This window comes from Spirochaetota bacterium (assembly GCA_038043445.1).
Lineage (GTDB): Bacteria > Spirochaetota > Brachyspiria > Brachyspirales > JACRPF01 > JBBTBY01.
The window spans coordinates 1-92,888 of sequence record JBBTBY010000047.1; the positions used below are offsets into that span (position 1 = coordinate 1).

The 92,888-nt window shown below is 55.4% G+C and carries 77 protein-coding genes and 2 tRNA genes; 43 read left to right on the plus strand and 36 right to left on the minus strand.

Annotated features, from left to right (window positions below):
- The first annotated feature begins 136 nt into the window (after positions 1–136).
- The 6 genes from obgE (at position 137) to AABZ39_07140 (ending at position 5,643) form a co-directional block, all read left to right on the plus strand.
- Positions 137–1,159, plus strand: a complete 1,023-nt coding sequence (gene obgE / locus AABZ39_07115) for a GTPase ObgE (GenBank protein MEK6794529.1) — start codon at positions 137–139, stop codon at positions 1,157–1,159.
- A gap of 7 nt (positions 1,160–1,166) precedes the next feature.
- Entirely contained in the window at positions 1,167–1,340 is a 174-nt protein-coding gene (locus AABZ39_07120; GenBank protein MEK6794530.1) for a hypothetical protein, read from the plus strand.
- 204 nt (positions 1,341–1,544) lie between these two features.
- Positions 1,545–2,300, plus strand: coding sequence for a hypothetical protein (locus AABZ39_07125; GenBank protein ID MEK6794531.1), 756 nt, complete (start codon positions 1,545–1,547; stop codon positions 2,298–2,300).
- A 21-nt stretch (positions 2,301–2,321) separates the two neighbouring features.
- Positions 2,322–3,746 (plus strand): transglycosylase SLT domain-containing protein, encoded by a 1,425-nt coding sequence (locus tag AABZ39_07130; protein MEK6794532.1) that lies wholly within the window; start codon positions 2,322–2,324, stop codon positions 3,744–3,746.
- Positions 3,747–3,801: 55 nt separating this feature from the next.
- Positions 3,802–3,972 (plus strand): 4Fe-4S binding protein, encoded by a 171-nt coding sequence (locus tag AABZ39_07135; protein ID MEK6794533.1) that lies wholly within the window; start codon positions 3,802–3,804, stop codon positions 3,970–3,972.
- A 465-nt stretch (positions 3,973–4,437) separates the two neighbouring features.
- Positions 4,438–5,643, plus strand: coding sequence for an SH3 domain-containing protein (locus AABZ39_07140; GenBank protein MEK6794534.1), 1,206 nt, complete (start codon positions 4,438–4,440; stop codon positions 5,641–5,643).
- 397 nt (positions 5,644–6,040) lie between these two features.
- Here the strand turns inward: AABZ39_07140 and aroB are convergent, their stop codons facing one another.
- From aroB to AABZ39_07170, 6 genes are read right to left on the minus strand one after another with little or no spacing between them, the layout of a single operon-like run.
- Positions 6,041–7,150, minus strand: a complete 1,110-nt coding sequence (aroB, locus tag AABZ39_07145; GenBank protein MEK6794535.1) for a 3-dehydroquinate synthase — start codon at positions 7,148–7,150, stop codon at positions 6,041–6,043.
- Positions 7,147–7,620 (minus strand): chemotaxis protein CheX, encoded by a 474-nt coding sequence (locus AABZ39_07150; GenBank protein ID MEK6794536.1) that lies wholly within the window; start codon positions 7,618–7,620, stop codon positions 7,147–7,149. The genes aroB and AABZ39_07150 overlap by 4 nt, the downstream gene beginning before the upstream one ends.
- Positions 7,617–8,996, minus strand: a complete 1,380-nt coding sequence (gene thrC / locus AABZ39_07155) for a threonine synthase (protein MEK6794537.1) — start codon at positions 8,994–8,996, stop codon at positions 7,617–7,619. The genes AABZ39_07150 and thrC overlap by 4 nt, the downstream gene beginning before the upstream one ends.
- Before the next feature lies 1 nt (position 8,997).
- On the minus strand, positions 8,998–9,534 hold the full coding sequence (gene pyrR, locus AABZ39_07160; protein MEK6794538.1) for a bifunctional pyr operon transcriptional regulator/uracil phosphoribosyltransferase PyrR: 537 nt from the start codon (positions 9,532–9,534) through the stop codon (positions 8,998–9,000).
- Positions 9,531–10,550: a phosphoribosylformylglycinamidine cyclo-ligase gene (gene purM / locus AABZ39_07165; GenBank protein MEK6794539.1), complete on the minus strand. Its 1,020-nt coding sequence runs from the start codon at positions 10,548–10,550 to the stop codon at positions 9,531–9,533. The genes pyrR and purM overlap by 4 nt, the downstream gene beginning before the upstream one ends.
- A 60-nt stretch (positions 10,551–10,610) precedes the next feature.
- Positions 10,611–11,666, minus strand: coding sequence for a serine hydrolase domain-containing protein (locus AABZ39_07170; GenBank protein ID MEK6794540.1), 1,056 nt, complete (start codon positions 11,664–11,666; stop codon positions 10,611–10,613).
- On the opposite strand from AABZ39_07170, the gene AABZ39_07175 reads away from it, so the two are divergent.
- From AABZ39_07175 to AABZ39_07195, 5 genes are all read left to right on the plus strand, one after another.
- The gene (locus AABZ39_07175; GenBank protein ID MEK6794541.1) at positions 11,556–11,855 is read left to right on the plus strand and encodes a hypothetical protein; all 300 of its coding nucleotides are present in this window, start codon (positions 11,556–11,558) and stop codon (positions 11,853–11,855) included. The genes AABZ39_07170 and AABZ39_07175 overlap by 111 nt on opposite strands.
- A 71-nt stretch (positions 11,856–11,926) precedes the next feature.
- Positions 11,927–12,583, plus strand: a complete 657-nt coding sequence (locus AABZ39_07180; GenBank protein MEK6794542.1) for a 3'-5' exonuclease — start codon at positions 11,927–11,929, stop codon at positions 12,581–12,583.
- A gap of 208 nt (positions 12,584–12,791) precedes the next feature.
- Positions 12,792–13,274, plus strand: a complete 483-nt coding sequence (locus tag AABZ39_07185; protein ID MEK6794543.1) for a hypothetical protein — start codon at positions 12,792–12,794, stop codon at positions 13,272–13,274.
- A gap of 28 nt (positions 13,275–13,302) precedes the next feature.
- Positions 13,303–13,884 carry an imidazoleglycerol-phosphate dehydratase HisB gene (gene hisB / locus AABZ39_07190; GenBank protein ID MEK6794544.1) on the plus strand — a complete coding sequence of 194 codons (582 nt, stop codon included), beginning with the start codon at positions 13,303–13,305 and terminating at the stop codon, positions 13,882–13,884.
- Positions 13,885–13,897: 13 nt separating this feature from the next.
- Positions 13,898–14,740: a helix-turn-helix domain-containing protein gene (locus AABZ39_07195; protein ID MEK6794545.1), complete on the plus strand. Its 843-nt coding sequence runs from the start codon at positions 13,898–13,900 to the stop codon at positions 14,738–14,740.
- A gap of 208 nt (positions 14,741–14,948) precedes the next feature.
- On the opposite strand, the gene AABZ39_07200 is transcribed toward AABZ39_07195, so the two are convergent.
- On the minus strand, positions 14,949–15,770 hold the full coding sequence (locus tag AABZ39_07200; protein ID MEK6794546.1) for a helix-turn-helix domain-containing protein: 822 nt from the start codon (positions 15,768–15,770) through the stop codon (positions 14,949–14,951).
- 115 nt (positions 15,771–15,885) lie between these two features.
- Here AABZ39_07200 and AABZ39_07205 point away from each other — a divergent pair, with 115 nt between their 5' ends.
- From AABZ39_07205 to AABZ39_07220, 4 genes are all read left to right on the plus strand, one after another.
- Positions 15,886–18,084: a hypothetical protein gene (locus AABZ39_07205; GenBank protein ID MEK6794547.1), complete on the plus strand. Its 2,199-nt coding sequence runs from the start codon at positions 15,886–15,888 to the stop codon at positions 18,082–18,084.
- 25 nt (positions 18,085–18,109) lie between these two features.
- A complete protein-coding gene (locus AABZ39_07210; protein ID MEK6794548.1) occupies positions 18,110–20,704 on the plus strand; it encodes an endo-1,4-beta-xylanase in 2,595 nt (864 codons plus the stop codon).
- Positions 20,705–20,774: 70 nt separating this feature from the next.
- Positions 20,775–21,809, plus strand: a complete 1,035-nt coding sequence (locus tag AABZ39_07215; protein MEK6794549.1) for an ABC transporter substrate binding protein — start codon at positions 20,775–20,777, stop codon at positions 21,807–21,809.
- 42 nt (positions 21,810–21,851) lie between these two features.
- Positions 21,852–23,723, plus strand: coding sequence for a methyl-accepting chemotaxis protein (locus AABZ39_07220; protein ID MEK6794550.1), 1,872 nt, complete (start codon positions 21,852–21,854; stop codon positions 23,721–23,723).
- A gap of 93 nt (positions 23,724–23,816) precedes the next feature.
- On the opposite strand, the gene AABZ39_07225 is transcribed toward AABZ39_07220, so the two are convergent.
- Positions 23,817–24,932 carry a hypothetical protein gene (locus tag AABZ39_07225; GenBank protein MEK6794551.1) on the minus strand — a complete coding sequence of 372 codons (1,116 nt, stop codon included), beginning with the start codon at positions 24,930–24,932 and terminating at the stop codon, positions 23,817–23,819.
- A gap of 338 nt (positions 24,933–25,270) precedes the next feature.
- On the opposite strand from AABZ39_07225, the gene AABZ39_07230 reads away from it, so the two are divergent.
- The 3 genes from AABZ39_07230 to AABZ39_07240 all read left to right on the plus strand — a co-directional run bounded on the left by AABZ39_07230 (position 25,271) and on the right by AABZ39_07240 (position 30,708).
- A complete protein-coding gene (locus AABZ39_07230; GenBank protein MEK6794552.1) occupies positions 25,271–26,758 on the plus strand; it encodes an extracellular solute-binding protein in 1,488 nt (495 codons plus the stop codon).
- A gap of 96 nt (positions 26,759–26,854) precedes the next feature.
- Positions 26,855–29,977, plus strand: coding sequence for a sugar-binding protein (locus AABZ39_07235; GenBank protein MEK6794553.1), 3,123 nt, complete (start codon positions 26,855–26,857; stop codon positions 29,975–29,977).
- Between the two features lie 29 nt (positions 29,978–30,006).
- Entirely contained in the window at positions 30,007–30,708 is a 702-nt protein-coding gene (locus tag AABZ39_07240; protein MEK6794554.1) for a hypothetical protein, read from the plus strand.
- Positions 30,709–30,710: 2 nt separating this feature from the next.
- Here AABZ39_07240 and AABZ39_07245 read toward each other — a convergent pair whose 3' ends face one another.
- Both AABZ39_07245 and AABZ39_07250 read right to left on the minus strand, forming a co-directional pair.
- Positions 30,711–33,281 carry a carbohydrate binding domain-containing protein gene (locus AABZ39_07245; GenBank protein MEK6794555.1) on the minus strand — a complete coding sequence of 857 codons (2,571 nt, stop codon included), beginning with the start codon at positions 33,279–33,281 and terminating at the stop codon, positions 30,711–30,713.
- A gap of 93 nt (positions 33,282–33,374) precedes the next feature.
- Positions 33,375–34,181 (minus strand): AraC family transcriptional regulator, encoded by an 807-nt coding sequence (locus AABZ39_07250; protein ID MEK6794556.1) that lies wholly within the window; start codon positions 34,179–34,181, stop codon positions 33,375–33,377.
- A 176-nt stretch (positions 34,182–34,357) separates the two neighbouring features.
- On the opposite strand from AABZ39_07250, the gene AABZ39_07255 reads away from it, so the two are divergent.
- The 5 genes from AABZ39_07255 (at position 34,358) to AABZ39_07275 (ending at position 40,354) form a co-directional block, all read left to right on the plus strand.
- A complete protein-coding gene (locus tag AABZ39_07255; GenBank protein ID MEK6794557.1) occupies positions 34,358–35,437 on the plus strand; it encodes a hypothetical protein in 1,080 nt (359 codons plus the stop codon).
- Between the two features lie 147 nt (positions 35,438–35,584).
- Positions 35,585–36,334: a sugar phosphate isomerase/epimerase gene (locus tag AABZ39_07260; GenBank protein ID MEK6794558.1), complete on the plus strand. Its 750-nt coding sequence runs from the start codon at positions 35,585–35,587 to the stop codon at positions 36,332–36,334.
- Positions 36,335–36,356: 22 nt separating this feature from the next.
- Positions 36,357–38,633, plus strand: a complete 2,277-nt coding sequence (locus AABZ39_07265) for a carbohydrate binding domain-containing protein (GenBank protein MEK6794559.1) — start codon at positions 36,357–36,359, stop codon at positions 38,631–38,633.
- Positions 38,634–38,648: 15 nt separating this feature from the next.
- On the plus strand, positions 38,649–39,710 hold the full coding sequence (locus tag AABZ39_07270) for a Gfo/Idh/MocA family oxidoreductase (GenBank protein ID MEK6794560.1): 1,062 nt from the start codon (positions 38,649–38,651) through the stop codon (positions 39,708–39,710).
- 110 nt (positions 39,711–39,820) lie between these two features.
- On the plus strand, positions 39,821–40,354 hold the full coding sequence (locus AABZ39_07275) for a hypothetical protein (protein MEK6794561.1): 534 nt from the start codon (positions 39,821–39,823) through the stop codon (positions 40,352–40,354).
- A gap of 1 nt (position 40,355) precedes the next feature.
- On the opposite strand, the gene AABZ39_07280 is transcribed toward AABZ39_07275, so the two are convergent.
- Positions 40,356–41,678 (minus strand): sigma 54-interacting transcriptional regulator, encoded by a 1,323-nt coding sequence (locus AABZ39_07280; protein MEK6794562.1) that lies wholly within the window; start codon positions 41,676–41,678, stop codon positions 40,356–40,358.
- Between the two features lie 164 nt (positions 41,679–41,842).
- Between AABZ39_07280 and AABZ39_07285 the strand changes: the two genes are divergently transcribed.
- From AABZ39_07285 to AABZ39_07295, 3 genes are read left to right on the plus strand one after another with little or no spacing between them, the layout of a single operon-like run.
- Positions 41,843–42,073, plus strand: a complete 231-nt coding sequence (locus AABZ39_07285) for a glutaredoxin domain-containing protein (GenBank protein ID MEK6794563.1) — start codon at positions 41,843–41,845, stop codon at positions 42,071–42,073.
- A gap of 2 nt (positions 42,074–42,075) precedes the next feature.
- On the plus strand, positions 42,076–42,273 hold the full coding sequence (locus AABZ39_07290; protein MEK6794564.1) for a 4Fe-4S binding protein: 198 nt from the start codon (positions 42,076–42,078) through the stop codon (positions 42,271–42,273).
- A gap of 2 nt (positions 42,274–42,275) precedes the next feature.
- Positions 42,276–42,452: a DUF6132 family protein gene (locus AABZ39_07295; protein MEK6794565.1), complete on the plus strand. Its 177-nt coding sequence runs from the start codon at positions 42,276–42,278 to the stop codon at positions 42,450–42,452.
- Here AABZ39_07295 and AABZ39_07300 read toward each other — a convergent pair.
- Positions 42,436–43,395: an alpha/beta fold hydrolase gene (locus AABZ39_07300; protein ID MEK6794566.1), complete on the minus strand. Its 960-nt coding sequence runs from the start codon at positions 43,393–43,395 to the stop codon at positions 42,436–42,438. The two genes, AABZ39_07295 and AABZ39_07300, sit on opposite strands and share 17 nt — an antisense overlap.
- Before the next feature lie 147 nt (positions 43,396–43,542).
- On the opposite strand from AABZ39_07300, the gene AABZ39_07305 reads away from it, so the two are divergent.
- On the plus strand, positions 43,543–44,844 hold the full coding sequence (locus AABZ39_07305) for a cyclic nucleotide-binding domain-containing protein (GenBank protein ID MEK6794567.1): 1,302 nt from the start codon (positions 43,543–43,545) through the stop codon (positions 44,842–44,844).
- 10 nt (positions 44,845–44,854) lie between these two features.
- Here the strand turns inward: AABZ39_07305 and AABZ39_07310 are convergent, their stop codons facing one another.
- The 3 genes from AABZ39_07310 to ilvC form a co-directional block, all read right to left on the minus strand.
- Positions 44,855–46,093 (minus strand): asparagine synthetase B, encoded by a 1,239-nt coding sequence (locus AABZ39_07310; GenBank protein ID MEK6794568.1) that lies wholly within the window; start codon positions 46,091–46,093, stop codon positions 44,855–44,857.
- Positions 46,094–46,281: 188 nt separating this feature from the next.
- Positions 46,282–47,637 (minus strand): hexokinase, encoded by a 1,356-nt coding sequence (locus AABZ39_07315; protein ID MEK6794569.1) that lies wholly within the window; start codon positions 47,635–47,637, stop codon positions 46,282–46,284.
- A 185-nt stretch (positions 47,638–47,822) separates the two neighbouring features.
- Positions 47,823–48,833 carry a ketol-acid reductoisomerase gene (gene ilvC, locus AABZ39_07320; protein MEK6794570.1) on the minus strand — a complete coding sequence of 337 codons (1,011 nt, stop codon included), beginning with the start codon at positions 48,831–48,833 and terminating at the stop codon, positions 47,823–47,825.
- Between the two features lie 193 nt (positions 48,834–49,026).
- Here ilvC and AABZ39_07325 point away from each other — a divergent pair, with 193 nt between their 5' ends.
- Positions 49,027–49,689 carry a late competence development ComFB family protein gene (locus tag AABZ39_07325; GenBank protein ID MEK6794571.1) on the plus strand — a complete coding sequence of 221 codons (663 nt, stop codon included), beginning with the start codon at positions 49,027–49,029 and terminating at the stop codon, positions 49,687–49,689.
- A gap of 1 nt (position 49,690) precedes the next feature.
- Positions 49,691–50,458 (plus strand): dihydroorotate dehydrogenase electron transfer subunit, encoded by a 768-nt coding sequence (locus tag AABZ39_07330; protein MEK6794572.1) that lies wholly within the window; start codon positions 49,691–49,693, stop codon positions 50,456–50,458.
- Here AABZ39_07330 and AABZ39_07335 read toward each other — a convergent pair.
- Positions 50,455–51,882 (minus strand): hypothetical protein, encoded by a 1,428-nt coding sequence (locus AABZ39_07335; protein ID MEK6794573.1) that lies wholly within the window; start codon positions 51,880–51,882, stop codon positions 50,455–50,457. The genes AABZ39_07330 and AABZ39_07335 overlap by 4 nt on opposite strands.
- 265 nt (positions 51,883–52,147) lie before the next feature.
- Here AABZ39_07335 and AABZ39_07340 point away from each other — a divergent pair, with 265 nt between their 5' ends.
- Positions 52,148–53,266 (plus strand): OmpA family protein, encoded by a 1,119-nt coding sequence (locus tag AABZ39_07340; protein ID MEK6794574.1) that lies wholly within the window; start codon positions 52,148–52,150, stop codon positions 53,264–53,266.
- Between the two features lie 12 nt (positions 53,267–53,278).
- Here the strand turns inward: AABZ39_07340 and AABZ39_07345 are convergent, their stop codons facing one another.
- From AABZ39_07345 to AABZ39_07355, 3 genes are all read right to left on the minus strand, one after another.
- Positions 53,279–57,205, minus strand: coding sequence for a hypothetical protein (locus AABZ39_07345; protein MEK6794575.1), 3,927 nt, complete (start codon positions 57,203–57,205; stop codon positions 53,279–53,281).
- A gap of 96 nt (positions 57,206–57,301) precedes the next feature.
- A complete protein-coding gene (locus tag AABZ39_07350) occupies positions 57,302–58,537 on the minus strand; it encodes a substrate-binding domain-containing protein (GenBank protein ID MEK6794576.1) in 1,236 nt (411 codons plus the stop codon).
- Positions 58,538–58,565: 28 nt separating this feature from the next.
- The gene (locus AABZ39_07355) at positions 58,566–59,276 is read right to left on the minus strand and encodes a DUF6498-containing protein (protein MEK6794577.1); all 711 of its coding nucleotides are present in this window, start codon (positions 59,274–59,276) and stop codon (positions 58,566–58,568) included.
- A 138-nt stretch (positions 59,277–59,414) separates the two neighbouring features.
- Here AABZ39_07355 and AABZ39_07360 point away from each other — a divergent pair, with 138 nt between their 5' ends.
- From AABZ39_07360 to AABZ39_07375, 4 genes are read left to right on the plus strand one after another with little or no spacing between them, the layout of a single operon-like run.
- The gene (locus AABZ39_07360; GenBank protein ID MEK6794578.1) at positions 59,415–60,218 is read left to right on the plus strand and encodes an outer-membrane lipoprotein carrier protein LolA; all 804 of its coding nucleotides are present in this window, start codon (positions 59,415–59,417) and stop codon (positions 60,216–60,218) included.
- Between the two features lies 1 nt (position 60,219).
- Complete coding sequence (locus tag AABZ39_07365) at positions 60,220–61,305, plus strand: RodZ domain-containing protein (GenBank protein ID MEK6794579.1); 1,086 nt, start codon at positions 60,220–60,222, stop codon at positions 61,303–61,305.
- A 5-nt stretch (positions 61,306–61,310) separates the two neighbouring features.
- The gene (argB, locus tag AABZ39_07370) at positions 61,311–62,177 is read left to right on the plus strand and encodes an acetylglutamate kinase (GenBank protein ID MEK6794580.1); all 867 of its coding nucleotides are present in this window, start codon (positions 61,311–61,313) and stop codon (positions 62,175–62,177) included.
- A 36-nt stretch (positions 62,178–62,213) separates the two neighbouring features.
- A complete protein-coding gene (locus tag AABZ39_07375) occupies positions 62,214–63,083 on the plus strand; it encodes a hypothetical protein (protein ID MEK6794581.1) in 870 nt (289 codons plus the stop codon).
- A 3-nt stretch (positions 63,084–63,086) separates the two neighbouring features.
- Here AABZ39_07375 and AABZ39_07380 read toward each other — a convergent pair.
- The 3 genes from AABZ39_07380 to AABZ39_07390 form a co-directional block, all read right to left on the minus strand.
- A tRNA-Ser gene (locus tag AABZ39_07380) sits at positions 63,087–63,169 on the minus strand.
- Positions 63,170–63,223: 54 nt separating this feature from the next.
- The gene (locus tag AABZ39_07385) at positions 63,224–64,105 is read right to left on the minus strand and encodes an MlaD family protein (GenBank protein MEK6794582.1); all 882 of its coding nucleotides are present in this window, start codon (positions 64,103–64,105) and stop codon (positions 63,224–63,226) included.
- A 75-nt stretch (positions 64,106–64,180) separates the two neighbouring features.
- On the minus strand, positions 64,181–64,945 hold the full coding sequence (locus AABZ39_07390) for an AraC family transcriptional regulator (GenBank protein MEK6794583.1): 765 nt from the start codon (positions 64,943–64,945) through the stop codon (positions 64,181–64,183).
- A gap of 294 nt (positions 64,946–65,239) precedes the next feature.
- Between AABZ39_07390 and AABZ39_07395 the strand changes: the two genes are divergently transcribed.
- The 3 genes from AABZ39_07395 (at position 65,240) to floA (ending at position 67,941) form a co-directional block, all read left to right on the plus strand.
- Positions 65,240–66,745: a sulfatase gene (locus tag AABZ39_07395; protein ID MEK6794584.1), complete on the plus strand. Its 1,506-nt coding sequence runs from the start codon at positions 65,240–65,242 to the stop codon at positions 66,743–66,745.
- A 90-nt stretch (positions 66,746–66,835) separates the two neighbouring features.
- Positions 66,836–66,907, plus strand: a tRNA-Val gene (locus AABZ39_07400).
- Positions 66,908–66,936: 29 nt separating this feature from the next.
- The gene (gene floA / locus AABZ39_07405; GenBank protein ID MEK6794585.1) at positions 66,937–67,941 is read left to right on the plus strand and encodes a flotillin-like protein FloA; all 1,005 of its coding nucleotides are present in this window, start codon (positions 66,937–66,939) and stop codon (positions 67,939–67,941) included.
- Positions 67,942–67,943: 2 nt separating this feature from the next.
- Here the strand turns inward: floA and AABZ39_07410 are convergent, their stop codons facing one another.
- The 6 genes from AABZ39_07410 to AABZ39_07435 all read right to left on the minus strand — a co-directional run bounded on the left by AABZ39_07410 (position 67,944) and on the right by AABZ39_07435 (position 72,830).
- Positions 67,944–68,753 carry a prolyl oligopeptidase family serine peptidase gene (locus AABZ39_07410; protein MEK6794586.1) on the minus strand — a complete coding sequence of 270 codons (810 nt, stop codon included), beginning with the start codon at positions 68,751–68,753 and terminating at the stop codon, positions 67,944–67,946.
- Position 68,754: 1 nt separating this feature from the next.
- On the minus strand, positions 68,755–69,042 hold the full coding sequence (locus AABZ39_07415) for a hypothetical protein (protein ID MEK6794587.1): 288 nt from the start codon (positions 69,040–69,042) through the stop codon (positions 68,755–68,757).
- A gap of 261 nt (positions 69,043–69,303) precedes the next feature.
- Positions 69,304–70,080: a TatD family hydrolase gene (locus AABZ39_07420; protein MEK6794588.1), complete on the minus strand. Its 777-nt coding sequence runs from the start codon at positions 70,078–70,080 to the stop codon at positions 69,304–69,306.
- Between the two features lie 12 nt (positions 70,081–70,092).
- Positions 70,093–70,434 (minus strand): histidine triad nucleotide-binding protein, encoded by a 342-nt coding sequence (locus AABZ39_07425; GenBank protein ID MEK6794589.1) that lies wholly within the window; start codon positions 70,432–70,434, stop codon positions 70,093–70,095.
- Positions 70,435–70,445: 11 nt separating this feature from the next.
- A complete protein-coding gene (locus AABZ39_07430) occupies positions 70,446–71,480 on the minus strand; it encodes a hypothetical protein (GenBank protein ID MEK6794590.1) in 1,035 nt (344 codons plus the stop codon).
- A 75-nt stretch (positions 71,481–71,555) separates the two neighbouring features.
- Entirely contained in the window at positions 71,556–72,830 is a 1,275-nt protein-coding gene (locus AABZ39_07435; GenBank protein ID MEK6794591.1) for a TolC family protein, read from the minus strand.
- 179 nt (positions 72,831–73,009) lie between these two features.
- Between AABZ39_07435 and AABZ39_07440 the strand changes: the two genes are divergently transcribed.
- Positions 73,010–73,960, plus strand: a complete 951-nt coding sequence (locus AABZ39_07440) for a C-terminal binding protein (GenBank protein MEK6794592.1) — start codon at positions 73,010–73,012, stop codon at positions 73,958–73,960.
- Between the two features lie 3 nt (positions 73,961–73,963).
- A complete protein-coding gene (waaF, locus tag AABZ39_07445) occupies positions 73,964–75,049 on the plus strand; it encodes a lipopolysaccharide heptosyltransferase II (GenBank protein ID MEK6794593.1) in 1,086 nt (361 codons plus the stop codon).
- Between the two features lie 4 nt (positions 75,050–75,053).
- Here the strand turns inward: waaF and AABZ39_07450 are convergent, their stop codons facing one another.
- The 3 genes from AABZ39_07450 to AABZ39_07460 form a co-directional block, all read right to left on the minus strand.
- Positions 75,054–77,453: a hypothetical protein gene (locus AABZ39_07450; GenBank protein MEK6794594.1), complete on the minus strand. Its 2,400-nt coding sequence runs from the start codon at positions 77,451–77,453 to the stop codon at positions 75,054–75,056.
- Positions 77,454–77,682: 229 nt separating this feature from the next.
- A complete protein-coding gene (locus tag AABZ39_07455) occupies positions 77,683–80,859 on the minus strand; it encodes a glycoside hydrolase family 2 TIM barrel-domain containing protein (GenBank protein MEK6794595.1) in 3,177 nt (1,058 codons plus the stop codon).
- 222 nt (positions 80,860–81,081) lie between these two features.
- The gene (locus AABZ39_07460; protein MEK6794596.1) at positions 81,082–82,560 is read right to left on the minus strand and encodes a DUF4070 domain-containing protein; all 1,479 of its coding nucleotides are present in this window, start codon (positions 82,558–82,560) and stop codon (positions 81,082–81,084) included.
- A 175-nt stretch (positions 82,561–82,735) separates the two neighbouring features.
- Between AABZ39_07460 and AABZ39_07465 the strand changes: the two genes are divergently transcribed.
- Genes AABZ39_07465 through AABZ39_07475 form a run of 3 tightly spaced genes read left to right on the plus strand, consistent with a single transcriptional unit; the run spans position 82,736 to position 86,066 of the window.
- Positions 82,736–83,539 carry an alpha/beta hydrolase gene (locus AABZ39_07465; protein ID MEK6794597.1) on the plus strand — a complete coding sequence of 268 codons (804 nt, stop codon included), beginning with the start codon at positions 82,736–82,738 and terminating at the stop codon, positions 83,537–83,539.
- Complete coding sequence (hypE, locus tag AABZ39_07470; protein ID MEK6794598.1) at positions 83,539–84,528, plus strand: hydrogenase expression/formation protein HypE; 990 nt, start codon at positions 83,539–83,541, stop codon at positions 84,526–84,528. The genes AABZ39_07465 and hypE overlap by 1 nt, the downstream gene beginning before the upstream one ends.
- Positions 84,528–86,066, plus strand: a complete 1,539-nt coding sequence (locus AABZ39_07475) for a glycosyltransferase (protein ID MEK6794599.1) — start codon at positions 84,528–84,530, stop codon at positions 86,064–86,066. Before hypE ends, AABZ39_07475 begins: the two co-directional genes overlap by 1 nt.
- Here the strand turns inward: AABZ39_07475 and AABZ39_07480 are convergent.
- The 5 genes from AABZ39_07480 to AABZ39_07500 all read right to left on the minus strand — a co-directional run bounded on the left by AABZ39_07480 (position 86,063) and on the right by AABZ39_07500 (position 91,893).
- Complete coding sequence (locus tag AABZ39_07480; GenBank protein MEK6794600.1) at positions 86,063–86,893, minus strand: hypothetical protein; 831 nt, start codon at positions 86,891–86,893, stop codon at positions 86,063–86,065. The genes AABZ39_07475 and AABZ39_07480 overlap by 4 nt on opposite strands.
- Before the next feature lie 994 nt (positions 86,894–87,887).
- Positions 87,888–88,277 (minus strand): 8-oxo-dGTP diphosphatase MutT, encoded by a 390-nt coding sequence (gene mutT, locus AABZ39_07485; protein ID MEK6794601.1) that lies wholly within the window; start codon positions 88,275–88,277, stop codon positions 87,888–87,890.
- Between the two features lie 13 nt (positions 88,278–88,290).
- The gene (locus AABZ39_07490) at positions 88,291–91,422 is read right to left on the minus strand and encodes a DUF3427 domain-containing protein (GenBank protein MEK6794602.1); all 3,132 of its coding nucleotides are present in this window, start codon (positions 91,420–91,422) and stop codon (positions 88,291–88,293) included.
- A gap of 127 nt (positions 91,423–91,549) precedes the next feature.
- On the minus strand, positions 91,550–91,702 hold the full coding sequence (locus tag AABZ39_07495) for a hypothetical protein (GenBank protein MEK6794603.1): 153 nt from the start codon (positions 91,700–91,702) through the stop codon (positions 91,550–91,552).
- A gap of 23 nt (positions 91,703–91,725) precedes the next feature.
- The gene (locus tag AABZ39_07500) at positions 91,726–91,893 is read right to left on the minus strand and encodes a hypothetical protein (GenBank protein MEK6794604.1); all 168 of its coding nucleotides are present in this window, start codon (positions 91,891–91,893) and stop codon (positions 91,726–91,728) included.
- 477 nt (positions 91,894–92,370) lie between these two features.
- Here AABZ39_07500 and AABZ39_07505 point away from each other — a divergent pair, with 477 nt between their 5' ends.
- On the plus strand, positions 92,371–92,742 hold the full coding sequence (locus AABZ39_07505; GenBank protein ID MEK6794605.1) for a hypothetical protein: 372 nt from the start codon (positions 92,371–92,373) through the stop codon (positions 92,740–92,742).
- Positions 92,743–92,888 lie beyond the last annotated feature (146 nt).

The following is a 92,888-nucleotide window of genomic DNA, read 5'->3' on the forward strand; positions in this document are numbered from 1 at the left end:
CATTGTACAATGATATCGAAATTTTAAACAGCTTTGAAAGGTGGGAATTTTCAAGTCCAGCGGCTCATTGCGTTCACACCCGCCTGTGATATACTGCCGACACGATCGACCCGCAAATAGAACCATCTGGCATACCATGGATCCCTTTCTTGATGAAATAACGCTCGCAGTCACCGCCGGTCACGGCGGTCCGGGCGCAGTATCGTTCCGCCGCGAGGCGGGCGTACCCAAGGGCGGCCCGGACGGCGGCGACGGCGGCAAAGGCGGCGACGTCATTTTCATCTGCGACCGGCGCGAGACAACGTTCTACAAGCTCCGCACGAAACGGGAATTGTTCGCCAGGAACGGCGACAGCGGCAAAGGCTGTATGATGTCGGGAAAGGCGGGCGACGACCTCATCATACGGCTCCCCGAGGGAAGCGTGATATTCTCCGAGGATGGTGCTGTCGTTGCCGATCTTACCAGGGATGGAGAAACGTTCATCGGCGCACGCGGCGGCAAGGGCGGCAAGGGCAATAAATTCTACACGACGTCGACGAACCGTGCGCCTGACTATGCGCAGCATGGATTATCCGGCGAGGCGTTCACCTATCGGCTCGAAATAAAGCTCATCGCGGATGTGGGTCTTGTGGGGCTCCCGAATGCAGGCAAGTCAACGCTCATAGCGCATCTGACGAAGGCGCATCCGAAGATAGCCGCGTATCCGTTCACCACGCTCACGCCGCATCTGGGCGTCTGTTACATCGATGTGGACGCGAGCTTCATCATCGCCGATATCCCCGGCATCATCGAAGGTGCGCATGAAGGCCTGGGCCTCGGGATATCGTTCCTCAAGCATGTCGAGCGTACGCGAGTGCTCGCTTTCGTCATCGATCTCTACGAGGTCGATCCTGCCACCGCCTACCGGACGCTCCTCAATGAGCTTCTGCAGTACAAGGATGAGCTCGCGAAAAAACCGGCCATCGCCGTCCTCACGAAGACCGATCTCATCGATGTCGAGCTCCTCCCCGAGATGATCCGGGAATTCCGGGAAGGGATACGCGGGAGCACCATCGAAGAGGTGTTCGCCATTTCCGCGGCTACCGGCGACGGTGTCGCGCCGATGAGGAACGCGCTCTACCACATATCACAGCGGCATAAGACCGCGGTGTCGTCCTGAGATCACCATGAGCGGCATCATCATCGCAGGTATCATCTCGATCGCCGTGCTCCTTATTGCCGTCATCGTGCTTGTCATCATGCTCCTCGTGCGTCCGCGTTCCGACATGTCGCCGATGCTGGGCAAATTCGAGGGGGATCTTGAGCGGGTGACACAGGAGTCGTCGCGCATCGAGGGGTAGAATAACCCCTGTCCCCCTGCCCCTTTCCGTAGCGGCTTTGGCCATCCATGGCCGCCGCCAGCTGCGCCATCCTTGGCGCATGCCTTTTGAAGGGCAAAGGGGCGCCAAAAAAACATTCAGGAAGAAAAATTGAAAACGGCGGGGTAAGGGGTTATCATTTCAATGCGTGTTTGACTTTTGAACTCCAGCGGTTATAATTCGCCCATGATAAAATATGTTCTTGCATCCATCACGCTCGCCGCGCTCACCGTTTCCTGCACGACATTCGGCCTTCCGAAAGAGGACCTTCGCCGCATAAAGACGATAGCCTTGGTACAGGTGAAAGTGAATTCCGCCTGCGACGGCACCGATTCCGAGATGATGGAACGGCGCGTGTCGTCCCGTTCGATAAAAGTACTGCCGTTCGTCTCCGGAAAGAGCGACCGCATGAAATACCTCAATACGCAGGTATATGCGGAATACATCGCGACGAATTTCCAGACGGCATTCAATGGCGGGAACACTAATTACCGCATCATAAGCCTTCGCGAAGCGATGAACGCCGCCGAATACAAGGCGCTCACGCGCGTCAACGCACGCGACGGCATGGCTGTCGCGCGCGACACGATAGACCTCTCGCGGTATGCCGCCCCCGAGCGGACAGCGCTCTTTGCGAAAGTAAAGGCCGATGCCTTCATGTCGATAACCCTCTATCATTCGGTCTGGGGGCAGGCGATGTCGGCACGGGTAAGCATAAGCGACAGGAACGGCACCGTACTCTACGCCGACTTACTGCGCACGGAATCAACCTATATCGTCAAGGACGTCGAATCCCCGTACACGAGCGAATTCGAGGTGTTCGGCGATTCGAGCGCGCTCACCAATCGCCGGCATCAGGACGAGGTGTTCACGGTATTGGGCGAAATGGTCCAGAGTGCGGGCAAAGACTGTGCGCGAACGCTTACAGAGGCCATTCGATAACGCTGCCGCTTCGGAACGATAATGCAACGCATACAACACATTCGACGGATCATCTTCTGGCTGATGCTCTCTGCCATCGCCGGCACGCAATTTTCCTGTTATGAATATGAGCAGTTCGTACGCCGCGGGCTTGCCGGGGAGAACCTCTTCGAGCTTGAGGTGTACGGTGAGCGCATGACCGCTTCCGATGAGATAAAGATCATCGAGCTTGACGGTTTCACCGTTGATGATTTCGCCGACGATACGGTGAAGTCCTATATCAAGGGTTTTCAGACCGGCGGCAGACGCTGGTTCCAGGCGGCGCTCGATCGCGGGCAGCTCTATATCCCGTACATTAAAAAGATATTCAAGCAGTATGATATCCCGGAAGACCTTGCGTATCTCCCCATCATCGAGAGCGAATTCGTCATCGGCTGCAAGTCGCCCGTGGGCGCTTTCGGCATCTGGCAATTCATGTCACAGACCGCCGTCATCTACGACCTGCGCATCAACTACTGGGTGGATGAGCGTAAGGACCCCATCAAATCGACACACGCCGCCGCGAAGCATCTCAAACGGCTCTATCCGAATTTCAAGAGCTGGGTATTGGCACTTGCCGCGTACAATGCCGGCGGGGGGAAGATATCACGTTCCATAAAGCGATATAAAACGAACGTGTTCTGGGAGCTCGTGCAGAAGAAAGCGCTCGCGGACGAGACGAGGCGCTACATACCGAAATTCATCGCGGCCACGATGATAGCGAAGAACCCCGAGCGTTACGGGTTCAAAGTGAACGCACCCGCGGTCGATTTCGGGCACTACGATGTCGTGTACATCGACGATGCGGCAGACATTACAATGCTCGCTTCCATGATCGAGTGCGATCAGAAAACGATAATGACGCTCAACCCCGAGCTCAATCAGTGGATAACGCCGCCGAAGGCGATGCGCTATCCGCTCCGCCTCCCGAAGGGAAAAGCCGCCGTGTTCAATGAGACGTTCGCGCAGATACCGCCCGAGGAGCGTGTAACGTTCCGGCAGCACACCCTGCGCATGGGTGAATCGCTCTGGCAGCTCGCTGCGTTCTACAATGTCCCCGTAACCGCCATCATGGACGTGAACAAACTGCGCTCGTCAAAGATAGTACAGGTCGGGGAACGCATACTCATCCCGGTGAGCGGGCTCGGGAACGCCAAGCAGATAGACGAGAAAGAGTACGAGGCACGCCAGGCGGAGATCGCGCTCGGGAAGTATGTCAATTTCAAGAGGCTCAAACCGCCGGGCTACGACCATCGCGATGTCATCTACTGCGTCGGAAGGAATGAGACGATGTGGACCATTGCGATGAAACTGAAGATAAGCATGGATGAGATACGGGCGTGGAATTCGCTCCCCGGCTATTTTGTGGGCGAGGGGGAGGAGATATTCCTCCGCATACCGGTGAAGAATGCTGGCAGCAAGCGCTAGACATTTTCGGATTTATTGTTATAGTATCCCCGAAATTATTATGAGGAGTAATGAGATGGCCCACAAAATAACAGAAGATTGCGTTGCCTGCGGAGTCTGCCTTCCTGAATGCCCGAAAGGCGCGATACTGGAGGGAGACCCGATCTATACGATAGAAGCCGCAAAATGCGACGATTGCGGAAGCTGCGTGGCCGTATGCCCGAGCGAAGCGATCAAGAAAGCGTAAGCATCATAATGCATCGGAACATCCGGGGAGGGCGCAGGCCTTCCCCGTTTTCATTTATTGTCCGATAGGGCGTACACTCACCCCCTCGGGGCTCCCCCTCTCTCACGGGGATGTGAGAGAGGGGGAGAACACATCACATACGGAAAAGCATTCAGTCTGAATATTAATTCCTTCCGTGGTAAATATTATTTGAAGACAGGAATATACTGTCAGCGCCGCCCGTAGGCATGGATGCCGGGGCGGGCGGTGACACCGCAGCGAAACGCGGTGCGACACGGTTTGAATTGACAGGAATTCGGCGGGTGGTATACTTGGCGGTATTGCAGGTGTCGGCAGTAAAAAATGCAAAGTGCTTTCTATTCTATCTTTCTAAAACACCTTCATCTCATTTGCGCTTTAGCGCCTTTGTGGTTATCCTTACTATGCCTATCCTGCGCCGCTCCTCAAAAAAAGCAATTGACAGTCATGCCTGAAAGTGAAAAGAAATATGTTGCAAAGAAATTATATTCAGTAAAAAAAGGGGATATAATACTTGCCGAAAAAGACGGCATGGTATTGGTAAGGGTTAATGATGTGGACTTTTGGACAAAGGTCGATAAAGAAAATATCGCACCACTTCCCAAAACGAATGTATTTGGCTTTTGCGAGAATACCGCTACGATCACTAATGCCATCAATGTTTATGAATTGCCGGATATTTCGAGCAAGGTCGTTGATAAAATCAGTAAAGGCATGCTTGTCCAAATTGTAGAAACGGCTGATTATTTTGTGAAAATATCAACACCGAAAGTTGAAACGTATGGTTGGGCGCAAAAAAAGGATTTGAGCGACTACAGTGATTACTCCTCGAGGTCAGGGGCAAAAGCGAAAGTTACGATTAAGGAAGATTCCGCAAATGTATATATCGGAGATATTAAGCTTCAAAAGGGTATTGAAACAGGTCATGATTACAAAACCTATAATGCTCGCCTTGCGGCGAAATCGGTTCCTGTTTCAAAAGCAAATATAAATAGCTACTCGCCTACATTTGAAAATTATCCACCGTATCAACGTGCAATTGAACAAATAAAAAATGGTTCGACCATGCAGTACTTTGAACGCGCGTATATTTATACCAACTTCCCACATGGCGAGTCAACAGTCATTTTTAAACAATTTGCTTTCGTTAACAAGAATAGCCCCGACGGCGGTGATTTTCTTGCTAGGGATATAGATGGCAGTGGCGGATTCGCCTATTCGAAATTAGAGTTTTATAACATTTATGGTGAAAAAACCGGCGAATGGTTTGGCAATCCTGAGGGGAGAGCCTCCATAACGTACGATGGGAACTATATGCTCTTAATTGATGCGGGAGGATTTAGTGATAATGGGATGTATGGCGCCCGCACAACTGGTTATCTTGATAAATATGGACGATTGGTAAAACGACTTGATTATGATTCTGACCCAGTAGACAAGTATTATTGCGTTTCTCATAGCCGACACAATTATAGACCCAATGCACCGGCAATAGATATAAGTATCCTCAGTCCAGAATCAAATATTCCACTTATACGATTCATTCATCAGGAAAAACCGGGGAAGGGCTATAATATTTCAGTTGGAAGTCCTACGGCAAATGATGAAGGTGGATTTGCAGAGGGCTGGAATATAGCTTACAAGGCAAGTTAATTTCTACCGAAACCGTTAATTGGGCAGTGCCAATGAGAGAGTAAATGAAACACCTAACTTTTTTCATATTCATTATCTCTTTGACAATACATACAACGGTGTATTCGACAGTAAAATCAGAAACGTATTTAAATCCCGATACTCAAGGCAATTTACGAAAACAATTTCGAAATGGAGCAGATAAATTTAGTTCCGATTTTGGCTGGAGAGACATGCCGGGCGGCGGTGGAAATTGCAACGTACTATCCATCTCTTCAAAACAGAATCACCCAGGCATTGACCTTCCCCTCTCTCACATTCCCGTGAGAGAGGGGAAGAGGCAAGTTCACTATCTGTTTCAGGTTTTGTTTTATGCCGTAGGGGTGAGTGTTCCAAAACCCGCGGAAAACCGTCATCGCTATGCAAGCCTCGTCGCAAGCGCCCGTGAAGCAACCGCATCATCCACCGGAAAACTGTATACACCCTTCTCAGAACGCACCGTGCCGATGCTGCTGAGCATGACATAGCGCGCTTTCCCGCCGACGGCCTTCTTGTCAGCCCGCGTGAGCGGAATTATCCGCCGGGGGTCGAAACGGGCCGGCGTAACGATAGAAAGCCCGCGAAGAAGGTCGGCAATACGCGTCACATCGGTCTGCGTGAGATGACCCAGGTCGGACGATATTATCGATTCGTACACAAGGCCGCAGCCCACCGCGCGTCCGTGGTTCATGCGGTAATTCGACGCGCGTTCTATCGCATGGCCGATGGTATGCCCGAAATTGAGTATCTGCCTAAGCCCGCCCTCGCGCTCATCCTTCTCTACTACCGATTTTTTTATCTCGATGTTGCGTGCTATGCAGTCTGCGAGGAATGACATGTCCCGCGCGCGGATCTTGTCGATGTTCTTTTCGAGGAGAGCGAAGAGCGCCTTGTCGCGTATAAGGGCGTGCTTTATCACCTCGGAGAAACCGAAGCGATATTCGTCGTCCGGGAGCGTTGTAAGCAGATCGAGCGATGCGAACACCGTTTGAGGCTGATCGAACGTGCCGATGAGGTTCTTGCCGTAGCGCGTATCCACGCCGGTCTTGCCGCCGACGGACGAATCGACCATGCTAACGATGGTGGTGGGCATCTGCACGAAGGGAACGCCGCGCGTGAATATCGATGCGGCGAAGGCCGTCATATCGCCGACAACGCCGCCGCCCAAGGCGATGAACACGCTGTCGCGTCCATAGCCGCGGGCGAAAAAATGGTCGGTGATGCGTTCGATCGTTGCGAGCTTTTTCGTACGCTCCCCCGGTTGAAGAACGCAGACGTCCGCTCCCCTGCCGACCGCGGAGAGCGCGGACAGGAGGCGTGCGGAATATCGGTTCACATGCGAATCGGTAACGACGGCAATGCGCCGCTTCGGGAATTCTTTTGCGATGAAAGCGGCCGCCGCATCGAACAGGTCCTCGCCGACGGTGATATCATACCTCCGGGGAAGTCCTGCCGGTATCGTTACGGATATGCGCTTGATGCGTTTCATCGTTTCTTTTTGATGATGAGATTCATGGCGATGCAGCCGATATCGGTATCATAGTTAATGACCAGTATCTCCTCGTTCGCCTTCTCGACGATGCTCATATGCTCTCCCATGAACAAGGTCGGCGTGGTCATATCGAGGTCTATGCCGCGCGTGGAAAGCTCGTTGATGGCACCGCCGGCAACCATGTTGGCGAACTCCTTCACGGTGGCGATGAAGATATCATCGATGGAATCTATCGTCTCTTCGTTGAGCTTGGATGCGAGATTGAACGCGGTGTCCTTTTCCATATCGAGCATGAGCTTCGTGTCGAGCATGCCGGTGATGCCGATGAACACGCCCACACCCATGAGCGGGCTGAACGAATTCTTCACGATGACATCGCCCTTGCTCACACCGGTGCGGCAGTAGGACTTGAGTATGGTCACCGCGGAGGAGCTGAACGCATTGACGACAGGGAGATCGAACATCATTTCCTCTTTGTTATTTCTCGGGAGATAGCGTCCTTAACTGCACCGACATCGGCGGGCAGTTCCAGCGGCGGATTAGCGTACTTCGCCGATATGCCGGAAAATGCGCCGGTGTGATACCCTATCTTGAAATCGGTGAACTTAAGGCCGTGCGCCGTCGATACGACAACGACCGTCTCTTTCCTGTCGATGACCTTTCTGTCGACGAGCTTAAAGAGCGCGCTCATCGCGACCGCGGTGTGCGGACAGACGAAGAGCCCCGTCCTGTCGCTTCTGCCCGCGGCGTCCGCTATCTCATCTTCCGTCGCCTCTTCGACGACGCCGTTGAATTCCCTGAGCACGGCGATCGCCTTCTTTATGCTCACCGGATCGCCTATCTGTATCGCCGAGGCGAACGTTTTTTCGGCGGTCATCGGCGAGAATTCGCGGAAGCCCGTGAGATACGACCGATAGAGCGGATTGGCATTATGCGCCTGTGCGACCACGATGCGCGGGCGTTTCTTTATCATGCCGAGCGATTCCAGCATGAGCAGTCCCTTGCCGAGCGCGCTCACATTGCCGAGATTGCCGCCGGGGATGATGATGGTATCGGGCACTTGCCAATCGAGCTGTTCGATTATCTCGATGCCTACGGTCTTCTGCCCCTCGATGCGGAGCGAATTCATGGAGTTGGCGAGATATATCCTGTTGTCCTTCGTCACTTCCTTGACGATGCGCATGCACCCGTCGAAGTCGGTGTCGAGCGCAAGGACGATGGAATGGTTCGCGATGGGCTGCACGAGCTGCGCGACGGATATTTTGTTGCGCGGGAGGAACACTATCGAAGGGATGTCCGCATACGCGCAGTACGCGGCGAGCGCGGCCGAGGTGTCGCCCGTCGAGGCGCACGCCACCGCGGTTATCGGGACGCCTTTTTTGCGCATCGCGTTCACCTGCGAAACGAGCACCGTCATGCCGAGGTCCTTGAACGACCCGGTATGCGATGTCCCGCAGTGTTTTATCCAGAGTTCTTTGAGGCCGAGTTCCTTCTCAAGGCGCTGCGCCCAGAAGAGATTGGTATTGCCTTCGTACATGCTGACGATATGGTCCTTGTCGATGTGCGGGAGTACCCATTCCTTCTTACCCCAGACGCCGGAGCCGTAGGGATATGTGTTCGTGCGCATACGCTCATCAAAGAGCGCTTTCCATTCCTTCGCGGACCTTTGCGCAAGGGCATCGATATCGTGATGCACTTCGAGAAGCCCGCCGCATTTTTCGCAGGTATAGACGACGGTATCGAGCGGGTACTGCACGTCGCAGCCTTCCGCACAGCGGAAATGCGCGGTGAGCGCCGGCTTTTTCGCGGCCGTCCTCTTCCTGACGATCTTTTTTCTGCCCATGTTACGCCCGTTTCTCCTGGATGATGACCGCATCCGTACCGTCTTTCTCTGCGAGCGTAACGTTCACGATATCGTCTTTCTTCGCATCGACGGTCGTGCCGATGTAGTCGGGAACGATGGGGAGCTCCCGTGCGCCGCGGTCGACAAGGACGAGGAGGCGTATCAGCGACGGACGGCCGTAATCGAAAAGGGCGTTCATCGCCGCGCGAATCGTGCGCCCGGTGAAGAACACATCGTCGATAAGGAGTATCTTTCGGTTCGTGATATCGAACGGAATGCGCGTTTCCTTCACTTCCGGGAGCTCAATGCGCCGGCTCAAGTCGTCGCGGTAGAACGTGATATCGAGCGTGCCGGTATCGATGGGCGTTTTCACGAAGGACGATACGGCGGTGCGGAAGCGTTCCATGATGATGTCGCCGCGCGAGCGTATGCCGATGAACGCGAAGGTCGATGCATCCTTCTCGCGATCGCAGAATTCACGCGCCATGCGGACGATAGCCGCGTTCATCGCGGAGCTGTTCATGCATTCGCGTGTCATCGGATGAAGCCTTCGCCGGTCCCCTTCGCCATCTCGCCGATAACGCAGGCGCTCGCCTTCAGTTGCTTTAAGGCACGGAGCACCGCGTCCGCCTTCGACTTCGATGCAATGACGACCATGCCGATGCCGTTATTGAACGTCTCAACCATATCATCATCCGGTATGCCGCCCGCTTTCTGTATGAAGGTGAAGATGCCGCGCGGAGCCACATCCGTTTTTCGGAACACGATGTCGGTCTTCGCGGGTATCACACGAGTGGCATTGCCGATGAGGCCGCCGCCGGTGATATGCGCCGCCGATTTGATGAGGTCCTTTTTCACGAGCGCCTGCAATGTCTTCACATAGATGATGGTCGGCGTAAGGAGCATCTCCCCGAGCGTGCGGGGGAGATCGTATTTTTTATTGAGGTTGAGCTTCGCTTTCGCAACGACCTTGCGCACGAGCGAATAGCCGTTGGAGTGAAAGCCGCTCGATGCAAGACCGATCACCACATCGCCCGGTATGATGTTCTTTCGGGGAAGAAGTTCGCTCTTCTCGGCCACGCCGACAGAGAACCCGGCGAGATCGTATTCGCCGATGCCGTACATGCCGGGGAGTTCCGCCGTCTCGCCGCCGACGAGCGAACACCCGGCGAGCTTGCAGCCTTTCACCACGCCGCGGATTATCGACTCATAGGGGATGGACGCGAGTGAACCCACGCCGATGTAATCGAGGAAAAAAAGCGGCTGTGCGCCGGTGGTTGCCACATCGTTCACGCACATGGCGACAAGATCGATGCCGATGGTATCGTGAATATCCATGTCCTTCGCAAGGAGGAGCTTGGTGCCCACGCCGTCGGTGCCGGACACCATGATCGGCTGTTTGTACTTTTTATCAAATCCAACGAGCGACGCAAAACCGCCGATGGGTGTCAACACGTTCTTTGTGTACGTCGTTTTTACGTTCGCTTTAATCCTGTCGATGAGGCTGTCGGCGTAATGGATATCAACGCCCGCTTTTTTGTAGGTCAGTCCCATAGCGTCCCTTGCATGATTTTTACGCATTATACTATCGGCAGGTGAAAAAGCAATGAACCCCTATTTTTTTCCGCGATTGTATTCCGCTATTCGCTGCCATCCGATGGCCCCGAGGAGGACATTGGCATTCCCGGAAGCTCCGTTCGCCATTGCCACGACATAGGCCTTCAGCTGCGGGGAGTACTGCATGGTCGCACTGTTCCCTTTGAGCGGCCCGCCGCCGTGTCCATAGAGCTCGAAGCCGTTCGCGTATTTTTTGATATGAAAGCCAAGGCCGTAATCCGCATCAGCCCCATTTTCAAGTTTTACGGGGATGAAGATATCCTTTGCAGTGGCCGGGGCAAGAACCTTGGCATGCAGCACCGCCTCGAACCACAACCCAATATCCGATGCGCATGAGATGACCGCACCGGTGCCCCATACCATGGACGGTGAAACGGATGTTGTCACCTCGCGAAAACCGCTGTCGTATCCATGCACCGGACCCCATCCATCGTTCTGTGCCGCGACAGCGGTGTGCTTGAGGCCGATCGGGCGTATGATCCTTTCTTCGATGTACCGTTCGTACGGCATACCGGAAAGCGATTCGATGATCCGGGCAAGTATCAGCATCGCCGTATTCGAATACCGTGATCGTGTCCGGGGACGCACACTGTCCTGATGTTTCGATGCGGTGAGGATGATCGCCCCCGGGGAAAGCACCTGGTTCCAGTTGCTCAGGTATTCCGGCAGCACCATATAGTCGATGATGCCCGAGGTGTGACTGAGCAGGTCCCGGACCGTTACGGCGCCGCTGCCGGGATAATGCTTCAGGGCACCCTGATAGAGGTCGGGAAACTCTTCCTCGATGCTGCTGAGCGTCCTGTCAGGACGCAGCGCACCCGACTCGATCAGCATGAGTATCGACACGTGGGTGAACGTTTTTGAGATGCTCCACATCTTCATGGGGGATGTCGCGGTCATGGGCTTGTCCGGTACGATCGAGAATTGACCCGTACTCAACGAGTGGACCGTACCATCCGAAAGCTTGACATACAATTGCCCTCCGGGAGCAGGGATCTGCGCAATGACCTTGTTCAATTCCAGCTGAAGGTCCGCGCCTATGTCAGCGCGCACCTCATGGACGGCCGCGATCGAACAAAGAACAAAAGAAAATCTGACGAGCATACGATAGACCGCAGTATGCATTCTCCCCTCCGAAGCGTTCATCCGGCAGAATATCCTGATGAAGAATTCTTCATTCGGGAGAGTATATCATCCGCAGCACCGGATGCAAATGTGATCGCCGGGAACAACGGCGGCTGAACAGGTGGATACGAAGGCGAATGCATGTATGCTCCTTGACGGTATGATGACGCGGGAATATACTATCGACAATGCCCGCAGGAAATAATGCACATTCATCTCCGTCCCATCCACAAGGGACGTTCGCCGTCATAGACTTTGAGACCACCGGCATCTCGCCTGAATGCGGCGCCCGGCCCACCGAGATCGGCGTCGTCATCCTTGAGGACGGGGTTATCGTCGATACCTACGAAAGTCTCATGAACCCGGGCGTGCACATCCCCTATTTCATCCAGGAACTTACCGGCATAACGGACAGCATGGTCAGGCATGCGCCCGATGTGGGAACGGTCATGCAGGAAGTCACCGAGTTCATTGCATCGCATCGATTGGTCGCGCACAATGCGGCGTTCGACAGTAAATTCCTCGATGCAGAGCTCATCAAGCTTAAGAGGCCGCGGGATAAGGAAATGCTCTGTTCGCTCATGCTTTCGCGCCGCGTGTTCCCTGAGATACCAAGCCACAAGCTTTCCTCGCTCGTGGAAACGCTCCGTCTGCCGTCGACTAAGCATCACCGCGCATTGGCGGATGCCACGGCTGCTGCGCACCTTCTTATGCATATACAGCGGGAATTAGAGCAGCGTTTCGATCTGGACCATGTGTCGCATGAAATGCTTCTGAGCATACAGCAAGCCCCGCGTGCGAAGCTGGAAAAGTGCATCGCAGAGTTCATGAAAGCCCCGAAATAGAGGCTTGTATCCGTCAACTCGTATAATTACATATAGGGTAAAAAAAGCCCCCCCCTGTATCCGTCCGGGAGAATAATTATATAGGGGGTATTTGCAAGGAATATCGTATCCTTGGGAGGCACGATAGGGGGGCTTTGTAACGCGAATTCCGTATATATATGTATAGGGGTATTTTCCTTAAACTGGATAATGCCCGAAGGAGATGTCGATGGCTGCGATCGAGTATAGTGTCTTGGTCGATCACGTATCCGGCAGGATGGGCGATCTGATATTCCAGCGCCGAAAACAGACACGCTATGTACGGCGGTATACGCCTCCAAGGGACAGGCGTTCGCCGGCACAGCTCCGCCGCCGGGGTCAATTCAGGGCGCTCGTGGCCCTGTGGCGTACGCTTGATGCCGGGATACAGGCCGCTTGGAACAAAGAAGCGGCTGATCTCAATATGTCAGGCTATAATCTCTTCATCAGCAGGAATATGCACCGTATGAATGCCGAACACCCGGGAGAGAACGCTCATTGCCCGTTCCCGGATGTATATGGAAAGTACCCATGCCCGACGGCTGTCAGGTTCGCATCACCTTCGTTCCGAAGTCGTTTCGGATACGCTTTGACGACATCATACCCCCGAACACGGCTTTTCTGCCGCTCCGGATGGCCGGGGAGTGCATTTTTCGGCCCCGTTTGCCGATAATAAAGGCATACTTCCAGCGGGAAATGCCATGCGAAAAAGCAAGCGCGAGCGCACGACAAAAGAGACACAGATCGAACTTTCTCTCGATCTTGACGGCACCGGCACGTATACCATCGACACGCCGATAGGCTTTTTCAATCACATGCTCGAACTGTTCGCCAAACACGGGCGATTCGACCTTGCAATAAAAGCGAAGGGCGATGTGAACGTAGATTTTCATCACACCGTGGAGGATGTCGGCATCGTTCTCGGCGAGGCCGTTGCGGAAGCGCTTGGCGATAAAAAAGGTATAGAACGCTACGCGAACGTATCGCTTCCCATGGATGAGACCCTCGTCGATGTGGCCCTCGATATCTCCGGCCGCCCTTACGCGGTCTATAAAGCCGACGGTCTTGCCCGCGATAAAGTGGGCGAATTCGATACCGAACTTGCCGCCGATTTTTTCCGCGCCTTCGCGGTGAGCGCAAAAATGACCATGCATGTGTCCCTTAGCTACGGCACCAATGCGCATCACATCATCGAAGCGATGTTCAAGGCGAGCGCGGTGGCGCTCCGCCGTGCTTCGCGCATAACGAACGAAAGCATCCCGTCCACGAAAGGGATACTCTGAGCGGGGTAGTCGCGTGACTGCAGAACAACTGAAAGGCGCGCGATTCTTCACCGCTGAAGCTCCTGTCTATGTCGGTGATTCGCTTTTCACCTCCGAGCGCAAATTCCATCCGCATCGCCACGATTTCCATGAGTTCTTCATCGTTCGTTCAGGGTCGCTCGTACATCATCATAACGGGAGTGATACGACCATCCATGCCGGCACGATCTGGTTCATACTGCCCGACGATACGCACTGCTTTTCGGCGACCGGCGAGGATGCGCTCCTCACCAATGTCGCGTTCACGAAAGCGCTCGCGGATTCGGCCGCTGTCTATCTCGGCATAAAGGACCTCGAGGCAGCGGTACGGACCCGGGCACATACGACGCTCTCACCGCACGGATTCGGACACTTCATCGAACGTATCGGCGTGCTCGCACAGGCGAAGGCCGATGTGAAGCGCATGCTCGGCCGATCGCTTATCGCCGATGTCATAGCCATGCTGTCATTGCCGCGCACCGAGATCGTTGATCCGCCGCCTGCGTGGCTTTCCGCCGCATGCAATGCCATGCAGAAGGAGGAGAATTTCCCCCGCGGGCTTGAACGCTTCATCGAACTTGCCGGGAAAAGCCAGGAGCATGTTACGCGCTCCATGCACGATCATTATGGGCAGACGCCCACTGAATTCATCAATACGATACGCCTCGACCGTGCCGCCTACCGCATGCGCGCAAGCACGGACGACATCCTCAGCATCGCCTACAGCGTCGGCTTCAACAACAGTTCACATTTCATCGCGCTGTTCAAGAAGCGCTACGGTGTTACGCCGAGCGCCTATCGCCGTCAGAGCGCGCGCATTTTTGCGCAGAAGGGATGATGGCTTTCCTGCGGGTGTCGGAACACTCACCCCCTTGGCTTATGAAAATGTCCGTTATACTGAGAATATACTTGCCGTTCCCCCTCTCTCACAGAGAAGTGAGAGAGGGGGAATTCATCACTCGGGTCATTTTATTTTGATGAGAAATCGAAACATGGACGAATATACATTGCAGCCCTGAAAGCATGTCGGCGGGAATAAAATCCCTTCAGCAATTCTCTTTTCTGTGCCGCAGACGATACGCCCGCGGCGTAATCCCCACCGCATGCTTGAATGAACGGCTCAGATGATACTCATCAAAGAACCCGGTGGCGGATGCTATTTTTTCGAGGGTAAGGTCGGATGAGGCGAGGAGCGCCTTCGCCCGTTTCAGCCGTTCTGCGGTAACGAGAGAAGGGAGCGATACACCGAATATCTTTTTGAGGAGAACGCTCGTGCGCGAGCTTGAAATGCTGAGAAGCGCAGCGATATCGGAAAGGCGTATCGTTCCGGAAGCGTTCTCGCGGATATAGGTCGCCACTTTATTCCCGCGCGAATCCGGGAAGGAAAGCGTGTTCATCTCCTTGAGCCGTGTGATGATGCCGTCCGCGTATACCGCGAGTATCGACATGAGCGCCGCCGCACGATCGTCGCTGTACTCGGGGAGGGCTTTGTACGCCGCCGCGAAAGCGGACGAAAGCCGTGCCGGGGATGTGAGCTTCGTCCGCCAGGAACCGGCATAGAGCATGCCGTAGTGAATCCCCCCTGAGCTCATCGGGACAACGATCTCAACAACGCCCTTCCAGCACTCTTCACGGAACGGCGTTCTCTGCCCCTGGCATTTTTCATTCATCTCGTAGCGGCAATGGGCTATGCATTTCTCGCAGAAGTCGATGTCGCATACCGCGTTCTTCCGGTGCGACTGCCGCGCATGGCTGAAGACGGACATGCCCTCCGGTGTATGCAATACGCCGTCATTATCGACGATGGTCATCGATATCCCCAATTCGGTCTCGATGGCTGTAACGCTGTCTTCCAATGTATCGTGCACAATGCCTCTTGTACTATTCTTTCGGATACAGTAATAGTATACAAGAAAACGATATGAATTTCCATTTCCGTTCGCTTACACCGTGTCTATCTTAAGGGTATCACAGGGAGTTTTTATGACCACTACAGCAACGGATCATCTTCGCCTGCTCGAGCGCTGGGCGAATGCGATGCGCGGTTTCGTGCGCGTATCCCCGAAAAACCGCGACCTTTCATATTATGGTACGGGTGAAAGCGCCCATTGGCCGGTGCAGAGCAATTTCAATGTGTTCTCCGCTCTCGCTGTGCTCGGTACCGCGCCCGAACTCGATGGAAAGCGTACCGGTATGAAGCGCGATGATATCCGTTCATTATCGCTTTCGCTCCTGCGCTACGGGCTCTCCACGCACAAGGGTGAAGCGAACGTGTGCACGGATAACGGACAATGGGGCCATTTCTGGATAAGCGTCCTCGGTCTTGAGCGCATGATGCACGGCATCGATGCGATAGAGGAACATCTTTCCGCCGATGACAAGTCGCTTCTCAAGCGCGTGCTCATATCAGAAGCGGATTGGATAACCGATGAGCACCCCGTCGTCGCGGGCATCGAACATTCCATCAACAAGCCTGAATCGAATATATGGAACGGGACATTTCTTCTTCGTACAGCGCTCACGTATCCGGACACAGCGCGCCGCGATGCCTATCTCGAAAAGGCGACGGCATTCTTCCTCAACGGCATTTCCATCCCGTCGGATGCCGCGTCCGCCAAGGAGTACCGCGGTAAACCGCTCTCCGCATGGCATGTCGGCCCTAATTTCACCGAGGCATATTCGCTCAATCATCACAATTATCTCAATGTCGGCTACATGGTGATTTGCCTCTCGAACATCGCCATGCTCCATTTCGATATGAAGCGCAAAGGGATAGCGCTGCCTCCCGAGGTATATCATCACTCGGAAGACCTCTGGCGTATCGTGAAAGGCTTTACATTCTCTGACGGACGCCTCTGGCGCATCGGCGGCGACACCCGCGCACGGTACTGCTACTGTCAGGACTATGCTCTCCCGATGTGGCTTCTCGCCATCGATCGCTTCGGTGATGACGCTTCGGCATTTGAAGCGGGCTGGCTTTCCATCGTCGCACACGAAATGGATGAGAATCGTGACGGGGCATTCCTTTCCAAACGCCTCGCATCGGTACGGGATAATAGTTTTTTCTACTACGCCCGCCTCGAATCCGACCGCGCGGTAACGCTCTCGCAGGCGTCATTCTGGCGCCGTCACTTCCCGCTCACATCCTCGCCGAAGCCGCCGCCGGTCACTACAGCATGGAACGAGGACTTTCACGGTGCGGCCGTACATCGCTCGGAACATCGGCTCGCGTCGTGGGTATGGAAGGGTGCCGACGGTCCTGCGATACAGTGCGTACCGGCGCATCGAAGCGATATGGCGGAATGGCAGAACAATCTCTACGGAGAACTGCGTACCAGAGGAAAGCTCGTGCCGAAACGACTCGCGTGCAATTACAGGATGTTCAACGGCGGTTTTACCGCGTGCGGAGAGCTCGAATGGAATGAAACACTGCCCATGGGTGAAGGTGAAGAAAAATATACGTTCGCGCGCCACTTCGTCGCTGCCGCGGCATTGCCCGATGCACGCACCATGGTCGTTCTGCAGCATGCGGTAATGACCAAGGATTCCATTCTCTCCGAAGTGAAAGGTCTCGGGCTGAAAATGCCCAACGATATTTTTAACGGCAGCTCACGGCGGTATCGAAGCGCTGTCGGGGAGACAACGCTCAGCGGGATACCACAGTGCGGTGAAATGACTCCCGTCGATTCACCATGGCTTTCCATCGATAATGAGCTTTCGTTATTTCGCATCTATGGCGGCGAACGGTTCAACATTTTCCGCCCGAGCGAACGGCGTATTGCGATATGCCGCCCGACAAGGCCGACACTCGGGAGCTTGTACGCGGATGAGATATGCCTCACCTGTGCCATCGGCAATATTTTCTATCCCGAAGGCGCCGTACTGTTCGACAACGGTTTTGCCGTAAGCACCGTATCATCGGGCGAAGCGAAGCGGATGGCAGAATGCGTTGCGCAGATACAATGTGATGATCCGGGCTTACGCGCGGTACGGGTCAGCGGATATGACGGCGTCGACTATATTTTCGCCGCCAATTTCGGACAGGAAACGCACGCGCGGCTTTCACTTGGCAACACGATCAGAGAGCTCAGCAACGGCAATGCTCATCTTGCAGCGAGCGGTATAACCGAGATAGACCTCGCCGCAGGAATGGCATCGGTATATAGAATACAGAATACATGATAGCATTGACAAAGGAGCATCATTCATGAAGCAAAGTGCCGTGCTCTTGATCTTCATCGCCGCTTTTCTTTCCGCCGGTGACGGGCTCTCAGCGACACCCGGCTTATTCCGCGGATATACAACCGGCGTGATACGCCCCGACGAAGGTACGGTGGAAGTGGAGCTTTCCTTCAGCAAACCGGTTGAGGAATTCGCAAGCGCTGACGGCCAATTCATCTTTGCCGTGAAACCGGCCAGGCGCCCCGGCAAGGACGGCAATACGCTTCTCTGTCTTTTCATGCCGCCCGAACCCGGCAGGGGTCTTTCCGCGCTCGTGCGTACCGGGAAAGGCTATTATCGTGTGGACATGCCCTCGTTCTCGTACGTCAAAAACGAGATGATTCACCTCGCGATGAGCTGGGGTAAAGCGCTTACGCTCTTCGTGAACGGCAGGGCCGTCGGCTCCACGCCGATGAAGGAGGGCATCGGTCCTGAATTCCTGTCGCACGGTTTTCAAGCCGATATGTTCCCGCCGTTCAATGTGCACGCGATGAAACTATCGACGCGTGCCTCCGGCGAAGGCGATGTGTACCCCGGACGGCTGCATGTCGCCGACGATGATACATCATTCATCGCATCGAACGGCATGCGCGATGTTTCCTACCGCACGACACGGTGGCATACTTCATGCGGGTATCATGCGCTTATTCCCGCATGGCGCTTTGAGACGCAGGTGTACACCGAAGGCGAAACGCCGTTCATGGAATTCATCGGCGTCGCACATAAAGCCGCCGAATACCGCGTGAGCATACAGGCATACGACAGCGACGGGGTATCCGCTTTTACCACAAATACGCGCATCTCGCTCATGCCCGACGGCGTCCATCGCGTGTTCAGCATACCGCTCGCGCTCAAGCATGACTACTATCGCATTATCACCTCTATTCACGGGGCAGATGATGCATTCTATACCAACGCAATATCGATACTCCCGAGAACAATGGGTACCGACGGTGCGCTCTCGAAATTCTACGGACAGCACCGCGATACCGACGTTGAGGCTTCATTCTTCACGAAACTCGGCGCGCGCTCCACGCGAACATGGGCGGGCGGACGCGTATTTCTCTGGCAGCACATTGAACCCGAGCAGGGGCAGTTCGAATGGACACAGGCGGACGCGTATGTGTCCGAATGCAGAAATGCGAAGCTGGATATCCTGGGACTCCTCGGCAATCCACCGCGCTGGGCCGCCCTCGAACCGGATGAAGCGCATAAGAAAAAGCACCCCCTTGCCTGCCGCCCGGAGCGATGGAAGCCGAAAGATACCGCGGCATGGGGCAGATATGTCTTTGAAACGGCACAGCGATACAAAGGCGTTGTCGCATCATGGGAAATTTACAATGAAGTGAATTTCGCCCCGCCGGCACGGCCGGGATCGTTCTCCGGATCAGTGGAGGACTATTTTGAGATGCTGAAGACCGCGTACACGGAAGTAAAACGGGCGGACCCGAAAGCGAATGTGCTCATCAGCGGATTCTCCCCGAATGGCGACCGCGCCTGGCCGCTCTCGCTCATGAAAATGGGCGCGCTCAATTACTGCGACATATTCAACATACACGGGTATTCCGGCGTCGACGGCGTGAAGGACTGGCTTGCCGCGTACAAAAAGGAAAAGCCCGCAATGCCGTGGTGGCAGACCGAGCAGATGTGGTTCCAGATAGAGGACCATGAGAAGCGCATACTGCCCACCGTGGAGTATTACGCACAATTCCTCGCTGCAGGTGCTGAGCGGTATTACAACATGGGAACGACCGAGGTGTTCGCCGACCGCTACATTTATTCACCGACATCCGGATATCACATAACCGGGGTGTTCATGGAAATGCTCCGCACGTGCAATGCATACAAGGGGATGTATCGATTCACCGGAAGCGACGAATTCCCCGTGCGTCATTATTTCACGAGAACGGACGGCACAATCCTCAGCATATTCGCAAGCGCTCATGCATCTGTCACGGCGGGACCCTGCATCGCGGCATATGACAGCATGGGGCGGACCAATACCATCACAGACGGCGAGACAGTACCGGTCTCGAATGCGGCCTATATCATCAGCGCAAAACCGCTTGTAATAAAAAACGCCGTGCTTCATGCGCGGAAAACCGTCTGCCAGAACGGCGGCTTTGAGGAGATAGACGGGGATATCGGCGAAGGCGGACTTGCCGCGGGCAAACCGCGCATCTGGTCGTATCGCGATAAGAATTTCGATCCATCGGGCGCGATATCGATCAGCGCCGACGCGAACAGCGGGAAATATGCGCTTGCTGTATCCGGCTCCGGGAAAGGGCGCGTGTTCGCCGTGCAGTACACCCGTGTACCGGCAGGCAATTATATTTTTTCGGCATATTTCAAGCGCGGTGAAGGAAGCGGGCAGAAGCCGCATCTGCAGTACAATATCGCGGATGTGGAAAAAAAAGCCGAGTTGAAAATAAAAGCATTCGATGCTGTCTCAGGGGAATACCGCCGCTATGAATGGGTGATCACCATGCCTGATGTGGAAGCCCTCACGCTCGGGGTCGGGATGAGCGAGGGAACGGGGACGGTACTTATTGATGAAGTACGCTTCGAAAGAACGGACTGAACAAACGCGCACCCTTGACATTTTCAGATACATCCCTATTATGGAGGCATCCCGTTCCCGGAGGCACGTTTTGAAAACCTTCATCCGCTCGTTCTTGCTCGCCGCGTTGTGCTCGATCTCGCTCCTTGTCATTGCAGCACCGCTGTCAGCACAGAAAAAAATACTTGTCATCGACACACAAAAGACCGGCTGGCCTGCCGATGCCGCCGTTGCGCGTAAGAAATACCTTGACGCGAACGGTTTCGTCGAAGGGAAGGACCTGACCGTCGTATCGGTCTCCGTCGAGAACGATGAAACGAAAGCGGCCGCGCTCCTTGCTGAAGAACTCCCGAAGAATTACAATGTCATCGTGCTCAACGGCACCATACCGGCGCGCGCCGCAAAAAAAGCCGCGTTCGGAACGAAGCAGCCGTTCGTGTTCGCCGGCGTCACGGACCCCGTGGGTGTCGGCATCATCGCCGATTTCAAAACAGCCCCGACGGCGAATTTTACCGGCGTTTCGTTCCCCGTACCGGTGAGATCACGTCTGGCTTTCATCAAGCAGGTCATGCCGAAAGTGAAGAAGATCGGCCTTATCTATGCCGATATGCCGCAGTCGCACAGCTATAAAACGTGGCTCGATGACGCCATTGCCGGCGATCCTTCGCTCAAGGGTATGCAGGTCATCTATCGGATGGTGCCCGCGGTGACCGGCGAGACCGGTCCGCAGCAGATGGCTGATGCCGCCAAGGCGTATGTGCAGGAGCTCGATGCGCAAGTGGACCTTTTTATCAGCGCGAACGATCAAATGGGCGTGAGCAAACAGTTCCCCATGATGGTCTATCAAACCGCAAAGAAACCGCTCTGCGGGCTCGGCCGAAGCGATGTCATGGACGGTCTCGGTGCAACCATGTCGATATACCCCGTGTTCGACACCTTCGGCGTGCAGTCAGGACGCATGATCGCGGAACTGCTCAAGGGCAAGAAGGTGAGCGATCTGGTCCCCGAATGGCCGAAGCAGAACGGCGTCGCCTTCGACCTCGGGAAAGCGAAGAAATTCGGGATCTCGGTACCGGTAGGCTTGCTTGAGCTCGCCGGCCCGAACGTCGTTCGCGCCGCGAAATAGCGCGCACACGCCGCAACACGATCTGCATACCCCGTACGGTGCATGAAAAGCATTCGCTTTAAGATAATCATCGTCGTCGTTCCGGTCATATCGGCCTTTGCAGTGGCGATGTGGCTGCCGAACATGCTCGGCACGCGGCGTGTATATAAAGAAGCGTATATCAGCGGGAATTTCACCGCTGCAGAGCGCATCGTCGATATCGCGGCAAAAGGACTGCAGTTCTTCTCGTTCGATTCGCTCACCGGTATGAACGAAGCACTCTCGGATTATATCGCAAAGCATCCGGAAACCGTATACTGCTATGTTACGGACCGGACGCCGAAGGTGCTCTACCACGCAGCCGCGGACACCAACCGATATGAACCGGCGTCCGACTTTTCACCGGCAGCGCTCACGAACGCCGGCCAGCGGATCGTGTCGCCGCGTCGGGACATCTTCGAGCTCATCCTCCCGGTCGAGTTCTCATCTGAGATCGTCGGCGCCGTTCATGTCGGCATAACGCAGTCATCGATCAACGCCCTCTTGGCCCGTTCGCTCTTGACCGCGCTCATCCTCCTTGTGACTCTCCTTACCGCAGCGGTGATCGTGCTCGCGATAATCCTCGACCGCATCGTCTCGCGGCCGCTGATAGAGCTCGAGAACATGCTCCACAATATCGCCGAGGGCGACGGTGATCTGCGTAAACGCATCGTGGTGCGGTCGACGGACGAGATCGGGCAGCTCGCCGGATCGTTCAATACGTTCGCGGGGAAAGTACAGTCGCTGGTGGCCCTCGTCAAGCAGAACAGCGCTTCATCCCATGAACGCGCCAGCGCTTTTGGCGACAGCATGAACGAAGGCGCACAGACGATACAGGAGATCGCCGCCACCGTGTCCATGGTGGAAAAGAACGTTCAGCAGCAGAACGAACTGGTGAAGAAGACCGATGCGAACAATGAAGCGCAGCGCCACGGCATCGCCGGTATCGTACGGGGTATCGATGATATACTGGCGAGCACGAACGCGCTTAAGCAGGTCGTTGAGAATCAATCTGCGAACGTGACCGAGATAGCCTCGGCCATCGAGGAGATGTCATCCACGATAATAAGCGTCACCTCGGTCACCGAAAAGGCGCGGACGTCGGCGGCCATGCTCAAGGACGTAACGACGCAGGGCAAGGAGCGCATGCTCAAGACCACCGATATCATCAACGGCCTCCTGTCGTCGGTCGGTACTATCAACGAATTCATCGGCGTCATCGTTTCCATCGCGCAGCAGACGAATCTCCTTGCGATGAACGCCGCTATCGAAGCGGCGCATGCGGGCGATCAGGGGAAAGGGTTTGCGGTCGTCGCCGAAGAGATACGCAAGCTCTCGGATATTTCCAACAAGCAGGCCGGTGAGGCGAACAATTCGCTCAAGGCCATTGCGACAAAGATCAAGGATGCTGCGACGGAACTCCGTGAGACCGAGAAGAGCTTTGCGACACTGTCATCGGAATCCGAGAACGTGTTCACGATAACCCATGAGGTGAAGAATGCCGCCGATGAAGAATCGAAGGCGGTGTCCGAGATCGTGATATCCATATCCGAAGTATCCAAAATAACCCAGAACGTGCGGAGCAATTATACGGCGATACACGGATCGCTTAACAGCATGCGCGAAACGCTCACCTCGGTGATGGAAAGCTCGGGCGAAACGACGGATTCGATGAAAGCGCTCAGGGAGCTTTCGGGATCCATCGCCGGCAGTATGGGGGAAATGGCCGTCGGCGCCGGTGAGCTGAACCGGATGACAGCGAAGCTCCTGTCGCTCACGAAGAACATGTCCGAGAGCATCGATATGCTGACCGAGACCGTTACGCCCTACAAGACCGATGACATTGATGCGGCGCTCGATCCGCTGCTGCCCCCGCCTCGTACAACGGCGAAGTAAAAAGACCGCGGGGCGGCCGAAACGAACATCCCCTTCTGTTCGTGTATAAAAAAAGGACGGGCACGCGCCCGTCCTTTTTTCTGACTTTTGTTGCTAAAAATCGTAGCGGTACGAATTCATGACATGGAAATTATCACGTACTTCCGCGCCGGTCGGAAGACCGTATGTCGTTCGTACGTAGTCACATTCCAAGGTTATCGAGAATTTTTCGAATATCCTAACCGTACCGTTGACCATGAAGGTTACGTTCATCAGTTTCGCGCTCGCGCTCGGGACGATACGCTCATCCAGCGGATCATCGATACCGGCGGCAAGGTTGAACGAGAGCTCCTTGATCGGATCGATCTTAAGGTCGACGAAACCGCCCATGGCCATGACCTCGCCCGTGGCGCCGTATCCCATTTGTCCAATGCCGCCGAGGAAGTCGTACAGGTTCTGCCCGAACCAGAACTGCCCAAATATGGTGAACATATTCACGAGCTTGATGCTCCCGCCGACATCGAAAAAATACGTCTGGGACGTTCCGCCGATATTGGTTATCCACTGCTCATAGCCGCCGGACACGGTCATGTCAAATGCGAAAACATCCTTCACGTCAAGAAGTTTGCCGAACCAGATATTTGCCTGCGCACCGGGAAGTCCCGCGGCTGTGGCTTCGGCGTCGATCATCTTGCGCGAGGGGCGCGTTATCGCCAGATTGAGCTTAAGGAAATTCGCCGGGGCAACGGTCAGGCGCAACTGCGGCGCTCGTCCCCAGAGACAGCCCTGATAGCCGAACGCGGCATCATTGATCGTTGCCGGCATAGGCATCGGAAGGAGATACCAAGTCTGCCCGGCAAGGAGCGTAAGCCAGTCGGTGATAGCGACCGTTGCATACGCATGCCTCAGACGAAGGAAAGCGTACGTGAGCTCGGAAGTAGGCGTGGCAGAAAAATCCGCCTCGATCTTGGCGCCGATGAACGTGCCGTTGGACACATCAAGCCCGAGACGGCTTTGCTTCGCCGCGATACGGAATTCGCGGTTCACGTTCACGCGCGGCACGTAGAAATAGAGGTCATCATTGACGGTAGCACCGGCATTGATGTCGTACGACATGTCCACCTTGATGAACCCGTAGAGCTTGACGCCTATCGGCGGCAATTCGAATTTCGGGGCTTCCTGCGCGAACGCGAACGCCGCAAGCGCAAGAACACAGACGATTCGTTTCATGTTTTTCTCCTCTGACAAAATTTGGTACTGCCTGCATTATTCCGCAAATACATATAAATGTCAAGAGAAATCGGCTCGCCATACGGCACAGCGGAGCACAGAAAGATCGGCGAAAAGCGCCGTGCAGAGCATAACGGCCGCTATGGCGAGGTGCTGTGAAAAACGTTCCCTGTCGCGCCTCTGTACGGTCGAGCATCCCGTATCCCGAAAATATTGACATTGCAGGCAATTATACTATCATCACCTCGACATGTCGTTCACCGATACGCCTCGTGCGTACCGTGAATCACGCCCGGAGGGGATATGATGGCCGTGCATACAACCGCAGGGACCGGCGCATGAGGGCATCCGGAATACCGGTCTTCCTCAGCGGCGAACCCTATGCCCATAGAGCAAAGTACGCCGCGGCGCTCGCCCGTGCACTCCGCTTTTCCGGCGTCAAGGTCGAAATAATGCGCGCATCCGAGATCACCACGGTGGTAAAGCACGATCTCTCCGCGCCCCATGATATCGCCGTCATCAATGTTCTCGCAGAAGAGATCCCCGCGATGATCGAGCACGGCATGCTCCTGCCGGTATCCGTCCTCGTGCCGGACGCATCGCTCCGCACGCTCCATCCGCTCTCCGCGATATTCGCATCCGGCGGAAAACAGTACGCGATACCGAAGAACATCGCCTGCGGACTTTTCTTCGCCCGCCGCGACATTCTCGACCGATACGGATTCGATATCCCGCGGACCTGGGATGAGCTTGTACGTTTCGGCAGGGAAATACGGAAGAACAGGAAGGGGCCCGTCCTTGCGCTCCGCGGAAAGAACGGCTGGGCGCAGACATTCCTGGAATATTACTGGTCGAACGGCGGATCGCTCCTCTCCGAAGACGGCGCGATGGCGTTCGATGCACCCCGCGCACAGGGGGTACTATCTTTCCTTTCCGATCTTGTCCATATACACAAGCTCATGCCGCGTGCATTCGTTACCCGTGAATCGTGGAAGACGCCGGAAGATATTACCGACGGCCGTCTTGTCTTTGCACAGGCAAGTTCGGATGCGCTGCCGAAACTCGCTGAACGCTACCGTGCATCGTTCGAGGAGCGTTTCAAGATCGGCCTGTGCCCGATCGGCCCGGCGGGTACGAACGCCGCAACCTATATCGAAGGATCATGCTTCGCCGTGCCGAGAACGACGGCACACCCGCGTGCCGCACGGGATGTGCTCCGCTTCTTCTGCGACAGGAATCGTTCGGGGAATTTCGATACACACTGGCTGCATCCGTTCCCGCGCTACGCCATGCCGTTCGCCGAGCTCGCATCATTCCCGTGGTATGTACGGCGCGGCTGTCAGCTCCTTGCCGACGCGCGCATCCCGCAGCATGATATGCCGCTTGCGCCCGGCATTGCCGGTATCATCGAGAGCGCCGTCATTTCCTGCCTTGATCGCTCCGCAACGCCAGCCGACGCGGCATCCGCCATCGCCCGCGCGCTTACAAGATCGATCGGCAGACGATACTCATCCCCGGTCGCCCGTGCGGTCACGCATATCAGGACGAATTTCTCGAAGCAGATATCCCTTGCCGATATCGCACGCATATCCGGGCTCACCCGCGCGCACCTCACGCGCCTTTTTACGCGCGAGACCGGCATGTCCCCGGGCCGCTACCGCACCGATGTCCGCATACGGCATGCTGAGCGTCTCCTCGAAGGCGGGGCCACGGCGGCACACACGGCGGCGGCGAGCGGTTTCAGCGACGCGAAATACTTCTTCCGGGCGTTCAAGCGTGCCACCGGCAAGACCCCCGCCTCGTACCGCAGATCACGAAGAGCATGAAAATCCACCCGCAGCAGACAATAGTACACTCGCCGACACTTCCGTACACTTGACGGTAGTACGCCCCGTGCATATACTCATCATCGGAGGCATACCATGATACAACGGCTTGCCGCGCTCGTGCTTTCCGCTTCGCTCCTGACAGCAGCGAACCTCATCACCGATAATTCATCATTCGAAACGGGGCGCTGGGGGCACGATGCCGTCCCCTGCGCCTTCATACGCAATTGGCCGTCATTCATTCATCCTGAGATAACCGATGCGGCCGCCGCGCACGGAAAATTCAGCTTGAAGATGGTGAACGCGAGCGGCATGGATTCGGTCTTCCTCGTATTCCCTGCATTCAAAATACCCGCACGTACGAAGCTCACGATATCGTTCTTCGCGAAAGCGGACAATGAAAAGACACCCGTCACTGCGAACATCGCCTGCGGCTGGTACCGTGCCGGTTTCACCAAAGGGTTCTCGCTCAGCACCGAATGGAAGCGCTACTCATACGATGTCGAAGTGATGGCCGATCCGGTGAAGGAATCGGCGAGCGCTGGCAACCGCGGCGTCTATGCACTTTACTTCATGCTCGACTCCGTGAGCAAGCCCGTGTTCTCGACGGTATGGATGGATGCCGTGCAGGTGGAGGCGAATCCCCTCTCCGACTACGCCCCTGCGAAAAAGCTCGAAGCCGCCATCGATATGGAACAATACCGCGAGAAGCGCACGCTCGTATATGCTGTCGGAGAATCAGAGAATGCCGCGGTGAGCATATACGCATCCGATATACGCTCATCGCCGTTCACCGGAAGTTATGCCGTGTACGACGCAGTGAACGCATCACGCGCAGCAGAAGGCAAACTTGCCGGCACCATCGACGAGAACGGCCATGGGCGCGCACGGATAACGCTCCCGACGATGAAGCGCAGGCTTTACCGCGTCGAAGCACACATTGCTGTCCAGGGGCAGACGGCAAAGGCGCAGCGTTTGTACGGCGCCGTTAATGACATGACATCGGTCCCGCAGCGGACGAAATTTTTCGGCGGCAGCATAGAGATGCAGGAGGAAGCGCGTACGTATCAGATCGTCGGCAAGGATGCATCGTATCGCATGGGATCATGGCGCATGGACCCGTCGATATACGCAAAGCTTGCAAAGGCCGTCGGCTGGCAGTGGGTACATGCGTATCCGCAGCTCGGGTACGGCATTGTCGCTCCCGAAAAAGGGAAATTCCAATGGGAAGACGCCGACCGCTACGCCGATATCCATTTGAACGCGGGGCTTGAGATCATGGCGCTCATGTCATCGCACGGGAATTATCATCAATGGTACTTCGAGCCGAAGTGGATGCTCACCGGCAAACCGAGCGACGGGGGGAACAATGCCGGCAAGGGCGCAAAACTTCCCGATACCTCCGCTGTCGAGGAACTTTCGTACGAGATAGCGAAGCATTTTGCGGGAAAGGTGAATATCTGGGAAAGCTGGAACGAGCCCGGCGTGAAGATGCGCGAATACGAATATCTGCCGATACTCAAAGCGTTCTACAGCGGCGTCAAGCGCGGCAATCCGGACGCGAAAGTGCTCGGGCTCTGCGGCACCTGGGACTTAAGCGGAGATCTCTACGGCTGGGTGAAGCTCTGCCTGAAGCTCGGGGCGGCGGATTACATGGACGGCATCGGCATACACGGTTATCACACGAAGGACCGCGATTACGGATATCAGGTGCGGCGCATCGCGAAGGAGATGATCGGACGCGATATGCCGGTATGGGATACCGAGTCCGGAAAGGTGATATACGATCCATACGGGTTCCCGTCGTATTTCGCCGACTGGGAGATAAAACCTGACGAGGCAGCCGATGTCTCCCGCTTGGCCGATTTTGTCGTCAAGCATTCCGTCAATGAACTTGCATCGGGGCTCAAGCGCGCAAGCTATTTCAATCTCGACAGCACGTACAGCAGACTCGGACAGCCGTCATATGGCATGATACAGTATGACGGCTCACCCGATGCATCGCTTATCGCGCATAATGCCGTCATCGACATGATGAAGGATGCCGTGTTCGTGAAGGATGTCCCCGCCGAGGGCGGCTCGGTCGTCTACGTGTTCGACCGCCCTGAAGGCGCTTTCGCGGTGTATTGGAACGATACGGTGAACACCACAGCGACTATCGGCATTCCGCCGGCGAACGCCGCCGTGCTCGATGTCCTTGCCGGTAGCATTCCCTTTTCAGGGAGCTCGTCATCGGTAATACCGCTCTCTGCCTCGCCGCGGTATCTTACCACGAAAGGCCGCCCCGACGCGCTCATAAAAGCGTTCGAGACAATGGATGTCGCCGGGCTTTCGCCGGTGAAGGTAACGCGTACGCGCATGGGCGTTGACAACGCTTCACCCGCGCTCATCATCGATCTTGAGAACAGGAGCACGAAAGAGCAGTCGTTCTCCGTTACTGCGGGAACGAAGCCGCCCTGGATACGGGGAAGGATCAATGTGTCAGCGACGATACCGCCGCTCACGATGAGTTCCGTGCTCTGGCCGTTCACATCGTCTGACGGCGGTTCGGGGAACGGCAGCGTATTCATCGAGATGCCGCGCGATACGGTCGCAGCACCGTGCGCTTTTCATGTGTTCATCTCCCGCGCTGGCACGCCCGTCATCGACGGCGACGGAAGCGATGCCGCCTGGAAGAACACGATACCGCTCGGAAGCATCGCTTCGGTGTCTTCCGCGAACGATGATACCGCGCTCTATTTCCTTTTTCGCGTCAAGGATGATGCCCCGTTCCATTATCGTGATGCGAGCGTACCGACACCTGCCTGGAAAAGTGATAATATCGAGCTTTTCATCGACTGGGACCGCGACGGGGATATGGCCGACAGCGTCTACAATGCAGACGATACGCAGCTTGTCTTCACGGCCAAAGGCGTGAGCAAGGTCGGCTCTGATGAGATATCGAAAGGCGGCGATAATTATGCAGGCAACAAGAATTTTTCCGTCGATAAGGTGCGCTTCGTATCTCGCACAATACCGGGCGGGTACACGGCCGAGATAGCGATACCCTGGGAATGCGTGAAGACGCTCGGCGTACCGAAAAAGAAGATCATCGGCTTCACCATGTCGGTACGCGATATGGATACGCGCGGCGAGGAGCGAAGCCGTGTGATATGGCGCGGCGACAATAACGTCTACCGCGATACGTCCGATCTCGGACTGCTTATCATCGATCGGTAGCGGCGGACAATGACACTTCGGAGGAACACATGAGAGCATTCATCACGATCATCGCCGTGGCCGTTTCCGTATATGGCGAACGGCTTCTCACCGACACGTTCGAAAAGAGCATCGATGATGCCGTGCTCTCCGGCGCCGAGATCATCGACGACGATGACGGCGGAAAATGCGTGCGTGCAGTAGGCGCCGTAATGTACCCGCAGTCGAAATACATCGATCCGCGGGAAGGCACGGTCGATTTCCGCCTCCGGTTTAACGCTGAAAGTGCGCTTACGAACAACGCCACGCTCACATTGTTCCGCGCCGTAGCGCCCGGCGGCAAGGATTCCTTCGCGAATACCATCGTGTTCATGCGCGGCTGGGGCACCGGTGCTCTACTGCTCGTCGGCGATAAGGACGGCAAGCGCACGACGATCAATTTCCCGAAGATACGCGAATGGAAGATCGGGGAATGGCACCGCATCGCATTCACCTGGAAGACCGGCGAGGCCGGCGCATCCGAGGTCGCGCTCTACGCGGACGGCGCCCTTGTCGAGAAGAAAAGCGCCCTTACCATCATCATGGATGATGCACTTTGGGCAAAAGCGATGGAAACGCCGAAGTCGCGTTCGTTCAATGACTATCAGTATTCCTGTGTGTGGTTCGGCGGCTGCTGGGGGACGAAGGATGCGGATGTGTTCCTCGACGATCTATCGATATTCAAGATCGCCCGTCAGTACCGAAGGCAGTAGCGCTATCGCATCACGAAATAGAGCGGGTTGCTGTCGACGACCGTCGCATCGTTCGCCGATATCGGATTACCCATCATATCGAACGCCGCGCGCGACTTCCAGCTCTCGGCAGGGAAATTCTTCAGTGCCACAGGCTTCTTCGACCAGAGCACGTCGATGCGTTTTCCTGCTTTGATGAATCTCCCGACGAACGCCGAGTTCTTCGAAATGCCCGCTATTTCGGGGTAGACGAAACCGTCCGGCGACGCCTCATCAATGAACGATACCGCCACCGCATGAGCGGTGAATGCCGGATGCGGTGATCCGTCGACGTCATTCAATCCGACGCACATGTCGTAATAGGCGCACCGCCCCGTTGGTTTTGCGTTGAAAAGATAAAAGAAATTCCGCTTATATCCTGCCGCCTTGAAGGCGACCACCGTACGTACGAGCGTGTTGGCCGCATCAAGCACGCCGTACGATGAGACAGGCGGTATATCCCAGCTCGTCATCCAGCTTTTCGCTCCGTTGAGATAAATGCCGCCTTCCGTCTGCCAGAGCTCGGGAACTTTCCCCGCGCGACTCTTCATCTTCCCGAAACGTTCGGATGCCTGCACGGTAAATGGCATTTCAGGCATTTGATCCGGAGACGCATTTTCATAATACCAGTGATGCGAAATGCCGTCGGCACGCGATGCAATATCCTTTCCAACGATATCATTGAAGAACGAACCGACCGGATTTGCCGCCGCACCGCCGAGGAGCGTTACGTTCGCGCCCATTTCATCGATGGCGGCACGGCTTTCATCAACGATACGAAGGTACACATCCGCTTTGTCAGTGACGCCTTTTTTCAACATGAGATATGCGTAGTCAGGTTCATTCCACACTTCCCAATGCTGTATCCACGGTGCAAAATTGCTGACCGCAAGTCTCACATAATTCCGCCATGTGTTCCAATCCTTCGGCGCATACGGCTGCCAGATGGTGCTTTTCTGCCCGGGATCAGAATCGCCTTCATGTACGGGCGTCGTATTGAGGAGACCGAGGATCTGAAATCCGCGCGCGGTCGCGATGGCAACGCGATTGGTAAGCCAGAGCCAATCGCCCGGTGTTTCTTCTATCAGGAACCATTCCGTGTAATGCGGAGGATACGTCCTTAACCAGCGGAAACCCGCCTTTTCACAAAGGTCGAGACTGTAATCCGAGAAAAGCGCGTGCGTGCCGAAGAAGGAGTCCTTCACCTCCGACGACGGCTTCAGCCGCGGAACGACCGAATACAATGTATCGCTTATCGCCTTCGTGCCGCCGCGCTCGCGAATTTCTATTTTGAAACACCCGTAGCGTGTACTCGGGAATGACAATCGCGTCATGTCCTTTGCGGGTATCGTTCTCTTATCGATCACTGTGTCCCAGGCGTCGAGTGTGACAATGTCGAGATCGCCGGAGGCTGCCGTCATGAGATCGAATTCTATTTTTTCACTGGCGTAGTACACATTCCCCGGATGCTTCGTGTCCGTTCTCATCAGCCCCGCTTCACGCTGTGCGGGCGCTGCATCGGGAATATCGGCATCCCCCTCGACGACGCTCACATTATCGAGCATGAATTCGCGCGGCGTGTCGAATACGAACTCAAGAATATATGATCCGCTCGATGATGGCTTGGGCACTACCGTGAATGATTTCCGTTCCCATGCTCCTCCGGCCATTGAAAAATTCGTCCTGAGCGACCAGTCAGGCCGTGTTTTGCCTGCTCCGAAACCGACCACAGCCCTCGCCGAAGTCGACGACTTCACCGAAAATCCGATGGTCACCGGGTGACCGTATCGCACGGGAAAATAGGCGGATGCAAGAGTGAAGCTTGCTTTTTCAGGAAGCGTGAAGGCAAGTGCGCGCGCACCGGCCGCAGCATCGGGTGACGCTATCGAAAAATCGAACACATTATCGCCGACAAGCGTATCGACACGATATCCGCCGATGCCGCGAATATCTCCCGACCAATGGACGCGTCCGGCTTCGAACGAACCGTTCTTCACCAGATTGCCCGGGCGGGCGGGGGAAATATCCTTTTCCGGCAGCCGTCTGACACTGACATCATCAAGATAGATGGTATTTACGTTCTTCAGATTAAAAAAGAGGCCGAGCTTGTTCGGATCGATCCCCTCGGGTACGATGAATGTAACGATATACTCAGTCCAGTCATCGAGAATAATGAATTCTCGCGGGATAAAAGCGCGATATGGTCCGCTCGTCGGGCGCAGACTGAAATCCATGGCGCCGCTGTTTGCGCTGCCGCGAAGCCAGAACCGGAGTTCGACGAGATCGCCGGGGTTGAGTTTGACAGGGGCGATAAGCTCGAGCGCAGCTAATCCGGTTATGCGCGTCATCGCCATCTTCAGTGCGTAACTTCCGCCATGCGGAAAATCGGTGACGCGGTCAAATGCCGCCTCGTTCTTCGCCCAATTGTTGGGCCGCCAATTGCCGCTCAATTCATCCTCAAATCCGCCGTTGGCGAGGAGATCAACACCGATGGGTGTTGCTTCCGCAAAAAGCACCCATGACATTCCCATAAGAAGCAGTGTGCGAATGATCATAACGACTCCGTCCCGGTTATTGCATACAGTATAAGCGCTTCACAAATGAGCGTCAATGCACAAAACGGTTCAGATCCTTGCAGGAATTCGGCGCTAGCCGGTCTTCCCGCGGTTCTCCTCCCGCCAGACGCGCGGGGAGACATGGAAATGCCGCTTGAACATGCGTGAAAAATAGTATGCATCGGTAATGCCGACCGACGAAGCGATGTCATCAAGTCCGCGGTCGGCGTCCATGAGGAGCTCCGCGGCGCGTTCCATGCGCGAGCGCAGGACGAATTGATGCGGTGCATAGCCGGTCGCATCACGGAACTGACGACGGAACGCAGAGTAGGAGATGCGTTCGTTCGCGGCGAGTGCCGGAAAATCCCATTCGTGCCCGGGCGTTTCGCTGATGCGCCTGCAGAGCTCCGCGATATGCTGCGTGCGTTCCGGCGGGAGTTGTGCCGTCGCTTTCTGTTCGACGAACATGAGGAGAAGCCCCTCGAGCATATGCACCGCGCGATGATAGTTCATGCGATAATCGGCCAGGTATGAGATAAGATCGTCCATCGCATGACGGAACCGTTCCGAACCGCGTATCATTACGAGCGGGCTCTCATGGTCGATGGGGAAAAGTCCCGACTCGATGAAGCGTTTCACACGGACACCGCTGAAATTGATATACCGATTGTCCCATTCGCCGTCACTGCTGCCGTAGGTGAAATGAACGCCCGGGTAAGAAAGCCAGGCGACCGGCGCGTTCACGTGTATCATCGGAGCGCGGTCATAGGAGATATCGAGCGTGCCGGTGTGGACGTAATTGATGCCGTAACGGTCCTTGAAATCACGTTCGGCAAGCCGGTAACAGTTCGGGATATGCGCGGCGTTCAGCCAGATAAGGCCGTCGAAATATGCTGTCATCGGGGTAGTATACTGCAGGGAAAGGCATCGTCAATCATGCATCATGCGATACGCCAAGCGCATGCGGCAGGTGTATCAAGTGCCGGTCATTTTTTACCAAAATGGTCAAATCACACATTGCCGCTCCAACGGCCGAGGCTTATATTATACCCGTCGTCACCGACAAGGAGCGCACCATGACAGCGACAGCGAATCTCACGGACTATCTCGTCATCGATGAGAAGCAGGAAGATCGCCTTACCGATCTCTACGCCCGCTACCGCAAGCTCTCCGAAACGCCAGACACATGCCGCCCCATGATCATCATCAATACGCCCGTCCAAGCACTGCCGGTATGGGAAGAACGACTTGCCGATCCGCTCATCATGCTCAAGGCCGAACTCGATCAGATACGCCCGCATCTTGCACTTGAGGACGATCGCGTGCCGACGGTGCGCGTACAGTTCGGCACCGCGCAGGTAGCCGCGGCCTTCGGTTGCGAGATGTTCGTCCCGCCCAACAATCTCCCCGCAGCGGGGTCACATGTCGTGACATCAAGCGATGCGGTTTTCAGAACGAATGTCCCCTCACTCGACGCCGGATGGTACGGTAAACTCGCGGAATGGACGGATGTATGGAAGAACAATCTACCCGCGGGTGTGCACATCCAGCATCCCGATATTCAGAGCGCATTCAATTCCGCGCATCTCATCCGCGGTAACGATATACTTCTTGACTTCTATGACGCCCCGAAAGCGGTGGGTCATCTCCTTGACACGGTCACCGATTTCATGATCGCGGAGACGAAACATCTGAAAACGATGATAAGCGATGACAAGAAATTCTTCTTCGACTGGGGATCGATGTGGAAGGGTGCGGCGCGCATCAGCAATTGCTCCATGCATCTCATCAGCCCTGACTGGTACCGCGAGCATGTGTTCCCGCGCGATGTACGCTTCTTCAAAGCCGTCGGCGGCGGACGCATGCATTACTGCGGATCGTACGGCGAGGTCATCGATGAATTCTTCAAGGTGCCCGACATCACCGGGCTTGATTTCGATATAGTGCATCATGACTTTCATGCTGTCTGCGGAAAAGCGCCCGCGCATGTCGTTCTCACCGCTACCGGCGGACCGCGAGCCGATCATCCGTTCATCAAGAGGCTCCTTGCCGGCGATTGGCCGAAGAAGCGCAACATCATCATACCTGTCGCCGCGGCGAGTATCGACGAGGGGAAGCAGCTGCTTGCGGCATTGCAGAAGAGCATGCCGTATTGAAAGACAATTCCGGATGCTGAAAGAACAAGGGCTCATGATCCCTTGTTCTCAGGTATGCGAGGATATGTCACAGTATTTCGGATTGTATATATGTCATCGTATGGTATCATGAAGCGTCATCGACAATATCAAGCATAAGGAACACACATGAAATTCGGCGTCGCAGATTACGGAATGAATGTCTGGTACGGCGGCTGTTATGATACCATGCAGCGTCTTATCGATCTCAAGAACATCGGTTACGACGGCATAGAACGCCTCGAGGCATCAAGCCCGTCGGATGCCGTTGCGAAAGCCGTCGAGTTCAAGCGCCTGGGCATGGATTTCGCCACCGTGCGCGGTCCGTCAATCGAAGCGACGATCAAATGGACGGCGGCATTCGGTAAGGAATATGTATGGGCGCAGGTGACAGGCAAGGACTTCGATACCTACTGCCGTCAGGTGAATGAGCAGGTGAAAGCGGCGTCAGCGCTCGGCGTGCGCGTTGTGCTCCATAATCATCTCGGCACGCTTGTGGAGACCGAGGAGGAGCTTGAAGCATTCCTCGCGAAATGCCCGCTCTGCGGTCTCGTGTTCGATACGGGGCATCATGCGGCCGCGGGCGGCGATCCGCTTGGCATCGTGAAACGATATTATCCGCGTATCATCGCACTGCATCTGAAGGACTGGAAGAAGACGGGCGATATATCCCCGGTGCATAATCCGAAATGGTATGACTGCGGCTACTTCACCGGCTTAGGCGAGGGGAATATCGGACAGGACAACGGCGCTATACTCAAAGCGGCGGTGAAGGTCGGCTATGACAGATGGGTATTCGTCGAGCATGATACGCATACGCAGGAAGCACTCGTGGACCTTGCCGCGAGCAGGGACTATCTGAGAAAGTCCGAACAATAGATGCAGTGAAAACGAGGCACGTATGAAAAAGATCATCCTCCTGTTCGTCTCTGTCGCCGTGTTCGGCATAACGCGCCAAACGCTTCCGCTTCAGAAAATGATCGATGAAGCGCGGGCATCCGGCACCTCGGTATCGATACCGGCGGGCGAATGGCTTATTGATACGGACGGTGTCGCAATTCGGGGCGCTACCAATCTTACCATCTCCGGTGCGGGTGACCGCACGGTGATCGTATCGTCGAACATGAAGATCATGTTCAGCATCGGCGGGTCGAAGGGCATCGTTCTTAAGGATTTCAGGATCGATTACGATCCGCTCCCGTTCACCCAGGGAACGGTGACCGCCGTCGGTCCCGATGCGGCATGGGTGGAATACGAGATACACGATGGTTATCCGCGCCTTGCGCCGCCGTACAATATGCGTACCGCGTATTTTTTCGACCCGACAACGCGTAACTGGAAACCGGATGTGCCGGACACCTATTGCCAGGCGAACGAGATCATAAGCCCGACGAAAGGGCGTATCGTCAAACCGAATCATCCGAGCGGTCTTGATTACCGCACGATCTGCGTCGGTGACCGCGTGGCCTTCGCCGTGCGCCCCGCGGCCGCGATATCGTACCGCGACTGCGAGAATGTGCGTATTGAAGATGTCGATATCCTTTCCGCGCCGGGTGCCGCCGTTATTCTCCGCTTCATGCGCGGGGATAATTATTTTCGATACAACATCGAACGAGGACCGATGCCGGAAGGCGCGAGCGAAGCACGCCTCATGTCATCGTCAGCCGACGGTTTCAATATCGCCATCGCCGAAAAAGGGCCGACGCTCGAACGCTGCGATTTCTCGTTCATGGGCGATGATTCGGTTAATTTTCACGGCGGCATACTGCCGGTCGTTCATGTCGAAAACCCTGCGACAATATGGGTGACCGACCGCTACAGCGATACGAAGCAGTTCATCGGTTTTTTACGCGGCGGCGAGAGGGCACAATTCCTCCGCTACGGAACATTCGAACCGCTGGGCGAGAGCGTCATCGTGAGCGCGGTCATGGATAACGCCGAGGTATCGCGCATCAACGACAAGCTCGTGAACGATTGGTGGTATAAGTCCACTTCCCCCGGATATTTCAAGGACCGCTCGACGTTCCACACCTACCGCATTACGCTCTCAAAGCCCGTTGCCGGCGTTTCATTCGGCGACGGGTTCGCCGTGCCCTCGCTTGAATGCGAAGGATATGCGATACGCAACTGCCATTTCCACGACCACCGCGCCATGGCGATACGCATGATGGCGGGCAACGGCGTCATCGAGGGATGCACGATCGAGCGTATAAAATACGCGGCGATCACGATGGGCCCGGAATATGCCGGCTGGTCTGAAACGGGGTGGGTGAAGAACATCGTCGTACGCAACAATGTGATACGCGATGTCTGCCAGGACCAGGCGTCGTATGCCGAAAAAACGTATTACCCCGGTGCGCTTTCGATATTCCCTGCATTGCGCGCCAATCCCGATAAGCTTCCTGTGTCAGCGCATAATTCGAACATCGTCATACAGAGCAATGTCATCGACGGCGCAAGTACGGCGGCGATATACATCAACGGCGGACGGGACGTTGCTATCAGCGGCAACATCATACGCAACGTAAATCGCGTGAACGGAGAGAAAACGGCAAGCGAAGCGAATGCGCGTACCGATCATGCCATCGTTGTTTTCAATTCCATGAATGTTTCGGAGCGGGATAATACGTTCGGCCCCCCGGGGCCGTTCTCAAAGGGGAATTTCAAGGATTTCGGCTTCATCCGTGCCGAGAAAAAAGAGCGCGTCGCCGTGTCTTACGCTTTGCTTTCCGCCGAAGCGGACGCTGCTAACTGGAACGCGCTCAGTGTCGATACGATGAACAAGCGCGAGGGAGGCGTTTCGTTCAAATGGGAAAGAGCGAATGCAGGCGTGGCGCTGCAATCGGCGGCGCTTTCACGGAACGATTGGTCGGACTGCGATCATCTCTCGTTCTGGCTCTATGCGGAAAAGGATAATGGTGCGGCGATCGTCATCACGATCACATCACCGCAGAAGAGCGAACTGGATAATTATTATATGAAGAAGATCGTCACCGCGCAGGGCTGGCAGCAGATCACGATACGCTTCAAGGATCTCGAAGTGATGCGCTCGCCCAAGGGATGGTCGAACGTGAGCAAGATCGCCTTCAATCTGATAGGCTGGGGCGCGGTGAGAAAACCGGATACCGTCCTTTCCATTTCTGATATCCGTATCGGGTATGATCCTGCATTGCAATAAATCCAAGGAGCAGCTATGAATCGCACAGGAGCAATTTCTATCGGCATCGCGGGCATCGGCCGCGCGGGCTGGGGCATGCACTGCAATGAGCTCAAGGGGCGCGAAGGAAAATTCACCATCCGTGCGGCATGCGATATCGACGAGGCGCGGCTGGCGAAAATGAAAGAGCGATACAGCTGCGTGACATATACGAGCTTTGATGAGATGATAAATGATAAGAACATCGAGCTTATCGATATCGCCACGCTCTCGCCCGATCACACGCCGATGGCGCTCAAGGCGCTCGCCGCGGGGAAATATGTCTTCCTCGAAAAGCCCATTGCGCTCACGTACAAGGATGCGCTCAGGCTCAAAGCGGCATCGATGAAGTACAGAAAAAAACTTTATTGCCGTCATAATCGCCGGTTCGAAGCGCCGTTCGTGCATATCAGAGAGATCATCGCTTCCGGATTGCTTGGCGATGTCTACGAGATAAAGCTTCGCCGTCACGGTTATTCGCGGCGCGACGACTGGCAGACGCATATCGCATCCGGCGGCGGGCAGCTCAACAACTGGGGACCGCATATCATCGATCATGCGCTCCGCTTCCTCGAGTCGCCGGTCGCGACAATATGGGGTGATCTGAAAAAAGTGGCCGCTGTCGGCGATGCCGAGGATCATCTCAAGATAGTGCTCACCGGAAAGAACGGACGCATTGTCGATCTTGAGATAAGCGGCGGTGCGGCGATAATCGAGCCGGAATATATAATTTTCGGATCGAAGGGTGCGCTTACCTGTACCGGCAACGAGATCAGGATGAAATATCTCGACCCCGCGGTAACACTTCCCCCGCGAAAAGCTGTAAAAGCGTCTCCGCCCATGGAAGGAAGCTTCGGTAACCCCGATGTGCTCACGTGGAAAGAAGAGACGATACAGGCCTCGCCGGCTCAACCGAGCAATACCGACCACATCTGGGACCATCTCCATGCCTCCATTCGCGAAGGGAAGAAATTCCCGATAACGATGGACGAAGCGGTGGAGGTCGTTCGCGTAGCGGACATCGTAAAACGGGGAACGGCATTCACCGCGAAAAAATAGCGTTCCCCATACGCAGCGCCAGTGCAACGCTTGTCGCATCGCCTGCGGGACTTGCCGAATGCGATTATCGGTATATACTTACCACATCATTCCCGATACGGAGGAATACCATGAAAAAGCATACATGCATGCTCGCAGCATTGGCTGCACTTACCGTCTCCTCGCTGACGCTCGTATCATGCTCGTTCTTCGGCGCAAAGGTCACCGACGATACGGTGAAAAAATACTGCGCGGCATGGAAGAACCTGAAAGCGCTCGGTATCACCAAGGGCGAAATGCCGTCGGGCGTGAACGGATTGAAGCTGTTCGAAAAAGCGGTCAAGAGCGCCGGCTTCAAGGGCGTCCTCGAGTTCATGGGAATGCAGCAGAAGATCGGACAGGCGTTCATCGTGGTGAAAGCGGAGAAAGTGATGAACAATCCGAAGGCGACCGTTGCCGACTTTGACAAGCTGCTCGATGACCCGACCATACCGGAAGCAACGAAACGATCGATACGCGATGCGCTCAAAGCGGGCGGATCCGAGAAGAACCTCAAATATGCGAAGACCGCGTTCGATCTCCTCGCAAAAATGGTCGACAAGGAAACGCTTGCCGTGGTCCGGCGCAATGAGGCTGAATTGACGGCGGTCTTTTCCGAGAAATAGTTCAGGACAGACCGAGCTTCTTCATTTTCTGCCAGAGCGCCACGCGGCTGATGCCTATTTCCCGCGCGGCGGCGCTCCTGTTGCCCCCGTGCGCGGCGAGTATACGCACAATATCATCTTTGCTCACCAGTGAGCGCTTCGCCTCCCGGGGTTTCTGTTCCGGCGTGTGTTCGGCGGCGGATATCGATGGCGGGAGATCGAGCGCGTCAATGGATGCCCCTGCGGCGACAACGAACGCATACTCGATGGTATTTTCAAGCTCGCGCACATTACCCGGCCACGTATGTGCCATGAGCACGCGCATGGCGCGGGGTGTACACCCTTGTATGTTCTTACCCGAACGGGCGGCATGTTTCTTTATGAACGCATCGCATAAGAGCGGTATATCGTTCATGCGCGTACGCAGGGGCGGCATGTGTATCGGGAACACCGCAAGGCGATAGAAAAGGTCCTCACGGAAATTCCTTTGTGTAACGTACGCAGGGAGATCACGATTCGTCGCTGCTATGATGCGCATATCGACGGGAATGCTGTCGGTGCCGCCGACACGTTCGATCATCCGTTCCTGAATGACGCGAAGGAGCTTCACCTGCGTTGCCGGTGATATCTCACCGATCTCGTCGAGGAATATCGTGCCGCCGTGCGCAAGCTCGAATTTCCCTTTTTTATCCCGTATGGCGCCGGTGAATGCACCGTGTACGTGGCCGAAGAGCTCGCTTTCGAGGACGCTCTCGGCGAGCGATGCACAGGATACCGCCACGAACGGCGTGGTCCTTCGCGGCGAGCGGTCATGAATCGCCCGGGCAGCGAGCTCTTTGCCGGTACCGCTTTCCCCGGTTATGAGAACGTTCGCCATCGATTCTGCGGCAAGCGATATCTGGCGGAACACCGCATGCATTGCAGGCGCTTTTCCATAGATGCCGGAATATGACGACGGTGCATCGGCAACGGCGGTCTTCACCGACGTGCAGACGTTCACATCGCGTATATCGAGGACCATGATACGGCGGCGGCCGGCAACCGCATCGCTGTGGAGCATGACCGGGCAGAGATCGCCCTCTCGTATCATGAGATAGAAGCTCTTCGTGCCGGGTTCGTTTTCCTTCATGCAGTCGGCGAGATCGACCTCGCTTTCCGCGGACGGTGAAACGAAGTACCGCAGAATGCGATATGATCTTCCGACGGCATCGTCGCGGGCTATACCTGTCAGGAGCACCATCGCATCGTTCCAGCTCCGTATCGTCAATTGTTCATCAAGTGAATAAAAACCGAGCGTGGGAAAACCATCAAGCGCTCCGAATGATGATGCATCAGATGCGTTCATAGGGTATATCTCCATCAATGCTTAACGTAAAGCAAGTGCCGCGTGCATATGCCTTAACGTTAAGATAATATAATGCAACCGCAAATCAAGCGAAATTTCACCGTTTTATATGGCATACCGATTGCAATACTTAAGTAACAGATCATATGACCAAGGAGGTTATTATGTCGGTCACTGTATATTCAACTCCGAGCTGCGGTTATTGCACCATGGCGAAGAATTATCTGCGTTCCAAAGGCATTCCGTACACGGATGTTAACGTAGCCGCGGACCGTGCGAAGGCGGAAGAGATGGTACGCAAGACAAATCAATACGGCGTGCCGGTGCTTGAAATAAACGGGAGCATCGTCGTCGGTTTCGACAGGCCGCGCATCGATGCGCTCATAGGACGGTAGACATGGTCTCAATAATTGCAGCACGCTGCCCGCAGAACCATCCCTGTCCGTCGGTACATGTATGCCCGACGGGGGCGCTCACGCAGAAGGGTTATGGTCTGCCGGAGGTTGACGAAGAGAAATGTACCGACTGCGGACAATGCATATCGTTCTGCCCGCGCGGGGCTTTCAAACCGGCAGCGGCGGGGGTTCTGCGATGACCATGCGTATAATAAAAACCGCCGCGTTCATAGTCATCGGCGGCGTACTTGGATTTGCCTATTACAAACTCGTAGGCTGTCGGACGGGCACCTGTCCGATAACGTCCAATCCCTATATATCGATGATCTATGGGGCCGTTCTCGGCGGATTGGCAAGCGGGATCACAGCCCCATCATGAACGCAAAGACCTTATCGGAAAATCCGGGCAGGCCCTCGTGGCCGAAATCCGGATAGATGACAAGGTCTTTTTTCGAGGTGATGCGGTTATACGCGGCGAACTGCGTCGACGGCGGACAGACGGCATCCATGAGCCCCACGCCCATGAGCACTTCCGCTTTGATCCGCGGTGTGAGGAATTGCACGTCGATGTAGCCTAAGCGGGTGAATATCTCGTCCTCACGCTCATGGCGCGGATCGAAATTGCGGAAGAACGTCTTCAGTTCAGCGTACGCATTGGCGGCCTGGTCCATCTCCCATACGCGCTTGTAATCGCAAAGGAAGGGGAATGTCGGCGCTGCGCGTTTTACCCGCGGCTCAAGCGATGCGCATGCGAGCGTAAGTCCGCCGCCCTGCGAGCCGCCGAACACGCCCACGCGCTTCTCATCAACATCGTCCATGTTCATGACGATGCGTACGAGTTGTGCCGTATCGAGATAGATGGCGCGAAAGAGGAGCTTATCGGGACTGTCGTTAAGACCGCGTATGATGTGGCCGTTCTGCGTCGTGCCTTTGATGCCGCCGACATCCTCCGATCGTCCGCCCTGACCTCGGCAATCGAGCGCTGCGACCGTATAGCCCTGCCCGACATAGGCGAGCTTGTCGTGCCAGTCGCCGGAGCTGCCGCTGTATCCGTGAAAGAGGACAACAGCAGGATGCTTCTTGGCGGGGTTCTTCGGGCGCAGGAGCTTCGCGTATACGCGCGCGCCGAGCACACCGGTGAAATACATATCGAAGCATTCCGCGTTCGGTGCGGAGAATTCAGCCGGCTTCAATTCCACCTTTGGGTCGATAGCATGCATCTCGGCGAGCGATCTGTCCCAGAACTGATCGAGATCGTCCGGGCGCGGATTGCGGCCGGTGTATTTGTATAATTCGGGAAGCGGTTTGTCTATCAACGGCATGGTACACTCCTCGTAAGGATCGGGGTATGGTATCGTACTGGGATTTTTATGCAAGTGGTGGGCCTGCATAGTCTCCGGATAAGCATGTTGTTGACGAAGCCCCTGCATCGTGTATACTGTCCTGAAATTCTGACATTGGCGGTGAATATGTTTTCGACATTCCCGTTCAATAATCCCGGGTTCCAGTCATTTGCATGGGGCGTCATAAGCGCCATTTCACTGCCGCTCGGGACGCTCACCATCCTTGTCTGGAAGCCCGGGCCGAAAGCGGTCGCTTTCCTCATGGCGTTCGGCGGCGGGGCGCTTCTTTCCGCGCTGACGATAGATCTTGTCGGCGCGGCGATAAAAGCAGGGCATTTCATCCCATTGGCCATCGGCTGTGCCGGCGGCGGTGTGCTTTTTGAGGTCTTAAACCAGCTGCTCAATAAACAGGGCGGTTTTCTGCGTAAATCATCCACAACGCTGAATTATCTGAAAATAAAAAAGTCACGGCAATTCAAGCGCATATTCCGGGAATTGAGCCGCATCCCGATATTCCATGAGCTTCCCCCGGAAGAAATAAAGCTTTTAGCACCCTATATAACCGATTCACGATATCCGAAAGGTGTTTCAATATTCAAACAGGGGGAGAAAGGCGACAGCCTGTTCATCATCGAAAAGGGGATCGTGGATGTATGGGACGATAAGAGTAAGAAGCGAATATCGCGTCTTACTGATAACGATATCGTGGGCGAGATAGCGATCATTACCGGCGCGACAAGAACAGCCACGGCACGTACCGTGACCGATACGAACATGTGGGTGATACAGAAGACCGATTTTGAGAAGGTGCTGGCGCAGTCCCCGCGCTTATCCCAGGTCATGAAGGATCTTATACAGGGCCGGCTCAAGCGATTGGAAAAGGTCATGGCCATTGATCCGAAGAAAGCGCGCCGCTGGGCCGCAACGGTGATCAGGAACATCGATGAGCGGGCGATGCTGCCGACGAACCATGAGATACAAAAAGCTGCCGCGGAGAATAAAGGCGCACCGCTGGCGATATGGCTCGGGATACTGCTTGACGGAATACCGGAGTCGCTTGTCATCGGCGCGAGTCTCATCCATTCATCGATAAGCTTTTCCCTGATAGCCGGTCTTTTTCTGTCGAATTATCCGGAGGCGCTTTCCAGTTCCATGGGCATGAAGGAGCAGGGCAAATCGTTCCCGCGTATCCTGCTGATGTGGAGCTCGCTTGTGCTTATCACCGGCATCGGCGCATTTTTCGGGAACATGCTCTTCGCGCATACGCCGCACTTTCTTTTCGCCTTCATCGAAGGACTTGCTGCGGGGGCGATGCTCACGATGATAGCAGAAACGATGCTCCCGGAGGCGTTCCATAAGGGCGGGTCCATCATCGGCCTGGCGACACTGTTCGGCTTCCTCTCCGCGCTGTTCTTCAAGATGATATGAGGCGACGGGTTCAGGTCTTCTTCTTTTCCTTCTTCGCCGCAGGGAAAAGTATATTGTTGAGTATCAATCGATACCCCGGTGAATTTCTATGAAGCGAAAGGTCCGTCGGCGAATCCTCGATGTAGTGATTGGGGTCCTCAGGGTCATGCCCGCCGTAGAACGTGAAGCTCCCCTTCCCGAAATTGCCGTGCAGATATCTGACTGAATCGCTTTTCGGCGTATCGGCGAGAATGGTTATGCTGTCCTTGATATGCTTTCGGCGGAACGTTGATGTGATGCCGAAGAAACCGCGTATGACGCTTTCATGGTTCTGATTGAGCATTGCCGGCACGGGGTCGATCTTCGCCGAGAACGGGAAAAGCTCGAAATCGGTCATGGGGACGCGGTTGGGGGCGTTCACCCAGTTGAAATCGATATCGGAGAACGGGTTGAGATACGGCGTTTCATTGACGGTGAACCCCTCGAAGGCGAATGTCTTTTTATGATCGATCCTCTTTTCCCAGTCGGCGGTCTGCGGCGTGCCGTCTATCTCCGGCGGGATGAAATCCGTCCCGTACAGCGCAAGTGCTATGTCGATAGTTTCCACGGCGGCGCACATGGCGAACAGGAAACCGCCGTTGGCGACATAGTTCTGTATGCCGCGCGCGACCGCTCCCTTGTGTTCGCGCACCGATGCGAAGCCCGCTTCTTTCGCGAGCTTGGTGAAAAGCGACACCTGTTTCTGATACCAGGGGGCGGCGGCATGTGAGTAGAAGAATCGGCTGAACTGTCCCGTAAAATCCTCGTGATGCAGATGCAGCCAGTCGTATTCGGAAAGCTTCCCCAGGAGCACCTCCCTGTCCCAGAGCTTGGTGTACGGTATGTCGGCATAGACAAGCGCAAGCGTTACCGCATCATCCCACGGCGCCGTCCATTCGGGCGTATACACCGCGACCTTCGGCGCCTTCTCGAGCACGATGCGCTCCATGTTGTTCTGTTCCATCGTGCGGTATATCGCCGCGGCATCGCTTTCGGATATGCGCATGACGGCAATGCCGTTCACACGTGCTTTTGCATAAAATGCCGCAGATTCGCGGAAGAGGAACGCCCCCGCGCGATAATTGAGCAGCCACTCCGCCTTCTCGCCTGCGGCAAGCACGGTATAGGCGAGTCCATACGCTTTGAGATGATCGGTCTGCGCTTCGTCCATGGGGACGAGGAGATACTGCGGGTAGAGGGGGGAAAGAAGGAGAAGGAATGCAAAAACCATAGCCCAACATGCAGAAACAAAATCCATCAGCCCCGAACGCACGGGGTCTTGACCCCGTGTTCGATTGCCGCGTATCATGGCACACGAGGCCAAGGCCCCGTGCTCTTTCGCCATCATGTTATTTGCCCCGCAAACTGAATTCCAGCTATCGATCAACATGTCTACACCGACTACGCGGTTTATCCATCCTAATTCATCAATCCCGCGACGGCCGTTCCGATTAGCGTCGCATTCTCAACGGTGAGGATGTCATAATAGATGCCCTTCTTCTCCCGGAGATACGCACCGAGAAATCGCTCGGTCTTCTGTTTGAGACCCGCAAGGCGATGGAAAGTCGTCCCTTCGGCGGTTATGCCCACCGGCGCGAGCGGATCGGTGCCGGCCCCCGAGCGTATGACAACGGATGCGAGATTGATAGCAGTGATAGCAGCGGAACGCGAGACGAGCATGTCAAAGAGATGCCAGAGCGTACGCGCGTCGTCACCCATGACGAGGCGGGAGAGCGAATACTCTGTGTCATTGGGCATGCTGATAAAGTCATTGATGTCCTTCGTTTCGAGAGCGGTGAGCGATGAAAGAAGCGTGGCCGCGGCGGGAGAGAACAATCCCTCGCGGCATGCGGCATGCACGGCAAGAAGGGCGAGCGGCCCGAGATAGCGCCCGGACACTATCTTCTCAAGTCGATAATTCCCTTTGTCCTGCGTCGTCGCATCGAGCGCATCATCGAGATCACCATGCGGGAGCACGTTCATACCGCCCATCTCGATATTGATGCACTGCGAACGCTTTGCATCGAGACCTTTGACCTTGGTGATATTCCTGTTCGCTTCTACATAGCTCGTATTGGTGCCGGTACCAAGAATGAAGCCGATATAGCTCCCGTACTGACGCGCACCGGAGACCGAACGCCCGGCAAGAAGGGTTGCGACCGTATCATTGAGTATGACGATGTTCTTTTTCGACGCCCCGTTCGCGGCGAGCGCGGCCGTAAGCCCCTCGCCGATGAAACTCCCCTCTACCGCTTTTGCTTTTACTTCCTTCGTCCAATGCATGAGCTTGCCGTCCTTCGACGGGAACATCTCGACGGGGTAGGAGAAGCAGAAACTGATGGAATCGGAAACATCGGCCACCGCGCGGACATGGGCGGACATGGCAGCGTAGAATTCATCCTTGGCAAGCTCACGCTCGATACCCGGCATGCGATGCGTGGTGAAATTCTCCACCACCGGATTCCTCGATGCATCGAATCGCACCGTTGATACGCGGAAATTCGTACCGCCCGCATCGAGCACTATGACCTTCTTGTCGACAGGGAGTTCATGCTCGGTATCGACCTCGATATAGGTCGGTATCATCTTAAGCGAGCTTTTCTTCCCGGCAAGACCGTTCTCCATCTCGGAGCAGAACCGCTTCGTCCATGTATCGATATCGATATCACGATAGTTCGCGCCGTGCCTCGTGAGGAATCGCGATACACGCGTTTCAGGCGTAACGGATTTCGCTTTCGTCGTCGCACGTGCTTTCTTTGCCGGTCGTTTCTTCATTATCCTGCTCCGAATGGAAGTGCAAGAACAATATCATTGAAAAGATGCTTCGTCAACAACCGCGTGTATGGAGAGCTGTGCGATCAGAGAACAAGGGCTCATGAGCCCTTGTTCTTCAAACCGGGGCAGGGCAATAAAAAAGGCAGGGCATATGCCCCGCCTTTTTTCATTCGTTCGGTGTTCGATCAATGCGCTTCGACGAGCTTGTCCTTCTTGATGAACGACATCATATCGCGGAGCTTCTTGCCCACGGTCTCGATGTCATGCTTCTGATACTTCTCGCGCAGTTTCTTGAATTCCGGATAACCCTTGTCGCATTCCTCGATCCACTGCTTCGCGAACGCGCCGCTTTGGATCTCTTTCAACACCTTGCGCATCTCATCCTTCGTTTTCTCGTTGATGATACGCGGACCGATCTTGTATCCGCCGTACTCGGCCGTGTCGGACACAGAGTAGTACATATCGGCGATGCCGCCGGCATAGATAAGGTCGACGATGAGCTTCGTTTCATGGAGGCATTCGAAATACGCCATTTCCGGGGCATAGCCGGCTTCAACGAGGGTCTCATAGCCCTTGATGATAAGGTCGGCAAGACCGCCGCAGAGCACGACTTGTTCGCCGAAAAGGTCGGTCTCGGTCTCTTCCTTGAACGATGTTTCGATGACGCCGGCGCGCGTTCCGCCCAGTCCCTTCGCGTATGCAAGGGCGATATCCTTTGCCTTGCCGCTCGCGTCCTTTTCAATGGCGATAAGACACGGTATGCCCGAGCCGTTGACGTATTCGCGGCGAAGCGTGTGTCCCGGACCCTTGGGGGCTATCATGATGACATCGACGCCGTCCGGGGCAGCGATGCGTTTGAAGTGGATATTGAATCCGTGCGAGAAGCCGATGGACTTGCCCGGCTTCATATGCTGTTTGATCTCGGCTTCATAGACCTTTTTCTGCACCTGGTCGGGAAGGAGTATGTGTATTATGTCCGCTTTCGAAGCGGCATCGGACGCGCTCATCGGCGAAAAGCCGTCTTTTTTGGCCCGCTCGAAGTTGGGCGTGCCGGCGACCTCGGCGATGATGACGGTGAGGCCGGAATCGCGGAGGTTCTGCGCCTGCGCATGACCCTGTGAGCCGTAGCCGATTATCGCAATGGTCTTACCTTTGAGTATGTCAAGGTTGGCATCATTGTCGTAATAGATCTTCATGGTATCTCCTTTGGAATGGATAATAGGGGCGTCATTCTATATGGAACAGCCGAAATGTCAATCCAGCGCCCCTAGAACAGATGCATATATGCTCGCTCAATCCTTGATTTCATGGAACAACACTGTATAATAGTGATATCCGCCCAGGTCGTGTACCACAGAGAATACGCCGAAGAAAGCGAGACGTTCCCCTATGCGTTATATCGTCAATCTCCTCGAAGATATCGTCGAAAAATGCACGGATGAGTACCTCAAGGATGCCGGTGTCTCCGTAGATTCAAGCGTTAAATACGATATCATCGTATACACGCTCAACAAACTGCTTCCGCAGTACGTAGTAAGCGCGCGCGGCAAGCTCCATTCGATAAAGAACAACGAGAACGTACAGCACATCGCCGATATCTATCACTGCATACACGAAGGGTATGAGGTCGTACAGAAACGGCGCGGGTATTCGACGCGCGAGACGCTCCCGATAATCCCCGAAGACGGGCTCTATTGTGTGTACCCCGAGGTCATGGGCACCGTGTTCAACGGGAAAAGCTTCATGCGCCTTTCACGCGGCACGGTGAGCATGCTCGAGAACGAGGACCTCATCGCCCCCTACAACGGGAATTTCCCGAACCCCTATTCGATATCGGAAAAAACGAGCGGCCGCTACATGTTCCGGTTCAAGCCCAGGCGCGTGTACACCGAAGCGCTTGTCATGGCGGTGCTCACGCTTCGTATCGAAAGCCACGGGTTCGAACCGCATATCTCGCATGTGAAACTGCCGATAAGCCCGGTGCAATGCACGCGCAGCGAAGTGCCGGGGTTCACCACGCATATCGTCAACGATATCTATCTCACGGACTGATATGGCTTCACGGGGCGTCTATACCGAACGGATCACCGGCGTACAGAAGATCGGCGATGATTACCGTGTGATCACATTCAATGATGCGCCACTCGCGAGAACGGTAAAACCGGGGATGTTCTTCACCGCAGCATGCGGCGGGGGCACGGTGCTCCGCCGGCCGTTCGCCTTCATGGATGTTTCCGGCGATGAGATACGTGCACTGTACCGCATCGTCGGCACGGGTACGGAGAACCTCGCGAGGCTCTCCGTCGGCGATACGCTTTCCATCGTCGCACCGCTCGGCACGCCATTTCCCCTGCCGACAAAGGACAGGCGCACGATACTGGTCACCGGCGGTGTCGGCACGCCGCCGATGTATCTCCTTGCGAAACATCTGTCACCGCGTCATGAGGTGCATGTGTTCATCGGCGCTTCAACGCGCTCGCACCTGCTCTTCGCCGAGCAGTTCAGGAAGATAACCCCGCATGTGTTCTGTGCCACCGACGACGGGAGCTACGGCGAAAAGGGCACGGTCGTCGATCTGCTCAGGAAGAAATTCTCCCTCCCGCTCATGAGCGCGCTCGTGTATGCCTGCGGGCCCAAGCCCATGCTCCGCGCGCTTGCCGACTTTCTCGCCGTCAATAAGCTCACCGGCTATTTCTCGCTTGAAGCGCTCATGGGCTGCGGCTACGGCGTCTGCCTCGGCTGTGCGGTGACGACCAAGGACGGCTATAAGCTCTGCTGTTCCGACGGCCCGGTGTTCAAAGCGGATGAAGTGATATTCTAGCGCGCCTCGATCGCCCCTGCGGTCGGGCGTGACGAACGCTTCTTTCCGAAAAAATCATGTGCTGCGCGGTATCGGACGTCGTTCGTACGTACATGATCATCGGGCACCGTTGACGGTGTCTGCGATGCTATCGTATAGACATCGCCGTTCACGGTTATCGCGCTGCCGCCTTCCCGCGTGAGCGTGCTCCCGGCATCCTTGCCCTGTGCACGCCATTCCTCGAACGTGAACGACTCCTTACGCACACCGAAAAGCCATGGCGCGTTCTGTGAAAGCGAATATACGTTGTTCTCCGGATGGAAGGAGCGATATTTCTCCGTTCCCTGATCAGCATTCTGGAACACCATCGATATCGGGTTCGATGCGACGACAAGCGAATTGATGATATACGCGGGGCCGGTAAAATCCCAGAGCTTGTAATGGATGTTCGCTGTCGGCGTATCGTAGATCCAGGTGTTATGCAGGAACACCTGCCGCCACGTGTGATGATAATCGCCGTGGAACACGTTGAAGAAAATGTTGTTCACCCACACGATAGCGTCATCGGACGTGCCGGTGCCGGGGCTTTTCGTGAGCGTGCAGTTCTTCACGATGGTGCGTTCGATGCGCAGCACCCGATCGGAGATATCGGTACGGCGATGGCTCACGTCCATGGCGCCGTCCGCATACTTCATATCCCAGTTCTCGATATAGTTATTGAACAGGATGCCGTTCGGAGCGGAATGTATCTGTATGCCGTCCTTGTTCTCCCACGTGTCGCCGAAGGTATAATCGTGGATATAGCAATTCTGTATCGTCAGCCACTGTATGTCGCGTGCATTCGTCGAATAGCGGCGATAGAGTTTTCCGGATGCATCCATCTGCCCGCCCTCGATGAAGATGCCGATGCCGTTCCGGAAGAGGCCGTTCCCTTCGTAGTCGATGCCGGCTATCTCCACGCCGTCGATGAAGACATAACCGCAGTTCTCAATGCGCAGATGCACCTGGCTCAATGCGCCGGCGAAATACGAATTCCTGACAACGACCACATCGCAGTCCTCTATGAAAACGTCATGAGACCCGGCATTCTTCGCGTTCTTCTGGACAACATAGACATTGTCGACAACGACACTCTTGCACTCGCGGATATAATACATCGTCGTCTTGTACTTGTCGGCGGGCACATCCCATGAGACACGCACCGCGCGGTTCGTGAGATACACCGCCGGCATCTCCTCGAAGCGCTCTTTCGCTTTCATGCCGTCGACATCCGAGAATCGTACGGCACGTATATCCTTTTTTGCTATCGCCTTCCCCGTACCCATGTTCGCCCAATCGCTCATATACGCCGCGCTGTATTTTCCATGCTCCATGATGAACCCCGGGGCATCGACCGCGAGCACGGATATTGCCGCGACGCACATGATAATAACTGCTTTTTCCATTCTTCCGCCCGGTATATATCCCTCCGTCATCTCGATGCATGACAGTGCGATATACACATTTTTAATCTGCTCCGTCGGAGTATACTTCATTGCGATGCTTTTGTCATTGGAAAAAAAAGACATCTGCCTGCAGGAAGATGACACGCATATATCAGCAGCCAGCATGCATGCACAACGGCGTTCTATTGACAATTACCCGCTCACGCATATAGTTATTACGTGCGGCGCACCCTATCGTCGAAATTCCCGGATGCAGGGGGAGAACATGAAAAGCAAAGGAAAACAGAAGATCGATCTTTCGGGGATCCTTACGGCAAAGAACATCGTCATCGCCTCTGTTGTATTCGCAGCGCTCATCGTCGGTGCCGTGAGCTTCCAGGTCATTACACAGAAAATGATGTTCCAGACGCCGATGCTCGTAGAGGCGAAGCCGGTCATCACGTTCGTGAGCGGCAATGCGTTCGTGAGGAAACGCCCGTCCTCGGCGTGGGAGCTGGCGATGATCGGCCGCGAGCTTAAGAAAGGCTATGAGGTGAAGACGGAATCCGACTCGCGGATGGACATCCGCTTCCATGCGGGCACTGCGGCGACCATAACGGAGAACAGTATAGTGAAGATCGATGACCTCACGGTGAAGCGATTGAGCCTTGAACTTTCACGGGGCGCGTTCTTCGCCAAATTCGAGAAGCTCTTCAACAGCCATGATCTTCAGGTCATTACACCGGCGGCTATCGCCGCTGTGCGCGGCACCGAACTCGGTTTCGAGGTGAACGAAGAGCAGCCGAAGAAAGAAGAGAAAAAAGAAAAGAACACCGCGGGAACGAACGAAATGACGAATGCCGCTGAAAGATCGTACGCAACAACGGTGTACGCGCTTTCCGGCATTACCGAGGTGCATAATCCGCGCTTTCAGGAAAAGAAAATGCTCCTCTCGTATCAGAACAGGATAACGGTCAGCGAGGACGCGGCGCCGGAAGATGCCGAAAAGATGTCCGACGATGAGGTGGACCGGGTGCGCTCGAAGATGAACGCCATCCATTTCAATGAAGTACTGTTCATATCGGATAAGATCAATTTCCGCAAAGGGAGCGCCGAAATACAGAGCGTATCTTTCCCCGAGCTTGATAAGATAGGCACCATCATCAAGGCGAAGGGCGCGAAGATACGCATCGAAGGCCACACCGATTCACAGGGCGATGCCGTCTTCAATCAATCGCTTTCAATACGCCGCGCCGAAGCGATAAAGGCGTATCTTGTCGAGAAAGGCATCAATAAGGACCGCCTGGAAACAGTCGGCTACGGCACGAGCATGCCCATTTCCGATAATCGCACCGAGCAGGGGCGATCGATGAACCGCCGCGTGGAGTTCATCGTCGTCAAGTAAGCATCGGCCGCGCTATTTTCCCCATTTCGGCAGATACGGATGAAGCCGCGTACGCTCGGGTGCGGCAATGACCACACATTCGTGCGCCCCTTGTGTCAGTGCGCCGATATCGATGTGCACCATGCCGTTCGTATCCGAGAATGATGCTTTCGCCCCATTGAGCGTGACCGACCGTATCTCACCGCGGGAAAACAGTACCAGTGCCGGGCGCTTTACCGTCGTTCCTTTTCGATCGAAACGGAGCGTGATCGTCCCGTTCCGCTGCCATGCCTCCTGTATGGATATTCCGCTCCAGTCGGCAAGGAAGAAATTCTCATCCCGCGCGGCGAGCATGGCGGGGACAACGGCATAATTCCCGTGACGGCTTTCGCGCCACATCGCGGCTAATGCGGTGTCGACCGTCGCAAGATCGGCAGCGAGGGTGTCCGTCGGATAGTCGAGGAATGCACGCGCATGCAGACGCGACCATGGGCCGCCGATGATATCGTCCTCGCGCCACCCCGACGCATAGATATCAACGTTCTTTTCGAACGCCTCCGCTGCAGCGAGCGTATATGTCTTGTGAAAGAGCATCGTTTCCGGGGGAATGCCGATGCCGGCGGTATCATAGAGGCACGGAGGCCCCCGCCGCGCCGATATCGGACGCACATCAGGACCACCCTCCTTGAACCCGGTTATCGTCTGATCATCATCGGGAAGTGAATCCGAAAGAAAGCCGTTATTCTTTGCATATTTCCTGAAGTGCATCCGCGTGCGCATCGGCATCGCCTGTCGTGCCGACATGTATCTCCAGAAATCAGCCGTCCTAGTATCGCCAATGGCGTCGGCAATACGTGCATGCGCTATGGCGCCGGGCATCTCGGCATCGAGCATGTCAATGAACGATCCGCCGCCCCATTCCCGGCAGCCGGATGCCATATATCCCCAGTCGTGCATGGCGGTGAGAAAACGCGCCTCAAATTGCGAGAACGACCATGTCGACGCGGCAGTCGACCAGTCACCGGCGTACAGGGCGGCGATGTTGTCAAAGTACTGCTGATTTGCGCAAAATTCGTTGACGTCGTTGTATATATCCTGCCCCGTAGTGAATATCGTATTCACCGGGTAGGATATGCCCGAGAACGGCTCGGTCCGGTATTCCTGTATGGCCACCGGCTGGAAAAAATTCCACAGATGACGGTAGCCCGCGCACTGCTCATGTGCAGCGATCACACCGGGGGGCTCGAGTATAAAGCGGGACAGTATGCCGCTTAACTGCTTTCGCATATTCGCCAGATCGATATAATCGCATTCTTCCGGCGGCAGATAGCGGTTCGTCGCTTCCTGCCCGCCCCAGGCACGCCAGACGCCGTTCTCTTTTTTTGCGTAACGCCAGCCCCAGCGCATGGGGAGAAGAAAATGCTCCGTCGCGCTCTTTTGAAGCGCATCCGAACCCTCACGCGGGACTATGCCGAAGTGATCGCTCGGCGGCAGCGGCAACTCAAGAATGGTCTCGCGTCCCGATGCGATATAGAGCGGGCCGTTAGGGGTCTGACATCCCGAATAGACGACATCGTTGCGTATCTCCGAGAAACCTTTTCCCTTCTCGAATCCCGCGAGCGGCGGTATCGGTGACCACGATTCGGCGGTAACGTTCCAATCGCTTGTAACGGCTGTATGATCGAACACCGAGCGCACGACAGCGCACCCCTTCGCGCGGTCGATGACGAACGATTCAGTGCAGCGCACCGGGAGCGAAAGCGCCCGCGGCCACCAGAAGCGCATGAACTCTTCTATCTCCTTCACATCGCCTTGCGTCCAGCGCGCTTCCGTATCACCGTCATACCATTTCTCCCCTGAGGGGAAAAGAAGCATCATTCTTCCCGATGCTGCGGGAAAGCCCATGGTAATGCCTGTTCTGTTGGCGGACAATGACTCGGGTGCGCGCTCGAGCACAAGAAGGAAGGGGACATACGCGTTCGATCGGTCGGATGACGTCCAGCCGCCGATGACGCCGGCAGACAACGCCCCTTGCGCTTTGGCATATCGTATCACATCGCCGGTGCGGACATCCGCGGTGTTGCTGCGCAGGAACACAAGACCGCGCTGCTTGACCCCGGCGATGGTGAATTTCGACGCGTCGGTCTCCATGACAAGGCCGGGTACGGCGAGCGAAAGGATGGAGCGTACGGTGTTCTTCTGCTGCTTGGCGGTAATGGTCTTCGAAAACCAGTTGACAGCGCTCACGGTGAAATCGCTTCTCGCGGCGGTGCCGGCGATACGTAATTCGACGGGGCTTTTGCAGATCCCCGCATCGCCTTTATTGTTCTCTACGCGGACGAGGATGATGTTCTCCGCACCCGCTTTCACGATATCCTTCCTGACGGGATACGACCGCGGAGCGCTCCACCAGAATTCGGTGCGTTTATCGGTGGTGCCGACTTCAACACCGTTCACATATGCGGTATCGAAATCATCGATGGCGCCGAAATCAAGCTCGAGGTCTTTGCCCGCGAACCGCGAGGGGACATCGACGCGGAGTCGATACCAGGAGACATCATGTCTGCCCATGCCCTCCGCCTGCCAGAAACTCGGCACCGATATCGTTTTCCAGCCGTCGCCGGGGAGCGATGCCGGAGAGAACGCGCGTGCCGTGTCCGCGATGAAATCCCATGTCCCGGCAAGATCGACGGATTCAGCGTCGAGCGCGGAAGTGAAGAACATTATCTCCCGCTTCTTGTACACAAGGCTTCCCTTCTCCGTGAATTCGCCGACAAGCAGGCCGTCATTGTTCTTCCAGCCGAAACGGCCGAAATTGTTCTCCGATACACCCTGCTGCCAGGGACGTATTGTCCCGTCAGAAAGGCATGCGGTTTCATTCCCCGGTGTTCTTTCGGCTGCAGTAACAGCGGCAAGGTCCTTCTTCATGGCGTAATGGAGAATACGCACGAAGGCATCATCGTGGTACGGCGTTATCGGCGGCATGCGATAATCACGACCGAACCCGGCGCTCCAATAGTACACACTGCCCCTGCCGAGTTTTTTAACGGCAAGCGCGGGAACGCCGTCGGCGAATCGCAGCACGGTCTTTGCGCCGTCGAGTGCTTTCACCGCACAGTGCGCCTGGGGTATTTCGGTGTTCAGATCAAGCGCATTGGGCTTCTCAATAAGTGCCGCCGGTTCATCCTTTGATGTCATCGCGCAGGGAAGCATTTCCTCAAGCCCGGCAGCACCGAATCCGTACACGAGGATAGCACCGCCGCTCTCCGCATATCGCCTCACATTCTCCGCGATGGACATATACGGCGTATGCTGGCGCTCCGGGCGTTGTACCGTGTATATCTCGTCGCCGGTATCGGATGCCCCGAGAGGGAATGACGCAAGCTGGTATGAGACCGATGAATAGGTTTTTCCCTGCACTTTCTTCGCTTCACTGTCGGACGATATGACGACGCGGTTCAGTATGATGTTGAGCGACACCTCGCCCGGTTTCGCATCCCGCGGGAATGTGAGCCGATAGGGACCATCCTCGATGAGTTCCCCCGGTTTCCATGATGTCATCGGCTGTCTGAAATTATGGTCGTTATTGATGAGTATATTCTGTCCCTGCCGGTAATGCACCGCCATACGCTGATCCCAGGGCACGGCATCCGATGAGAGCAGCCGGAAAAAATAAATTGCGGTGAATTCCCCGCCGATGACCCGCCTTTTTGACAGGCGCACACCCTCGATGCGTATCACCGGCGCATTGAATTGACGGGAATAGATGACGAGCGGTGTATCGGCGGGAATGGGCAAGTTCCGCGGGAGCAGGGTGAAATCGAATCGGTTCGTGAACCGTCCGGCGAGCCATCGCATATACGGTACCTGCACATGGTCTTCACCGTTGATAGAAACGAGCACCGGTGCGGTGAACACAGATGATGTGAGTAGGAGAGCAAGGAACAGGATACGCTTCATGGTACCTCCGCGATCACCGTCACAGTATACCGGTGCGACGGGAAATGGCAATCAGCGTCAGTATACCCGGAGAGCGATGCCGGTAATGGTACGATTTCACCCCTTCGGCATGGTACGATTTCGCGCATGTTCCCGGAACGCCTCCGGTGTGCAGCCGAAACGGCGCTTGAAATGAGCATAGAAACGCTGATGCTGAAAATACCCGATACCAGCAAGAACAGCACTGACGGCGTCGGACGAATGCTCAAGGAGGAAAGCCGCCTTTCTCAATCGCAGATCGGTGAGATATGCCGTAATGCTCGCGCCGAACAGGGTGCGAAATCGTTTTGAGAAGTATTTCCTTTTCATGCCGAATCTTTCGGCTATCGATGCGAGGGCATCGCGGTTCGCATACTCGCTGTGTATGAAATTCGCGATGCGCTCGCGCTCGGAGATGATGCTCGATCCGCTGGCACGGCTTGTGGATGCACCGATGACAAGCCGCGGCGGGAGCAGTATCTTCCGTTCGCCGTTCTTTCCCGCTATGGTTTCAATAAGCTTTCTCACCGCGGTACGGCCGATGCCGTAGCGGTTCTGTTTCACGGTGGTAAGCGAGTTGCGCTCACGGTCATGGCGATAGGAGCGTACGCCGTCGGTCCCTGCAATGGCGATATCGCGCGGGATGCGCACCCGTTCGCCGGAAGCGAATTCCCAGAAATGATAGGCGACAGGGTCGTTCGTGAACACAATGGCCTCGGGAGGCGATTTCGCGGCGATGACTGCCTGGAACAATCGTTCGCGGTCCTTGTGACGCCACCCCGGGTGCACGGCAGGCAGACGATGGAATGTCCCGCTTAACGGATGATAATGTTCATAGAGAGGGACATCGCTGAACACCCAGCGCTCTTCAAAGGGAAGCTTGTTCGCATCGAGTGCTCTGCGAAATCCGCGATAACGCGCGAGCACCGGTTCCATCATGCCGAGCGTGAACAGCCCGATGCGGGTATAGCCCTCATCGCACAGATGCCGTACGATGAGCGACACGGCATCCTCTTCCGCAGCGCCGACATACAGGCCGTTCGGATCGCGGCTGTCTATGAGCGTGCTCACGAGGGGAATGCGCGCAGCAAGCCGACGGAACACCGTGCGTTCCATGGCATGCCAGTGCATGACGATAATAACGCCGTCGAACGCGCGGTATGTCCGTTCCCGAATGAAATCATCGACCGCTGTGTCGATCAGGGTGACCGTGGCCGCATTCGCGTCCGCTTCATCGATCACACCGCGAATGAGATCGATAAGCGATGGCAGCGACGCCGTTGATGGCAGTGAAGTGAGAAAGCAGAGGTTCATCGCAGTGATCTGTCCATTCGCAGCGAGGTCATGCTTCCTTTTCGGGTGCGGTCTTCGGGTCTTTTTTCATCGAGTCCAACAGCGCCCTGACGAATACTTCAACGCCCACCTTAAGCGCGGTGAAGAGCACAAGCAGCAGTATCGAAGCGGCGGCTTTCGAGAATAACCCGACGATGATGCCGATGAATGCGCCGAGGATTATCGTAAGATGCACCGGGATGATGCGCGCATAGGGCGTCATCATCATGCCGGCGATGTTCGGCGGAGGGGCGTTCTCCCGTTTTCTGCGAACCGAATCCCCCGCGAAGGTGATGAGATTGCTGATAAAAAGAACAAGTGCGCCCGCCGCGATGAAGTAAACGTTCACCGTTCCGCCGCCGAAGATCTCAGGAAGTGCCTGCGAAAGGAACACTGCGTATACCACGTGGAAGAATCCGTAATGGAAGAGGAAGAAGATGGCCATGAATATCTTAAGCCCATCGGATGCCGGCGGTTTCATTCCCGTACCGCCAACGCCGCTCGTATCGTATTCCTTAAGGGACAGCATGCGTATGACATTCAGAAGGCCGATGGCCACACTTTCCGCCCAGAACGCCCATATCACCGAAAGCGTGTCCATGCGGAGCACGAGCGCACCGGCGGCAACGGCGACATTCGCCAGTATCGTCATCCACACGGAACGCTGTCTTAAAAGCGAGCGGATATCGATATTGCGAAGCGCCTGATTGATGTCTGCCATGGCTTCCTCCGAAGAACAGTATATTCCGGGCGCAGGGGGCGTCAAGCGCAGAAGCGTATTCTTCGCGTTGAAATATTACCCCCCCGTGATATAATCACTGCCGTCCGGGATGTCCGTCCCGCCCAAGGAGCACTACGCGTGCACGCACTACGATACATCATTCTGTCCGCCGTGCTGTCGGCGCTCTTGTTCCCGCAGCCGAAGATAGCGGAAAGCAGCGAGGTCGTGAATTTGCTCGTTGCGAACCAGCAGCACCTTTCCTCGTTCCGCGGCCGTTTCATCGAGCGCAACGGCACGACCGTGACCAAGGGTGAAGTATGCTATAAACGCCCCAATAAATTCATGCTCGAATATAAAAGCCCCAAGTCGGTGGTCACCGGCGATAACGGGAAGAACCAGGCTGTCGTGTGCAATGGTACGAAGCTGTGGATATATCTCCCGCGTATACACGTGGTGAGCGAACAGGATGTCAAGACCGAGGTCGCGGGCCTGTACACCGGCAAGGGCGTTCTTCGCCTGAAAGAGGATTATTATTTCAATTTCTTCGGCAAGCGGGAAATGGAAGAACTTCGCGCGTTCCGCGCAACCGATCTTACCGGCAGCGAAAAGAAGACCGATGCTGTCGACGAATATCTTGAGCAGGACGCCCGGCAGGCCTATCATATGTTCCTGACGCCCAAACCGCATTTAAAGACGACGGACAAGGCGGGCTTCACGAGCATCCATGTATGGATCGATAAGAGCGGCATGATACTGCGCTCACTGGGCGTATCGACGACGCGCAAGGCGGTCGAGTACGTGTTCAGCGATATCGAGCGCAATGTCGACATCAACGACGCGACGTTCGACTTTCTCATACCGGACAATGTGCAGGTGGTGCGCAACAATCTGGTCGCGCCGAAGAAGAAGAAAGAGGATAAAGACAAGGACGAGGAGAAATAACGTGGAATCACTGGGTACGATACTCACGCGTGCGCGCGAGCAGAAGAAATGGACCATCGAGGACCTGCACAAGCAGACGCGCATAAGCAAGAAATATCTTGAGGCGCTCGAGAAGGAAAGTTACGGCGACATTCCGGGCGATATCTACGTCAAAGGGTTCATCAGGAACGTTTCCATACGCCTCGGGCTCGATGCGGACAAGATGGTCGAGCTCTTCACCCGCACGAAGATGTCCGAAGCGCCGGCGCCGTACGAGGAACTCCTCAAGGGCGGATCCGACGACAAACGCAAATATCTCCCCTGGGCCATCACGGTGCTCGGTGCCGTGCTCCTTATCGGCATCACGGCGGTCATCGTCAAGATGTCGGGCTCGGTACGCATGCCGGGGGCGACGTTCTCCGACGGCGGGTCCGGCCATGAAAAGAACATCGTCGAGGACCGTGCATCGGTGCAGGTCCGTTCGGGCGATACCGTGTTCTTCCGGCCACTCGGTGTTTCAGCGACCATTAAAGTGCTCGCCGTCGGCAATACGGTAAAAACGCTCCTCAATGAAAAAGAGGTGGTGCTCGCAAAAGGCAATCCCATCATGGCGGACCTCAATCGGAACAGCTTCCCGGATTTCCGCATGAACCTCGTTGATGTCATCGAGGATGTCGCCATGATAGAAGTGGAAAAGGTCGAAGAGGCGATGGTCGAAACGACGAACACCTTCGCGACGAACGCCGTCACACAGCCCGTCGATCGACCGGAGTACAAGACCGTCGGCGATACGATGTATCTCATGGAGAACGTCGACAAGGAACCGCTCAAGATAAACCTCGTGGCGAAGAATTTCGTCTATGTACGGTACTTCGTTGATGCGGAGAAACCGCAGGTGCGGTCGCTGCCGTCGGGACGCACGCTCGATCTTACCGGCACGGATTCCATACAGCTTACCATCGGGAATGCAGGCTCGCTCCTCGTACGGATAAACGGCAAAAGCGTATCATTCGGCCGCGAAGGCGATGTGGCGAACAAGACGATCAAATGGGTGAAGAACCCGGACAATGAGATGAAGTACCATCTCATCGTCGTCACCACGAAGTAGCGCGCATGGAACGGTACATAGAAAAGGCGAAGACGCTCGTCGAGGCGCTCCCGTACATACGCCTGTTCAACGGCAAGACCATCGTCATAAAATACGGCGGCTCGGCCATGGTCGAGGACGCGCTCAGAAGTCACGTGCTCGAGGATATCGTCCTCATGCGGCTTGTCGGCATCAATCCTGTCGTGGTCCACGGCGGGGGAAAGCATATCACCGAGCTTTCAAAGCGATTGGGCATCGAAAGCAAATTCGTGAACGGCCTGCGCGTGACCGACAGCGAAACGATGATGATAACGCAGATGGTGCTCGCCGGCCTCATCAACAAGGACATTGTTGCGGACATAGCCCTTCTCGGCGGCAAGGCCTGCGGCATTTCCGGCAAGGACGGCGGGCTTATCATGGCGACGAAAAAATCCGACACGAGCGGCACCGATTACGGCTTCGTCGGTGATATAGAGCAGGTGAACCCCGAGCTTCTGCGCATTCTCGAGGAGAATTCGTATATCCCCGTCGTATCGCCGGTCGGCACGGACGATCAGGGCGATTCGCTCAATATCAATGCCGACGTAGCGGCGGCACGCATCGCCGAGGAATTGAAAGCGGAAAAGATAATCTATCTCACCGATGTCGACGGCATACTCCGCAATAAAAAAGACCCCTCGACGCTCATACCCGTCGTAAGCGCATCCGGGATAGAGACGTTGAAACGCGAGGGCATCATCGAATCCGGTATGATACCGAAGGTGGACGCCTGCGTGCGTGCATTGAACCGCGGCGTGGGGAAAGTGCATATCATCAACGGTACCGTGCCGCATGCGCTTATCCTCGAGGTGTTCACCGACAGCGGTATCGGGACCGAGATAACCCAGGGCTGACATTGACAGCGTGAAACGTACGAACGGGAGAGCCATATGGAAATAAAAAAAATTCCCTACGAAGGGATAGACAACTGCTACGAATGCATCGCCGACGGGAAGCGTCTCGTCATAACTGCCGCGTTCGGTCCGCGCATACTCCATGCGAGCGTCGGGAAAAGCGGGAACCTGCTCTACATCGATACGAAGCGCGAACTGGGACTCGGCGACTGGAAGATATACGGCGGGCACCGGCTCTGGACGAGCCCGGAGGCGAACGATTCCTACAGCCCGGATAATTTCCCCTGCACGGTACGCGTCGAGAACGGCGAATGCGCAGTGACGTTCCTTGATGAAAAGACCGACCTTGAAAAAAGCATCATCATCGGCTATGAAGAAGGCCGCTTCCGCATAACACATCGCTTCATCAACCGCGGTATTTTTCTCTATCCGGCGGCGCTCTGGGCGCTTACCTGCGTGAAGCCCGCCGGCACCGTGTTCATCCCCTGGGGCTCGCGCTCGAAGGAATGGGAGACAAAAAAGATCATCTACTGGAAAAAATGGGGCGGTGTTCACTCATCGACGCTTAGAAGTCCGCAATATGTCGAAGGCGATGACCTCTTCCTCGTGAAGCCTACCGGCGAAGAGGGAAAGATCGGCACCGCGGGGCATGAAGGCTTCATCGGCATATCGACGCCTCAGGCTACGTTCATGAAGTCATTCACACGCCAGCACGGTGCGGTGTATCCGGACGATAATTGCGCCATCGAATGCTATACCTGCGATAAATTCATCGAGCTTGAAACACTTTCGCCGGAGTATATGCTCGAGCCCAACGTCACGTATGAGCACACGGAAGAATGGCTGCTTATCGACAGTGCGGTCGATCCGAACGACGGCGCGGCGGTACGGCGACTTCTCTCATAGCATCGGAGAGTGAGGGACTCGAACCCCCAAGCGATTGCTCGCGGCGGTTTTCAAGACCGCTACCTTACCAATTAGGCTAACTCTCCCGGGCAGGCGGGATTATATCATCCGCCGGATACGATTGCAATTCCGCCGGGCTGTCAGCGATTGCGCCGGTCGTCGGACGGGAAAAGGAGCAGATTGGGATTATCCTTGATGCGTTCGGTGAACTCACGAAGGTTCTTCGACGATATCTTCAGGTCCTCGTATATCTTGTCGTCCTTAAGGAGCCGCCCGATGCCGGTCTTGCCGTCATCGAGCTGCTTGGCAATGCGATTGATCGATATGACCATGGACGTCGCATTGCTGAGCGCAATATCCATATTCCGTATGGCCCCGGTGCTCCGCGCTATCGCCTCATTGATGGAGTCCTTGTTCGAGACGACCACGTCCCCCATGATGCGGATGTCCGCGCTGAAGAGCGATAATTCCTTGGACATCACGATGACGCTCTTTTTGCTCTCGTGGATTATCTCGCTTAAGTCGACGAACATCGAGAGTGTGCCTTTGAGAAAGCCCACGAATTCCTCTTTGGAGAATTCCTTGGTGATATCGCTTAACGAGCTGATGGCGCCTTCGAGCGAGAGGGGATCGTTCCCGCGGACGACGTCGCCATGCTTGAGCTTATCCCCCGGTACGCCGACGGGCGGGATGACGAGGATATATTTTTCACCGAGCCCCATGCCGACGGTGTAGATGGCGAACTTGCAGTTCTGGTACAGCGGTATCTTCGTGTCCTCGATGATAGTGGTGACGCGCACCATATCGTTCGTAGTTATCTCCACCTTGTCCACGTAGCCGATGGCGAACCCGCCGCGATACTGCACTTTCGCGCCGGCGCGCAGATCGCCGAGGAAACTGAAATCGATCGCTACCGTGTAGCCGCGCTTGAAGAGCCTCACCTGCCCGACGATGATGATGCCTGCGATGAGAATGACCGCGGCGGCAATAACGAAAATACCGACCTTTACTTCGTTCTTCATAGCGGTACCCGTTCCCCCGGAAAGGTTAACATAACAGGACGATGGTACCAGAGCCGGCGTGTTTTGTCAAGGTCGCTACGCCGGTGCGCCATATCTGTTCGCGTTTCCCTTGCCCGCTGACGGGCGGCGGCAGGCCATCGGCGATACGCCGCACTTGCGTTTGAACAGCCGTGAGAAATAGTACGCATCGCGAAAGCCGAGCTGCTTTGCGATCTCTCGCACGGAAAGATCGGTCACCGTCAGGAGGCGCTCGGCATCGCGCATCTGTATGTCAATGCGGTACTGCACGGGGGATACGCCGAACGCGCGCTTGAAGCTGCGGATGAGATAATGCTGCGACATGCCGATGGATGCGAATGCGCGCCGCGCGGAGAAATCGCCGTCATGGATGCTGTCGACTATCGCGTATTCCATCGCCTGCACATGCGGCGGACGTTTCGGCACGGAAACGCGTTCACCGAGGACGGCAAGGAGCACATCGAGCGCCGTGTCGCAGACCATGCGCCAGCGGCCGCCCCTCCTGAGATATTCACGGCAGATGATGCCGAGGAGCGAACGATACGTGCCGTGCGCGTCATCGGACACCGTACTGACGCAATCATGGGTGAAACGGTGAAAGCGCATCCAGTAGCTCGCATACGCGCCGCGCGACAACTCATCGTGCTCAGTATGGGGGGGATATGCGATAAGCGTTCCGGGAGAGAAAGGGATGCTCTCACGCGCCGTTCTCGACACTCCCCTCCCCGACAGATAATACACTATCTCCCAGGTGTCATGCGTATGCTTCTGGTTGATACGCCGCGGGAAGCGCGCCGTACCTATCTGGATGAGATTGTGCATGCTGCGAGTATATCCGCCGAGGTCCATTTTGTCCATCACGGTCGAACGCGGCGAGTGACTTTCAATTGCAGGCACTCTATGCCGCCATATGAAAAAGCACGGGGTTTTACCCCGCGTTTGTTTTATCACACATGCTGTACACGGGGTCAAGACCCCATGCGCCATACCTGCAAAGAAAAGCCGCTCGCCTGAACGCATACGTTCCCCCTGCGGTCAATCCGCTCCATGCCGGTCAATCGGTGCACTGTACATTTCGCCGGTATCGTATTATCTTAATCGTCGAGGTGCCCGCCCATGAACATCATCGTCATTCTCTGCGACACGCTTCGGCGCGATCATTGCGGGCCGTACCATCACGGCAGACCGCTCAACGAAGTGTACAGCCCCGAGGCGCCCGCATGGACGGTGCCGACGCCTCATATGGATGCGCTCGCAGCACGCGGCGTTACCTTCGATAATTGTTTCTGCGGGAGCACGCCATGCATGCCGGCGCGTCGCGACATCTATACCGGCAGATATGAATTCCTTGAGCGCGGCTGGGGGCCGCTCGAGGAGGATGACATCGATCTCCCGCGCCTTGTGTCCGGACCGCCCAATCAGTCGATGGAGGTCATGAAAAAGCACGGGCATACTGTCAGCGAACTTATCACCGATCATTTCCATCTGTGGGAGCAGGGCGCCGGGAATTATCACATGGGGTATACGGGTTTTGAATTCATACGCGGGTGCGAGGCGGATAATTACCGCACCGACCCCGTCGACTTTTTCATACCCGAAGCCGACCGCCTGTACAAAATAGAACGCCATTGGCGCAACCGCCATTTCACGCAGACGAATTCGGATGAGACATTCACGGCGCGAACGTTCAAGGCAGCGGCGGGCTGGATAGAACACAATCATTCGCATAAGGATTTCTATCTGCACGTCGACTGTTTCAATCCGCATGAGCCGCTCGACCCCCCGGAAGAATACGTGAAGCTGTTCGACCCGAACGGTTATTCGGTGCCGGGATGGCAGAGCGTGTGGCCGTACGATCTCTGGAAGGGAAAGCTCACGCCGGAGCAGTTCACGAGCGTACGCGCGCGCTATGCGGCGAAGGTCGTCGAAGTGGACCGTTGGCTCGGACACTTCATGAATGCCATGGACAGGCTCGACCTTTGGAAGAATACGATGGTCATGCTCACCACCGATCACGGGACGTTCAACGGCGATCACGGCCGGACGGGGAAATTGCAGACGCATGAGTTCGATGCCGTGGGTCATATACCGTTCATCTGTGCGCATCCAACCGCACGCGGACGGCAGAGCCAGCTCGTACAGCTCGTCGATATCTTCCCCACCGTGCTTGCCGCCGCCGGGAAAAATATCCCGAAGCACATACACGGTGTGAACCTCATGCCGCTCTTCGATGACGCGGCAGCGAAGACACGTCCGTATGCCGTGATGGGGCAGTTCGGTAAAAGCGTGTCGATCACCGACGGGCAATGGATACTGCATCAAAGCCCTGTCGCGGGGAACAAGCCGCTCAACTGGTACGGGTATTCGCTCGCGAAATTCCTTCATTGCGATCTCGGTGAATTCAAGGACGGCAAACGCCCCGTATTGAACGAACGGTCATGGGATACGCCGACATGGCTTTCCGACAAAACCACCGATATGAGCGAAACCGTGGATCTCGCTGAAAAAGAGCCGCAACGTCTGGCGGCCATGCAAAGAGCGCTTGCGGACTTCATACGATCGCTCGATCTGAGAGGCGATGCGGCACGGGAGCAATGTGAACGCCTCGGGATAACACGCTGACTCTCGGAACTATTCCGCTCTTCGGCAGGAAAACTTGCGATTGAAAAAAACAGAGTGATATGGTATAGTCAACGGGCTGTTTCACTGTCCGGGCGATTAGCTCAATGGGAGAGCGCTTGCTTCACACGCAAGAGGCCATAGGTTCAATCCCTGTATCGCCCAAGTAAGACCAATTCCTCAAGGAGAGTTCCATGGAACAGATCATCGCATTGATAACCGGCATCGGCATCGTTCCGCTCGTGATACTGCTCATCCTGTTCTTCATCGCCATCGCGATATTCCTTTCGTTCTTTCCCATCGGGCTGTGGATAAACGCGATATTCAGCGGCGTGCATATCCCCATCATGCAGCTCTTCACGATGCGGTTGAGAAAGATACCCCCCTCGCTCATCGTTGAGAACAAGATCAAACTTTCGAAGGCCGGTATTGACATCATGACCGATAAGCTCGAGGCGCATTATCTCGCGGGCGGGAATGTGACCGCTGTCGCCAACGGCATGATCGCAGCGGACAAGGCCGGTCTCGGGCTCACGTTCGACAAAGCGGCGGCCATCGACCTCGCCGGGCGCGATCTCGTCGACGCGATAAAGACATCGGTCACGCCCAAGGTCATCGCTACCCCGTCCATCGCCGGTGTGGCCAAGAACGGCATTCAGGTGAAAGCGACCGCGCGCGTTACCGTGCGCACGCATATCAACCGCCTCGTCGGCGGCGCTGGCGAACAGACCATCATCGCGCGTGTGGGCGAGGGCATCGTTGCCACCATCGGCGGATCGGAAACGCATAAGGAAGTCCTTGAGATGCCCGACCGCATATCCCGCACCGTGCTTGCGAAGGGGCTCGATTCCGGCACCGCTTTCGAGATACTTTCCATCGATATCGCGGATGTGGATGTCGGCGCGAACATCGGCGCCATGCTCCAGACCGATCAGGCGGAAGCGGACAAGAAGATAGCGCAGGCGAAAGCTGAAGAACGCCGTGTGATGGCGGTAGCGCTCGAGCAGGAAATGAAGGCGCGCGTGGAAGAGATGCATGCGAAGGTCGTGGAGGCCGAATCGCAGGTGCCGCTCGCCATGGCGGAAGCGTTCCGCAAGGGTACGCTCGGCGTCATGGATTATTTCCAGATGAAGAACGTCGTCGCCGATACTGAGATGAGAAGCTCTATCGCGAAGGGCACTGACCCCGAGAAAAAATAGCGCTACGCACGTTCCGCGGACAGACGGCTGAGCAGGAATGTCCTGCCCTCGGCCCACATTTTTTTCGTAACCTCGTGTTTTACGTTCTCATGAACGCTCAGGCGGAGCTTGGCTTTGTCAGTATAGAGCGGGCGCACCCGCGCATGAAAATTCTCATTACAGGGAAGCTGCACGACATCGTCGGCACCGCCGTTGATCATCGCGAGCGGCCTGTCGACGAAGGCCGATACATGCTCGATGGGATCATAGCGCTTCACGAGCGGTTGAAGCCGTTTTTCATAATAGCGGTCGAATGCTTTTACATCATGCCCGTACTGCGCCGTCCGTAACCGCATGAGCGTATGATAATCGCCGCTGCCGATGAACGGGACCGCACAGTCAATGCGCGTATCCATGGCGGCAGCCATGAGCGTTACATGGCCGCCGAGGGAGAACCCGGTAACGCCGATGCCCGACGGGGCAATACCGATCCGCGCCGGGAGCATGCCGATGAGAAGCGAGATGTCCGACGCCGTCCCGACTATTATCTCATACATGATGTTCGTCATCGCGAGGAAATCGCGTGTGCTCCGACCGTGCCAGCGGAGCAGCGCCCGGCGGTCGACAAGACGGCGCCCGTGATTGCGCTGTTCTATCGTCACCGCCGTGCATCCGTGAGCGGCAAGATCGCGCGCTCTATCGATATTGCTTTCGATGTTCCCGCCCGCACCGTGCACGACGAACACAAGCGGCGCGCGAGCGCGTGCAAGCGACCCGAAGATACAGCATTCGATGCCGGCGATGCCGATGGTGATGTGACCCGTCCGGTCCATATCAGCCCCGCGGGAATAGTTTCCGCAGCGGCGAGTTCTCCATCTTATAGAGCACGATGGCGAGATCGGTAAGCACGAGCAGCCCGTTGATGATGTAAAGGATTATCACGAAATCGCGGGCGTAGAGCACCTTATGTACGATGCCCGCGCAATAGCCGAGGAATATGATGATGAGGAACAATATGCTTTTCCCGGCAACTGATGACGAGCGTATCGTTTTTATTATCGATATCGGCCAGCTTATGCCGAACGCGGTTATCATTATCGCTTCAAATATGCTTATGGTCATGACTGCATTCCTTGCTTAGAGTGATGGCAGTATACAATATCGAACGTTCAGCGCAAGTCGATGGGAACGCCAGTGCGCGACTTTCATTTGCGGGTGCACTATCCCGCCAGTTAATAGTGCACGGGGTTTTAACCCCGTGTTTGATTTATCAATAGATGACCACGGGGTCAAGACCCCCGTGCTCTTTCCCGACAAAGGAAAGCCACTCACGGAACGCCAACGTCATCAACGTTCATCCGTTGTCCATCATTCTGCCGCTGATCATGCGATCAATGCAAGCGTGTTCCTGTACGCGATATCCATGACATCTTCCGTCGTTGTTCCGCGAATAACGGCTATGCATGCAGCGGTGTGCACCGCGAATGAAGGTTCATTGGACGTCCCGCGCATCGGCACCGGGGCGAGAAATGGGCAATCGGTCTCAATAGTGAATCGATCGGCGGGGACGAAGGCCGACGCTTCGCGGATGGCATCAGCGTTCTTGTAGGTGATGTTTCCCGCGAAGGATATCAGATATCCGAGATCGAGCGCTTTGCGGGCGAACTCTCTTCCGCCTGAAAAACAGTGGAACACGCCGCGCGTTACGCCCGATGCACGAACGATATCGATGGTATCGTCCGCGGCGTCGCGCGAGTGTATGAGCACCGGGAGCGAAACGGACTTCGCGAGGGTAAGCATTCGGGAGAACACCGCACGCTGTCGGTCCGCAGGGGAATTGTTGCGGTAGTAGTCGAGCCCTGTCTCGCCGACGGCACAGATGCGCTTTTCCGCCGTATTGAGCGACATTATCTTCTTTTCGAATGCGGCGACATCGTCCTCGGTGAAATCCTTCGCGTCGTGGGGATGCAGCCCCGCCGCGATGCGGACATCCGGGAAGTCCGCGAGAAGTCCGATACGCGCATCGAGATCGTCCGGGCGCACACCGGCATCGATAATGAGGCGCTCGTCCGAAACGGGTATGCGCCCAAGGGCGGCGGCAATAGCGGTACGATCAGTATCTGAGTAGGTGAGATGCGCATGACTGTCGATGAATTTCATCAGAAAATGACATTACTCGAAACCGAGCATTCTGCCCGCGATGATGTGGAAATGCACATGCATGACCGTCTGTCCCGCTTCGGCACCGCAATTGGTGATGACGCGGAAGCCTTTTTTATCGAGGGACATATCGCGTGCTATCGTCTGTATCATCGAGAGACATTCGCCCATGAGCGCACTGTCAAGGCCGAGTATATCCGGTACATGCCGCTTCGGAAGAACGAGGATGTGCACTGGGGCCTTGGGCGCGATGTCATGGAACGCTATTGCATGATCGTTCTCGGCGACCTTCCTGGAAGGGATAGCGCCGCTCGCTATCCTGCAGAATATGCAGTCCTCGTCATGGGGCTTCATCCGTACGCCGCCTATTTCAGCGATTTGTAGATGCGGAACACGGTGCGTATCGATATGCCCGCATCGATATAGTGCGACGCACCGGCGTTATCTTCGAAGAATGAATAGCCTGCATATCCTTCAGCGGCAACGCCGAACGTGTCGGACAGCCACAGTGTATAACCGAGTATCGCCCTTGAGAATATCTCACCCCGGCGAGCGCGGTCGTCGTCGGCGAACACGCCGGGAACCGACAGATACACCTTGCGCTGCAGCGCCGATTCGAATTTATAGCCGAAACCGATGCCTGCGTACAGCTCGGGGGAAAGCCGCGTGAGGAAGAAGGCGCCGAGGTCGAGCATGCTGAGCAGGAACACCCGGTCAATGCCGCCGAACGGACGCGGCGCGATGGAAAGCTCATAGCCGAACATTACCCGAAAGCCGTTCATGCCGAAGAACGTGGTATCGACATTGAGCATAAGCCCGGTGGTCGCGAGCGTTCCGCGGAATTCATCGGATAATGATGCGACCGAATATTTGAAACCGCCGAAGGGGGCGAGCGCGAGATGCACCTCGGTCGACGCTACCCTCGTATCACCGAGAACGGGGTTCTCGACCGCGGGCCGGCCCTTTACACCGACGAATTCATTGACGGCGGCGGCGGCGGCCTCATCGATGCGGTCGAATGACGGCGCTATCTGCCTGCTCTTTCGTTCGACCGTTCCCGTCTGCACATCGGCGTATTCCGTATCGATGGTGTAGATATGCCCGATACGGGAAACGACGCCGTATATCACTTTATCCGCAGACACGAGCTTGCCGATACGTACCGCGCACTCGCTTTCGGCACATCGTTCACGGGAACTGTTCATGAGCGCATCGACACGCGCGCGATCGATGAGACGCAGCGGGGACGATACCACCCTGCTCCGTATCGCGTCCGAGATGGCCTTTACCTCCACCGGCGTCGTATTGTTCCCCGAAAGGAGATCGATGACGGCAACACGGGTCTCACCGGCGCCGAAGGCGGTCGAGAAACAAAGGAGAGTACAGAAGAAACGATTCATGGAACATGTCCTTATCGGCGTCGCTGCTCAGTATGAACCGAGTATAGCGGTAGATGGTAAAAATGCAATATCACGTCACTTCCGCGGCAGATAGCGATAGGTGTCGTCGAGCAGAAGCCCTATCTTCGCCTTAAGGAGCAGGATGTCGTACTGCAGGAATGAGAAATCCCGCTTTGCCTCACGGAAACGCTTCTCCGCTACATAGAAATCGATGAGCGAACGCACCCCGAGGCGATAGCTTTCCGACATCATCTTATAGTTGAGCTCCGCGCTCTTCAGACGCTTCTGGGAGATCGGGATGAGCTCGATGCGGTTGTTGTGGAGCTTGATATTCTCGGTAATATCCTTGAGCGCGGTGCGCCGTGCAAGCTCGATATCCGCTTTCGCCTGTTCAACGGCATACATGCTTTTCGTCATTTTGTTGAGATATACATTGCGGTCCCATAGCGGCAGCGAGAAGGCGAGCGACAGCGTAACATCGATGTTCCTGTTCCTCGTCCACGCGCCGGCGTAGTACGTATGCTTCTTCCAGTCGGCGCTCGCGGCGGCGGTCACCGTCGGCACGAAACGATCGAGCACCGACGATGTCAATGTTATCTCCTGAACGGCGAGCGCATTGCTCGCGGCACGCATCGCTGAAAGCCCGCGCGCGTTGGCGGGTATCGTCCCCGGTCCGAGGGCTATCGGTTCGAACGGGAGCGGGAGCTCGACATCGGCTACCGATTCGATATCATCGAGCAGCAGCTGCTGCTTCAGGCGCGCAATGGTCGACTCGAGCGTTATGCGGGCGAGCTGCGTCGTATAGACATCGTTGTCGTATTCGGCGAGCGCGTTGATGAGATCGAGCTCGCTCGCATTGCCGGACTGCTTCTTCGACTTGACGAATTCATACTGCGTCCGCGAGATCTGCTCGTTGGACAACGCTATCTCTACTGACAATTTATCCTTGAGCACATCGATATAGACAGCGATGGTCTCATACAGCGTTGTTTCATTGAACTGCTCATACGCGATACGCGCATTCTCATAGAGGAGCCGATCGACGGCCTGGCCGACGAAGAGGTCCTTGCCGATGCTGAGCGTTGATGAGAGCCCTGCCGATACGCTCTGCGCGTTCGTCACCGGGCTCGCAGCAAGGTCATAGCTCCCGCTCGCCGTGATATCGGGGAGGAACCGCATCCACTGGCTCCCCACATCCACGCCCTGTATGTGCATGGCGATGCGCTTCTTCCTCAGATCGAGCGAATTGTTCGAAATGATGGCGGGTATCTCGGCAAGCGACAATGCGGAAAGCGCGGCCGCGCTCAGTATCGAAACGGCGCCGATGAGTGCACGTCGAACATGATGCATTGCCTTCTCCTCTCCCGTGCCATGCCGCCGCTCACGAAGACGCATGGGGTGAACGGATTGTACGGCATTCAGGACAAAATTCAACGCCCCGCGGCGGGATCGGGCGTACACGGGCGTTTGCCTTTTTCCCGTGCACGTTGTATAGTAAGGTAACATAATATGATGCCCGAGGCTTGTCCGTGAAATTCAAGGCGCTGGTAACCGATGTGCGCTTCCGCCATTACGAGATAGAACGCGATATACTCGCGCCCGCCGGCATTGAGCTTGTCATCAACGAGAACGGCGACGACCTCGCGCACGCGGCGAAGGATATGGACGCGCTCCTTGTCAATCTCGCACCCATCGATACCGCGCTCCTTACGCATCTTGACCGCTGCCGCGTCATCTCGCGTTACGGCGTGGGCTACGACAATGTCGACCTGGCCGCCGCGAAAAAAAAGGGCATCGCGGTCACCAATGTCCCCGACTACTGCAAATACGACAGCGCCGAACACACGCTTGCGCTCATGCTCGCAGCCGCGCGGCGCATCACTGTCCATGACGGACGCATACGGAAAGGCGAATGGAACATCACCCAGGGCAATCCGGTGTTCCGCCTCCGCGGGCGAACGTACGGGATCATCGGGTACGGGCGCACCGGCAGGAACGTGCACCGCCTCATCAGCAATTTCGGTTTCGGCACCATCAATGTCTGTTCGCCGACGGCCGATGAACAGGAGCTTCGTGTCTCCAATGCCCGCAAGGTATCGCTCGAAACGCTCCTTCGTGAAAGCGATTTCATAAGCTGCCATGTGCCGCTCAACGATTCAACATTTCATATGATCGGCGAACACGAACTCTCCCTCATGAAACCCACCGCGGTATTCGTCAACACATCGCGCGGCAAGGTCGTGGACGAAGCGGCGCTCACCCGTGCCCTCAAGGCCGAGCGCATCGGCATGGCGGGGCTCGATGTGTTCGAGCAGGAACCGATCGCGCAGGACAGCGAGCTCAGGTCTCTTGAGAACGTCGTGCTCACCGACCACCAGGCTTGGTACAGCGAAGAATCCATCATCGAATTGAAGCGGCGCGTGGCGGAGAACGTCAAGGCCGTGCTCACCGGTACGGGCACGGCATCCATCGTCAATTGAACCATGGGCGACCTTTTCGACGGCATAGAAGAGCAAGAGATCGAGGAAGAGAAGAGAAAGGCCCCGTCATCGGATAGGCCGCGCATACTCGTCGTCGGCATGAACTATATCGGCGACACATTGTTCACCACACCGCTCATACGCGCACTTGCCAAACACCGCCCGAACGCGGTTATCGATGTGTTGAACGGTGTACGCGGAACGGCGATGCTCACAGAGAATCCGCATGTCGCGTCCGTCATCCCGAAGCCCGCGCGCGGCGACAAAAAAGCGATGGAGCAATTGATCGCACGCCTTGCCGAAACCCGATACGAGAGCGCCGTCATCGCATCAACATCGTTCGAAAGCGCATGGATACCGTATCGCGCAAAGATCCCCGTACGCTCAGGCATACGCTCAGAGCTTCGTTCGTTCATGCTCACGCATGCGCAGGCATCGAAGAATCGGCACATCATTCTCCGAATACTCGACGCGCTCGAACCGCTCTCCATACCGTCCGACGGCGTCCATATGGAGCTTGTGCTCACAAAGGCCGAGGAGAAAGATGCGATTTCCGTTCTATCGAAGAAACGGCTTGCGAAAGAGAAATTCCTCGTCGTGCATGCGGGGGCGACACGCCGCCAGAAACGCTGGCCGGTAGAATATTTCATCAAACTCATAACGACGTTCAGGAAGAGCGTCGGCGCACCGGTCGTGCTCATCGGCGGGCCCGAGGACGCCATGCTCAATACGATAATCGCCGCCGACTGCAAAAAATCGATAGCGCTCGATCTTACAGCAGCGGTGAGCCTCCGCGTACTCGCCGGCGTCATCAGGAACGCCTGGGCCTTCGTCGGCAATGACAGCGCGCCGCTCCATATCGCTTCCGCGATGAACGTTCATACCGTGGGCCTCTTCGGGCAGACCGATCCATTGGTCTACGGGACGCTCCACGAGGGCGGTACCATCATATCGGCACGGCAGACGTGCCCGCCGCTGAAGCGAGCACTCTGCTCGGTGACCCGAGGATGCCGCGGCGCCGCCTGTATGGATAATATCACGGTGGAAGAAGTGCTCGACGCGCTGCGCGCTATCTATTCCTGGGCGTGAAGCCTCATTTACCGATGACATAAATGTGGCTGACCTCGATGGTGTTTGGTGTCGCAGTGTTCATCCCTACCTCTATGCATTCTGCGAGCGACGGATCGAACTGCGCGTTCTGATTCCCCGCCCCCTGCGGCGCCAGATCAGCGAACGGGACATAGACCGCATGCCACTCACCGTCGGCAGCCATGAAATCCGACCTTCGGAAGAGCGCCGTTCTTGTCCTCGCATTGAGATCGATGAACGATCCTTTCTTCGCCATCCGTACCCGAACAAGGAACCCCGTGTCGGACGGAGTAAAACGCTCTCCGGACAGCGAGAACTGCGGGTACGCCCATCCGCTTTTGAACTCGAGATCCGCACGGAACAGGCCCGATGCCGCGCTGAACGAACATTCACCCGGGCTTGATGTGTTCTTTTTCCATCGCAACAGGTCCGTCACGGGCAGCTCACGCACCGAACCATGGCGTGCGAGATGCTCTTCCAATGTTCCTTCCATGAGAAGCGGGATAGCGAGGGGCGAAGGCGCAGCGCTTCCCCCGATCGCCGCATTCACCTTGATGAAACGTACTTCCGAAATATCCAGTGCACGCGAAGCGTCGATGGCGTTCCACACCAGATCCGACGCCCCGAGGGACGGGATCGTTATCGGTCCCAATGGATACCGTTCTCCATCTCCGGGGAGCGCCAGCTCTGCGCGTGCCGATATCGTGTTGGATGAAAGATTATCAATGCGAACTTTTATCGTCATCGAACGGGCTGTCTCCCGTGTTATCCCGTATTTCGAGGCGGCGCGCTGCGCGGGGAACGCATCCTCAGAGAGCTGAAGGACCACGGGAGAGGCACGGCGTTCGCGTGCCATCGGTCTCTCTCCCATGGCGTATAAGCGCATCGCCGATGTATCCGTGCGTAAGGAGTCGCGTATATCCCTGGTCCTGACGATGACATAGCATATCCCGTCCGGCACCGGAATTGATCTCCCGTCGGCGGTGAGCGCCCTGCCGTCTATGCCCGCAACGTGTACCGACGGAAAGGGGAATGCTGCGCTTGAAGAGGTATTCTCCCCGGTGAAAACGATGACCGTCGCCATTTCGCCCTTCATGCCGGAGAACACACGCGCGCGCTTGATCGATGTATCAGCAACAGCTAGATCACCGATATACCTCGTACCGGACAATGCGCTCACGCAGTAGGCGTAGGCTGCAAGGCTCCGGAGCGGGGTGAATTCCTGCCCCATCATCCCGAAATTCTTTTTGCCCTCGATGTAGTAGAGAAGGCAGAACGGGAAAAAACGTGCAACGCCAGAGGCCCGGTCTTCCACCGCTTTCCCGATGATCTCAAGCGCGCTTTTCGAATCGCTCACACGATCGGGTCTCGCCGTACCTGCCGGCCATGACCAGCCGCTCTCGGTATGCCAGAGCGGCATGGTCTCACACCCGTACCGTTTCAGCCACGCACGCGCTCGTGTGACAAGCGACTCGGCGGCGAGCGTGCTTTCATAATCGTGATAACTGAACACATCGGCATCATCGAGCATGCCGTTCTCTCCGCACGCGGTGAACCAATCGCTCGGCGGGAGCGTGCCGGTCACTCCGGCGACGACGGGAACGGCGGACCGCATCGATGCGAACGCGTAGCTTACCGCCTTTACCTGTACGGGATAGAAATTGCCCGGCTGCGACCTGAGGTCGGGTTCGTTCTGCACCTCCGCCGCTTTCCATCGCCCCGTGAAATGCTCTATCATGCCGCGATACATGGCCTGCGCTCCGGATTGATCGAAAGGCCATTTCTCCTTGCCGCGGAGATACACCGGCGATCCGTGCATGAGCTCAAGGACATCGACACCGTTCTCACGATAGACTGTGCGGATATCGTCATAACGGTAGTCCTTGTTCCAGCTCCATGCGTCAGGACCGGAACGGATATCGCCCAGGTTCACCCTTTCCCGTGCGATGGAAATACCGCACCGGGCGATGATGCGTATCAGCCGTGCGCGAACATCGGGGCGCTTCTCCGCCCATGACATCCATGTATCCATCCCGAAGAATGTATCGGCATTCGATACGGGATCGATCGATACGACGCCGAAACGCTCCCCGTCCGTGAAAGATATCTCATAATATCCGCGCGGGAGTTTCAGCAGAAGCCGATACGGACCGTCATCCGTCCGCGTCAGCGTTTCCGTACCGATGATGCTTCCTGAATAATCGTATACGGTGCACGACAGTGCGCTCTCCGCCTCTTTGTTGGTGAAATATATCGATGAAGCCGTATCCGGCGCGATGAAGAACTGAGTGATGTCCGCCGGCAGGGACCCGCAGTTGACACCGGGAATGTTCGTGTCCGCGGCGAAACACATCGTATTTACGAATACCGAGAGGAGTACAAGGGGCACATTTCGACAGATCATCTTTTCATCTCCCGGCCACGGACCGATCGTATTCCGCTGTTCGGGAAAATATACTGCGAACCGATGCTATTTACAATGGACGAATCAACCGCGCTTGTACTTTTCGCCATTGCTCGCTTCTCGTATCGACAGCGGTGATCCGTATCGAATCGACATAAGCCGTGCTCGGTCAAAAACGCGATCGCAGGTATGATGATATATCATGTCCGCCGTATATCTGCGGATCGCATCAACGCCCCTGTGCCTTCCTGTACAAATCATCCTGTTTTTCCGCGCTTGCCGCGAACGGCACCAGCGTCAGCGCGAACGAGAACGGCTCGTTCTTCACGCGATACTGTTCGAACGTCGCCGGTCCGCAGCTCCCGCTCCCCACGCCGCATTGCCTGTGGTCGAGATGGACCGTGAGGAAATCGCGTTCTTCAAGATCGTATGTATGCGTCGCTTTATCGAGATCTTCCATGGTGAACGTATGTGCACTGAAATTGAAGTGCTCTCCCGCGACGAACAGTCCCGTACCGGAGGCGTCGGTGAACGATACCCATCGCGCATCCTCGCGATTGCCGTTCTCCTGCGGGTAGATATACGGCGTGTAAAGCGCATCGACGCCCGCGCGGTAGCGCCCGACAAGGTTCGCCGCCTTCGAGTCGACATAGGATTCACCGGGGCCGTGTCCGTACCAGTCGACCATCGACCGTTCTTTCGACATTGTCATGGTGAGGCCGATCCTCGGGAGATGCGTTATCACTTCCATCGGGTTCTTGCTGTCCGGTGCGACGGTATGCGGCGATGTCAGTCTGAATTTCCCGGAAGTCGTGAGCGTTACCGCCCCGTCGGGATGTATCGTGTAGCGGTATTCCACATCGAAGCCGGTGAAGAACACCGGCGGTGCGATGCGGCTTTGTATCGTAACGACAGCGTTCTCGCCGTCTTTCTTGACCGAACATGATACCGTGCGATGCTGCATCTCATCAAGGCGCGCTTTCTTCCACTGCTGAAAGAGCGCACCGTCCCACGGCGACCAGTGCGCGTCATTGTCGATGGACGCCCGCCAGACATTGAGCACGGGCCCCGTTTCGATGACATCATTGCCGCGGTATTTCCATTCGCTTATTCTCCCGAACACGCGGTCGAACACTATCGAGAATTCCGCTCCTGCTGCGGTTATCAGCGTTCTCGTCTCGTTCACGGTGACCGGCGGATATTTTGCGGCGAGGACCATCTTGCCCCTGGATGCCGTTACCGGAACGTAAACCTGACAGTGCGCCACTTCATGACCGGACTTCGCCCAACTCGTGTCGGCACCGAGCGTGAACCGGAGATTGAGGAAATACTCCGCGCCGCCCTTCGCCTCGGGCTTCTTCATCGGTATAACGACCTCTTTCTTTTCGCGTGAGGCTATGGACAACGGCGCGAGCACGCCGCTCTCAACGACGATGCCGTTCTCAAGGAGCGACCAGCTCACGGAAAGATGCGAGAGCGATACATGATCGTAGCGATTGGTGATGGCAACTTTACCTGCCGCAGCGTCCACTGCCTCGACGAGCACGGGTTCTATCCATTTCTTGAATTCGATGAGCCCCGGCGAGGGCGTTCTGTCAGGGAACACAAGACCGTCGCAGACGAAATTCCTGTCATGCGGCGTTTCGCCGAAGTCGCCGCCGTACGCGTACCACTTCTCGCCGTCCGCGGTGAACTGCGTAATGCCGTGATCGCACCATTCCCAGACAAAGCCGCCCTGCATGTTCTTCTCCGACCAATACAGGTCCCAGTATTCCTTGAATACACCGGGACCATTGCCCATGGCGTGCGCATATTCGCAAAGTATGAACGGCCGCGCGGTATCATCGGTCTGTGCCCATTTCTTCCACACATCGGGATGCGGGTACATCGCCGAGAAGATATCGCTGCAGGCCGCCTCGCGCTCCCACGATTCGCCCTTCTCCCGCTTGATAAGCGACGGACGAGATGCGCCTTCATAATGTATCGGCCGCGTGGTGTCGCGCTTTTTCGTCCAGCGGTTCATCGCCTCATGATTGACGCCGAAACCCGATTCGTTGCCGAGCGACCATGAGAATATCGACGGATGGTTCTTGAACGCCTCCACCATGCGCTTCATGCGGTCTACACAGAGATGCTCCCAGTCCGGCCACATCGAGGGGTTCTTGCCCTCGTCGTAGGTGAAGCCATGCGTCTCAAGATCGCATTCGCACATGACGAAAAGGCCGAGCTCATCGCACAGTTCGTAGAATTGCGGGTCGTTGGGATAATGCGATGTGCGCACCGCATTGATGTTGTGCCGCTTCATGACAAGCAGGTCGAGCTTCATGTCCTCGTAATTAACGGCACGGCCTTTGTCCGGATGCGAATCGTGGCGATTGACGCCGCGCACCATGATGGAGCGCCCGTTGACGAGCACGTTCGCGTTCTTTATCTCCACGACGCGGAACCCCGTGCGCATGGATTTCACACAGACGGTTCTCCCGGTGCTGTCAGCGAGGGTGAGTACCAGTGCATAGAGATACGGCGTTTCGGCCGTCCACTTTTTCGGTGCATTGACGGGGATGGACAGGACGAGAGGGGAGTCCTTCCCTGCTCCGGACGATACGCTTTCCTTCGCCTCTGCGATACGCTTCCCCTCATCGTCGAACAAGGCCGCCGCAAGCGAGACATTCGCGGACGCCGTCGTCGCGTTCTTGACGGCCGCTTCAATGCGAAGCGTGCCGTTCTCATACTTCCCATCGAGTTCGGTCTTCACGAACACATCATGGATATCGATAGTACTCTGCGCAATGAGATATACATCGCGAAAAATTCCCGAGAGCCACCACATATCCTGGTCCTCGAGATACGTCCCGTCCGACCACTGGAACACTTCCACCGCAACGACATTCTCGCCGGTCTTGACGTACTTCGTTACGTCGAACTGCGTTACGAGCCGGCTCCCTTTGCTGAATCCGACCTTTACACCGTTCACCCAGACATAGAACGCGCTGTCCACGCCGTTGAACGTAAGTTCTATCGTTCGCCCCTGCCACGATGCGGGGACGTAGAAATTCCGCCGGTAGCAGCCGGTAGGATTCTCCGTAGGCACGTTCGGCGGATCGACGGGGAACGGATAATTGACATTGGTGTAATGCGGGCGGCCGTACCCGTTCAACTGCCAATGCGACGGCACCGGCATATCCGCCCAGGCGCTCGCATCGAATGCCGCATCGCTGAAACGCTCGTCGACGAAGAGGGGGTTGGCATAGTAGCTGAACTTCCATGTCCCCGAGAGGAGCAGGTAGTAGGGGGATGATTCTTTCACGCGCGTAAGCGCTGAGGCTTCATTGTCGTACGGGATGAGCACGGTGTGCGGCTCCATGCGGTTAATCCCGGCAATAGCATTATTCTCCCAGTCGTTCATGGCGGCATCCTTATCAAGTGATGATTCGGATGCTTATACTAGCTCTACACGAAGAGTATGTCAAATTCCGATCGAGACCGTCGCGAAAAGAGAGAACAAGGGGCTTAAGCCCCTTGCTCTCATCGATTCTGATGATGTTCGTTGTTTATAAAGGTGCTTTGATTGTCGGATGGTATTTTCGCAACAGTCTCGGATCGCCCTGTCGGATATCGCAAAGGGTCTCTACGCCGGTGCCAGACGCTCGACTACCTTCTCGAAATGCGTGCCGAGTATCGACAGCTCGATGGCCAGCGGCAGGAGAACGGGTTTTGTGAAGAACGTCCTTGACAATAATCCCCAGAAACGGAAACGCGACCGCGAAAAGATGCCTATCCGTATGAAGCTTCGGATCAAGGGCTTGAGCTGCTCGATGGAGAACGAAGGATGGTGCATCGGCTTGAAGTCCTTGAGGAACGTACGCACCCGTTCATAATATTTCTTCGGCGAATAGATCGTGGCAAGGATCTCCTTAAAACCGCTGATGAGGGTGCTTTCCGGCATGCGCGACTTGAAATTGAGGAACCCGTCCGTGTTCTCGCCGGTAGTGACCGATTTCAGCCGCTTCTCGGCCTTCAGCCTGTCCCAGAGCCTGGTCTTGGGCATTGCGTTGAGAAGCCCTACCATTGCGGTGACGACGCCGGTCTTCTGTATGAACTCTATCTGTGCCTTGAAGATGGTTATCGGATCGCTGTCGAAACCGACGATGAAACCGCCCATCACCTGAATACCGTTCCTGTGGAGTATGCGCACCGATTCAACGAGATCGCGCGATGCGTTCTGATGCTTGCCGCACGCCTCAAGCGCCTCTATCGACGGCGTTTCGATGCCGAGGAACACCTTGTTGAAATTGGCCGCGCGGAGGAGCTTCATGAGCTCGTCATCATCGGCGAGGTTCGTGCTCGCCTCGGTGAGGAAATGGAACGGGAAACCGTGCTTCTCCTGCCATGCGATGAGCTCGATGAGCATGGCTTTCACCGAACGCTTGTTGCCGATGAAATTATCATCGACGATGAACACACCGCCGCGGTAGCCGTTAGTATAGAGAGAATCGATCTCATTGATGAACCGCGCTGTCGCTTTCGTCCGCGGTGTCCTGCCGTTCATGATGATGATATCGCAGAACTCGCAGTTGAACGGGCAGCCGCGCGAGAACTGCACCGCCATGGATGAATAGTCGCGGAGCTTGATGAGCGACCAGAGCGGGATGGGCGTCGTATCGATATCGGGGCGCAGCTCGGAGGTGTACCGCTTCTTCGCCGTGCCGCGCTTAAGATCGTTCAGGAACAGCGGGAGCGTTATCTCGGCTTCATTGAGAACGAAATGATCGACGCCGCTGTATTCCTCATGCTGCGTGGTAAAGAGCGGCCCGCCCGCGACAACGGTCTTTTTCGCAGCATTGCATAACGCGATGACCTCTTTCGCCGAATCCTTCTGGACGATCATAGCGCTGATAAGGACCATATCCGCCCACGCAATGTCCTCGGGCTTCAATTTCCGCGTATTCATATCAACGAGCTTCTTATCCCAGGTATCCGGCAGCATGGCGGCGACCGTAAGAAGACCGAGCGGCGGAAATGCCGCTTTTTTCGAGATATACTTCAATGCTTCGGAAAAACTCCAGAACGTGTTTGGATACTTCGGGTAGACTAACAGAACATTCATTGCTGACTCCTGTGCCGGTTCGATCCGGATGCACGATCGCGGGGCTTCTGTATATCATATGAACTTAATAAACGCTCTGGTGAAGTCAAGGACGGCGGCACGTGCACATGCTCCGGATACGCTCATTTGCATAACGATATGAGCGTGATATACTCCGTCCGCAAGGAGTCCTTCCATGCTCAAAAAACTGCCCCGCATGTCTTTATGGAATACCGACATCCCCGGCGGCGCATCCCTTGACGGCAATGCGCCTACGCTCGATCCGTTCATTCTCGAAGGAAGGACGACCGGTGTCATCGTCGTATGCCCCGGCGGGGGGTATGCGCAGCGCGCGCCGCATGAAGGCGCACCGATAGCACAATGGCTTAACGCGAACGGCATATCCGTCGTCGTCTGCAATTACCGCGTATCGCCTCATCATCACCCGTTCCCGCTCATCGATGTGAAACGCGCCGTGCGCACGGTACGCGCGAACGCGAAGGAATGGAACATCGACCCCGCACATGTCGGCGCGCTCGGATTCTCCGCGGGCGGCCACCTCGTCTCCACGCTCGCGACGCACTGGCATTACCATGAGAACGTCGAGACCACGGACAGCATCGATGCGCTTTCCGCGCGGCCGGACACGATCATTCTCTGTTATGCCGTCGTATCGCTTGTCGAACCGTTCGGGCATACGGGCTCGATGAAGAACCTGCTCGGCGAGAACGTGACCGAAGACATGAAACTTTTCCTTTCCAACGAGAAACACGTGCGCGCGGATACGCCGCCGGCGTTCCTCTGGCATACCTCCGACGACCCCGGCGTTCCTCTGGACAATTCGCTCGTCTTCGCATCGGCGCTCCGTAAGAACAATATCCCCTGCGAACTGCACGCCTACGAATCGGGGAAGCACGGGCTCGGTCTCGCAAAGGATATCCCCGATGTCGGCGACTGGACCACGCAATGCATACGGTGGCTTAAGCGCAGGGGATGGTAATGCGCGATACGATATCGCTCTCTCACGGCAACGGCGGGTATCACATGCGAACGCTCATCCGCGATATGTTCTCGCGGAAATTCGGCACAAGCCTTGCAATGGACTACGACAGCGCCGTGCTCACTGTCTCCGAGCGAATAGCGGTGACCACCGATACATTCACCGTCAAGCCGCTTTTCTTCAACGGCGGCGATATCGGCAAGCTCGCCGTTTGCGGCACGGTGAACGACCTTGTCGTCTCCGGCGCTCAGCCGAACTATCTCACCTGCGCGCTTGTCATCGAAGAGGGTTTTTCCATAGCGGAGCTTGGCCGCATCATAGACTCGATGGCATCTGAGGCGAAAGCGAACGATGTCTCCATCGTTACCGGCGACACGAAGGTCGTGCCGAAGCACGAAGCCGACGGGATATTCATCAATACGACAGGCATCGGCGTGTTTAACGATGCGCCGATTCGGGGCGTCATGAAGGAAGGCGATGCCATCATCGTGACCGGGGACATCGGCCGCCACGGTGCCGCCATCCTCGCTCACCGCGAAGGCCATCGCTTATCGACGACGCTTGCAAGCGATGCGGCTTCTCTCCTGCCGCTTATGAACGTGCTTTCGCCGTTCCGCAATAGCATACGCGTCATGCACGATCCGACACGCGGCGGGCTTGCGCAGACGATACATGAATTCATCACGGCGTCCGGCACAGGCGTAACGCTCGAAAGCGATGCGATACCGATAGCAGAGCCCGTACGCGGCATCTGTGAGCTCTTCGGCTTCGATGCGCTCTATCTGGCATGCGAGGGCCGCGCGGTGATGGCCGTCGACGCGGATGCTGCCGACGAAATAGTCTCCTCGCTCAGAAAGCATCCCCTCGGGAGAGAGGCCGCGCGCATCGGCACGGCAACGCCGGAAAAGAAGCTCCTCATGGCAATGCCCTATGGCGTCCGCAGGCAGATAGAAGAGCTCGGTGAAACACCGCTCCCGCGGATATGCTGATGAGCGCCATGTACCGCATCATCGATGCGAACGTCAATCGCCTCCGCGAGGCTCTTCGCGTCATCGAGGACATCATACGCTATCAGCGCGACGATGCATCGGTATTCGCCGTCTTGAAGCGCCTCAGGCACGTCATCGAATCGATAACGAGGGGCATCGACGATGAACTTCTCCGCGCGCGGAAAAGTGATGCGGATGTCGGAAAGCGGACGCTTACCGACGGCGAGAAGGAACGCCGCGACAGCACGCATATACTCCGTGCGAATTTCATCCGTGCGGAAGAAAGTGCGCGTGTGCTCGAGGAAACGCTTAAGACCATCGATGCGGACAAAAGCGAGACGGCAAAAGAGATACGATTCACGTTATATACTCTTGAAAAAAGGATACTGGCGGGCACTATGGGCAAAAAAAAGATCGGCATCAATGCGGCATTCTTCGACGCACCGTATACCGGCTTCGGTCGCTACACGCGGACGCTCGTGAGCGCGCTTCTTGCGCTCGACACGAAGAACGATTATGTGCTCTTCGCGCCGAACGGAATTTCGCTCCCGCGGAGCCTGCACCGCCGCAACGTACGCGTCGTGCCGCTCGGGAAGCAGCTCTGCGAACAGGGACATCGCCATTGGGACCTCCACTTCACCGACGAAGCGGATTTCATCAACGAGCATGTCGATGTGCTCTTCGTACCGTACAATACGCCGCCGCAGCCGCAGGCCAAGGGATACAAACTCGTCATAACGGTGCACGATGTCATTCCCCTGCTCGGGCTCGATCCCTACGCGGTCATCCGTCATCCCTCGCTCCTTGCCGGGCTCTCGCTCTCGACCTACTCGCTCTTCTCAAAGGATATGCGCTATGTCCGCACGCATGCCGACAGGATAATCACTATCAGTTCACACTCGCGCTCGGATATAGCGCGCGTTCTCCGCGTGCCGGAAAAGAACATCGATATCGTCGCGAACGCCGTTGACTTCCATGCAGATCCCGCCCGCGGTGCAAAGCGGAAGGGATACATCCTCTACGTCGGCGGCATCGGCAAGCGCAAGAACCTCATGGGCGTGCTCCGTGCCTACCGCATGCTCTCGCCCGAGATGCGCGCACAGAACAGTCTCGTCGTCGTCGCCCCGACGGCGGGAACGAGGTATCAGCGCTTCATCGATACGAACGGACTTGCCGCATCGATAACCGTTCACGATCGCGTCGATGAGAAAAAACTCGCCGAGCTCTACCGCAACGCAGCGCTTTTCGTCTTCCCGTCACTCTATGAAGGTTTCGGTCTTCCGCCGGCCGAGGCTATGGCATGCGGCATACCGGTGGTAACAAGCGAGAGTACATCGCTCCCGGAAGTGACCGGCGGCTTCGCGCATTACTGCGACCCCTATCGCCCGAAAAGCATACACGATGCCGTTGTGCGGGCCTTGAACGAATCGGAGTTGTTACGAAAAAAAAGGATAGCCGACGGGCAGGAATATATCCGCTCGCATTTCAATGCGAAAGCGCTCGCTCAAAAATTGCGTGATGTTCTTGTCTCAGTTTAACGAAGCGTGATCTTCCAGGACCATTTCGGGAGCGCATATCGCCCTGCCGCACCGACGCGGGTACATCCCGCTGTGTACGCTTCGCATTCTGCGTACAGTATGTATGTGCCGTGCGCGAGCGTTTTACCTGTCGTTGTCTTTCCCGTCCAGTAGAACTGCGTCTGCGTCTTGCCGGATATCGAATATATCTTGTGCATTTCATGGATGAGATCGCGCGATACTATCGATGTGCCTTTCACGCGACGTGCGAAGATGCGTATGTCGGCATAGCGCGCGGTCGACGGCATTGCCGCAGCGAAGGTGACAAGGAGCGGCTGCGCAGGGGATGCCGTGCGCTGTTTGTTATAGTCGATGATGATATCGGTTATGACCGGTTTCGATCCGCGAACGGTCCTTACCGGCGCTGCCGGTCTGCTTGCCGGCTTTTTTTTTATCGATGCATGCGTCGCTGCTATCGGCTTTACCGTCTCTATCGGTTCCTCTGCGAGGGACATCTTCTTGCCGATCGGCGGTTCTTTCATTCTCGGGGTCTTGCGCGGGATATCCTCATCGATACCGGCATTGGTCGCTTCCGGCTCATCGATGATCGATGCACGCGGTATGACCGCATTCGAAGCCGGGGTCGAGTAGAGGAAAGTAATATCGTTCGTCGGGGATGCATTCGCTGCCGCAGGGTTCTCTTCCGCCTGCGTAACGATATCGTCGGCCATCGATACCTCTTTTTTACCCCGGAATTCCCTGATAATGAGGACAACCATGAGCACGGCGAGGAGGCCGAGCACTATGGCAATGGGAATGCCGATCTTTTTGAGTGAATCCGTATTCATTGTCGTTATCTGTATTATCGTACGGAATGGGGGTGGGCTTTATCAAAAAAGAAGGGGGGGGACAACCCCTAACCCCCAGCCCCTTCCCCCTTATTAAAGGGGAAGGGGAGCGCTTGTTGTGTTACAGAAATTATCGTATGAATGAATTTCTTCTTGGCGTTCACTTCGGCTTCGCTCAGTGCATCGCTTGGCGGCTTGGCGTGAGGCAAGTCTTCGTCTTCGATTCAATAATAAATAAAATCGGAAAAGAGGAGTTCACGCGAAGGCGCGAAGACGCGACGAAGAGTGGAAAAGAAGCGTGCAATACAGTTGTTACTCCCTCATATCCATATGCTATCACAGGATATGCGGCTCTTCATAATTTTTATTTAAGGATCAGGAGAAGAAGGGGAGCACCACGATGAACCGGATTAACCGGATTTCATTATCGATGTAATCCGGCTCATCCTGTGCATCCTGGTGACTCTTCTCTTCCGACGCTATCGTTCTCGAATATCTATCTCGAGGCGAATTGCATGTACCCTCCGCCCTGCGTACATCCCGCACGTCTCAAGAAGGGAGAAGAAAAGAACTTAGACGCGGATCACACGGATTATACAGTCGCTACACCCGCATATTCTTAAACTATTACTTGATATGCGGCCTCAATAAATACTCACGGCGATCAATGGGAAAGAGAAGAAGTCTCTCACGGAGACCACGGAGCTCACGGAGAGGATCATATTCTTCGCGAGCTTCGCGTGGAATATCCCAGCATAATGGAAATAAAAGAACAAAGAAGATGTCACGCGACGGCGCGAAAACGCGAAGGAAAACACAAGAAAAGATGAATACAATTTTACACCAAAGACGCCGAAAACACCGATTAGAGACAGGAGACATAAACGCGGATTGCTCGGATAATCCCGACCACTACATCCGCATATTTTCAAGTCTTCGCATGATATGCGCCTCCAAGAACACCTTGCAAAACCAGTTTGCAAGTGATTCGCATCTACATTCTCGAAATATATTTTACAATAGGCCAATCGGCTGCAGCAAAATCGAATTTAAACAATTCATCCACCTGCGCCCACTCATAATGATCATGAACGGAAAGCTTTATTTCGCCGGACTTATACTCAACAGCGTATGCAATTAATCGTATTTTCTTTTCATCATAGGCATAAATTGATTCGGTTATATATTCGCCAATGTCTACTTCTATGCCGAGTTCTTCGGCCAACTCTCTCTTAAGGCATTCTTCAGGTTTTTCATTTGGTTCAATCTTCCCCCCGGGGAATTCCCATTTCCCTCCAAGGTGCTCTTTGGGAGCACGGCGCGCAACAAAGACCTTGTTGTCCTTCTGTATTACAGCCGCAGCCACATCGATGTGATTTAGCATATTTTTCCACCTATCACGCGACAGACATGCGAACTGTGTTTCGTATCAACTTCCCCGGTAATGGCTGATGTAATTTCCATGTAATGCTCATTGGATTGTTTCCAATATGACTTACGTATTCTGCCGTTCCAAGAAAGTAATATGGGGATGCTATATTGTCATCCTGCTTGTTTTCTCGAACAAAGAGCAAAATATATGCTCCTTGGCTTTTATGGTTTATATATCGTTGCCCAGTTGGAGAATGCTCGCCAGTTGTACTTTGTGATTGCCAATGAAAATGATCGGCATCAATAGCATAGTCTTCATACATCGTTGTTGGAGAATAATCCTTTTCCGTTTTATTGAGAGTTATAAAAAAAACATCTGTATTTAATTCCTTAACATGCTTGACTCCCTCTCTAACGGAGGGGGCATTACCAACGGTCCAGTGCCCTATTCCGGAAAATATTTCATCCCGTGTATAGCAAGCATGGACTGAAAGTGCACATGGAAAAGGAAGTACGGGCGTATAAACCACGGCATCTGCAATTGAATACAAATATTCAACAAGCTCACAAAGTTCTGCCCATATTGTTTTGTTTCGCTTTATCCGAGCTATGTTTTCACCAATAGATTTTTCTGGCGGTTTACCATTCCACATTGAAAAGCAGACCATAGTCAATAGCATATTGATTTCAACATTATTACCAGAGGCTTCAGTCGTTTTATCATTGACTTCAGCAAGAGCTTGCGACAGCAACTTAATATATTTTGCGCTATTCTGATGACAAAAGCGTCTCAGCCCTCTTGTCAATACATCTTCGTCTGGTGCAGTGAAATCCGGTTTTATTCCAGCACGAACACAGAGCCGAGACCAAGATCCTCGTTTGTATAATTCTTGGGGTTTTATTCCGTAGAAATCTAGAAAACCTCCAAGTGTAACATCAGACTTCCTTTCATTCGCAAATTCCCGAATGCGTTCCAAAAATCCCGCAGTATTCCCATAAGAAAGCCCCTCGCTAATATTTTCAAGAACATATTGCTGAGCTAATTTCTCCATTTCGATCATGCATCCTGCGGGCAGGCTTGGAAACGACTGAATAATCTCTGTTTCTAAATCCCTGGGAGTACTGTCAATCAATGCTTTGAAACGTTCCTCGAAATTGAACCGGCGATGTGCTTTGCTTACAAAATCAAGAACCGTCAAATGTTCCTTCCCCTGCGATAGACGAAGCCCACGTCCAAGCTGCTGCAAAAATACGGTCAAACTTTCTGTTGGCCTAAGAAAAAGGATTGTATCGACCTCAGGAATATCAACGCCTTCATTGAAAAGATCAACCACACAAAGGAAATTTATTTCGTAGTTTTGGAGTTTTGAAATGGCGGAACTACGCTCATTTTCCGAGGATTCTGAAGTGAGGGCAGTTGCCTTGATCCCCCCTTCAACGAGCTTTTTAGCCATGAACGATGCATGCGCTTGTGACACACAAAAGCACAACCCTCGTGACTTTGATGGGGCAAGGAGTATTTCGTTTATTTTCTGCATGACGAGCATCGCACGCGCATCGTTCCCGTTAAGCAATCCATCAAGCGCTTTTCTGTCATATCCGCCGCGAGTCCACTGCAGGCGCGAAAAATCAACAGTGTTATCAGCGATACAAAAGTACTGGAATGGAGAAAGCAGTTTGCGATTAATTGCATCAGGCAAGCGCATCTCGGCAGCAATGTGGTTATTAAAATAATGTAGTATATCTTGGCCATCGGCTCTTTCAGGCGTGGCCGTAAGCCCAAGAAGATGCTGGGGTGAAAAGTGTTCCATGAGACATTGATAACTAGCTGCCGCTGCGTGATGGAATTCATCTATTACAATATATTCATAAAAGTCAGGGGGCAATGTTTCCCACAGACGTTGCGTATTGAATGTCTGGACAGAGATGAAAAGCTGCTGTTTATCTATCGCCTGACTTTCCCCAACCCAAAGCTCACCAAAATTCTGGTCCCGCAACACATTACGAAATACATTCATGCTTTGTTTCAATATTTCTTCACGATGGGCAACAAACATCATTCGCGTGCGCCTTGGACGCTCAAAACAACGAGCAAAGTCAAATGCTGCAACGACGGTCTTTCCAGTACCGGTCGCGGCAACCACTAAATTTCTGTTCCGTCCATGAATTTCTCGTTCTGCTTTTAGACGGTCAAGTATTTCTTGTTGATAGGCATATGGATGTACGTCGAAAAAAGACAAATGAGAATCAGATGTTACGCTATTGCCAGTGCGTTCTTTATCTAATGCTGAAGCAAGTCGCGGAAGGTCCGCACAGGAAATACACTCAAACTCCAATGAGCGCTGATATGTTTCAAATGCCGCCTGAGTTTTTCGCCAGAGATGTGGGGAATCAGCTTCGCAGATCTTAACATTCCACTCAAGACCTTCAGTCATCGCAGGATTAGAAATATTTGATGATCCAACATATGCAGAAGAATACCCTGTGTGGCGTAAAAACATAAATGCCTTCGCGTGTAGCCGAGTACGCTTGGTGTCAAACGATACCCATACCTTTGTGTTCGGAAGGTCAAGCAAATACTTTATCGCCTTAATGTCTGTAGCTCCGAGGTATGATGTTGTAATAATACGTAATGGGCGATCTTTCGTGAGCTTTTCTAGCTCTTCTTTGATTATTCGAATCCCGCTCCATTTTATAAATGATACAAGAATGTCAACTCGATCGGCCGAAAGAATTTCCTGCTTCAGTTGGGACACTAACGATGGATCACCTCCAGTCGCGGTTAAAAGACTGCCGACAGCCAAGGATGTATCTGGCCTATGCGGAATCTCAAATACCTCATTATAGATTTGTAATAAACGAACAGCCTCAGAACATATTTTTGATGCTACGTACCCATCACTCTCATTTCTTATATTTAGGACTGATAGAATATCGTTGCACAAATCAACCTGTTTTTTAAGTTTATCCTCTCCAGTAATCGCACGTAACTTCTCTTCAACAACACATTCAATATGTTGTGCAAGTGCTATATGGCTATCAGCTTCATCGAGCTTTTGTTTATTATAAAGCAATCCGCGCTCAAGGCGAGAAAGACGTTGGTCAAGCAACTCAGTAACTATTTTTTCGTAAAGGCCAACAGGTAATTTATTGTCCATATTATCTCTAACCCATGATGTTGGATAGAGAGAATAGATAAAAGCCAACACCACCAATGGAAGTATACCCCAGGCGTAATGTAGTGTCAAACAGCATGATCTTCATGCGATTAACCTCTTCCAAAAATCAATAAGCTTTCCCATACACCCTCTCCGGCACTTCCATCGTCGCTATCTTCCACCTCCCATCGATCGCCGACAAACCTCCCACGATACCATGTTCGATCGGCACGTATTTTCCTACAGGGATATCACGCCGATCCGATATCGTGTAGTACATATATCCATCCGGAACGGTATTTTTCACCCGTGCAAGGCAGACGGCATGACATATTCGTTCTCCCCCGCAGCGACAGAGGGCTCATATCCCCAAAAGCGCAATGCCCCGGCGGTCATTCCCACCCAGTCATCGCAGTCCCCGCCGCCCTCCGGCAGAGACTTGTATCCCGTGGCATGCACTTTTATCCGCATCTTTACTTCCCTCCTCCCTCTTTCTCCGTGCCCGCTGAACCTCCGTGGCCATCCCTTCTTCGCCGCGTTTCCCGCGCCTCTGTGCGGCATATCTTCTCTTCGCTCTTTTTTTCGTCGCGCCTTCGCGCATGCACTGAGCCTGCCGAAGTGTCGTCGCGTGATTTCCCTTCTTTGAACCCTGCCTTCTGTTCCCTTTCCGTGGCATACGCTTTTATCCGTGTCTTTACTTCCATCCTCCCTCTTTCTCTGTGCCCTCGGTGGTTATCTTCTCTTCCCTTACCCTCCGCATCCTGCTGCTTTGTCCAAAATGTATCACAAAACGCCTCATATACCTCCTCCGGGTGATGCGAAAACCTCCCATATCACTCCTCCGAGTGATACCCGTGATCGAAAATATGGTGCATATTCTACGCGCACAGGAATGTGCGACCGTATTTTCCTTCGGGGGATACGAAATAAAAGAAAGGAGGCATATATATGCCGCTCTCAACAACGGAGAAGATCGGTTTCTGCGAAGCAGTCATCGACTTCATGCAGAAGAACCAGACGGACCTTGACGCGAAGGGGCTCAAGGTCGACGGCTGGATCAAGGAGCTTGCCGCGCAGAAAAGCGACGCGGTAACGCAGAACAATGAGCAGGAGGCGATGAAGGCGAAACAGCGCGAAAAGACGACGCTTTCGACATCCGCGCTTGTTGCGCTCTACGAGAACGTCTCGAGCAAGCTCGACGCGGTCATCGGCACGCTCGGAAAGAAGAGCGAACTGGCGGTACAGGCAAAGCGCCTGCGGAGCAAGATACGCGGCGTGAAGCACGAGCTGAAGAAAGCGAAGGAGGGGAATGCCGCTTAGTCCGATTGGATATCGGAAAGGGAGAGATGGGTCGGGGCACAGCGCTCCGGCCCTCTTTTTTTGCTGAAATGACTCTCGGCACAGCGAGTTAGACTCTCGGCACAGCGAGTTAGACTCTCGGCACAGCGAGTTAGACTCTCGGCACA

Coding starts and splice junctions, on each gene's coding strand:
- obgE (MEK6794529.1), top strand. CDS start 137: ATGGATCCCTTTCTTGATGAAATAACGCTCGCAGTCACCGCCGGTCAC.
- AABZ39_07120 (MEK6794530.1), top strand. CDS start 1,167: ATGAGCGGCATCATCATCGCAGGTATCATCTCGATCGCCGTGCTCCTT.
- AABZ39_07125 (MEK6794531.1), top strand. CDS start 1,545: ATGATAAAATATGTTCTTGCATCCATCACGCTCGCCGCGCTCACCGTT.
- AABZ39_07130 (MEK6794532.1), top strand. CDS start 2,322: ATGCAACGCATACAACACATTCGACGGATCATCTTCTGGCTGATGCTC.
- AABZ39_07135 (MEK6794533.1), top strand. CDS start 3,802: ATGGCCCACAAAATAACAGAAGATTGCGTTGCCTGCGGAGTCTGCCTT.
- AABZ39_07140 (MEK6794534.1), top strand. CDS start 4,438: ATGCCTGAAAGTGAAAAGAAATATGTTGCAAAGAAATTATATTCAGTA.
- aroB (MEK6794535.1), bottom strand. CDS start 7,150: ATGAAACGCATCAAGCGCATATCCGTAACGATACCGGCAGGACTTCCC.
- AABZ39_07150 (MEK6794536.1), bottom strand. CDS start 7,620: ATGATGTTCGATCTCCCTGTCGTCAATGCGTTCAGCTCCTCCGCGGTG.
- thrC (MEK6794537.1), bottom strand. CDS start 8,996: ATGGGCAGAAAAAAGATCGTCAGGAAGAGGACGGCCGCGAAAAAGCCG.
- pyrR (MEK6794538.1), bottom strand. CDS start 9,534: ATGACACGCGAATGCATGAACAGCTCCGCGATGAACGCGGCTATCGTC.
- purM (MEK6794539.1), bottom strand. CDS start 10,550: ATGGGACTGACCTACAAAAAAGCGGGCGTTGATATCCATTACGCCGAC.
- AABZ39_07180 (MEK6794542.1), top strand. CDS start 11,927: ATGCCCGCAGGAAATAATGCACATTCATCTCCGTCCCATCCACAAGGG.
- AABZ39_07185 (MEK6794543.1), top strand. CDS start 12,792: ATGGCTGCGATCGAGTATAGTGTCTTGGTCGATCACGTATCCGGCAGG.
- hisB (MEK6794544.1), top strand. CDS start 13,303: ATGCGAAAAAGCAAGCGCGAGCGCACGACAAAAGAGACACAGATCGAA.
- AABZ39_07205 (MEK6794547.1), top strand. CDS start 15,886: ATGACCACTACAGCAACGGATCATCTTCGCCTGCTCGAGCGCTGGGCG.
- AABZ39_07210 (MEK6794548.1), top strand. CDS start 18,110: ATGAAGCAAAGTGCCGTGCTCTTGATCTTCATCGCCGCTTTTCTTTCC.
- AABZ39_07220 (MEK6794550.1), top strand. CDS start 21,852: ATGAAAAGCATTCGCTTTAAGATAATCATCGTCGTCGTTCCGGTCATA.
- AABZ39_07225 (MEK6794551.1), bottom strand. CDS start 24,932: ATGAAACGAATCGTCTGTGTTCTTGCGCTTGCGGCGTTCGCGTTCGCG.
- AABZ39_07230 (MEK6794552.1), top strand. CDS start 25,271: ATGAGGGCATCCGGAATACCGGTCTTCCTCAGCGGCGAACCCTATGCC.
- AABZ39_07235 (MEK6794553.1), top strand. CDS start 26,855: ATGATACAACGGCTTGCCGCGCTCGTGCTTTCCGCTTCGCTCCTGACA.
- AABZ39_07240 (MEK6794554.1), top strand. CDS start 30,007: ATGAGAGCATTCATCACGATCATCGCCGTGGCCGTTTCCGTATATGGC.
- AABZ39_07245 (MEK6794555.1), bottom strand. CDS start 33,281: ATGATCATTCGCACACTGCTTCTTATGGGAATGTCATGGGTGCTTTTT.
- AABZ39_07250 (MEK6794556.1), bottom strand. CDS start 34,181: ATGACAGCATATTTCGACGGCCTTATCTGGCTGAACGCCGCGCATATC.
- AABZ39_07255 (MEK6794557.1), top strand. CDS start 34,358: ATGACAGCGACAGCGAATCTCACGGACTATCTCGTCATCGATGAGAAG.
- AABZ39_07260 (MEK6794558.1), top strand. CDS start 35,585: ATGAAATTCGGCGTCGCAGATTACGGAATGAATGTCTGGTACGGCGGC.
- AABZ39_07265 (MEK6794559.1), top strand. CDS start 36,357: ATGAAAAAGATCATCCTCCTGTTCGTCTCTGTCGCCGTGTTCGGCATA.
- AABZ39_07270 (MEK6794560.1), top strand. CDS start 38,649: ATGAATCGCACAGGAGCAATTTCTATCGGCATCGCGGGCATCGGCCGC.
- AABZ39_07275 (MEK6794561.1), top strand. CDS start 39,821: ATGAAAAAGCATACATGCATGCTCGCAGCATTGGCTGCACTTACCGTC.
- AABZ39_07280 (MEK6794562.1), bottom strand. CDS start 41,678: ATGAACGCATCTGATGCATCATCATTCGGAGCGCTTGATGGTTTTCCC.
- AABZ39_07285 (MEK6794563.1), top strand. CDS start 41,843: ATGTCGGTCACTGTATATTCAACTCCGAGCTGCGGTTATTGCACCATG.
- AABZ39_07290 (MEK6794564.1), top strand. CDS start 42,076: ATGGTCTCAATAATTGCAGCACGCTGCCCGCAGAACCATCCCTGTCCG.
- AABZ39_07295 (MEK6794565.1), top strand. CDS start 42,276: ATGCGTATAATAAAAACCGCCGCGTTCATAGTCATCGGCGGCGTACTT.
- AABZ39_07300 (MEK6794566.1), bottom strand. CDS start 43,395: ATGCCGTTGATAGACAAACCGCTTCCCGAATTATACAAATACACCGGC.
- AABZ39_07305 (MEK6794567.1), top strand. CDS start 43,543: ATGTTTTCGACATTCCCGTTCAATAATCCCGGGTTCCAGTCATTTGCA.
- AABZ39_07310 (MEK6794568.1), bottom strand. CDS start 46,093: ATGGTTTTTGCATTCCTTCTCCTTCTTTCCCCCCTCTACCCGCAGTAT.
- AABZ39_07315 (MEK6794569.1), bottom strand. CDS start 47,637: ATGAAGAAACGACCGGCAAAGAAAGCACGTGCGACGACGAAAGCGAAA.
- ilvC (MEK6794570.1), bottom strand. CDS start 48,833: ATGAAGATCTATTACGACAATGATGCCAACCTTGACATACTCAAAGGT.
- AABZ39_07325 (MEK6794571.1), top strand. CDS start 49,027: ATGCGTTATATCGTCAATCTCCTCGAAGATATCGTCGAAAAATGCACG.
- AABZ39_07330 (MEK6794572.1), top strand. CDS start 49,691: ATGGCTTCACGGGGCGTCTATACCGAACGGATCACCGGCGTACAGAAG.
- AABZ39_07335 (MEK6794573.1), bottom strand. CDS start 51,882: ATGGAAAAAGCAGTTATTATCATGTGCGTCGCGGCAATATCCGTGCTC.
- AABZ39_07340 (MEK6794574.1), top strand. CDS start 52,148: ATGAAAAGCAAAGGAAAACAGAAGATCGATCTTTCGGGGATCCTTACG.
- AABZ39_07345 (MEK6794575.1), bottom strand. CDS start 57,205: ATGAAGCGTATCCTGTTCCTTGCTCTCCTACTCACATCATCTGTGTTC.
- AABZ39_07350 (MEK6794576.1), bottom strand. CDS start 58,537: ATGAACCTCTGCTTTCTCACTTCACTGCCATCAACGGCGTCGCTGCCA.
- AABZ39_07355 (MEK6794577.1), bottom strand. CDS start 59,276: ATGGCAGACATCAATCAGGCGCTTCGCAATATCGATATCCGCTCGCTT.
- argB (MEK6794580.1), top strand. CDS start 61,311: ATGGAACGGTACATAGAAAAGGCGAAGACGCTCGTCGAGGCGCTCCCG.
- AABZ39_07375 (MEK6794581.1), top strand. CDS start 62,214: ATGGAAATAAAAAAAATTCCCTACGAAGGGATAGACAACTGCTACGAA.
- AABZ39_07385 (MEK6794582.1), bottom strand. CDS start 64,105: ATGAAGAACGAAGTAAAGGTCGGTATTTTCGTTATTGCCGCCGCGGTC.
- AABZ39_07390 (MEK6794583.1), bottom strand. CDS start 64,945: ATGCACAATCTCATCCAGATAGGTACGGCGCGCTTCCCGCGGCGTATC.
- AABZ39_07395 (MEK6794584.1), top strand. CDS start 65,240: ATGAACATCATCGTCATTCTCTGCGACACGCTTCGGCGCGATCATTGC.
- floA (MEK6794585.1), top strand. CDS start 66,937: ATGGAACAGATCATCGCATTGATAACCGGCATCGGCATCGTTCCGCTC.
- AABZ39_07410 (MEK6794586.1), bottom strand. CDS start 68,753: ATGGACCGGACGGGTCACATCACCATCGGCATCGCCGGCATCGAATGC.
- AABZ39_07415 (MEK6794587.1), bottom strand. CDS start 69,042: ATGACCATAAGCATATTTGAAGCGATAATGATAACCGCGTTCGGCATA.
- AABZ39_07420 (MEK6794588.1), bottom strand. CDS start 70,080: ATGAAATTCATCGACAGTCATGCGCATCTCACCTACTCAGATACTGAT.
- AABZ39_07425 (MEK6794589.1), bottom strand. CDS start 70,434: ATGAAGCCCCATGACGAGGACTGCATATTCTGCAGGATAGCGAGCGGC.
- AABZ39_07430 (MEK6794590.1), bottom strand. CDS start 71,480: ATGAATCGTTTCTTCTGTACTCTCCTTTGTTTCTCGACCGCCTTCGGC.
- AABZ39_07435 (MEK6794591.1), bottom strand. CDS start 72,830: ATGCATCATGTTCGACGTGCACTCATCGGCGCCGTTTCGATACTGAGC.
- waaF (MEK6794593.1), top strand. CDS start 73,964: ATGGGCGACCTTTTCGACGGCATAGAAGAGCAAGAGATCGAGGAAGAG.
- AABZ39_07450 (MEK6794594.1), bottom strand. CDS start 77,453: ATGATCTGTCGAAATGTGCCCCTTGTACTCCTCTCGGTATTCGTAAAT.
- AABZ39_07455 (MEK6794595.1), bottom strand. CDS start 80,859: ATGAACGACTGGGAGAATAATGCTATTGCCGGGATTAACCGCATGGAG.
- AABZ39_07460 (MEK6794596.1), bottom strand. CDS start 82,560: ATGAATGTTCTGTTAGTCTACCCGAAGTATCCAAACACGTTCTGGAGT.
- AABZ39_07465 (MEK6794597.1), top strand. CDS start 82,736: ATGCTCAAAAAACTGCCCCGCATGTCTTTATGGAATACCGACATCCCC.
- hypE (MEK6794598.1), top strand. CDS start 83,539: ATGCGCGATACGATATCGCTCTCTCACGGCAACGGCGGGTATCACATG.
- AABZ39_07475 (MEK6794599.1), top strand. CDS start 84,528: ATGAGCGCCATGTACCGCATCATCGATGCGAACGTCAATCGCCTCCGC.
- AABZ39_07480 (MEK6794600.1), bottom strand. CDS start 86,893: ATGAATACGGATTCACTCAAAAAGATCGGCATTCCCATTGCCATAGTG.
- mutT (MEK6794601.1), bottom strand. CDS start 88,277: ATGCTAAATCACATCGATGTGGCTGCGGCTGTAATACAGAAGGACAAC.
- AABZ39_07490 (MEK6794602.1), bottom strand. CDS start 91,422: ATGGACAATAAATTACCTGTTGGCCTTTACGAAAAAATAGTTACTGAG.
- AABZ39_07495 (MEK6794603.1), bottom strand. CDS start 91,702: ATGTACTACACGATATCGGATCGGCGTGATATCCCTGTAGGAAAATAC.
- AABZ39_07500 (MEK6794604.1), bottom strand. CDS start 91,893: ATGCGGATAAAAGTGCATGCCACGGGATACAAGTCTCTGCCGGAGGGC.
- AABZ39_07505 (MEK6794605.1), top strand. CDS start 92,371: ATGCCGCTCTCAACAACGGAGAAGATCGGTTTCTGCGAAGCAGTCATC.